We start from the raw sequence: 115,343 nt of genomic DNA on the forward strand, positions 1-115,343 counted from the left end.
ACGGATATGTAGAAGTACTAAAAGATCGGTAATTTAGGGATTCCATGGAATCCCTTTTCGCTTTTATAAAGCAGATGACTACCCTCTCCGACGAAAGCCAGGATGCGCTTGCGGCCGTCGTGCGGCGAATGGACCTGCCCAAAGGCAATCGCCTGCTACGTCCCGGTGCGGTGTGTCATTATCTTTACTTCATCGAAAAAGGACTCACGCGAACGTGGTATCTGAAGGACGGGAAAGACGTCACCGACTGGATCAGCGCCGAGGGTTCTTTCGCCGTCTCGATCATCAGCTTTCTCACCCGTCAACCCGACAGGCGGGGCATCGAATTATTGGAGGACTCTACCTTCCAGGCAATCGCCTATACCGATCTCGAAAATCTTTATCGGCAATACCATGACATCGACCGGCTTGGCCGCCTCCTGCTTAGCCACGGGATCATCCAGCTACAGCAACGATTCGACGATCTCCACTTTGCCACCGCCCAGCAGCGCTATCAGCAATTGATCACTACCAATCCTTCCCTGGTGAACAGGGTTCCCCTCGGGATGATCGCATCCTTCCTCGGCATCACCCAGGAGACGCTTAGCCGTATCAGGGCGCAGCATTCCGGTTTTTGATATATGTCAAAAGAAAGGCCGGCTCCCTGCCGGAGCTTTGTGTCATTAAAATCATCGTTTATGAACACCATGCTCTGGACATCCCAGCTATTGCTGGCAGCTGCTTTTCTTTATTCAGGAATCAATAAGACCCTGCTTTCCGAACAACAATTGATCGCCCGGGGACAGACCGGTGTTGCCGGCTACTCGGCCGGGGCTATCCGGTTCATCGGCGTCAGCGAAATATTGGGCTCCATCGGACTTATTCTACCCTGGTGGACAGGTATAATGCCCTTACTGACACCCGTTGCTGCCGCTTGTTTTGCGGTGATCATGCTAATGGCAGCCCCTATCCATATGCGGCTCAAAGAGAAGAGGAACGTAGCGACCAACCTGGTGCTGCTGGGTCTTTCGCTATTCGTGGCTTTAGAAAGAGGGTTACAGTTATGAATGCCTACACCGGCATCCCCGCATGCTCGGTCATGTATTTGACAAGGCTGTTCTTGATATGGTCGTCCCAGCCCGCCTGGCACTGTCCATAGCATTCTGCTTGCGGTACGAGACCAAGATGCGTCATGTCGATACGGGTCGAATCGCCATCCGCCGAAACCTCCCAGACAACGCTGGTGCCCGTCCACTCGTGTTTGTCCTCGATAAAATCCAGATAACAATCCGTCACATACCATACTACCCTCTTCCCCGGGATAAGTTCGGTGATCTCAAATGTGACATTGGTAGTGCCAAATCGTACGGTAAAGACGTCATGAAGGGCGGTCGAACTGCCTTCGAAGTGCTTTGCCCACCACGCCGGAACATTGGCGATGCTTTCAAAAGCTTCTTCAGCGCTGATGGGTGCAGTGATGCTGCAATGGTAATCCTGCTGTTGCATATTGTTTTGTTTTATTGATGAAAAAATTCAGTGCGTAATGACATTGACAATATCTGCATTCTTGTTCCGCAGATCGAGCCCACCTTCCAGCACGGATTTGAGATTGGTGAGATAGAATATCCACCCTTTCGAATCCCCGACATAATGCTTTCTCATCGTCTCTTCGTCTGTCGGCAGATTGCTTTCGATGAGTTCGACAATGGTCTCATTTTGTTCGGTATAGATCGAGATGGTTACGGGACAACCCTTGGAAAAAGAAAAACTAAAGAGATTCCTGCCGTTTGCTTTCAACACTTTTCCCTTTATCGCCATGGTCTCGGGATGTCTGTAAAAATAACAGGCATATTCATCGCCTCCCTGGGCCAAAGAATCGCCCGACCGTGCGGCGCCGGCCTCATCGGTGAAGGTTACTTTTCCCAGGAACCAGGAATCGAGACCCGAAGCGGATGCCCAGGCCCGGTAAGCATTTTCGACGCTTGTCCGGACGTTGACGCGGAGTTTGAACTGACTGAAATCTGCTGGTGGTAATTGTGCCATTGTCCTTGTTTTTGACAAAGCTAATCCCCGGGGCCGGGAAGGGGTTTATCGGAAATGGATAATTTTCGGCTTATTGTTCGGCCCTTCTGAATTGGGAAGGGGGCTGGCCGAAGCGCCCCTTGAAGAGAATACTGAAAGAAAAGACGCTCTCAAAGCCGATGGTCTGACAAATCTCATTGATAGTCAACTCCGTAGACTCCAACAACTGCTTTGCTTTCTTCAATTTCAGATCGATGAGGTATTGGTGAGGGGTAATGTTATAAACCTGTTTGAACATCCGGAGAAAATGCTGGCTGTTCATCGCAGCTACGACCCCGATGTCTTCCAGGGTGATCGCAGCATTATAATGAGCATCCATCCAATCCCTGGCGGTAGAGATGCGTTTGAATATCTCCAGCCGGGTAGATGCTTTTACGGCCTGGACGTTTTGCGAATGCTTATACGCTTCCTGGTTCTTCCGCAGTAAATTCTCGAACATCTCCCGGATGATCATATCCGCCTGCAAGGAAGCAAAACTGCCGCAACTGTCGCCCAGGACGAGGAGGGAAGCAACAACCTGGTGCAGTTGCTCATCTACGTGAATTCGTTCCAGGTAGGAAAAATCGAAGGGCAGGCTGTCGAAGGGCTTTTCCAGCAAAACCTCACCCCCGTAAATAAGACTGTGCAACACCAGGTCGGGCAGCTTGGAATGGAAGAACAGCAACACGGGAGCCACGCCCTTTTCCGTAGTCCGGATGGCCAGCCTGCTTCCCCGGGAGATAAAGAAGACCTTGCCGGGGTCGACCTGGTTCTTACCGCCGTTGACATAGTAGTTGCAATTCCCTTTTGTCGTAGCCAGCAGCCCGATATTGGCGGGATGTTCCGGGCAATCATAGGAGCGTTGTAATTCCTCGAAGAAAAGGAAATGATCGGAATAATCCGGCGGTATTATCTCATTGTCAACATTAAATGATTTCGGTAGCGGCTGGACGAACATTGGCTGAAATTCCTGAAATTTACCAAAAACCTTGGACTATGATCACATCCTCTACAAAAACCATCGGTATCGTCGGCCATGTCTGGACATTGGAGGCAGGTGAGGCGCTGAAGACCATCGTCATCGAAAATGGTAAGATAAGTCGGATATTGGATGGCAAAAACCCCGTGACGGATATTCCAGGCATCACCCTGATAGAACTCGATGATAACATCACCCTTTTCCCCGGCCTGCTCAATCTCCACACGCACACTACTTACAATATCCTACCCATTTGGGAGAGCAAGACCATCTGGAAAAACCGGTTCCAGTGGCGCAACAACAAAGACTATAAACAGGACATCGGCGGTTTGCTGAATTATATAAAAGACAATTGGACCAATGACGCGGACGCCCATTTCGTCTCTTCGTTCGTGCAATCGGTGCACGCTACGCTGAACAAGCAAACACCCGCCGCATCCGCCGGCCAGGACGCCCTGGTGCAGGCCGCGCTTTCCGCGGTGAATACCGCCCATGCAGTCATTTCCGAGATCCAGGCAGTAGCAGGAGGCACCACCCTTATACAGGAAACCCTGAACCTGGATAATGAAACCCCCGACGACCGGTCGTTTATTATCCGCAACACGGGCGATGACAACGGTTTACAGATACCTGCGACAAAAGACATCTGGTCGGTCATCGACTTTTATGCTCCCAATGTCGTACCCAAGGGCACGCCGGACGAGGACACGAGCACCTGGCAACCCGTCAAACAGCCGCCCTACACCGATTTTGTAAAATCGGTCAATAACAACAATGCCACCTACTATTCCTCGCTTGTACACGTAGGGGAAGGCAAATCGGGTTTTGTAAAAGGCAGCACAAGAGACCCCTATTCAAAAAAGGAGATCGACCTTTTGTTCCAGTCGTTAAAAACCGACATCACAGCCCCCGGCAACCTTTCCAAGGCCAACCTGTCGCTGACCCATGGCTGTGGCATCGATCTTTCGAACGACGCCGTGCTGGATTTCATGCGCACCCATAATATCAGCCTGGTCTGGTCGCCGGTATCCAATCTCCTGCTTTACCAGGATACAATCGATGTGCGAAAGCTGCTGGACAAGCAGATAACCGTTTGCCTGGGTTCCGACTGGAGCCCAAGCGGGAGCAAACATGTCCTGGATGAACTGAAATTCGCTAAATATGTAAACGATCTGTTCAAGCTTGGCATCAGCAACAGCGAGCTTTTTAAGATGGTAACCACCAACCCGGTGAAGACGCTCGGCATTTCCGGCAATGGGGCGATAGGAGTGAATTACAATGCCGACCTGTTTGCCCTTAGAAAGAAGAACAAGACCGACGACGCGCTCGACGCCTTACTGGCAAGCACCGATAGCGATGTCGATTTTGTCATGGTCAACGGCAGGATCGTATTCGGACTTGTGTCCTATTTTAAAGATCAGCTGCAAGTAGATTTCCAGGGCTTTGCCAGTACAGAAGGGAATGATGCGGCCCTGAGAGGGGTGAGTATAAACTCCGGTCTCCAATTTAACCTGGCCGGTTCGTTAACCATAATAGACACGCTGCTACAGCGCTACTGTTCGACCGTGATCAACAAGCCGCATCTGAAGCGGACCCGGTTCCTCGCATCTGACGATACGGTGTATCAGCACAATATTAATGCGTTAAAAGCAACATTGAATAAGCTGTACTCCTGACCAACCGATGGCGCTACCGGCCGCGATCTCAGTTCTCGCAGAGGCCCTTTAGCTTATTCAATCCGTCGCTGAAGGCCCGGTTCATGTTCTTTTCGATGACCCCGAAGAGTTTCAAGATGTTCATGGGATAGGGCGACGAGCTTTCGATGCCCCAGCTGACCCGGGTGGTAGATCTTTCCGGAGAAAGGATCACGTAGGCATCACCCTGTCCCTTAAAGGGACGGATAAAATCTATCCTGGAATCTACCTCGGCATTCGGCAATATCTTGGTGATCGTCTGGCTGCCCGCACCGACGTTCTTTACGGGACTATCCCAGGAAAAGCTGGCGCCCGGGGTACCGTCGGTGCCACTGTACTTTACCGTGAGATTAGGGTCGCGTTCCATCCAGGGATTCCACCGGTTGATGGCCTGGAGGGTACTGACATTATTCCATACTTTTTCCAACGGGGCATTGATGAGAATGGATTTTTCATAATTCCAGCGCCTGCCGACAAAGGCGGCGATAATAAAGAACAGGGCGATGATGCCCAATACAATGTAAAGTGCAATCATAAAACAACCGTTTGTTTTACTAAATATATAAAATTCCCCGGAAACGTCTACGGAATTACTCCTGTGGTCGCTACACCTTTTCCCGGCCGTCCCGAATCGATACTTTTGTAGCGTGACAATCAATTACAAACTGATCATCCAGGTATTGATCTGGAGCATCCTGCTGCTCCTGCCCTACCTCATCTCCAGTCCCGCCAATCAATATAGCATCGGGGTGATACCCGGCCCGCTCTTTACCATCGTGACGGTCGTCCACATGGGTCTGTTCTATACTCATTCGCTTTATCTCTATCCCCGGTTCTTCAACCGGCGGTACTGGTGGCTGTACATTCTTTCCGTACTGGTGCTTCTCTGGCTGTCGCTTTGGCTGAAATTCTCCATCACGGAGACCTGGTTCCCCGCAGTACTAAAACATCATCGTGAGAGCTATGGATTCCTCATCGGCGGGTCGATCGACATTTATTTCATCAGCATTGCCTATAGCCGCATCATGCAACGGATCCAGCTCGAACGGCGGCAAAAAGAATTGCAGGCGGCGCAGCTGGCTACCGAACTGAAATTCATGCGCAGCCAGATCAGTCCCCATTTCCTGTTCAACGTCCTGACCAACCTGGTTTCGCTGGCCAGGAAAAAATCCGAGCAGCTGGAGCCCTCGCTCATTATGCTGTCCGATCTGATGCGGTATATGCTGTACGACACGCAGGGGAAAAAGGTAGAGCTGCGCACCGAGATCGAATACCTCAACAATTATATCGAATTGCAGAAGCTGCGTTTTGGTAATGAAGTGATAGTAGACACCCACATCGAGGCAAACGGTTGGGAGCAACACTATACCATCGAGCCCATGCTGCTGATCCCCTTCGTCGAGAACGCGTTTAAACATGGCGTGAGCTCCCTGTCCCAGCCGCGAATCGTTGTCAGGCTGTCCGTAAAGGATGAATGGATGCACTTCGATGTACGGAATACTTTTGATGAAGGCTTTTCTGCCGGCAAGGAAGAGAATACAGGGCTGGGGCTCAACAATGTCCGTACCCGGCTGAACCTGCTTTATCCCAAGGACCATACCCTCACCGTCCGAAAAGAAGACAACTGGTTCCATATTATTTTAACTTTGAAGCTGATATGATGCGCTGTATGGTCATAGACGACGAACAACTGGTTCGCGAACTCCTGGAAGACAACATCCGGCAGGTGCCCTTTTTGCAATGGGAAAAGAGCTGCCGGAATGCCCTTGAAGCTATGGAAGCCATGCAGACGACCCCGGTCGACCTGCTTTTCCTGGATATCCAGATGCCCAGGGTGAATGGCTTGCAATTCCTGCAGACCCTCACCGACCCTCCGCTGGTAATCCTTGTCACCGCTTATGAACAATATGCGCTGGAAGGGTTCAATCAACGGGTGGTGGATTACCTGCTGAAGCCATTTAGTTTCGAGCGATTCCTGAAGGCCTGCAACCGGGCCGAAGAACTGTTCCGGCTGCGACAGAACGACAGGGCTTCCGTCCCTGTGGAAGATTTCTTTGTCAATGTGGAATATGCGCTGGTGAAGATCGTCCCCGCCGATGTCCTGTATGCTGAAGGGGTGAAGGATTATGTCAAGATCTATCTCACCACTTCCGCCCGGCCGGTGCTGACGCGTATGACCCTTAAGGCGCTGGAAGAGAAGCTGCCGTCGCCGGCCTATGTCCGGACGCACAAATCCTTTCTCGTGTCGGTGAAGAAGATCACTACCGTCAAACGGGATTTTGTCTGCATCGGGGAAAAAGAGATCCCTGTGAGCGTTTCCTACAAAACGAATATTACCCGGCTATTGAAATAAAAGGCGTAAGCAGAGCGGTGATGCGCTTATATAATTCCGCAAACTCGAAGGGCTTCGTCATATAATCATTCATTCCCGACTCAAAACAGCGCAGCTGTTCGCCTACGAGGGCGGTTGCCGTCATGGCGATGATGGGCGTGGATAACAGTAGCTCGTGCCGGATAACGCGGGTGGCCTCATAGCCATCCATGACAGGCATCTGGAGGTCCATAATGATCAGATCGTAGGTTTCCCCCTGCTTTAGAACTGTCAGTGCTTCTTCGCCGTTGCTCACTAATTGTACCTGCCCCCCACCCTTTCTAAGCACATGATCTATGAGTTGCCGGTTCACCTCGTTGTCTTCGGCCACCAGGATCCGCTTACCCACCAGGCAGTGGCTGTAATCGGCCAGGACGGCGGTTCCGGAAGCGCTGTCCATAGTAGCGTTGTTGTACCCGTAGGACAGGCGGAACTGGAAGGTAGTACCTTCCTTCTCCCTGCTTTTTACCTCGATATCCCCGCCCTGCAGCTGCAGCAGCTGCTGACAGATGGCCAGGCCGAGGCCCGTGCCGCCATAGCGCCGGGAGATGTCGAGACCAGCCTGCGAGAAATGCTCGAAGATATGCGGGAGGCTGGCCTCCGGTATGCCGATGCCCGAGTCGGCAATGGTAAACCGCAGGTTCACCTGGTCGGCAGTACGCTTCAGTGCATTCACCTCTACCCGTATCCAGCCCTTTTCGGTAAACTTGAGGGCATTGCCGATGAGATTGACCAGCACCTGGTTGAGGCGATAGGGGTCACCTTTCAAGACCTCGGGAGTGGACGGGTCTATTTCCACCTCCAGCTCGAGGCCTTTCTTGGCGACGCGATGGGCGAACATGGCCTTTACATTATCCAACACATCCTTCAGCCGGAACTCGATCTTTTCGATGGCAAGCTTACCGGCCTTTATCTTGGAGAAGTCGAGAACGTCGTTGACGACCACCAGCAGGTTGTTGACGCTCCGCTTGATGGTCCTGGCAAACTCTTTCTGCTGATCGTTGAGTTGGGTATCCAGCAAAAGATCGGTCATCCCCTGGATACCGTTCATGGGGGTGCGGATCTCATGGCTCATATTGGCGAGAAACATCTCCTGCATGCCTTTTGCATTCAGCGCCTCACGGGTGGCGGCGATCAGCTGTTGCTGATAGTGGACGCGGTCGGTGATGTCCGCGGCGATGCCGCCGATGCCGATGAGCCGGCCGTTAGCATCCAGCAAGGGGAATTTGACGTTGAGCAGGTGGATATTGCCGCCCGGGCCGGGGAAGACCTCTTCCATCTCCAGGGCTTTCCCGGCACGCAACACCTGCTCATCGACGGCTTTGGAGTGCTCCGCTTCCGCCGGCGAAACGATATCGGTAGCTTTCCGGCCAATAATGTTCTTAGTCTCTTTATTCACTACTTCCGCGAACCGGCGGTTTACGATCACATAGCGTCCTTCCAGGTCTTTGATAAATATGACGGAATTGGTGTTCTCCAGAATGGATTCCAGCCATACCTGGTTCTCCTTCAACTTGCGCTCGGCCTGCCGGCGGAGTAGCATATCCTTGTTCAGCCGGATAAGCATAATGTCGATGAAGAGGAAGGCCAGGAGAATACCGCAAATGAACAGGAGGTTACTTTTCCGGGTGGCGCTGTGACTTTCGGCCTGGCGTTGTACAAGCAGGCCCTTTTCCTCATCCATCATGGTGTCGAGCGCGGCAGTGACGCCGGCTACGGAAATGCTGTCGGCGCCCGCATTCAGCCTGTCGAGAGCCGAAGACAGCAGGATGACGCTTTTTTGTTGTACCGCGTTGTCCCCGGTAAGCGTTTTGAGCTGGTCGACATCACTGGTCATCGCATGCCTGTAAGCCGGGCTCAGCGGCGGGCAGGAGAGCGATTCCCAGGTGGTGAGCCGTTGCCTGATGTGGGAAATACGATCGATCACCGAATAGGTATGCCCTACCCAGTCAGCCGTATGATCAATTTTCTTCTTATTGAAATACAGGAGGAATCCGATGAGGCACAAGGAGAAAAGGGAGAAGAAGAGCAGCCAGGCTATTTTGCGAATAAACACTATTCTTCCATTAAAGGCACTTATCATGTATCGGATTCTTGATAATGGTCAAAAGTATAACGTAGAAAAGGACGTACAATTTTCCCTGGAGAAAATTTACGTCCTTTTAGGATAAAAATATAAGTGTATACCCTTACACCCCACTCGCGTCATTAGAAGGAGTAGCGGGCGCCGAACTGCACAGAGTAATAGTTAGCCGTCTTCTGAAGGGTACCGGCATTCTGGTTGACACTATACGTAAAGGAATGGGAAGCCTGATCAAACCCGGTGACATTGTACAGGTTGGTGTTGATGATCTGGGTATATCCACCCCATTTGTAGTTGATCAGATTCAGCACATTGAAAATGTCTGCCCGGAAGGTGAGTTTGTGTGTCCCGCCCAATTTGAGATCATAAGCGGCGCTGAGATTCCACTGTGTACGCCAGGGCATAATGCCGCCGTTGTAGGGCGCAAACTTCCCGAAATTGTCCATCAGGAACTGCCTGAACTGCGGGCTCGTCTTCTGCAGCAGGCTCTTCATCCCGCTGGCGATGCTGGCCGGGGTGGCGGGGTTATTCGGATCATAGATATAGGCCAGGTCGGTGCCGTCATTGGCCTCGCCAATGATGTCCTTGTTGACATAAGCGGAGTACCGGGTATTCTGATAGGCCTGGAAGGAAGAGCTGATGCTAAAGCCATAGAACGACGGGCTCAGGAAAAGGGCCACAATTTTGTTGGGCTGGTCGCCGTCACTGTGCCAGCTCTTACCATAAGAGGAATAATCCCAGTAAGAAGAACCGACGCTGAAGTTGGCGTTGCGGGGGTCGCCACTGTCATAGGGCGGCGTGCCGGTAGCCTTTCCTTTGGCATAGCTGATGGTGAAGGTCCCGTCGCGGCCGATCTGGGCGGCGGCTTCGATCATGGCGCCAAAGTATTGGGACGCCCAGGTGGCATTGCTGAAATAGCGTACCTGGTTGAAGTCGGCAGCGATGCGCGAATTGGCCAGGATGGGCAGGTAGCTGGTTGAAGTGGAGTTGCTGAGCGTGCTGGCCGGAACATAGATGGCTCTGCCTTCATTGGTGACAAATTCCGGGGTCCGCTTCAGGTTAAGATCGTAGAGATAGAAGTTATCCCAGGTGTTGTCGAAGTAGATGTTTGCGCCCATTCGGAACCAGTTGTTGAAGTAATGATAATAGCTTGCGCTGGTCTTGAAGGTGAGCGGGTTTTTCAGGTGTTTGTCGAGGAGGAGAACGGTAGCCGGCTGTTTGGTGGTCAGCGAATTGTAGTACGCTACGCCGGGCACCGCGTTGAAATCCTTTTGATAAAGCGCCCACTGGGCAGGTGGTACGTTCTTGCGGATATCGATCTGGCGGAAGTCAACGCCATTGTCAATATGCGAGAAGGTGATCGGCTGAGTCGTCAGCTCCGAAGCAAAGAGTCCGGCACCGACTTTCACGATATCCCGGCCATCGCCATGAACGTCCCAGATGAGGTTGGCGCGAGGCTGGATGTTCTTTGCATCGAAGGGTACGACATGGGTGTTGACGCCCAGCTCTTCCTGCAGAAGAGGATTGTAGGTGGGGGCGTTGCCGATCACCTGGCCATCCCAGCGGAGACCGACGGTAAGGTTCAGGTTGGGGCGCAGGTTGGTTTCCATCTGAGCGAAAACCCCCAGCTCGATCAGGGGCACGTGTACCATCGGGTTCGTGCCGTTCAGCGGGATCTTACGGTTGAAGCGGTAGGGGTTGTTGTTTTGCAGGTCGGCGATGCTGGCATAATAGAACTGGCCCTGCTGGTCGTGCGAAAGGCGGTCGGTGATATTGTTGATATTGTTGTCGGTGCCAAATACAAAATGGAGGTTACCGGTAGTATACCGCAGGTAGTCGATTATCTGCACAACGTCGGATGCATCCCGCTCGGGCACCCAGTTCTGATCGCCAAATGCAACGGTGATGTTGCCCGTCGTTCCATCGCTAAAGGTAGAGTTGACGTTGACAAACCCTTCCGGCACATGGTTATCCAGGAAGTTGAGGAATTTACGATAGCTGCTGAATTGCAACTTTAGCTCGTTGGTGGTGTGGGGATTGAATTCCGTACGCAGACCCAGCATAAGGGAGTTGTCGATCTCGACACCGGTATACTGGGTGGAGAGAAGACCCGCCGATTTGAGCTTGTTGGGGTCGACGAAGTGCAGGTAATTATACTTCAGGGTCAGCAGGTTCTTCTTGTTGATGTTCCAGTCGAATTTGGCAAAGGCGTTCTGTGTACGCTGCTGGATGCTGATGGTGCCAAAATACTGCCGGGTGGTAGGAAAGCCAAAGGCCGGGCTCTCCAGGGTGTTGACGATGGTTTGCAGGTTGGCCTGTGTGATACCCAGGTTTTTCTCCGCCTGCGCCTGGGTAGCTCCGGCAAAGGTGAAGTCATAGGCGCGGAAAGGGATGGTATTGTTGTATTGGTCGTAAGCGATGAGGAAATGAACCTTATCCTTGATGATGGGACCGCTGAGCAAGCCGCCAAACTGTGCTATCTTATAATTATTGATAAGGTGGTTGCCGTTGATGTCCTTGTTTGCGGCCAGCGAGTTGGCGCCATAATAGCCCCAGGAAGCGCCCGACAGGGTGTTGGTCCCCGACTTGGTGATAGCTTTTACAACACCACCGCTGCCGCGGCCATTGGTGACATCATAAGAATTGGTGGAGACCTCAAACTCCCGGATGGTCTCGGATGATATCGAGAACTGCGCATCGGAGATGCCGCCGAACGTGGCGCGGCGGTTACTCACACCGTCCAGCATATAACCCGTTCCGCCGGCTTTGGCTCCCGCCAGGGAGGCGCCGTTGGCAAGCGGTGACAGGACCATGAGATCGGTGTAGTTGCGGGTGACCAGCGGTATTTTCTGGATGGCCCGGGCGGATACTGCCGTACCCGTTCCCAACCGGTCGACGCTATTGTTAAAGCTGTTGCTGCGGACGGTCACTTCCGAGAGGGTGGTCGCACTTTTGCTGAGCGGGATCTTGTAGAGAACAAGCCGGTCGCCCAGGTTGAGGACGTTATTTTTCAGGACGGTAGTCTGTGCGCCGACGGCGGAGACCTCGATGTCATAGGGTCCTACGGGAAGATCGCGGAGTTCGAAATAACCTTTCTTGTCGGTAATAGTCGTGGTGGTGAAACCGGTGGCCGTATTCCGGACGCTGATAGTGGCGGCTTCGATGACCTTGCCACTTTCTTCATAAACAAGTCCGCTGATGGCGGAGCCGCCGGATTGGGCGAAGAGAGAGCCGGAAAATGTAAGAAACAGACATGCTACTGCCAGAAACCTTTTAACCAGGAGTGTGCTTTTCATTTAGTTCGTTTTTCCGCGGCAAAATTATTTCATCGACAAAAAAGCAACGTCCTCCGGCAGGGAAGTTAACGGTAACGTAAAAAAAAAGTCACACAAAAAAAACAAATCGAGCAGGGGTGCCTATCTGCTAAAACCGATAGCGGATGCCCAGCGTCACCGGCAATGCGAAAAGATGGTACGTCATCGCCGCAGCCTTGTTATCAAAATACCGGCCTTCAAAAGAAAGGCCGAGCCCCCAGCGGCAGTTGAAGAAATAGGCAACGCCCATTTTGAACCCGGCCGTCGGTCCGTTCTTCGTCCCCGGCTTTACCCCGAGGGTAGCTCCGCCCGAGAGGATCTTGTCACCCGAGACAAAAGAATAACCTGCCGAGAGGGCAATGTCAGACTGCCAGCCAATTGGTCCTCCGATGGTCGCCTTGGCAAATACCTCCAGCGGGATGATGGGCTTGCCGGGATATACTGTGTTATAGGTATTGGGCGTGGACCCCGGATAAGGAATATCGTCCTGGTAGGAGAGCGTAAACCAGGACGCCGAGATGCCTGCCTGGAACCAGTGGTTAAAGATATGCGAGACGGTAAGTCTGGCCGTGGGCTGCGCCCCATTCGTCCGACTATGCTTCGCGGTATTGTCAAAGCGGGGGATCGAATTGAAAGAGCCACCGCCATCCAGTGCAATCTCCCATTTCTTATGGCATTCATCTTTGTCGTTGCCGGCCGATCGCAACCATACCGTGTCGGAATAAGTATACGACAGGGTATCAGCCGCACCGGCGCTATCGATGGTGAGGGGTATGCGCAAAGCCAGCACCGTATCCCGGCAAAGCAGCCATTGACGGGTGAAGGGCGCCGTGGTGACCCTTCCTCCCCCGTACCGGGTGTCCTTTATCCGGATAACCGTATCGATGCTGCGTAGCAGGCTGAAGACCGTATCATAGCCTTTTTTCTTTTTTACGGCGACCAGCATGCCCTGGTAGAAACGAATGCCCAGGTGAAGCGGCCGCTCATGCACGATACCTGTACCCGAAGTGTCCGGTCTTGCTTTGATCGTTACCTCCCGGCAACAGCCAATGCTTCCCGAGGCCGCTTCATCGACAAAGAAGGCATTGCCGCAGGTGTGCAAAATATAGAAATAACAACCGCCGGGACCCGTGATCTTCCACGCGGCAATGCCATCCTCCCCTTCTTCGGCAGGGTTTAGGGTTACATAGCTATAATTGCTCTCTTTATTGAAGAAGCCAAGGTTTCCTATCGTTCCGGGGTTGATAAACAAATTCTGGACATTGGCCGCCCGAAGATCTTTATATCCGCCCGCAAAGCCGATGTCCTGCAGGAGCCGGTTGAAAACCGTGAATTCCGTCTTGTATTGTTTACGGCTGTCGGGGTCTTTCACCGCGCGGATGAAGAGCGCACGGGTGACGATGCCTTTTTCAGCTTGCAGAAAAGGAAATTGAGGATGGCTGCCCAACTTTTCCGTAAACAGCCGGGGCCGGGCATGTGTATCGAACTGAAACAGGGGAGAACGTCTTTTGCAAGGACGTTGCGAAAAGAGTGACAGACAGCAGGAGAAGGTGAGGATCACGGATAAGATAAAACGCATTAGTACTCAACTGGTTTAAGGGTAGCGCAGCTGCGTTAACGAAAAAAATGTCCCCTTTCTTATATGCGTCAAAAAATAATATATTTTTTCGCCCGTTAAACTAAGTGTTCTACCGTTCGTCCTAAATAAATCCTTTAACAAAACCGTAAGAACCACTTAAATCCAAAATATGAAAACAAAAAACATCCAACATCTTTTGGTTGCCACTTCCCTTTCCCTGCTGTTGTTTGCCTGTAGCAAGAATAACAGCAATTCTTCCAGCACTCCTTCCAACTCCGATCTCCAAACCCAGTCCACCGACCAGACCGAGATCACTGCCGAAACCGATGCCGCTTTTAATGACGTCAACACGGCAATGACCAGCCAGGCTACCGTCAGTGGCGCCAGCGAAGGTTCTTCATTACGCTATGGAGTAACCGTAGATGGCGGTAACCAGGATACGGTGAAAAGCTACATTTGCGACGCTGTGGTGACGATCGATACGGTAGACAATCCCCGGACTATTACCATTAATTATAATGGCGCCAACTGCTCGCTGACCCGCACCCGTACGGGTAAGGTTGTTATCTCCTTCGCCAAGGGTGTTACCTGGCGTACCCAAGGCGCCGTCGTTACTGTTACCTTCGACAGCCTGAAGATCACCCGGCTCTCCAATGGCAAGACGCTTACGCTCAACGGTACCCATACGTATACCAACGTCACCGGTGGCAGCCTTGCCAGTCTGAGCGCCAGCAACGCCGGCCCCATCATCCATACGGTCACCAGCAACAATATGTCGATCACCTTTGACAATGGCGCTCAGCGCAGCTGGAACATCGCCCGTCAGCGTAGCTTTACCTACAGCAGCGGCCTCGTGATGACGGAGACGGGTATGCAAACCCAAAATGGCGTCTCCGGTATTTCCGAGTGGGGCACCAACCGCTTTGGCAACGCCTTCACCATGCAGATCGTAAACGGCCTTGTCATTTCGCAGAGCTGTTTCTTCCAACTGACGACCGGTCAGGTTGCGCTGACCAATGTGGCCGGTACCACGGATATCACCTTTGGCCTGGACGCTAACGGCAATTCAACGGGCTGTCCTGTCAGTCCCGCCACCTACTATTTCAAACTGGTGTGGACGGGTAACGGCGGAAAGACCTATACGACTATCCAGGCTTATTAACTTTTTCTTACTACATTATAGCAAGCGGCCCGCAAGGGCCGTTTGTCTTTTTGCGTATCTTTATCCTTATGAATCGTCTTGCACTGGTGATCCTCCTTGCGGGTGTGCTGCTCGCCTGTTCGAAAAATCCTACCGTTTCCGGCAACGCCACCGCTTTTAACTCCAATCTGCAGACCCAGGCCAACGACCAGGTGCGTATCTCCACCGAATTAGACGCCGCCTTTAATGATGTGGACAGCGCTATCGGCAAAGCATCGGCTGTCTGTGGCGGTACTATCACCGTCGATTCTGTCGACACTCCCCGGGCCATCACGATCACTTATAGCGGCAACACCTGTAATGCGCTTCGCAACCGTACGGGTACGATCAAGATCGCCAGTACGCCCGGCACCAGCTGGACTACCGCCGGCGACACCGCCACCGTCACATTCACCACAGTAGTGATCACCCGGCTGGCCGACAGCAAGACGCTTACGATCAACGGAGGATTTAAATACATAAATATCAGCGGCGGCAGCCTGGCAGGGTTGAGCACCAGCGGCGCGACACCGGTGGTCCACACCATCTCCGGCGTCAACATCAACATCACCTATGACAATGGGACGGTCACCACCTGGCAATTTGCCCGAAAGCGCACCTATACCTACAACAGCGGCATTGTCATCTCCACCCTTGGCATGGATTCGGTGGGGGGTATGGCAAGTGTCGCCGATTGGGGCGGCAATCGGTTTGGCAATAGCGTGATAGTAGCGCCTACGTCGCCTTTACTCATCAACCAGAGCTGCAACTGGCAAATGACGGGTGGGCAGGAGACCTTGAACAACCCGGTTGGAATCACCGCCCTCACCTTTGGATTGGATACCCTGGGGAAGGCGGCCACAGGCTGCCCCGCCACCGGCAGCCATTATTTCTACAATTTATCCTGGACAGGAACCGGAGAGAATCCATACAGCACCGTCCTCCCCTATTAATGACCCAAGTCGGGTATATTTCTTAAATTGCCGTTATGCAAACCGAGATTACTACCCTGCAGCCGGTGACTTCCGAATGGCTGCAGTCAATCGAAGCCCTCGCCGACGTTCCGGCCGACCAGTTGCAATGGATGATCGACAACAGCCTGCACCGGATACTGGCAGAGGGGGAATATGTCGCACGCCCCGGAGACCCCATTGCCGGATGTCATATCATCATTTCGGGCAGGGTGAAGCTTTATATGCTACAGAAGTCGGAGATAGTGGAAGTGAATATCCTGCAGGCAAAGGATGTCAGCGGCGCCCTGCCGTTTTCCCGGGCCGTCAAAGCGACCCTGTATGCAAAGGCCATCGAAGAGGTGAACATTATGACCCTGCCGATAGATAAATTCCGGCAGATGGTGAGCCTGCATTACGAGCTGACGGGAGCCCTTGTACATGTCATGACCAACAGGGTGCGGAATTTCACCGCCCAGCAGCAGCAGAACGATAAGATGTTGGCCCTTGGAAAGCTCTCAGCCGGGCTGGCGCACGAACTGAACAACCCGGCGGCAGCCATCGTGAGGGGGGCGGAATCGCTGAAGCAACATCTTCAGCTGGAGCCCGAGCTTTTTAAGGATGTCATGAATGTCCAGATGCAGCCGAAAGATGTAGATTTTGTCCAGGCCAAGCTCTTCGAGATACTAGGCCGGGAGGAAAGGCCCAGGCTCACGCTGGTTCAGCGGACGGAGCTCGAGGACGAAATGCGGGACTGCCTGGAAGATATGGGTGTCGAAAGAGCGGAAGAAGTGGCCGAGAATTTTATGGAGTTCGGTTTCACCTGTGAAGATATGGAAGCCTTCCACAGTCATACCCCCGACCAGTACCTCTCGCCGGTGTTGAACTGGATCAATACCAACCTCGTCACCGAGCGGATGGTGCAGGATATCCAGGAAGCAGCCAAGCGCATCTTTAACCTCATCCAGTCCGTAAAGACTTTTACGCATATGGATCAGGGTAAGGGAAAAGAGCTGATCGACATTCATACCGGCATTGACAGCACCCTGGTGATGATGCAATACAAACTCAGAAAAGGGAATATCGAGGTCGTTGAGGAGTTCGATAACCACCTGCCAAAAGTGATGGCGCTGGTGGGAGAATTGAACCAGGTGTGGACCAACCTCATCGACAATGCCGTAGATGCGATGGAAGTCAATGGCCGCGGACGGCTGACGATCAGGACGGAAAAGGATCATTCCTATGCCAAAATATCGATCATCGATGACGGTCCCGGCATCCCCGAAGAGATCAAATCAAGCATCTTCGATCCCTTTTTCACCACAAAGGGCATCGGTAAGGGGACAGGCCTCGGACTTGACGTCGTGAACCGTATCGTGGTAGGTCAGCACCACGGTTCGGTAAAAGTCAACTCTGTACCTGGAAAGACAGAATTTATAGTTTGCCTCCCTATTGGCGGATAATAGTACCTAACTTCGCATTACCAAACAACTATGACACCTCCTATTATTTTCATTATAGACGACGATCCACAAGTGCTACGGGCTATCACCCGCGATATGCGAACGAATTTCCGTGCATCCTATCGTATTATCAGCACGACCTCCGTCGCGGAAGCGATGGAGAGCTTTCTCGACCTCAAGAATAAAGGCGAGAACATTGCCCTGTTTGTCTCCGATCAGCGGATGCCGGAGATGGAAGGCGTGGATTTCCTGCAAAAGGCCCGCGAATTCTTTCCCGATGCCAAACGGGTGCTGCTTACTGCCTATTCCGACACGGATGCGGCGATAAAGGCGATCAACAGTGTACAGCTGGACTACTACCTGATGAAGCCCTGGGATCCACCCGAAGAAAAATTATATCCCGTCATCAGCGAACTGCTGGACGACTGGCAGGCCAGCTACCGGCCCGTATTTAAAGGGATCAAGGTCATCGGTTACCAGTTCTCGCCAAAGTCGCATGAGATAAAAGAATTCCTTTCCGGCAATCTTGTGCCCTATCAATGGCAGGATGTAGAGATAAGCCAGGAAGCGAAAGACCTGGTAAAGCTGAACAATATTCCCTTAAAAGACCTGCCTGCCCTTTTTCTGGACGATGGTAGCTGTCTTTGTTCGCCGGGTATTCCCGAGATCGCGCAAAAGATCGGGCTCAATCCCGGCATCAAGAATATCGTATATGACGTGGTGATCATCGGAGCAGGTCCTGCGGGTCTGGCCGCTTCGGTATATGGCGCCTCAGAGGGATTGAAGACCCTGCTTGTTGAACGCCGTTCGCCCGGTGGACAGGCAGGCACCAGTAGCCGCATCGAGAACTACCTGGGTTTTCCCAACGGGCTCAGCGGTTCGGAGCTGACCCGCCGGGCCATCACCCAGGCGACGCGGCTGGGCGCCGAGGTGCTATTGCCGCACCAGGTGCGTGAGATCTGTCAGAAGGATGGCTATAAGAAAGTAATGCTGGAAAACGGAGATGAGATCAATACCCATTCCATCGTGATCACCACCGGCGTCGACTACCGTAAACTGGAGACTAAAGGGATACCCGATTTCACCGGCGCGGGTGTGTATTATGGTGCGGCGATGACGGAAGCCGCCGCCTTCCGCGACTGCGAGGTCTTTGTGGTAGGGGGAGGCAACTCGGCAGGCCAGGCGGCCATGCACCTTTCCAAGTTCGCCGCCAGCGTCACCATCGTCATCCGCAGGGACGACCTCACCAGTACGATGTCGGCCTACCTCATCGACCAGATCGCAAAACGGGAGAATATCCATATCCTTTCGCGGAGCGAGATCGCGGAGGCTAAAGGCAATGGCCGGCTGGAAGAGTTGAGCATCCTGCAATGCGATACGGGAGAAACAACTACCCATAAGGCAAATGCCCTGTTCATCTTCATCGGCGCCAAGCCATTTACGGATTGGATCGGCCTGGACATCATCAAGGATGAAAAAGGGTTCCTGGAGACGGGAAGGGATCTGAAGACCCATGACCAGTTCAAAAAGATCTGGAAGCAGGACAGGGACCCCTATCTGCTGGAGACCAGTTGTCCCGGGATATTTGCCGCCGGCGATGTCCGGGCAGGGGCTATGAACCGCGTCGCTTCCGCCGTTGGCGAAGGATCGATGTCCATCAGCTTTGTACATAAATATCTTGCAGAAGTTTAAACTATCGACAATGGAATTGGAAAAAGCAGCCTGCTCACACATGCAGGAAATAAAAGAGCTCAAACAGGCCAAAGAAGAAGTCTGTGAAGAGTGTGTCAAGATCCATAGCACATGGGTACACCTGCGCACCTGTCAAACCTGTGGCGCCACGCTCTGCTGTGACCAGTCACGGCACAAACACATGACCAAACACTTTCATCGCACCGGCCACCCGGTTATCATCTCCTCGGAGCCCGGGGAGAAATGGATGTGGTGCTACCCCGACAATTTGTTTGCCGAATATTCCTGAAGAAGCGCTACCTTTGCGCAATTCTTTGGTAATGACCATTCTCATAGAAAAGGCTTCTATTGTCGACCGCAACTCCCCTCACCACGGAACGATAAGGGACATCCTCGTTGAAGATGGCCGGATCACAGCCATCGGAACAGACCTCACTATGCCGGCAGACAAGACTGTCCGGCACCCCGGTCTGCATGTCTCACCGGGCTGGGTGGATGTTTTTTCCCATTTCTGCGACCCCGGCTATGAGTTCAAGGAGACCCTTGAGACGGGTGCCGCGGCTGCGGCAGCGGGTGGGTATACCGATGTCTTTGTCATCCCCAACACAAAGCCAGTGGTCGACTCCAAATCCCAGGTAGAATATATCCGGCGGAAGGCCGCCACCCTGCCGGTGCGCGTCTGGCCCGTGGGCGCCGTCACGCGGGGGCTCGAAGGGAAGGACCTGGCTGAAATGTACGACATGCGGCACAGCGGTGCCGTGGCTTTCAGCGATGGGTTACAACCCGTACAAGCCGCCGGACTGCTGCTCAAAGGACTGCAATATGTAAAGGCCTTTGATGGAGTGATCATCCAGATACCCGACGACCGGACGGTAGGTGCCAACGGACTGATGAACGAAGGCGTCATCTCTACGCGGCTGGGCCTGCCCGGAAAGCCAATGATGGCCGAAGAGCTGATGGTCGCCAGGGATATAAAATTGGCCCGCTATACCGGCAGCCGTCTTCATTTCACCGGGGTTACATCCCCGCGCAGCCTGGAATATATCCGCCGGGCAAAAGAGTCCGGTCTGGCCGTCAGCTGCTCGGTGACCCCCTATCATCTCTATTTCACGGATGCCGATCTTACGGATTACGATACCAACCTGAAAGTTTATCCGCCGCTGCGCGACAGTCCTACCGTCCAGACCCTGCGGCACGCCGTGCTGGAAGGCGTGGTCGATGCCATCGCGTCGCATCACCTTCCGCATGAGTTCGACAGCAAGGTGGTGGAATTCGAATATGCAAAACCGGGGATGAGCAGCCTGGAGACCGCCTATGCTGTATTATGCACGGCCCTTCCCGGACTTTCGGCAGACAGGGCCGTACAGTTGCTGAGTGTTGGTCCCCGGGAATTGTTTGGGCTCGACCAGCCTTCCATCGCGGAAGGAAAGGAGGCGGTGCTCACTTTCTTCGACCCCGCCGGAAAAACCCAGGTATCGTTAAGCGCCTCCAAGTCGAAGAACAATCCCTTTCTTGGCAGGACACTGGAAGGGCAGGTGCTGGGGATATTGAACGGAACGCATTTACACTTAAATCAACCCGAGCAATAAAGATGGCCGCAGCAAAAAAGATCCCGGTAACCCTGCTCTATGGAAGCCTCGCGGCGTTGGGCATGATCGGTGTGACGGTGATTACGTATCTCAACGGAACTCAGGCTTTCATCGGCGGCGCGGCCTATCTCATGTATGTTTTTCCCGTCGTGCTGGCCATCGTTGCGGCGCTGGCCCAAAAGCGGCGAAAGGGCGGGATACTGGGTTTCCGCGACGCGTTGAAGGCTTGTTTTGGGGTGATCGTACTGTCCCTGGCCGTACAAACCGTTTTCACGCTGATCCTGGTGAAGTGGATCGACCCCCGCTTTGGGCGGGCGCTTCCCGACGCTGTGCTGACAAAGATGGAATCCACCTACCGGCGATTTCATGTGCCCGAGGACGAGATCGCCAGTTCGCTTGCCGAGCAAAAAAAGTCGGATCCATTTAGCGTCGGGCCGATGCTGTGGGGTTTGGCACTAAAATATATTATTGGATTTCCCGTCGCGGTGCTGTTCGCAGCCATCATCGGCCAGCGCTTGGTGAACCGCAGCCCAAAAGCATAAAAACCAGGAATGGAATTATCAATCGTCATACCGGTATACAACGAAGATGAGTCCCTACCCGAGCTGTGCAGCTGGATAGAAAAGGTCATGCACGAGAATGACTTCTCCTACGAAGTGATCCTGGTGGATGATGGCAGCACCGACCGCAGCTGGGAAGTGATCACCCACCTTCGCCAGTCCAATCCCAATATCAAGGGCATCAAATTCCAGCGCAACTATGGCAAGTCCGCTGCACTTAATGAGGGGTTTAAGGCCGCACATGGTGACGTAGTGATCACGATGGACGCTGACATGCAGGACAGTCCCGATGAGATTCCCGAGTTGCGCAAGATGATCCTCGAAGACCGCTACGATATGGTCAGCGGCTGGAAAAAAGTACGGCACGACCCCCTCTCCAAGACCCTGCCTTCCAAATTCTTCAACTGGACGACGGCCAGGGTGAGCAAGATCAAGCTGCATGACTTCAACTGCGGGTTAAAAGCCTATCGCAACAAAGTAGTAAAAAGCATCGAGGTCTATGGTGAGATGCACCGCTATATCCCCGTCATCGCCAAATGGTCGGGCTTTAAAAAGATCGGGGAAAAAGTAGTCCAGCACCGGCCAAGGAAGTATGGCTATACGAAATTCGGCGGTCTGGGCCGGGGGCTGAAGGGGCTGCTCGACCTGGCCTCGATCACCTTTGTGGGTAAATATGGTAAGCGGCCGATGCATTTTTTTGGACCTTTTGGCGTCATCTGCGGGCTCATTGGTTTCGGTGAAACAATCTCCCTCGTGATTCAGAAACTTGATAACATGTCAACTTTCACCCTTACCAACAAACCGTCTTTTTATATCGCCCTCACTGCTATGGTGGTAGGGACGCAACTGTTCCTCACCGGGTTTGTCGCCGAACTCATCTCCCGTAACTCCCCGGGACGCAACGCTTATCTTATCGAACAAAAACAAGGGCTCGAATAGTCATGAAAGGCACCGTCGTCATCATGGGTCCCGGTTACCCGTTGCGGGGAGGCCTGGCTACCTTTGACCAGCGGCTCGCCCGCGAATTTATAAAGGAGGGATATGCGTGCCCCATCTATTCGTTCTCGCTGCAATACCCGGGATTTCTCTTTCCCGGAACGACGCAATACAGCACGGATCCGCCACCCGAAGGGCTGACCATTCTTTCCCGTATCAATTCCATCAACCCCTTCAACTGGTGGTCGGTGGGAGAAGAACTACGGCGGTTGCGACCGGATATCATCGTCGTCCGTTACTGGCTCCCCTTAATGGGCCCGGCCCTGGGGACCATCCTGAGGCGGGTGAGAAAAAACCGGCATACCCGCATCATCGCGATCACGGATAATGTCATCCCCCATGAGAAAAGACCGGGCGACAAGCCTTTTACCCGGTATTTCCTGAAAGCTTGCGATGGCTATATCACGATGAGCGAAAAGGTAATGCTCGATCTGCGTACGTTTCAACCGATCAAACCGGCACAACAGGTAGCCCATCCGCTATACGATAATTTTGGCGAACCCATCCTGCAGACCACCGCCCGGCAGCTGCTGCGGGACAAAGGAGTGGCCATCGATGACAAAGACCGGGTGTTGCTCTTCTTTGGGTTTATCCGCAAATACAAGGGATTGGATATCGTGCTGGAAGCCATGGCCGACCCGCGGGTCGCCGACCTGGGCATCAAACTGCTGGTGGCCGGCGAATTCTATGAAGAAGCCGCTCCCTATCACGAACTGATCAACCGATTGGGCATCGGCGACCGGCTGCTGCTGCGCACCGATTTCATCCCCGACAGCGAGGTGCGGGATTATCTCTGTGCTGCGGACGCGGTGATACAGCCCTATCGCAATGCCACGCAAAGTGGCGTCACTCCGTTGGCCTATCATTTTGAGAAACCGATGATCGTGTCCAATGTGGGTGGATTGCCCTCCCTGGTGCCCCATGAGCAGGTTGGGTTGGTGGCTGAACCAGAACCCAGGGCCATGGCCGACGCCATCCTGCGATTCTTTGTATTGGGGGGAAGCTATTTTCTCCCCGCCCTCCGGACGGAGAAGGAAAAGTATTCCTGGAGCCGCCTGGTAGAAACCATTCTTAGCCTTAGCAAATGATCCCTTTCCAACAAATAGATGCATCCTGGACCCTCTTTCTCGACCGTGACGGGGTCATCAACATAGAAAAGGAAAACAGCTATATCTTCCACTATGGAGAATTCGTTTTCTATGAAGGTGTCCCGGAGGCCTTACGACGCTGTGCCGCGGTATTCGGCCACATCGTCATAGTCACCAACCAGCGGGGCGTGGGGAAGGGAATGATGACGGCAGGCGATCTGCAGGATATCCATGAAAAGATGGTTGCGGAGATCGAACTGGCGGGTGGGCGCATCTCCCGCATCTACTATGCGGATTCCCTCGACGACGCCCATCCTTTACGCAAACCCCAGCCCGGCATGGCGCATGCGGCGCAGCGCGATCTCCCCGGCGTCGACTTCGCCCGAAGCATCATGGTAGGAAATAACCTCAGCGACATGGAATTTGGCCGAAATGCCGGGATGTATACCGCTTTTCTGACCACCACCAGCCCCGAACAGCCCCTGCCCCACCCTGCGATCGATATGGCCTTCCCCTCGCTGGCCGATTTTGCAAAACATTTGTAACTTTACACTATCATGCATATCTCCCGCCCATCCATTGTCCTGCTCCTGGCGGTGTCCTGCCTGGTGGGGCTTTCCTTTCCCGCCGAAGCACAGCATTTGTCGCCCGCGGTGCAACAAGATCTCCGGCAGCGGGAGGATTCCCTGAAAGGATATTCCGACAGTATTGTCAATGCAGCGACTCCTGAGGTCCGGTTCAGGTCGGACAGCCAGTTTGTGCGGTCACTGGTGAGGGCGTTGAAACAGCCTTATTCTTTTTATTATCCTTTCGACTCCCTGCAGACGATCTCTCATCTCTATGCTCCCGACAGCACCTTCCGCATCTTTACGTGGCAGTTCAAAAAAGACGAATTTTTGTATCTGCAGGAAGGAGCCATCCAGATGAACCAGCCGGATGGGTCGTTAAAGCTGTTCCCGCTGTTCGACGCATCCATGTTTACGGATAAACCGGATGATTCCGTACGGACAAGAAAGAACTGGATCGGCGCGATCTACTACCGCATCATCGAGAAGACCTGGGAAGGCCGCAACTATTATACGCTATTGGGTTTTGATGACTACAGCGAGACCAGCAACAAGAAATGGATGGAGGTGCTAACCTTCAATCCCGCGGGGGAGCCGCAATTCGGCGGACCCTACTTCTCTTTTGCCGGGGACTCGGTACATAAAAAGATGCAATACCGCTTCAACATCGAATACAAGAAAGAGGCCGCCACCCGGTTCAATTATGATCCCGAAATGGACATGGTCGTCTATGATCATCTTGTTCCGGAAGGAGACCAGCCACAAAAGAAAGATACGTATGTCCCCGACGGTGACTTCGAAGCCTTTCAATGGAAGGATGGCCACTGGTTGCACATAGAGAAAAAATTGTTCACGTTCAAATTAAAGGACGGGGAGGCCCCGACGGAAGGGAAGATACTGGACGACCAGGGTAATATCGATGAAACGAAGCTGCAGGAGTCGTCGGATAAGAATGCAAAGAAGAAAAAGAACGATAAGCCGGCGCCGGCGAAAAAACCCGGTAGCTAGCGGCCGATCGGGCGCCACGAGCCCCGCCGGACTCAATGTCCGAGTAACCGCTTCTTGGCGCGGAGATATTCCTCTTCTGTGAGCGCGCCCTTCATTTTCAATTCAAACAGCTTTTCCAGTTCGGCCGCGACTTGCGGTGCATCCATCTTTTGGGCGCCACCGTTGCGGGCGTCGAGTGCTGCCGCCATCTGCATGGCCTGGCTGCTGTATTGCATATTCTTGTAGTCGGCCTGGGCGGCGGTGATGGTATCTTTCAGGCGTTTGGGATGATTCACGTTGTAGTAGTCCGTTGCACCGGCCTGTGCCGCTGTCTGTATCTCCACATGCCCAAAGTTGAAGAGACGGCCAGCCAGTGTCTGGTCGTAGGAGACGTTGTTGATATGGTCGAGCGGGCTTTCCTTGGCATAATGGCTCAGTAAGCCGGTTTCGTCGATGACGCGGAAATTGGTCACCACCCAGATATTGGCCTTCCAGGTGTAGTAGCGGATGAGCCAGTAGCCGGCGGCGAGTACCGCGGCCAGCCAGCCCCAGACCGAATGTAAATACCAGACAATGAAAACAGCGGCTGCAATTCCCAGCAAGGTGATAAGGACAGGCATCACCAGGGAAGTCCAGCTGCTATAGGTGACGAGCAGTATCTTCTCTCCTTTCTGAAGCGGCGTCCGCATATATGAAAGATTTTTTAATCGTCCAACTTTAACACGGCCAGGAAAGCTTCTTGTGGAACCTCCACATTACCGATCTGCCGCATCCGTTTCTTTCCTTCCTTTTGCTTCTCCAGGAGTTTGCGCTTACGGCTGATGTCCCCGCCATAACACTTTGCCGTCACGTCCTTGCGCAGCGCGCTGATCGTTTCCCGGGCGATGACTTTTGCACCGATAGCGGCCTGGATGGCGATCTGGAATTGTTGCCGGGGCAACAGTTCTTTCAGCTTCTCACAAAGTTTGCGGCCGAAATCATTGGCACGGCTCCGGTGGATAAGGGCGCTGAGGGCATCCACCTTATCACCATTGAGCAGGATATCCATCTTGGCAATGTCGCTGTCCCGCCTGTCGATAGGGTGATAGTCAAAAGAAGCATACCCGCGGGTCTGGCTCTTCAGCTTATCGTAGAAATCGAACACGATCTCGGTCAGGGGCATTTCGAAAACGAGTTCTACCCGGGTAGTGGTCAGGTAGGATTGGTTGATGAGGATACCTCGTTTCCCGAGGCAGAGCGTCATGATATTGCCGATATATTCCGGCTTGGTAATGATCTGCGCCCGGATATAGGGTTCTTCGATGCGGTCGATGCGTGTCGGGTCCGGCATCTCGGCCGGGTTATTGACGATGATCTCTTCGCCTTTGCTGGTATAGGCGACAAAGCTTACGTTTGGCACAGTGGTGATGACGGTCTGGTTGAACTCACGTTCCAGCCTTTCCTGGATAATTTCCATGTGGAGCATACCCAGGAAGCCGCACCGGAAACCAAAGCCGAGGGCCTGGGAAGTTTCCAGCTCATAAGTGAGAGAGGCGTCATTCAGCTGCAGCTTGTCCATGCAATCCCGCAATTCTTCGAAGTCATCCGTATTGACGGGGAAGATGCCCGCGAAGACCATCGGCTTTACTTCTTCAAAACCCTGGACCATTTCCGGATGGGGGTTGCTGGCGAGGGTGATGGTATCCCCCACCTTTACTTCCTTGGCATTTTTAATGCCGGTGATGATATAGCCTACATCGCCGGTCCTTACTTCCGGCTTGGGGTCAAGGGTCAACTTGAGTATCCCCACTTCGTCTGCGCCATAGGATTGACCGGTGGAGACGAATTGTACGATATCCCCCTTCTTGATGCTGCCGTTGAGGATGCGGTAGTAGACGATGATCCCCCGGAAGGAGTTAAAGACGCTGTCGAAGATGAGGGCCTGCAACGGGGCATCCGGGTTACCTTCAGGAGCCGGTATCCTTTCCACGATGGCTTCCAGTATTTCGGGCACCCCGACACCCGTGCGGGCGCTGGCTAGCAGGATATCCTCCGGCTTGCAGCCGATGAGCTCGATTATCTGGTCCTTCACTTCGTCGACCATGGCCCCGTCCATATCAATTTTATTGATAACCGGAATGATCTCCAGGTCGTTGCCGATGGCCAGGTAGAGGTTGGAAATGGTCTGGGCCTGTATCCCCTGGGTGGCGTCCACCAGCAGCAGGGCTCCTTCACAGGCGGCCAGGGCCCGGGAAACTTCATAGCTGAAATCCACATGGCCCGGTGTATCAATGAGATTGAGGACGAATTTCTCGCCTTTATGGGTATGGTTTATCTGGATGGCGTGGCTCTTGATGGTGATCCCTTTCTCACGTTCGAGGTCCATATCATCGAGCACCTGGGCCTGCATATCCCGCTGGGAGATGGTGTTGGTCATCTCCAGCAACCGGTCTGCCAGGGTACTTTTTCCGTGGTCGATATGGGCAATAATGCAAAAATTCCGTATATTTTTCATTCGCTGCAAATCTACACAAATAGGTCCATAAATTAGGGGTATGAACCGTTGGATCATCGGCTTTTTTATCCTGCAGATCGCCATCGATCTGACTCATTCCGTCACTGTTTTTCCCTTTGTTCACTATGGTATGTTCTCGGAATCTTTTGCCCTGCCGGACAGCGTAGAAGTGCTCGAAGTACGGGTCGACGGAAGGCTCCTGCGCCCAACCGACTTCGCCATCTATCGCTGGGATATGGTGCAAATACCGCTGGAAGCCTATGAAAAGCAGCTCGCCACCGGCGATTATGCCTTTGACAAGGAAAAATTGGGGGCGGGAATGCGGAAAACAGGGTTATCTTCGCTTTATAACGAATTGAAACCCAACTTAGACAATACCGGCTCCTTTATCCCATGGTATAAGCGCTATCTCAGCGGCCTGGTGGGTCATCCTATTACAACAGTGCAGGTGAACAAGGCCTGGTATCGATGGACGGCCGGGCGGCTGCGATTGATAAGAATCGAAACCTTCTTCAATGGATAGCCGGCAACGCATGGAGTACAGCCGCGATAAAAAGCTATTGCTGGCAATCTATTTCCTGTTCTATTTTGCAGTCTTCCTGTTTTTCGCCATCGACCACCGGCTGCTGGCGCAAATACAGCCCGTGGTCTTCCACTATAACCGCGATCTCACCGAACTGGTCGTCATCGGCACAGGCCTTCCCCGCTTTATGATCGTCCACCCGCTATGTTTTGCAGCAGCCGATACCCTTGCCTTCCTGTTGCCCGTTGCACTGTTCATTTACGCCATCCGCCGCAGACGCTTCTCGCCATGGCTTGGCGGAGTCTTCACGCTGTTCCTCGCTCTCTACCTGTTGCTGGCCGATCTTTTCTGGCAGGTACATCTCGAGCCTTTTATCCTTTACCTGTTGCTCGCTTTTGCCTTTCTCACCAACCGGGCCGACCGGTTTTATAGCATCCTCGCGGGCTGCCGCTATTACTTTTTGTATCTCTTTGTATCCGCCGCCATCTGGAAGATCGCGCGGGGTGCCGTCTTCAACGGGGAGGAAATGAGCCGTATCCTGCTGGTACACCACAGCGACCTGCTCAGCGGGGATTGTATCGGGTTTTCCTGCCGGGTCTATAGCTGGCTTATCGATCATCCCGGCGTCGCCCAGCTGTTCTACCTGGGTGGCGTAGCGCTGGAAGCCGTATTTTTCATCGGCTTTTTTACCCGGCGCTTCGACCGGCTGTTGCTGGCGCTGGCGGTTGTTTTTGTCGCGGCCGATCTGCTGGTGATGCGCATCCCTTACTGGACGATATTGCTGGGTGGCATCACCCTCTGGATAGACACCCGCCCCCGACAGCCGGTGATGGTTGTCTATGAGACGACACACCACGAGAACCTGCCGGCCCTGCTCGATGGCTGCGACATGCGTTTCCCCCGGGTCGTCGTCTTCCTTCCGGCTATTTCCTATCGCAACATCTCCGGTACGGGCACCCCGGAATCCCGCTGGCCGCGGACGGAGTTTATCCTCCAGGCGGAAGGACAGTCCAACCGGGCCTTTATCCGCCAGATCTTCGGGTATCTGCGGCGTCACCGGTGCAGCCATCTCCACCTGAGCACACTCGATAACAACCTGCTGGTGTTTAGCCTGCGGTTATGGGTCGCGGGAAGCCTCCACGTAAGCCTTACGGTGCATGAGGTGAATGAATATTTTGCTTACGCGTTTGGTTCGTGGCGCGACCGGACGGAGTCGTTCGCCAAAGCCCTTCTCCACCGGCGGATAAGACATTATACCTTTTTCCTGCCGGCGATGGCCGACCGTTTCCGGCAGCGGATGCCCCGCGCCACGGCGGTGTTTATCCCTTCGCGGTTCTATTCTTCAAGGGAGTGGGACCAACAGGAAACCTTTTCCATCGTGATCCCCGGTTCGGTAGACCCCAACCGGCGGGACTTTGGATTCGTTGTTGAATGCTTCCGCTGCTGGCAGCCACCAAGGCCGGTGCGGCTTGTCATCCTTGGGGACAGCAGCACTCCTTACGGCCAGGAGATAACCACAAAGCTGCGACAGCTCGAATCGGACCTGTTCCGCCTGCAATATTATACAGAGTATGTCCCTGAAACAGTGTACGAAGCGGCAATCCGCGATGCCAGCCTGCTCTGGAGTCCGCTGCGCGTACATAAAAAGAGCAGCCGCAATAGCCCCGAGATCTATGGCCAGACTACGGCCAGCGGACTTACGGCCGACCTCCTGCTCAACAATATCCCCGCGCTGGCGCCGGCGGAGTTTATTCTCGACGACCCGTTCCGCACCGCTCTCCTACCCTATGCTTCCGTACAAGAGGCGGTGGTATCCCTGCAGCGGTTGCTGACTGACGACAGCTACTATGCGGGGCTTCGGCAGGAGATCGACCGCGCCTTTTCCTTTTTTACAAAAGAGCATTTCCAACAAGCTTTCGATGCCCTAACGGGGTTCGATGCCTTAACGGGGTTTTACAAGGAAGCTTAGGAAGGGGGTGCAGATGCCATAGAAGCGATAAAGAAGCACCGCAAGCAGTCCATTATAGACGGCGCTGCTGATGAGGATGGCCAGGGCCCCGCCCGTGATGCCTCCCCCCGGAATAAGCAGCCTGCTGGTCACGATGAGCGCGGCCACATAGACCATCAGGCAATAAGCGGAATATTTTTCGCGTCCCTGCATCATCAGGATCGTATTGGCAGGCCCAAACAGGGAAAACAGCAGCTGGGCCAGACTGATATAGACAAGGGCATTGTAGCCGGTGCCAAAATCGTGGCCAAAGAAGCGAAGCAGAAAGGGCCCGGCCAGCATATTCACCAGTAAGAGGGGAATGGAAAGCACCGTCATCAACCGCGTGCTCTCGTTGAACAGACTCCGGGTATATTCCTTTTCTTCGATGGAGTGGCGGGCAAACAGCTGGGGTAGCACTACATGCATAAGAAAGAAGGGCAATATAAGCAGATCGGCAAACCGATAAGCGATGTTAAAGATGCCGATAGCGCTTTCTGCGGCGACGAAGAGGGGCAGCATCAGCATCGTCACCTTTGTGCTCAGCAGGTTTAACAGGCTGATGGAAAAAAACCAGGCCGTTTTCCTGCCGTGGCTTTCCGCAGGCGCCGCTGCCGCCGCGTCAGCATCGAATCGCCGCATAGTACGATAGACGAGCCACAGGATAACAAAGCAACAAAGAGCTGATACCGCAGTAGCGATAAGGACGAGGGTGCGGCTGTCAAATCGGGTCACCGATAGGCGGAATAAGCCTGTGAAGACAATAAGCAGCAGCGGCCGGGCGATCTTTTCCACCAGCTGACTCTGCCGGATATGGTTCAGCGCCTGCAGGATCATCTGGTTGAGGGAAAGAGCGGCGGAGAAATAGACGGCCGCCACGGCGATGAGGAAGAGACTCCGGTGCTCACTCAGCGAGCGCAGCGGCAATAAGCTGATCAGCGCTATGAATCCGCCGCAAACAACCAGGGTCGACAGCAGGATCCACCCGTTGGTCCCCTTTACCAGACGTAACACCCGTGCACCCTGCCCGGCGGCAATATACTTTGGCAATTGGGCCAGCACCAGGTCATCGCGTCCGCCGATCACCAGGATGGCGAGGATGCTCACCCAATTGAAGACATGCACATACAAGCCATAAGATGCCGTGTCGGTCGATCTTACCAGCCACCAGTTGGAAGCAAAGACCAGGACGATGGAGACACCCTGGATAAGAAAAGAATGCATCGTCCCCCGGAGGATACGTCGCCGGTCGGTTGCCGTTACGCCATCATCCAGCAGTCCGGTGAGCAACTTCATTTCAGCGCGCGGATGATGGAAATGAATTCCGTGGCGACGAGGGAGGCGCCGCCAACCAATCCACCGTCAACGTCGGGCGAATGAAAGAGCTCCATTGCATTAGCCGCCTTTACGCTGCCGCCATAAAGAATGGGAATATGATCGGCCGTCGCCTTGTTGTATTTTTTTGCAAAGAGATGACGGATATGGGCATGCATCTCCTGAGCCTGGGCGGCGGTTGCCGTTTTCCCGGTACCGATGGCCCAGATGGGTTCGTAGGCGATGACTATTTTGCGGATATCGGCCTCCGAAAAATGAAAAAGCGATTCCATCAGCTGCGTCTCCACGAATCCTTCCTGCGCGCCGACCTCCCGAATGCTCAGGGACTCACCGCAACAGAAGATGGGGGTGATGCCGTTGTCGAGGCAAAGCTGCACCTTCTGCGCAAGGGATTGGTTGCGTTCGGAGAAATATTCCCTTCTTTCGCTATGACCCAGCACACAATAACCGATGTTGATCGACTTCAGCATCTCCGCCGACACCTCTCCGGTATAGGCTCCCGCCTTCACGTCGGAACAGTTTTGCGCGGAGACATAATAGTTTGTCCTGCCGGACAGCTTCTGCGAAGCCATCATCAGGTAAGGAAAAGGAACGGCGAAAACGGCCGCCTGATGATCGGCAAGGGCGATATTTTCCTTCAGGATGGCATCCAGCAATTGTTCTCCCTGTTGATAGGTAAGGTTCATCTTCCAGTTGGCTGCTGCAATTTGTTGTCTCATTGATGGATGTTTTGTTTGCGAGCCCCCTCCGGGGGCTCCTGGTTTATAAGGACTCAAAAATATGTTTTAATCTCAGGACCTGGCTATCGGTAAAAATTTGATTTTTCATTTTCTTCCAGCTGGCGATGTCGCGGATGGCCTTGTCCCATTCATAGCGCACCGAGCCATTATGTCCCCAGCTGAAGTCAGGAATATATTTTGGCGGTACGCCTGCGCCAAAGATATTACAACAGACACCGGTGAGCGTCCCCGAGTCAAAGGAAGTATTTATCGCGGTCCGTGAGTAGTCTCCCATCAGCAGACCGCATTTTTGTCCTGCGTCGAGGTAGCTGCCCGATGCCGGATGCCAGACCCTGATCGTACCGGCGTTGTTCTTCAGATTGGAAGCGCTGGTGCCGGCGCCGAGGTTACACCATTCGCCGATGACGGCGTCACCCAGGTAGCCATCATGCCCCTTATTGGAATACCCGAAGAATACCGTGTTCTTGATCTCGCCCCCGCCAGTGCTATAGGGGCCCAGGGTAGTGGCGCCATATATCTTCGCTCCCATTTTGACGGTAGCGCCTTCGCACGCGGCAAAGGGCCCGCGGACGAGCGAGCCTTCCATGATCTCGGCCTTCGGACCGATATAGATGGGCCCGGTGGAGGCGTTGAGCACGCAATGTTGCACGTTGGCGCCGGCTTCGATGAAGATCGCTTCCGGGTTGATGGCCCGGACGGATGGTGGAATGGGTTGGGATTCGCGGCCGGTCGTTATCAGTTCAAAGTCTTCGAGCAGCGCTTCGGCGTTGTGTTGAAAGATGTGCCAGGGATAGCGGATGAGCCGTCCGTGGGTGATGATGCGATCGATAGCGGCCTGGTTGAAGGGTCCCTGGCCGGCAGGATGGAAAAGTTCGCGGTTCGCTTCTTCGCGGATGCGGGCCGCAAGCGCGCGGGTAGGCAGAATGTTGGCAGGCAGTGAGGGGGCAGAGGGATTCTTGTTCAGCATAAAGCCATTGAGCCCCAGCAGAAGCATCCACTTTTCCGATAACGTGAGGATGCCCATGCGGATGCCCAGCACCGAACGGGTGGAGGTAAAAGGAAGGAGGTCGTTGGTACAGGAAATGTCCTGTAATGGAAGGACGTACATGGGCCGCAAGGTATAAAAAAAATCCCCTCTTTGCAGAGGGGATGCTGTCATGATCGGCAGACCAATTATTTCTTCTTCTCGTAGCGCTTCTTGAACTTGTCGATCCTACCCGCCGTGTCGACGAGTACGTTCTTACCGGTGAAGAAGGGGTGAGAAGTATTGGAAATTTCCAATTTGATGAGGGGATATTCGTTGCCGTCTTCCCACTTGATGGTTTCTCTTGTCTGGGCAGTGGATTTGCTCAGGAAGGATTCGCCATTGCTCATATCCTTGAAGACGACGGGCCGGTAACTTGCCGGATGGAGACCTTTTTTCATAATTTGTTCTGTTTAAAGGTTGTACGGATTTTGCCGTACAAATTTTTTATTGGGAACGCGAAGGTACATATTATCTGACGGCGGTCCAAATAAATCTAGCTCCGCATATTCACATATTGCAGCGCAATACCCAGGTTGGCTCCGCTGCAGAGTTTGATGACGGCCTGGAGATCGTCTATTTTCTTGGATGTGACCCGGATAAGATCGTCCATCATCTGCGACTGGACCTTTAGCCCGGAATCCTTTATCAGTTTGGTCACTTTCTTGGCGTCTTCCTGTTTGAGGCCGTTGCGCACCGGCACCTCCTGCCGGGTGACCTTCCCGCTCTGATAGGGTTCTTTTGTCATATCGAATGCCAGGGGATCGAGGCCCTGCTTCATGCTCCGGCTGATGAGGACATCCATTATCTGCTTGAGTTTCATCTCACTTTCCGCTTCGAGGTCGATCTTCATATCCTTCTTGTTCAATTCGATGGTGACAGGAGAATCCTTGAAGTCAAACCGGTTGGTGATCTCTTTCTTGGTGACGTTGACCGCGTTGTCCAGTTGTTGCGGGTCAACCTTACTGACGATATCAAAGGATGGCATATGGGTGAGTTGAGCGTCAAAGCTACAACTTATTACAACTAATTACCGTTGCCACCCGATTTCACCCGGTTCTCCTCTTCCCCGGCGCCGTTTTGCCTTCTGCCGCCGGCCATGCCCTTAAAGGGTTTGCCAAAATTCCAGGTAAAGGTGCAGGCTACCTGGCGGCTATCCCGCCGGTTGCTGAAAGTAGCCTCCGTCTGCTGGAAATTGAGGTAACCGTGGGGGTGGTTGGTATAAAAGATATCGCGCACCGCCAGTTTGAGTGAGGCCTTGTCGTGGAGCAGCTTTTTGGAGACGGCCGCGGAAGCCTGTCCCAGGGGGTAGATGACGACCTGCCCTTCCACGCCTTTGGTGCGGTAGAACCCGGAAACCTCGCCGCCCCAGCCGCCCTTAAAGGTAAACTGGTTGTTCATATTGAGCAGCAGCGTGGTCGCCGACACATTGAGGTTCTCACCGTATAACATGCCGCTGAACTTGTTGTAATTGAGGTTGCTGTACAATATCGACGTCCACCATTTGGCGATGGGCAGCTGGGCGCTGATCGCGATGCCGGCATCCTCACGGCTGCCGATGTTACCCCTGCGGACGATGGTAGCCTGACCGGATTGCTCGAAGGTCTCGGTGAAGAAGTTGTTGGTATGGCTGTAGTTCAGCGTCGTGGTCAGCTTGTGCCGCCAGGTATGCGAGAGTTCGACATTGTTAGTATACTGGGGTTGGAGGTAGGGATTACCGGCCTGGTAGGTGTACTGATCGAGGAAGAAAAGGAAGGGGTTGAGATCCTGGTAGGCGGGCCGGTCGATACGCCGTCCATAGTTGACGGTCAGCTGGTTATTGTCATTGATGCTATAGCTGATAAAGGCCGTGGGAAACAGGTTGACATAGCTGCGGGAAAAGGAGGAGTCCCGATTGATCACCGACAGTCCATTCCCCAACTGATGGCCGAAGTAATTGGTGTTTTCCGCCCGGAACCCCAGCTGTATACTCCATTTTTTGATCTCTTTTGTCATATTGATATAGGCGGCATTGATATTCTCATGATAGAGGAAGTGGTTAGTCTTGGTGGTATCCACTTCCGGCACATTGTTCAACAGATTGTAATAATTGGCGGTGTTATCCGTGTTGACATAGCTCAGCTTGATGCCGGATTCCAATTTGTACCCATGGGCCAGGGGCCGGGTATAGTCGGTCTTGAAGGTATAGATATTGATCGTGCTGGGAAGGTGGCCGGTGAGGATAGTCTCGTTCAGCTTGGCCATATCCGAGGCATAGGTGAGGTTATCGAAATACTGGTCACTGAGGGCGCTGTAGCGTACATAGTCAAGGTCGGCGGTCAGCTCCCGGCCGGTGCTATCATAGGTATGACGGAAGTTGAGGTTGACGCTGCCGTTGTTCCAGGTGGTAGTATTGGTGCTTGGCGAGAAGACAACAGAATCAAGGTTATAATGCGGGTCGAGCAACCGGATATTGCTGGTGCTTCGGTTCTGCTCCTGGTTATGAAAGCCGCTCACCACGAATCCAATAGTTGTTTTGGGCGTGAGGTAGTAATCCATCCCCAGTTTCAGGTTCATCTCGGGGTTGATGAAATGCATTTCAGTCTCTTGGGTGAAGATGGAATTGATCGTCTTGGCGGCATCTCCGTCAAGGTATTTCCGGGTTATCGACAGGTGCTGGAATCCTTCCCAGTGGGCATAGCCGGCGTTGAGGAAGAAGTTGGCTTTTCCGTTGCGATAGTTGAGGTTAAGGCTGCCGCTGGGTTTTGGATATACGCCCTGGGTATGGGTGAGGTTGAGGTTACCGTTGAACCCCTTCATTTTGTTCTTTTTGGTTTTGATATTGATGATCCCCGAATTGCCGGCAGCGTCATATTTGGCGGAGGGGTTGGTCATCAGCTCTATCTGGTCGATGGAGGAAGCCGGCAGACTCCGCAGGTAGCTGGCTAATTGGGTAGCCGAGAGATAGGTGGGTTTGCCATCGATCATAATGGTGACCTGCTGTTTTCCTTTCAGGCTGATATTGTCATCCTTATCCAGGGTGACGCCGGGGGATTTCTCCAGAACGTCCATGGCGGTAGACCCGGCGTTGGAGGGGGAAGCGTCCACATTAACGACCATGCGATCGGCTTTCTGCTCAAAAAAGGGCTTTTTACCCACTACTGCAACGGCTACGAGGCTTGTCGCGGGGGCAGCGGGCAGTTCAAGCGGGGGCACGTTGCGCGCAGCCCCGTCTTTTGCAACGGCGAACGGGGCGGAAAACAGCGAACTAAAGCCCACCGACGAAGCCTTGACCAGGTATTTCCCGGCCGGAACTTCTTCAAAGGTGAACCCGCCGGATTTGTCGGTTGCCGTTTCTTTCAGCCGTGACGAATCTTTTGCATTTAATAAGGTAATAGTAGCCGCTTCGATGGGTTGCCCCTTGGTATCCCGGGTCGTACCGGTGATCTTACCGTTGACCTGGGCCATGGCGGGCAACGAGGCCAGAAGAACGAAGGCAGTTAGAAGGGTGAAAGTGTTTCTCATAACTAGTCGCTTTGTATATTTAGTACTGTTTCTTAATTATTACAATACAAAGATTGGTACTTTGCATTGCATAGTATATTGTTTTATGTTGGATGGCCGATTCCAGTGATAATTGGCGGCTGGGACAAAACTACCGTGTCATCAGGGGGGCAGAAATTTAACTTGACGGGGGTACTGTTTCCGGTGACGATTGGACAAGAAGCCTGGCCTTTCTACGCTTTCCTATGACGAAGGATGACGGCAACACGTTACGAAGGTTACCGATGTAATGATGAAAGGAAAGATTCCCGGAAGGCTGGCAACGGGCTCTTATCCGACCCGGACATCGTCAGTGGCCGTTCGTGGCGGCGGCACCCCGCGGCGCTTCCGGTTGAAATAGATGAGCACTCCGGCGATGACCAGACCGGCGGAGATGAGTTCTGCCTGGGTGGGATGAAAGCCAAAGATGGAGTAGGTGGTATTTACCCGGATATGTTCTACCAAAAAACGCTCGATCCCGTTGAGAATGAGATAAATGGCAAAGAGTGTCCCGGGGATGGTAAGCCGTTTGCGCAAGCCCCATAGAACAAAGAAGAGCGCCAGGCAGGAGAGTGTCTCATATAGCGGTGTCGGGAACACGGGAATGGGCAACTGGCTGCAGTATTGGGTGTTGCAATCCAGGATATGAGCGCCTTCGCTGATGACATTATGGGGATAGGAGTAGGCAAAGAACCAGTCGGGGAGGAAGGAAGGCGCCTTTACCGACAGGTGCGGAACCTTGTCCAGGCTGCCGAATTGGGGCAGATAGACCTGGCTGTACTGTTGCAGGGTTTGAGTAAAATCATTCGGACCGGCGAGTGCCACTTTCCCCGTTTTTGTGGTGATATAGGCGCTGTTCAGGATACCCCAGTCGCCGTCCCCCGATACCTGGCAGCCGATGCGGCCGATGGCATAGGCCAGCATCAGACCGGGCGCCGCGGCATCATTCAAATGCCAGAAGCCGATGCCGTGTTTCCGGGCATAGTACCAGATGGCAAGCGCGGCGCAGATTAGCCCGCCATAAAAAGTGAGCCCGCTGAAGGAAAAAAGGGAGCCGATAGGGTCCCGTACAAAGTCATTCCAGGTTTCCAGGCTGTTGAATATCTTGGCGCCCACAAAACCAAAGACAAAGGCATAGATGGTGAGATCCCCTACCCTGTCATGGGGCCAGATACGCACTTTCTTTTCCTGGGGCTGGGGTAATTTCCTTTTATTCTTTTCATACCATTTCAGCCCGGCAAAAAGGAGTCCGCCTATCAACCCGGCGGGGAGATTGCCCTGCATGGACATCAGGTAATCCTGGACATTGGCGGTGAGGGCGCTGTCAGCCGTAAAAAGGCCGACGAGCTTAAATCCCAGCAGAAACCCCAGGATAAAATTAAGCGTCAGTTCGGTGGGGCTGGCGGGCTTCCCTATCAGGATCACCTCTTCCCGGGCATGTAACAACCCTTCCCTCTGCTTACGCTTCAGCTCTTTGGTAAGCGTGATGGCGGCGGCGATAAAAGAGAGGGCGACAAAGAAGCCAAAGGAGTTTACAAAACGAAGAGGAGGCCATGAGATTCCGAAAAGATCCTTAATAGCGAAATAAAGGTTGGGATACATAGTTTTCTTTCGATCGCACAAACCTACGGTTTTGCCGCGGCAATGCAGCTTAAAATTTTGGCGGCGATACGCTCGGGCCCAAATTTACCGCATCGCCGCCAAAACGATCCTTTGTCTGTCCTTCGGACGGGATGCTTCCAGCATCCTTGGTTTTCTTTACTCCGAAAAGCCGGAGGTTGAGGGTCTTATAGGGCTTTTCAGAATTTTTTCCGAAAAAATATTTTCCACAAATACTAAATGTTGTTGATTGCCGTTCCACAATAGTGTTCCACGGGGAACATTTTTCCCGCCAAATTCCCGCCATTCCTGCATTCCATAGCTTATCCACAGATGTGAATTACAATGTAAATAAAAAAACCCCTCCCGGGACGGGAGGGGTTTCATGCTTTAAAAAAACGTAAATCAGCAATACTCGTCAAAGGCCGCGATAAGATTATGTGCGATCAGCTGGGCCGGACGGCCTTCTATCTGATGACGCTCGATCATATGCACCAGTTTACCATCCTTAAATAAGGCGATGGCCGGGGAAGAAGGCGGATAAGGCAGCAAATGCTCGCGGATCGTGTTCACCGCCTCCAGGTCGAACCCGGCAAAGCTGGTAGTGAGAAAATCCGGTTTCTTTGGGCTATTAGCAACGGCCATCAACACCCCGGGCCGGGCAGAACCGGCCGAACAGCCGCAAACAGAGTTTACCATCACCAGGGTGGTCCCGGTCTTCTGTAATTGAGATTCAACTTCGCTCGAGCTGAGCAACTCGTGAAATCCGTTGTCCGTCAGCTCCTCCTTCATGGGTAGTACTATTTCCGCTGGATACATTGTAATATATTGTTTATAATGAATAATTAGAAAACACAAAAGTAGGTAAAAAGTTCAATGCAAAAATGTCATCGAAAACGGAATTGAAATGAAATTCTGTCATTGAAGCAGTGGGTTAGCCGTCAAAAATGCTGCAAAAAATCGATTTTGGCCGGATGGTATATCGTTTGATCCCTTCTCTGCGTCAACTGACATTACAAATCTAAAATAACAGATCGATTATGACACTCGTAAAAGTAAACAACAACGGACACAAAAGCCTTTCGAGCTTTGCAAACATTGTGGATGAGTTCTTCCAGGGTTTTCCTTCCACTCTCGGTCGTGACGAAAGTTTCGGATTCCCTCCAGTGAACATCCACGAAACCACGGAGGCTTACCATCTTGAGCTCAGCGCCCCCGGCCGCAACAAGGAAGACTTCAAATTGTCTGTTGACAATGGTCAACTGACGGTCTCTTTCGAAAAGAAAGAAGAAACCAAGACCGAAGACTACAAGACCATCCGCAAAGAATTTTCCTTCAGAAGCTTCAAACGCAGCTTCAATCTGGACGAACGCGTCGATAGCAACGCCATCCAGGCCAAGTACGAAAATGGCGTGCTAAAACTTTATCTGCCCAAAAAGGAACAGGTAAAAGAATCCACCCGGCAGATCGCTATTCAATAACTATTTAATTATCGAGCCGCTATGCAAGGGCGGATGGCGATAGTGCTTTTTTCATAACAATTGGTTGGTTTTGGTTGAATAACAGCAGCCTGGCCCTTTGGGGCCTGGCTTTTTTTTGCCGGATTTTTAGATTGATTGTGTTAATTTCGAGCTTCAATTAACCCATTTTATCCAAGAAATATGATTAAACCTTCGAGCGTCTTTAGGCTTTGGCTCTTCGTATTGGCTGGAATGTTGTTTTGTATAAGAGGGGTTGCTCAGAATCCGGGGTTCCGTGCCCCGCTGCAATTATCGGATACCTCCAGGCGATTTGATGACTCTACGTTGCGCATCCGTAACATGAACCCCTATTTCAACGTGCACGTCGACTCCACCCTCACCTATCAGTTCGAGATCAACCGCGACCCCGGCAGGTACTACTTCTTTCTGCGGAATGCCCCGGCCGGGTTAAGGCTCAGGGAGAACGGGCTGCTCACCTTCAAGGCGGATAAATCCTACTTTCTTTCGGGCAGGCTCAAGTATGATTATGAATACCATGTCAACATGGGTGTTCAGAACCTCAACGATCCGAAAGACCGGCTGGACACCAATTTCATCATCAGCTTTTTTACCACCGAGATCATTCCTTCCCATGTGAAGCCCACCGTCAGCAACGTGCTATATGTGGATGAAGGCGATACCGTCAATTTTCGCGTCCAATGCGAGACCGGAACCTACCCTATCGAAAGCCTGAATTTTTATTCGAACATTCCGATCAAGACCAACTCCGTCATAAAGAACTGTAATGACGATTTTACCTGGAGTCCGCCTTATGATTTTGTAAAGGATGGCGATTCGGCCAAAACAAGATTGCTCATCCTCTATTTTGTGGGCACCAACAAGGTGTTTATGCGGGACACCGCCACCGTCCGCATCTATGTAAAGGAAGCGCTCAACTATCCCTACATGGTAGAACAGTACAATGTCGCCGTCAAGAACATGCGCACCTATATCCTGCAGTTGAAGTATGCCTTTTACCAATTGGACAAAAAAGTGAAGAAAACCAACCATACCCGCAACGGATTTGACCTGACGACAGCCACCACCGCCCTCGGCGGGACCATCGCCACCAGCAGCCACGACGCGACGACCGGCGCCATCCTGCCCAGTGTAGGCGTCGCGATGGTGCCGGTGAAAGAAAGCGTTGCTCCACCCCAGACGGCAGCGCAAAACCAGGCCAGCCTGGTCCGTTCGTCGATCAAAAGGCTGGACTATACGATCCACGACAATTCGCTGGTAGGAGAAAAGGACCCCGACATCGTCAAAAAGATCGGCAACATTAAAACCGAACTCAAGCAGACCCAGGTGCAATTGATCGATGTTCCGCTGGAAGATACGAGCGGCATGACGGAGGAAGAGTTGAACGCTTATTTCGACAATCCCAAGGTCAACAAGAAATACCGGCTAAAAAGGCACTAACGGGCGCAATTTAGTTACATGTAACCCAGGATCTTGAGCATGCTCTGCGCGGTCTGCTCCTTGGCATAGACCCAGTCGGTCAATTTGCCGTTCTTGTCGTAGCCAACGATGACATGTTTGGGCGAAGGTATCAGGCAGTGTTTGATGCCGCCATAACCACTGATCTGGTCCTGGTAAGCTCCGGTATGAAAGAAGCCCACGTACAGCGGCTCGCCATTGACGATCTTGGGCAGGAATACTTCGTTGATATGTTCCTCGGAATCGTAATAGTCGTGGCTGTCGCAGGTGATGCCCCCAAGGACGACACGCTGGTACTCCCCATCCCATTTATTCACCGGTAGCATGAGGAAGCGCTCGCCGATTCCCCAGGTATCCGGAAGAGTGGTAATAAAAGAAGAATCGATCATGTACCAGATCTCACGGTCGTTCTGCATTTTCTGGCCGATGACACTATAGATATGTGCCATGCTCTCTCCCACCGTATAACTTCCAAATTCAGTAAAGATGTGCGGCATGGGCACATTATTGCGCTTGCAGGCCTTTTTGATATTGCCGACGATCTCATTGATCATAAACTGGTAGTCGTATTCGAAACCCAGCGAATGCTTGATGGGAAAACCGCCGCCGATGTTGATGGAATCCAGCTCGGGACAGATCTTTTTGAGCTGACAATACAGATTGATAACCTTGTTGAGCTCACTCCAGTAGTAGATATCGTCCTTAATACCTTTGTTAAGGAAGATATGCAGCATCTTCAACTGAAACCGGTCTTCATTGCCTTCTATCTTATCGACATAGAATTCCAGCACGTCCCGCGCCCGGAATCCAAGCCGCGAGGTATAGAAGGGGAAGGTAGGTTCTTCTTCCGCAGCCACCCTGATCCCCAGCTTGAAGGGAACCTTGACGCTGCGTTTATACTGCTGCAGCTCGTCCTTGTTATCCAGAATGGGAATAACGTTTTTGAAACCGCTGTTCAGCAGGGAAGCGATGCGGCTGGTATAGGGCTTTTGCTTGAATCCGTTGCAGATGATAAAGATGTCCTTGGTGATCTTCTTGCGCTCGTACAGCTTCTTGATGATCTCGATGTCGTAAGCGTAAGAGGTCTCCAGGTGGATGTCATGCTTCAGCGCTTCCTCGACGATGAAGGAAAAGTGCGAGCTTTTGGTACAATAGCAGTAATGATACTTGCCCTCGTAATGATGGCGCTTGATGGCGCTGGCAAACATTTTCTTTGCCTTATTGATCTGCTGGCCGATCTTGGGCAGGTAGGTCAGCTTCATGGGAGTGCCATACTTGTCGATCAATGCTTTCAGATCAAGGCCGTTAAATTGAAGGTAGTTATCTTTTACTTCGAAACCTTCCTGCGGGAAGTTGAAGGTTTGCGTCACCAGGTCGGTGTAACTATTGTTCATTGACTGATCCAGGTTATTCTATATTAATGGTTATGAATATGCAAATGTGTAGGTTTTTTTTTAAATAACAAAAGGCCGCCCATCCGGGCGGCCTCGTATAATGCGATGCGTTGCTATTACTTAACAGTCGCTACAAGCTTCTTGAAGGTTTCCGGCTCATTCATGGCCAGGTCGGCGAGGATCTTGCGGTCGAGACCGACACCTTTCTGTGCCAATTTGTGGATGAACTGCGAATAGGTGAGGCCTTCAGCACGAACCGCGGCGTTGATACGGGCGATCCACAACGTGCGGTATTCCCTTTTCTTCAATTTACGGCCGACATAGCGGTATTGAAGACCCTTCTCCAATACGTTCTTGGCGACGGTGTATACATTCTTTCTTTTGCCGTAGAACCCTTTCGCTTCTTTCAAAATGCGTTTCCTGCGGGCCCGGGAAGCAACGGCGTTTACTGAACGTGGCATATCTTACTTACTTTAGAGAATTAACAAATAATGATCTTTCAAATCAAATCCGGCGGAGACTATTTCAGTCTCAGCAGCCGCTTTACAAAATCCAAATGGGAACCGGCGACCTCACCTTTCTTGCGGAGGTTACGTTTGCGTTTCTTGGACTTTTTGGTGAGGATGTGACGCTTGAAAGACTTCTGGTGAGTGATCTTGCCCGTGCCGGTAACTTTGAATCGCTTCTTGGCACTGGAGTTGGTCTTAACCTTTGGCATTTTGAATGCTTTTATAGTTCACCCTGATGGCGGCCCCGCACAGGCGGGACACTTATGGAGCCGGTTGGGTAAGGGCGGCAAAGGTATAAAAAAAACCGCATTTCTGCGGCTTTTTTATGATTTTTTCGCTTTTAGGCGGTATTTGCCTTCTTTAAGCGGTTTTTTCCTTCTTTTTCTGGGATTTAGGTGCCCAGATCGCCAACATCCGCTTGCCCTCCATCTTCGGCATGCCTTCCAGCACCCCCGAATCGTTGAGCCGCTCAGCAAACTTAAGAAGCAGGAGCTCGCCCCTCTCCTTGAACTGGATGGCCCGTCCCTTAAACTGGACATAGGCCTTCACCTTGTTGCCTTCCTTCAGAAACTTCTCGGCATGTTTTGCCTTAAAGTCGAAGTCATGGTCATCCGTATTGGGGGTAAACCTGATCTCCTTCACCTCGGAGGTCTTGCTCTTGGCCTTTTGCTCCTTTTCCTTCTTCTTCTTCTCGTATAGGAATTTATTGTAATCAATGATCTTACAAACGGGAGGATCGGCAGTGGGCGATATCTCGACCAGGTCAAGCTGCTGTTCCTGGGCCATCTTAATGGCCTCCTGGATGGAATAAACGCCGACTTCTACATTGTCGCCGACCAGTCGCACCTGTGGCACCCTGATCATATGGTTGGTACGATGTTCTTGTTGTTGTTCTTTTCTGAATCGTGGATTGAAATTCCCGCGTGGGGGTCTCGGTGGAAATGCCATTTACTGTTTTTAAGTTCAACTTCCCTCCCTGCCGGAAGCTGCAAATTTTCTTTTTTTCAAATGGACGCCCTTAGGGATTGGGGGCGCGTTCGATTATCTCTTTTCTTACCTCGGCGATGAACTCCTCTATCCCTTTCACCCCCAGGTCACCTTTTCCCTGGCGGCGCACGGCGACTTTGTTCTCGCTCATCTCCTTTTCTCCGACGACAAGCATATAGGGAACCCGGGCCAATTCGGTATCCCGGATCTTCTTTCCTATCTTCTCGCTCCGGTCGTCGACTTCTACACGAATATCTGCATTTTTCAGCAGAATGGAAAGACTTTGTGCATATTCGAGGGACTTATCGGTGATGGGTAAGACCTTCACCTGCAAGGGCGCGAGCCACACCGGAAATTTTCCTGCATAATGCTCCAAAAGGAAACCAATAAACCGCTCATGCGTCCCCAGGGGCGCCCTGTGGATGATCAGCGGCGACTCGGGATGGTTGTCCCTGTTGGTGAACTGCAGGTTGAACCGCCGGCCCTGGGCAAAGTCTACCTGGTTGGTAGCCAGGGTAAACTCCCGGCCGATGGCACTCCATATCTGCACGTCGATCTTCGGTCCGTAAAACGCCCCCTCGCCGGGTACCTCCACGTAGGGAGTCTTGGTCCGTATCAGCACATCCCGTACCAGATCTTCGGTTTCCTTCCACAATTCCGGCTCGTCGATGAACTTCTGGCCCAGTTTGGCCGGGTCGTGGGTGCTGAACCGCATTACGTACTTGTCGATGCCAAAGATCTTGAAATATTTGAGGTACATTTCGTTAACCCCCCGAAACTCGTCATAGAACTGCTCCCGGGAGCAGTAGATATGGGCATCGTTCATATGCAAACACCGTACCCGCATCAGCCCGAACAATTCCCCGCTCTGCTCATAGCGATAGACGGTTCCATATTCGGCCAGCCGGTAAGGCAGGTCCTTATACGACCGCTGCTCGGCGGCAAAGATCTTGTGGTGATGGGGACAGTTCATCGCCCGGAGGTAATACTTCTCCCCTTCCAGTTCCATCGGCGGATACATGCTGTCCTGGTAATAAGGCAGGTGACCGCTGGTTAAATACAAACTTTCCTTGGCAATGTTCGGCGTGACCACCCTTTTATATCCGGCCCTTCCCTCGGTATCCTTTGCCAGCTTTTCCAATTCCTCGATGATAACCGCGCCATTGGGCATCCAAAGCGGGAGCCCCGGCCCCACCTGTTCATCAAAAGTAAAGATGCCCAGCTCCTTCCCCAGTTTGCGGTGGTCCCTTTTCTTCGCTTCCTCCAGCATCTGGAGGTATTCATCGAGCTCTTTTTGCGATGGGAAAGTAACGCCGTACACCCGGGTCAGCTGCTTGTTCTTCTCATCCCCCTTCCAGTAGGCCCCGGCGATGTTGGTGAGCCGGACCGCCTTGATAAATCCGGTATTCGGGATATGCGGCCCCCGGCAGAGATCGGTGAAATTACCCTGGGTATAAAAGGTGATCTGCCCGTCCTGGAGATTTTCCAGGAGGTCTAATTTATATTCGTCGCCCTTGTCGGTGAAATACCGGATGGCATCCGCCTTGCTGATCTCCTTGCGGCGATAGACTTCATTCTGTTTTGCCAGTTCGGCCATCTTCACCTCCAGCTTGCGAAGATCGTCTTCCGTGATCTGTCGCCCGCCCAGGTCCATATCGTAATAGAACCCGCCGCCATCAACCGGCGGGCCCACCCAGAATTTGACACCCGGGTACAGGGCTTCTACGGCCTCGGCCAGCAGGTGCGCCGAAGAATGCCAGAAAGTGGATTTCCCATCCTCATCCGTCCAGGTCAGCAGCTTCAGAGTTGCATCTGTCGTGAGGGGACGTGTGGCATCCCACACCTGTCCATTTACATTCGCGGCCAATACTTTTTTCGCCAGTCCTTCACTGATGGATTTGGCGACCTCTAATGCTGTGATGCCGTTTTCGTATTCTCTGACGGCACCGTCCGGAAAAGTGATCTTGATCATAAGGGTGCAAATTTAACAAACAAATGGTAACCGCGAACTACTCCTATTTTACAAATGGTAAGGGTTGGAAGGATTTATTTGCATAATTTGCCATTTGGGACAAAACGCCTCGTAGAATATGCGGAGACTCAATCTGTCGATTTCGTTTTTGCTTTTGTTTTTCACTCCCCTCGCACTGCAAGCTCAGAACATCACCGGTATCTGGCAGGGCCATTTCCGGTCGTCCAACGCCTCCCAGCTGCGGTCTTCGATATTTGATGACCGTTATAAATTCGAAGTACAGGTCGCCCAGCACGAAAAAACCTTCGAAGCGGTGACCTATTCCTATCTTTCCTCCTTCTTCTATGGCAAAGCTGCCGCGGCCGGGACGGTCAATGTCCGGACGTCGAAGGTGTTGCTGCAGGAAGGCAAGCTGCTGGAAGTGCGCAATTCCTTTGGCGATGTCTGTATCATGACCTGTTTTCTGCAGTATACCAAGTCGGGGGACGACGAGTTCCTGGAAGGAACCTATGTAAGCATGAATACCCGGGATTCCAGCAACTGTGGCCGCGGCACCGTCTTTCTCCGCAAGGTTCCGATCTCAGATTTTTATACCGAGCCGTTTGTAGCCAAACGGGAAAAGGAGATCGCCAAAGCCGATTCGCTAAAAGAAAGAAGCAAGGTGGCCCTGCACAAACCGCTGACAAAACCCATGGCGAAGCCGGGAGTCACCGCCGCACCGCTGCATAAGCCTGCCGGCACTGCTTCTACCACACCTGCAAAGTCCCTGGCAAAGACGACCCCGCCCGAGACAAAGACACCGGTGAAAAAAACCGAACAGCCCACCCGCACCCCGCCGATCGCAAAGATTGACATTGCAAAAGAAGGGGTGCGCCAGGCCGGCAAGGACAGCAACCTTACGAACATCGGGCGGAAATTCCCGACTATTGCCCCCCGGGTATTGGTCGACCGCCAGAACCAACTGGTCAAAACCATCGTCGTCCATACCAACGAAGTAACCCTCAACATTTATGACGACGGGGTCATCGATGGCGACACCGTCTCCGTCTACCTGGACAACAAGGAGGTGATCAACCATGCGATGCTCACCGACAAGCCCCTCATCGTCACCATCCATCTCGATGAGACCAACGACTACCATGAGGTGGTGATGGTGGCGGAGAACGAGGGGACGATTCCGCCCAACACCTCTCTGATGATCGTAAAAGCCGGAGACAAGGAGTACGAGGTGCGCATTACTTCCACCGAACAAAAGAACGCCGTGGTGAGGTTTCAATATGAAAAATAGCCAGCGTATGACCCGTCTTCTTATCCTATTGTTATCATTACTGTCTCTTTGCTCACAGGCAGAAGACCTCAATGGCATCTGGAAGGGGACGCTGACCCAGGGTCCGGGTGGATGTTATCCAACCTATTTCCTTGAACTGCAGATCAATTTTACGGGCGACCGCATCACGGGAAAGGCCTATGACTACTATGACAAAGCGCATTTTGTAAAGATGAGCTTTACGGGCCGCTACAATGCGCAAACGCACCGGCTGGTGCTGATTGAAGACCGGGTGCTGGAATCGGATATCCCTGGCGACTGCTCGCCCTGTATGAAGACCTATGACCTCGATTATACCCGCAATGGCGCCATCGAAGAATTGACCGGGGACTGGAAAGGCTTCTACTCGGAAAAGCATCTCATCTGTCCCCCGGGGAAGATCAAACTCCAAAAGGCCACCGCATCCGACTTCCCCGTCGACGTCGACCAGAACGACACCCTGGCGGGTTTGCAGGCTACCCTGCACCTCCAGCCGCGCCAGAAAGCGGTGGTGAAAACGGTGACCGTGAGCAGCTCGCAGATCAAGATCGAACTCTATGACGATGCGGTTATCGATCACGATACCGTAACGGTGCTGATCAACGGTAAACTGCTCTTATACCGGCAAATGCTGACGGACAGGCCGCTGACCATAAATTTCAATGCTTTTCCCAATATTCCCTACGAACTGGTGATGTATGCCGACAACCTGGGCGACATTCCGCCCAATACGGCCCTGATGATGGTGACCGCAGGATCACAGAAATTCGAGGTTTTTCTTTCTTCTACAGAGGAAAAAAGCGCCGCCGTCCGGTTTGTCTACCGGCCATGAGCCTATTTTGCGAGGAAGGAATCTACGATATCCCCGCAATGCAGCATCTTTTGTCCGTAGCCAGGATGCTTGTTGCCCAGGTAGGGATTGACGATCTCCCGGGAATTGCTCAGCCAGAACCCTTCGATAGAATCCTTAAAGGCCATTGGACAGCGCAGATGGTAGGTGGTCTCCCCGTCATACCGTACAGCACGGACGAGATTGTATAATTCTTCGGTAAGTATATTGAAAGACTGCCGCCGGCCTTCGATGCCTGCTTCGCCGACGAACCCTTTTGCGTCACCGCTGAGGCTGGCAGCCAGGCTCCGGGCGGTGAGGATGATATTGGTGTCCGCTTTCATTAAATTCACCGGCAGGCTGTCGGCCTTTCCCGCCAGCGCATAGGCGGCCTGGTCGGCCTTCAGGGTATCCCAGTTCACCAGCGCGTCCCTCATGGCAAAATAGTCATTCATCAATATGCCGAAAGCGGCATCGAATGCACCGGAGTTCTTCGAGATCGCCAGGGGCTTATCCGCAGGTTCCGCCGGGCGGGCAGGTTTATCGGACAACAACTTATAGGCAAGAAAACCGGCTATGACGAAAAGGATGACCAGCAGAATGAATTTCTTCATTGATCGGATTTTTACGCAAGGTACGGATTTAACGATTCCAACACCATACGCCGTTTGGGGGAATCCCCGCCGAAGGTTAATTTTGCACCCATGCTAGCAGGACTGCAAAACGTAACTTTTGAATTCGGGGCCCGGGTCATCGTAAAGAACGCCACCTGGCATATCCAACCCAACGAACGCATCGGACTTATCGGCTATAACGGTACAGGGAAATCGACCTTATTAAAACTATTTGCCGGCGACTACCAGCCTTCCGAAGGCACGGTGGAGAAAAGCCGTACCACTACCATCGGCTATCTGCACCAGGACCTGCTGAGCTTCGACACCAACGGCTCCATCGTGGAAGTAGCCATGACTGCCTTCGAACGCGTCCTGCAACTCGAAAAAGAGATCGACGAGCTGGGCAAACAGCTGGAGAAGGACCATGAGAACAATGACCTTCTCATTCAATATACGGATGCCCTGCATGAAATGGATACCCTCGATGGCTATACCATCCACCATCGGACAGAAGAGATCCTCCAGGGACTTGGCTTCGATAACGCCGACCTCGGGCGGCCCTTTCGGGAATTCAGCGGTGGCTGGCGCATGCGCGTCCTGCTGGCCAAGATGATCTTGCAAAAACCCGATCTGCTGCTGCTGGACGAACCGACCAACCACATGGACCTGCCTTCCATCGAATGGCTGGAGAAGTACCTCCAACACTACCAGGGTAGCGTGATCATCGTCAGTCACGATAAATACTTCCTCAACCGGATGGTGACCAAGATCGTCGAGCTGTACCAGAAAGAGCTCCACATCTACAATGGCAACTACAGCTTCTACGAGACGGAAAAAGTACAGCGCGTCGAGCTGCAGCAGCGCGCATATGAGAACCAGCAGGAATATATCCGCCAGCAAGAGCGGTTTATAGAAAGATTCAGAGCAAAAGCGACAAAGGCGGCAGCTGCGCAAAGCGCGATGAAAAGATTGGAAAAGATCGAACGCATCGAAGACGTCGAGATCGAAAGACCGAATATAAAGATTAATTTTCGGGTAGATAAGACCCCTGGCCGTATTCTGGCCACGTTGCGAAATGCCTCCAAGAACTTTGGCAAGATCCGCATCGTGGAGAACGCCTCCGCCGAGATCGACCGCGGTGATAAGATCGCCCTCATCGGCGCCAACGGAAAGGGAAAATCCACTGTTCTGCGGATGATCGCAGGAACCGAGCCATTCGCGGGCGAACGGGTCTGGGGCCATAACGTTGAAGAAAGCTTTTACGCGCAACACCAGCTGGAGGCGCTGGATGTCAACAATACGCTGCTGGAAGAAATGCAACTATGCGGCAGCCAGAAGACCGACCTCGAATTGCGGGTGCTGCTGGGTTGTTTCCTGTTCAGCGGAGACGATGTGGAAAAAAAGATCAAAGTGTTAAGCGGTGGGGAGAAAGCCCGGGTAGCCCTGGCCAAGACCATCGTCAGCAAGGCCAATTTCCTGCTGCTGGACGAACCTACCAACCACCTGGATATGCATTCCTGCGACCTCCTCATCGAGGCGCTGAATAAATACGAAGGCAGCTTCCTGCTGGTGAGCCACGACCGGTATTTTATTTCAAAGACAGCCAATAAGATCTGGGAGATAGAAGACCACCTCATCAGGGAATTCAAAGGAACCTATGAGGAATGGGTGGAATGGAAAGAACGGAATATAGCAGCAAAAGCCGCACAGGCGCAGACGCCGGCGGCCGCCCCTCCGCCTCCCCCCGCAGCCGAACAACCCGTGAAGCCTCCCCCACCCCCTGCCCCTATCAACAAGGAAGCAAAAAAGGAACTTCAAAAACAACAACGGCTCTTCCAGGAGCTGGAGCAGAAGATCGCAACGCTCACCCGGCAAAAAGATCAGCTCGAAGCATCCCTGGCCGACCCTGCTACGTATTCAGATAAAAGCAAATTTGTCGCAGCGGAGACGGATTATAAAAAGACACGCGACGAACTGGAGAAAGCCAATCGCCAGTACGAGCAGGTATTCGAGAAGATCGTGGAGTTGGAAAAGGTCCTTTGAATCATCGTTAATGAGAAAACACCCCCTTTTTATTGTCCTCCTGCTGTTGTTGCCCCTCGGTGGGGCGCTGGCCCAGACTGGTCAGGATAGTCCAAAGGGACCAAGACCAAAAATTGGATTGGTCCTCAGCGGCGGCGGCGCAAAGGGGCTTGCACACATCGGCATCCTCAAGGCCATCGACTCCGCGGGACTGAAGGTCGATTATATCACCGGCACCAGTATGGGCAGCATCATCGGCGCCCTCTATGCCATCGGTTATTCCGCGGATTCCATCGAAAAGATCGCCCGCCGCATCGATTGGGACCTCCTGCTATCCAACCAAGCCTACATGCGAAGCATGATCATGGATGAAAAGGGGGAATATGGCAGATATGACATCGAGCTGCCCTGGGTGAATCACGGGTTCCGCCTCGCCACCGGGGTTATCGAGGGTCAGGAGTTATGGCTGAAGTTCGCTGAGCTATTCCAGCCTGTACGCGATATAAAGGATTTCTCTAAATTTCCTATTCCATTCAAATGCATCGCCACGGATGTCTCATCGGGAGAGGCGGTCGTTCTCGACACCGGCGAGATTGTCTCGGCCATTCGAAGCAGCATGGCCATCCCTTCCGTTTTCACCGCCGTGGGCTATGCCAAACGGAAGCTGGTGGATGGCGGTGTGGTGCGGAATTTCCCGGTGAGAGATGTAAAGGAAATGGGCGCCAATATCATCATCGGAAGTAATGTAGCCGGCCCGCTGCGAAGCCCCGAGGAAGTGACTAACGCCCTCCAGGTATTGTTGCAGGTGGCCTTCTTCCGTGAGGCGGCGGACACCCGGACGCAGATACCGCTCTGTACCATCTATGTGCATCAGCCGCTGGACAAGTTCAGCATGGGCAATTTTGGAGAAGCAGGTGAGATCATCGATTCGGGGGTTGCCATGGGCCAGCTGCTCTATCCCCGGCTGAAAGCGATGGCGGATTCGCTGAATGCCCTCTACGGACAGCAGGAGATCGTCAGGAACCGGCTGTCCGTCGTACACCCGGTGAAGATATCTTCCTACGAGGTGAAAGGGCTAAAGAACACCAGCGAAGGCTTTTTTATTCAGAGCATGGACCTGCACCCCAATCGGTCCTACAGCGCACAGAATCTCACCCGTATGGTGAGACGTGCCTTTGGAACACGCTATTACAACCGCATCACCTATGCCCTTACCCCTCTGTCCGACAGCACCAGCCATATCGCATTCGACGTGGAGGAAAATCCCCTCACCTTTGCAAAGCTCGGGCTCAACTATAACCAGTTTAGCGGCATCAGCGCCATCCTCAACCTCACCACCCGTAATTTCCTCACGCCTACTTCCCGCAGCCTGGCGACGATCAATGTCGGGCAGAATTTCCGATTCCGGGCAGAGCATCTGCAATATTTCAGCCGGCGGGCCAATTTCTCATTCACAATAGGTCCCCAGTGGGATCAGTTTAAGATCACCACCTATAACAATAATTTCAAGGAGGCGGGTCTGTATGACCAAAACTATTTCCGGGGAGATGCCCACTTCGGCTATTCCACCAACCGCGACCTGACCATTGGCCTCGGTACCAGGTGGGAATACATCGACTACGACCCCTCTATCACCTCCAGTCTCGACTTCAAAGGCCATAATAATTTCCTCACCAGCTATTTCTTTATCCGCAGCAATACGCTCGACCGGCCCCTCTACCCGCACCGGGGATTGAAATTCGAAGGCGAGGCCGATCATGTATTCGAGCAGAACCCGAGAGTGCATAATTTTGCTTCCAACATCACCCGCAGCGACACCACCTTTTCCTCGGTACCCTACGAACGCTTTCTTGTCAACTTCGATCAATACCTGCCGCTGGCCAGCCGCTATACCCTTCAAGTACACCTGCAGGGTGGGCTCAATCTCCACTATCACAACAATATCATGAATGAGTTCTCCATCGGGGGATTGACCGACCAGTTTCACAACCAGGTGACTTTCGCCGGACTTCGTGAAGGGACGTTCTATGCGGCCAGCATCGCCGAAGGAATGCTGGCCCTGCGTTATCAGCTGACCAATAACGTGCTGATCACGGGCCGGGCCAATGTGCTGTTCAATAATTTCCTGGATAGGAGCAGCTTCTTTACGACCCCGGATTTCCTCTCGGGCTATGCCCTCACCTTCACCTACAATTTCGCCCTCGGACCGCTCGAACTCAGCACCATGTATTCCGATCAGTCGCGAACGGTCATCGGTTATATCAACATCGGCATCCCCTTCTGAGCTACATCCCTATCTTTTCGTTGACGAGCTGCAGGATCGCTGCTTCGGCCCGGATGGTCTCATCCTGTAGCGCATTGCCCCTGGCCAGGATATCGACCACATAGGCCTTGTCCTCATAGCCCGCGGCATTGATGCGTACATTCATAAAGGCGCCGAGCACCGCCGCGCGGGCGCACACCGCCCCTACCCCGGCATCGGACACGGAATTGGGATTACCGGTCTCGGCCATGGCCCTGATAAGCCCCATGCTTTCCGCCGCGACGGTCATTACCCGGAAGGGAATTTCGATGGCCATCTTTGTTGCCTCCTGGATGGCGCTGTGCCGGGCGGCTTTTTCCGTGGGATTGCCCTTTGGTAATCCGAAGGCGGCCATGATGGCGTTGAAAGCGCGGGTATCGGCGTCTACCAGGCGGATCAGCTCATCCTTATACCCCTGTCCCTTTTGCGCCCAGTCGCTGAATTCCCGCCAGCGGCTATCCCACCCTTTCTTGTGCGAAGAGAGATTGGCTACCATCGTCGCAAGGGACGCACCCAAAGCGCCGACATAGGCGGAGATGGAGCCGCCGCCGGGCGCAGGGCTCTCACTGGCGGTCTCATCGGCAAAATCGCGCAGCGGCATCCGCACCAACTTTTCGTCCGCAGGATTGCGCAACTGGTATTCGATGATCCGCTCTTCGGGGATAAAAGGCCCCAAATCCTCCAATCCCATCGATAGGATCGCTATCCGGATCAGTTCCTTCTCGGAGACGCCAGTGCTGCGCTGTTGCTTTTCCAGGAAATAACGGCCCGCATCCAGCATGGACTGCAGTGGTATCAACCCCACCAGTTCGCTGCCGGTGACGCGTATCCCTCTTTCCGCGGCTTTGCGACAAACCTCATCAAAAGCAATATGGACCGGCGTGACCCGGATATTCGTCAGATTCATGGAGATCTGCGCGATCCCATATTCTTCTATGAACCAGCCGATGGCCTTCACGGATCTTAAGGAACCCGGTACCTGAACCGGCTGTTCACCCTCTTTTATCACCCTGCCGGCCTCCCGGACATCAAAAGCAATGGCATTGGCACGGCGGGGGGAAGTAGTATTGAGATTGACATTATACGCTACGAGGAAGTCGCGGGCGCCGATGACAGTGCCCCCACGCCGGGCGTCGAACCCGGCAGGCCCGAAATCGGGTTTCCACTCCGGCAGGGTGATCTTCTTAAAGAACCCTTCGTATTCGCCGGCACGAATGACGGAGAGATTGCTGCGGCTCTTGTCGGGCTGCGCGGCTTCATAGAGGTAGACCGGGATATGCAGTTCTTCCCCCACTCGTTTGGCCAGTCGTTGGGCCCAAACGGCGGTTTCCTCCATGGTAATACCCGCAATGGGTATCAGCGGGCATACATCGGTAGCACCCATGCGCGGGTGTTCGCCCTTGTGCGAACGCATGTCGATCACCTCTCCGGCGCGTTTTATCGCCAGGAAAGCGGCGTCAATAACGGCCTGCGGGCTGCCGACAAAGGTGACGACCGTGCGGTTGGTGGCTTTTCCCGGGTCTACATTCAGTAGCCGGACACCGGCTACCGATTCGATCTCGTTGGTAATCTGTTTTATTATTTCGGGATTACGGCCTTCGCTGAAATTCGGTACACATTCGATGATGGGCTCCATATGGTAGTCGTCGATTTTGGGCGGCAAATTAGGAAAAACTAGCTTAATGCGCCTCGGCAACCGCCGGGGTCTCCTCTTTCTTTCCGGACCGCCTCCTGGGCCGGATAAAATCCAGCGGATACTTTTTAAAATACCGCCAGAGGATGCCCAGGAATTCGGGATACTCGCGCAACCGGACCCCACGGCTGCGGACGGCAACGATGAAGGCGAGAGAAAAGCTAACCAGGAAGTTGCAGAAGCCGATTCCCAGCACCCCGATGATCACAGTAGCCAGATACCAGGGGTCCAGCTGCTGAAAGCCCAGGCCGTACACCGCCAGCGAGGTATTGCCGGATGAAATGGTGATGTGGCGGATGTCAAAATGGATACCGAAGATCTCGCCAAAGAAACCCGCCATCCCGAGAAAGAACCCAAGGCTGATGTTGCCGGCAAGGGCGCCGGCATGCTTTTCCACGTAGCCGGCAACCCTTTTCAACCGTTTTTCGGGCATGGAGAGCCGGAGAACGGGATGGGTTTGCAGCCGCCGGCTGATATGGCTATAACGAATCTTGTTCTGGACATAGCCCGCGATGATGCCGCTGAGAAAGAGGAACACCCCTGCATTGCAGGCATATAACAGCGAAAAACTCTCCCAGGGATGCTGGTCCTGTAGCATTTTCCGGGCCGCGTCGCCCGACACGAGCTTCTTTCCAAAGATGTTGTCATATCCCCAGGCCACCAGCCAGGCCCCGGGGAAGACGACGATGAGGTTGCCGGCAAAAGAGGCGAACTGGCTGCGGCTTACCTTGGCGACGGTAACGGCTAAATTGTAGAGATTGGGCTGATGCGCATTCTTCCGGGTGTCGAGCGAACTGGCCACCGCACTCGCAGTGAAAGCAGGCTGCTTGGTCGCCAGCGTGGTGCCGGTCTCCTCGATGAGGATAAAGCCCAGGCTATAGTTGATGCTGTAGGCGAAGCCATGCCAGAAAACGGCCATCGGCAGGCGCGTCAGCAGGTTCTTCACCAGCACGGTGAAACAGATCCAGGCGCCGCCTCCCATGGCGCTTCGCAACATGGCCCGGTATTCCGGCCAGGTGGAAGTGATGTATTTGCTTCCTTTCGCCCCCTTGTGTTCGGCTATCTGGTAGGCCAGGTAACCCAGCGACTGGGACGTGAATTCGAGGATGCTATTCTTGCGGTTCTCATAGCGGATGAGCATCCGGAAGAAGTCCACGAATTTACCCGTATCGAAGGTCTTGTCCTCATCCAGCAGATCGACCAGTATCGTCATCCGATCGAGCCGGTTGGCCAGCAGCAGCAGGATATAGGTCTGGTGAAGGCTGGCGCCGTTGACGGAATGGTTATCCCGGATATGATCGATACAGGCATAACACCGGCCGATAACCTGTTTCAGCGCCGACAGGTCTTTAAGGAGATCGTGCTGTTCGACGAAAGGGTTCTCTTCCCGGTAGACTTCGGGAATGTACTGCAGCACGTCCTTCTCCAGGCCCAGCTGCGCCACCTGGAAAGAAAGGGTATTCAGCGAGAGCGACAGCTGCCGGAGGATGCGTCGGTCGTCGATATGCATGAACAGGCCGAGAAGCTCGAAGAAGGCGATCCAGTCCGCCCGGGGGATATCTTCCACCCATAGATAATCACGGCTGCGGAAGAAGACCCGGTTGAGCACGTAGAGGAAATCATTCTCCGGCTGGAGAGGTGGCAGCAGCTTGTGCCGCAGCCGGCCAAACAGCTCCTGCCAGAAACCGCGCGCCAGCGGGATGCCGCTTTCCATGAGGGCCGAGGATAGATCGGTCTGCACCAATTGAGAGAGGATGGCACGACGGAGGTTGTCCAGCATGACGGCATCTTGTTGCAGACTGGCAGTCGCAGCCTCAAGGTTGGCCGCCGCATTGCGGTGGCCTCGATGCGGCCGGATACCGGAAAAGAACGACACCAGGAAGTCCAGGCCTGTCATATGAATTCTCCTTTTATCATCACCTGATCGATGAGGTTAGACCCAAAGGCATAAGGCAGATAGGCCAGCGAAGGCACCGGCCGGGTAATGATCAGGTTGGCAATTTTTCCCGGGGTGATGCTGCCAAGACTGTCACCCAGGGACATGGCATAGGCTCCGTTGAGAGTAGCCGCATTGATCGCTTCTTCGGGCAGCATCCGCATGCCGGTGCAGGCCATCGCCACCACCAGGTTCATGTTGCCGCTTGGCGACGAACCCGGGTTGAAGTCCGATGCCAGCGCAATCGCACAACCGGCATCGATCAGGGCTCTGGCAGGTTGGAAAGGCATGCGTAGAAAGAAGGCAGCGGTAGGTAGCAGCGTGCCGATGGTGGGCGAGGAAGCAAGCGTGGCGATAGCGTCCTCGTCCATAGTCTCGAGGTGATCGACTGACAAGGCGCCCAGCCGCACGCCCGTCTGTACTCCACCCGAAAGGTGCAACTGGTTTGCATGAATTTTCGGCCGCAGCCCGGCACGAAGTCCTGCCCGCACGATCGTTTCGGTCTCGGCAGGGCTAAAAAAACCCTCTTCACAAAACACGTCGATATAATCGGCCAGCCCTTCACCGGCGATGGCGGGCAGCATCTCCCGGATGAGCAGATCGATATAGCCCTGGTGATCGTTTCGATAATCCTCCGGGTAGGCATGCGCCCCCAGAAAGGTCGCCTTTATGGAAAGCGGGGATCGTTGTTTCAGCTTTTTGATGACCCGCAGCATCTTCAGCTCACCTTCTACCGTCAGACCATAACCGCTTTTTATCTCGATGGCCCCGGTGCCCAGCCGGGAAAGGTCTTGCAATCGCTGCCAGGCGCCGGCAAACAGCTCGTCTTCCGATGTTTGGGCAAGCCGGCGCGCGGAATGCAGGATACCCCCTCCTTTGGCGTTGATCTCCGCATAGCTGAGCCCCTTTAGCTTATCGACGAACTCCGACTCCCGGCTACCCGCGAAAACGAGGTGAGTATGGCTGTCGCACCAGGCGGGAAGGACAAAACAACCGGAGGCATCGATGCCGGCCGGGGTACCGGCAAGCAGGGCCAGGTCAGGCGGCAGGGCACGCATGGGGCCGAAGGCGGCAATCCGGTCGTCTTCTATATGGAGCCAGGAATAGTCGATGAAGGGTAGTTGAGCAAGCTCTCCCCCGCGCAGCGGGTGTGTCTCCCCGCGGGCGCCCGCCAATTGCCGGATATTGAATATGAGCTTCGATGCCATGCCCCAAGATACATTTTTCAGGCATCATAAAAAATCCGCCTTGTCCATTTTCCGTCCGATGCGGCAGGCCGCATTGATGAGGCCGACATGACTATAGGTCTGTGGGAAGTTGCCCCATTGCGACCCGTCGGGTGTAGCATCTTCGCTATAGATGCCCAGGTGGTTGCTAAAGGTGAGCAGTTGGTCGAGGTTGCGAATGGCGTCATCAAGCCGGCCCACACAGGCCAGCGCGTCGACATACCAGAAGGCACACACCAGGAAAGTGCTCTCGGGGAAACCGATGTCATCGTAGTGTTTGTAGCGGTAGAAGAGGCCGTTGTCCGTCAGCAGCTCTTTTTCCAGGGCAGCAATATGGTTTTTGGCCTTGTCGCCGTCGTGGTCGAGATAATCCATCGTGATCATTGCCAGCGTACCGGCATCGAGGTTTGCCGAGCCGATGGCCTGCGTATACAACCGGCGGCGGGGATCATAGGCTTTATCCATCAGTTTGTCGGCCGCCTCAGCCAGTCGCAGGGCCTTTCGCATCAGTTCCTGGTCGCTAAAGATGGCGGCGATCTTATGGGCCGCCTTCGCCCCGGCCCACTGGAACAGCAGCGAGTAGGTGTGCACCTGTACTTCGTTGCGGAATTCCCAGAGACCCGAGTCGGGTGTACCCAGGGTACGCTCTATCTGCGCCAGCAGCCACGGAACGATCTTCTTATAGCTGCTCTTTTTCTGGAAGATGATCCGTTTGTCCGTATACAGGGGCAGCAGGCTGACCAGCACTTGTCCGTATACATCATGCTGGGACTGGATGTAGGCCTTGTTCCCTATCCGCACCGGCTTATTGCCCTGGTAGCCGGGGAGATCGAGGCTCACCTCAAAGAGCTTTCTATCGCCCGCAATGGAATACAGCGGCTGCAGGGAGTCGGTAGAATTCACCAGGATGTTGTAGATGTAATCGAAGTATTTTTCCAGCTCTTCAAAGTGCCCGATCTGGTTAAAGGCCCGCAGGGTATAGTGCGCATCGCGAAACCAGCAATAGCGGTAATCCCAGTTGCGGGTGCTGTCATGGAATTCCGGGAGGCTGGTAGAACCCGAAGCGATGATGCCACCGGTGTCTTCGTACTGATGCAGTTTTAGCACGAGAGCCGAACGGATGATCTCGTCCTGGTAGATATCCGGCAGATAACAGCTCTTCACCCAGGTCTGCCAGTCTTCCGTTGTCTTGCGGATAAACCCCTCCGCCGTCTCCTTCAAAGGAGCTTCCAGCGGCTCACCATAGGTGAGAACACAATACCGGTCCTGGTCGAGGATAAAAGACTTTCCTTTCTGGACATAAATAAGCGGGACATCGGTGGTAAGGCGTACTTGTTGTTCCAGGTTAAGAAAACGGATGTGATTGCTGGCGATAACCGACTCGGGAACGATCTTTCCATAATCACCCCTGGGCTGGCAGCAGACGGTGATGGCCGGAGAGCCTTCCAGCCACTCTATCTTCCTCACCAGCATAAGCGGCCGAAACTGCCGTTCGTAGATACGCATCCTGGGCGCACAGTCCTTTACGAGAAAGCGGCCGTCGTTACACGTGAATTCCGTGCAAAGCACATTGGTATTGGTAATGTAATATTGTCGCGAACTATAGCCCTCATGGGTGGGGCGGATGGAAAAATGACCGCCGTTTTCCTCGTCGAGCAGCGAGCCGAAGAGAAAGCTGCTGTCGAATCTCGGAAGGCACATCCATTTGACATCCGCCATGGTGTCGATATAGGCCAGGTAAGAGCAATTACCAATGACCCCCATGTTGTATTTATGAATCGGCATACTTTTTCTCGGGGAGCTGAACCTGCGGCTCACTGGTCAGGGTATTCAATATGGGTAATACCTGCTGCTGCGACAGGATAGTATATTGAGCCGCCGAAGCGCCGTTATTCACCTTTATAGTATAAGCCTCTCCTTCCAGCGCCTTGAACATATCTTCATCTGTGGTATCGTCACCGATGCACAGCACAAAGTCGGGGTCCATCTCCCCCACGATCTTTAAAGCGGTAGCACCTTTGTCGAATCCGGAGATGCGTACCTCCACCACCTTATTGCCGTCTACCACTTGTAAGGTGGTGTTCTGGATGAGTTGGGAAAGGGTGTTGAGCAATTCCCGGCTCCGCGAAAAGCCAAGACCGGTCTGGGTATTCCGGTAGTGCCAGGCAATGGTATTCGTCTTTTCTTCGATGAAGGAACCGGCGCAGCGAAGGACGAAGAGCTGCATGATGCGGCGGATCTCATCCTTCCACAAATCGGATACGGACACCATCTGCTGCCAGGTTTCGCCCCGCATCTTGAAGCTGGCTCCATGCTCGGCCACCAGCGTAATGTTATATTCACCAAGCCAGCGGTCGAGCGATGATACGTCGCGGCCGCTGATGACGACTACATGATTTTTAGCGTCGGAAGACAGCCGGGAAAGTAACTCTTTCACTGCATTGTCAGGGGCTGCTTCCGATGGGATACGGGAGAAGGGGACCAGGGTACCGTCGTAGTCGAGCAGCAGACAGCGGTTATGGCTTCGTTCATAGCGCTTGTGGATGAGGGTGATCACTTTGTCATCCAGCAGCTTTACTTTCTGTTTCTGCTGTTCCTGTTTCACCTGTGCTAATTGATCTATAAAATCGTTCACCCATTTAAAGACATCATACTCCTGGATACGCCGTTGCATCAGGGAAATGCGGTTGCGCTGCTCGTAAAGGGGCATGGCCAGGGCGCGGGTAATGGAAGAAGCCACATCGGAAGTGTCGGTGGGGTTCACGAGGATGGCCTCGCTCAATTCGCTGGCGGCGCCGGCCAGTTCGCTCAGGATCAGGACTCCCTTTCCCAGGCTGCTGGCCACATATTCCTTGGCAACGAGGTTCATCCCATCGCGCAGCGGGGTGATAAGGGCCACATCCGCCGCCTGGTACAGCGCGATCAGCTCTTTAAAGGAAAGATGAGTATACCGGTAGATGACGGGCTGCCAGGCGATGGTGGAGAACCGGCCATTCAACGTACCGATCTTTTCCTCGATCATTCTTTTCCGTTCGTTGTAGGCCGGTATCGTGTCCCGGGACGGTACTATATTGAGGATAAAGACCATTTTCTCCTTCCATTCGGGATAGCGGTCCAGGAAGTACTCGAAGCCGCTGAGCCGGTGCATCAACCCTTTTGTATAATCGAGCCGGTCGACGGAAAAAATGATCTTCTTATCGCCAAAATTAGCTTGGATGTTATTGCGCAGTTCCTCCACCTCGGGGTCTGCAACCGTCTGGTGGAATTTGTTATAGTCGATGCCGATGGGGAAGAGATCGATGCGGACAAGCCGGTCCTGGTATTGCAGGTTGTGAAAATAGCTGTCGACACCCAGGAGCATTTTCACCGAATGAAGGAAATGCTGTACATAATCATAGGTATGAAACCCGATGAGATCGGCGCCCATCACGCCCTGAAGGAGTATTTTTTTCCATTCGGTGGGCAGTAGCCGGAAGATCTCGTAAGACGGGAAGGGAATATGGAGGAAGAAACCGATGGTCGCATCAGGCTTTTTCGCCCGCAGCAGATGCGGCAGGATCATCAGCTGATAGTCATGTATCCACACCTGGTCGTCCGGCTCGAGCAAGGGGATGAGCTTTTCGGCGAACAATTGATTCACCTGTACATAGGCGTCGAAAAACTGGGATTCATAGTTGGCCAGGGAGTTGAAATAATGGAACAGCGGCCACAAAACGGAGTTGGAAAAGCCGTTGTAATAGTTGTCGTACAGTTCTTTATCAACAAAAACAGGGAGGATGCCGAAATCCTGTTCCGCGGCCTTGGCCGCGACCAGCTGGTCCCAGTCTTCCTGGGGAAAATCCGCTACACCCACCCACATTTTCCCCGTTATTTCCGGTCGTTGGGCCGAGGCATTCTCGAAATAGCTTTTTATCGCAGAGACCAATCCGCCGGAGCTTTGTCGAAGATTCACCTTATCCCCCTCTTTATCCAGGGAGAAGGGAAGACGGTTGGATATGATGATTAATCGGCCCATAAGAGGTTCCTTTGTTCGGGAGGTTCATTTTGCCTCTATTCAACAATAGGGCCAAGAATGGGCCAGAAATAAAAGAGCCGCCCGTGCGGGCGGCTCTCTGAACAAATTGTTGCGCGCGTCAATGGGTGCGCAGACCCGGGCGCTGGCTGTTGGAGGTAACCTGGTAGTTTGCCGACAAAGCAGCGATCTCGTGGGGGGTGAGGACACGGTTATACATCCGGATATTGTCTACTGCTCCATCCAGGTTCACCGGGTCGTTGACCCACCAGCCGCCGACAACGACCTGGGATGCGGGACAAAGCAATGCAGCAGTGCCGGTGCCGGTCTTTGAAGAAAGGAGATGACCGTTGATATAGGTCTGTATCGTCCCCCGGTGGTAGATGACGATCAGGTTGTACCAACGATCGAGTTGAGGGGTGAACCCGGTGGAGTCGGCGACATCCGCTGTAGTGTTGACCGCATAGTTGCTACAGCCGAGGGTAACGTCGGAGACCCCATTAAGCAGAATGGAGGGAGCGGACGGTATATTGTTCCCGTACTCGAACGAAGGTCCCAGCGCGGTGTTCCAGTCGATCATGCTCAGGTAATCATGCCGTACGGATTCATCCACCGTCATGAAATCCAGGGAAGTACTAAATGCCGTATCGAATTTGATGGAACCATTGTTCGTAACAAGGAGCACCTGGTTGGTCCCATTGGCGCCAAAAGCATTTTTGGCATACCCATGCTCGTCATACGTCAGACTTGCTCCATTGAGGGGCGTGGTCGGATTGCCATTCCCGCTGGAGTCGGCCATATTTCCCGTGAAAGGCAGATAGAGCAGCAGCCCCTTCTTAAGATTCACGGTAGAGTCCGGCTTCGAAGCATACAACGTGTCGGTCAATGTTGTTGTGTCATTCTTGATGACAGTCACGGTATCATGCACCGGCGGCGTAACGGGGTTTTTGTTACAGGCAATGGAAAAAACCAGTAGGATGAGACCACTGATGATGGTTACGGACAGGATTTTAGTACGTTTCATAAAGGTTATCAGTTAAGTTATTAGTGCCAAACCTAATACAAATCCCCTTAAGATGCAACCCGAAGCAACAACCGTGTCTTCTAAAGGAACAACCGCGTCATCTACTAAGATAAGTGTGTCGATCCGACCGTTTACGCGCGTCAATGCGAGCGCAGACCCGGCCGCAGACTGTTGGAAGTAACCTGGTAACTGCTCGACAACACTGCGATCTCATGCGGAGTGAGGACGCGGTTGTACAGGCGGATGTTATCCAGCTTGCCGTTTAAGCCCTGCGGGCCGCCATCCCACCAGGCGCCGATGATGACCTTTGAAGCCGGGCACAATTCAGCCTGGGTACCGGCCCCCACCTTTGTGGAGATTAATGTCCCGTTGATATAGGTCTGCAACGTACCCTTATGATAAATAACGATACCATTGTACCAGCTGCCCGCAACGGGAATGAAGTTGGTGGAGTCGGTGATGTTGTAGTTGTTGACGGGACCGTAGTTATTGCAGCCAAGGGTGATGTCCCCCGAGCCGCAAGCCAGGTAAGGCAGGGTAGCCAGGGTGTTCCCGAAATTAAAGCTCGGGCCATAACCGGTAGCCGGGTCGACCATGCTGATATAGGTTTCGGGCCGGGAATCATTCACCATAAACCCTAGCGAGATGGCCCAGGCCGTGTCGAATTTTATAGACCCGTTGTTGGTGACATAGATCTTTTGGCTGCCATTGGAGCCGAAAGCGCTGTTGGCATATCCATGGGCGTCATACGTCAACACAGAACCGACGGCAACGGTGGGGTTGTTGTTGCCGCTGGAATCGTTGATATTTCCCGTGAAGGGCAGATAAAGCAACAAGCCCTTGGTCAGGTTGACAGTTGAATCGGGCTTGGTGCCGTAGATAGTATCATTCTTAATGATGGTATCATTCTTGACGACCGTCACCGTGTCGTGAACCGGCGGTGTTTCTCCGGGGTTCTTTGTACAGCCAAAGAAAAAGACCAAGAGGCAGAAGCATAGAGCTGCGGCTGCGGAAAGGATTTTCATACGATTCATGGTAGTTATAAGTTATTAGTTGTCAAATTATGAAAAAACCCCCTGATGGGGGCCCTTTCTTCAGATTAATTAGGAGGTATAATAGCTAATGGAAAAGCATATTACCCACCAAAACTACAAAATGCCTTAATATATAAAACACCGTTTCACCAACGTGTTATTTACAGAATAAGCGTGCATTATGCACCCATAACCGTGTTACCGCCATGGTCATTTCAGCCGTTCGCCCAGGTCCAGGCCATGCCGGCGGGCGGTGTCCCTGGCAACTTCATAGCCTGCGTCAGCGTGCCGGATTACCCCCATGCCGGGGTCGTTGCGCAGTACGCGGCCAAGACGGGCCGCCGCTGCAGGCGTACCATCCGCTACGATGACCATACCGGCGTGAATGCTATATCCCATCCCTACCCCTCCACCATGATGCAGGCTTACCCAGGACGCCCCGCCGGCCGTATTGACCAGTGCATTCAGCAAGGGCCAGTCGGCTACGGCATCGCTGCCGTCCAGCATCGCTTCCGTTTCCCGGTTTGGCGAAGCCACAGAGCCGGTATCCAGGTGGTCCCTGCCAATGACGATGGGCGCTTTTACCGCGCCTGTGCGTACCAGTTCGTTAAACGCAAGCCCGGCTTTTTCCCTTTCCCCCTGGCCAAGCCAGCAGATGCGGGCCGGCAGCCCCTGGAAGGCGATCTTTTCCTTTGCCAGTTTCAGCCACCGTTGCAACGATACATTGTCTGGAAAAAGCCTGGAAACGACCTCGTCAGTCACAGCAATATCGGCCGGGTCGCCGCTGAGCGCCGCCCAGCGGAAGGGGCCCTTTCCTTCGCAGAAAAGCGGCCGGATATACGCCGGTACAAAACCCGGGAAGTCAAAGGCATTGGCCAATCCCTGTTCTTTTGCCCGCGCCCTCAGGTTATTGCCATAGTCGAAAGTGATGGCGCCCCGGGATTGCAGTTCGAGCATGCATTCCACATGACGGCGCATGCTCCTGTAGGCATAATCGATATATTGCTGCGGGTTCTCCCGGCGCAGAACAGTGGCCTGCTCATAGGAAAGCTCATGCGGCCAGTAGCCGATCAGCGGGTCGTGGGCAGAGGTCTGGTCGGTGAGCGTGTCGGGAATGCAGTTGCGCTCCAACAGGCGCTCGAGAAGGTGGACAGCATTACAGTGAACCCCGATAGATAGCGGTTCGCCTCGAGTCCTGGCGGCCAGCGCGAGATCGATGGCCGAATCAATGTCCATCATCTTTCGGTCAAGATATCGCGTCTCCAGCCGCTTGTCGATTCGCCATTCCTCCACTTCCGCAATAAGGGCGACGCCTTCATTCATAGTGATGGCCAGCGGCTGGGCCCCACCCATGCCCCCAAGGCCGGCGGTAACATTGAGCGTCCCCCGCAGCGACCCCTTGAAATGCTTTGCCGCCGCGGCAGCGTAGGTCTCATAAGTTCCCTGTACGATACCCTGGCTTCCGATGTAGATCCACGACCCTGCCGTCATCTGGCCATACATCATCAGGCCCTTCTTCTCTAGCTCGTCGAAATGTTGCCAGTCGGCCCATTTGGGTACCAACTGGGAATTGGACAGCAGTACGCGCGGTGCGTCGGGGTGGGTACGGAGAACGCCCACCGGTTTACCGCTCTGGATCAGCAGCGTCTCGTCCGATTCGAGTCCTTTCAACAGCCGGATGATGTTATCCAGGGCTTCGAAATTGCGGGCCGCCTTCCCGCGGCCGCCATATACAATGAGTTCGTCCGGCCGCTCGGCCACTTCGGGGTCGAGATTGTTCAGCAGCATCCGCAAGGCCGCTTCCTGTATCCAGCCTTTGCAGGTGAGTTGTGTCCCCCTGGGGGTCCTGTATTTCACCGGGTCATAACGTTGATAGGAAACCGTATTCATGGCGGCGTGATTTTTATCAGATCCCAAAATCTTTTTCAAAACCGGCATTCAGCTCGATGCCTAATGCCCGGGAAAACCTGTTGCAGTAGTTGACAAAGGAAAAATCCCGGATGATGCGATGCAGTTGCCGGATATCCTCTGCAAAGATGCGGTCTTCGCTGGCAAATCCGACAAAATTCCGGACAAATTCATGCGCTGCTTCCAGGATGCCGCTGCTTTTCAGCGGGCGGCGGAATTCAATGGCCTGGCAGGCGCTCATCAATTCTATGGCCAGGATGTATTCCAGGTTGTCCAGCACCTGGCTCAATTTCCGCCCGCTGATGCTGCCCATGCTGACATGGTCTTCCTGGCCGAGCGAAGTGGGGATGCTGTCGGCGCTGGCCGGAAAGCAAAGGGTTTTATTCTCCGTGACAAGAGCGGCCGTGGTATACTGGGGGATCATAAAACCGCTGTTCAGGCCAACGTTGCGCATCAGCAGCAGGGGCAGCCCCCATTTACCTTCCAGCAGCAGGTAGCAGCGCCGGTCGGAGATGTTGCCGATCTCCGCCGCAGCCAGACAGGCGTAATCCAGGGGCAGGGCCAGCGGCTGACCATGGAAGTTTCCGCCGCTGATGGTATCGCCCTCTTCGAGGATGATCGGGTTGTCGGTGACGGAATTCAACTCCACTTCCGTCAGTTGCCGCAGGTGTAGCCAGGCATTGCGCGAGGCGCCGTGAACCTGGGGCATACAACGCAGGGAGTAAGGGTCCTGCACCCGGCCGCAATCTACATGGCTTTGCATGATCTCACTGTTGCCAAGCAAAAAGCGAAGGCGTTGGGCGACGAGGCTGTTGCCGGCATAGGGGCGCAGCCGGTGTAATCTTTCGTCAAAAGGCGCCTTTGTACCCGTAAGCGCTTCGAGGCTCATAGCTCCGATGATATCGGCGGCTTCCAGGCAATTATGCAGCCGTTGTACTCCCTTGACGGCGTAGGCGAGGATAAACTGAGTCCCATTGATAAGGGCCAGTCCCTCTTTTGGGCCAAGCTGCACCGGCGCCAGGCCATATTGCTCCAATACCTCGCGGGCTGGACGGCGGACACCCCGGTGAACCACTTCGCCAAGCCCGATCAGCGGGAGGAAAAGGTGCGACAACGGGGCCAGGTCGCCCGAGGCGCCCACCGACCCTTTTTCAGGAACCACGGGAATGACGTCTTCCTCCACATGCCAGAGCAGCCGCTGCAACGTTTCCCATTGTACCCCGGAATACCCTTGGGCCAGGGCATGGATCTTGGTGATCAGCATGATCCGGGCTATTTCGGTGGGGACGGCATCGCCCACTCCCACGCTATGACTTTGCAGGATCTTATGTTGCAGGATGCGGGTGTCTTCTTCGGATATCTTCGTATGCGCGAGTATCCCAAAGCCCGTATTGATACCGTACACCGTCTTCTGCCGGCTAACGATATCGGCCACCTGCGCCTGGCTCGCCCTTATCCTTTTTTCGGCGGCGGGGGAAAAGCTTCCCCGCAGGGAGCCCGATGCCAGCCCGATGACGGTGCCTATTCCCAATACATCGCTGCCATACTGAAAGTTAGTTGTATTCATCAAAAGTTATTCTCCAACAAAAATAATTGGTTTTTACCTACTTGGGCGCCAGGCTATTTTAACAACCGGCGCAGAAATTCTTCCCTGCGGCGGCTGGCGACTTCGATGACACTGCCATCTTCCATCACCACAGAGCCTCCCCTGCCCTTCTGGTATTTTTGGATCCTGGCAAGATTGATGATATGGGAGTTATGGATGCGGCAAAAGATGGCCTCCGGGAGCACATCTTCATAATCCTTTATGGTCCGCGTTGCGACTATAGACTCACCATTGCAGAGGTTGATAGTCGTATAGTTGCCCTTGGCCTCGAAGCGGAGGATATCCTGCACCGGGACAAAGGTCAATCCGGTGATGGTAGGGATGGCCATTTTTTGCTGCGACAGCTGCAGCATGCCCACATTCTCCAGCAATATCTTCATTTGCTGGGCGAGGTCCTGCGACATCGGCTTTTCCTGTACCCTGTCGATGGCATTGCGCAGGTCGTCGATGTCCACCGGCTTGAGCAGATAATCCACGGCGCTATACTTGAAGGCCCTCACCGCGTAGTTGTCAAAGGCCGTCACGAAGATCACCTGGAAATCCAATGGCTGCAACTGGTTAAGCAGATCGAATGCATTCCCCTGGGACATCTCGATATCCAGCAGGACAAGATCGGGTTTACATTCCCTGATAAGCGTCCTGGCGGATTCCACTCCATTTGCGGTGCCTACGATGCTTACCTGCTTGCAATAGGTTTCGAGGAGGCGTTGCAAGACTCTGATACTGTCGATCTCATCATCAATCAAAACTGTTCTGATCATATTAGTCATTTTCTGCGAAAAGGTGAAACAAAGGAAATTCTATGACCACACGGGTACCCGTCGCCTGACCGGCATCATCTTCCAGGTCGACGACCTCGATACGAATCGGATCACTATACTTGGCATTCATCATCCGTACCCGGTCGGCCGTGAGAGACATACCCTTCGACTGGTATTCAATATGCTCCCGGGTCTTAAAGGCGGCCGCCCTTTTGCGGCCGATACCATTATCTTCTACAATAACGAACAGGCAGTTTGCGGAGCTTCGAAATTTGATATGAATGTACCCCCTTCCTTCCAATTTATGACGAAGACCATGGCGCATGCTGTTTTCCACATAGGGTTGGATCAACATCGGCGGAACGACATACGGACCTCTGTTCAGTTCGGGATCTGCTTCAATGTAATAATCCATTTTTTCTTTGAACCGGAGCTTTTCGAGGGAGAGATAGCCCGACAGGTAGTCGATCTCGTCGGCTAAAGGGATGAAATCCTTTATGGAGTTCTGTAAGGTCGACCGGATAAGCCGTGAGAAACCGGCGATATATTTATTGGCAGCAAAAATATCCTGGTCGAAGATGTATTGCTGGATGGAGTTGAGACAATTGAAAATAAAATGCGGGTTCATTTGCGCCTGCAGGGCCATATGCTCCAATTCAGACATCCGCCGGTTGATCTTTTCTGCTTCTTTTTGCCGGTTGCGGATCTGCCGGATAAGCAACGAAACCAAGAGCCAGGTCAGCAGCAGGAATGCCGCCAATACCAGGAGATAGAGCCAAACAGATTGCCACCAGGGTGTCGCTACGGTAAATCGTAACGACAGGACACCGCTTTTCAACCCAAACTTATTGACGGCTTGCAACTGGAGTTCATACTTGCCGGATGGCAGCGTAGGATATTCCAGGAAAGTCTCTTTCGTCTCCCGCCAGGTACTGTCAACACCCAGCATGCGATAGTGATAGGTAATATCTCCCGCCGACCGGTAGGAAATGGCTGCAAATTCCAGCCGGAGAAACTTGTCTTTATAGGGAATGGACAGGGATGCCGTGTCATCTATCTTGTTCCTGTTCTCATTGAATACGGACAAAAGATGTAACCGGCAGTCCTCACTCACATTCGGCTTCGATGCATCGAAAAAGCTGAGCCCGGCAGGCGTCCCCACATATACCATCGAACTGTCCGCGTAGACAACATTGATGATATCCGAAGGCAGCCCGTCCTTTGACGTGTATTGTGTGATGGGATACCCCGGTTTGTCCAGCCGGATAACATTCAGCCCCTTGTCCGTACCCACCCAAAGCCTTTCGCCTTTCAGGAAAAGGTTTCTGCAGATATTGCTCGTAAGCCCCTGTTGCCGGGTGAGGGTTACGATGACACTATCGTTGCGGTAGCCGAGGACCCCGCCACCACCGGAAGCGACCCATATCATGCCGGTGCTTTCACCTGCCATGGCGGTGATGCGCTGGCGGAAAAATGCAGCTTTTCCACCCAGATAGCTTACCGAACGGTCGGGATGCACCCGGTACAACCCGTTGAGCGTCCCGATATAAGCAGTATCGTACCGGGCAAAGACAGCAGTCGTTCTTTCCCGCCAAAGGGTATCGATTATCCTCAAGCTACGTCCGGAAAACACTGCCGCACCCCAGTTGTAGCCGACAAGCAGATCACTGTTGGCTTTCTTACAGACCGACTTGATACCACCCGGCCTATTTGTTATTTCACGAAAGGTCTTCCGCCCCATCCACACGAAACCATAATCCGAACCATATATCAGTTTGTCACCGACGGTGTCGATAAATAATACCCGGTTACTATAGTTCGTGGTAACCGGGTTGTTCGTCAGCCGCAGATCAGGCATATGGAACCCGAATAACAAATTCTGGTTATTCCCAACCCAGATATCGTTGCCGATCCGGACAATGGCATGGATCGAGGAGTATTTACCAGCGCTGGACGGTATGGTGATCGTTCTGATATTGGAGTTCAATCGATAGATGCCCTGTCCCATTGTACAGAACCAAAGATCACCCGATTCATCCCTGAATTCCCTGGAAACCGGTAGTCCCGGCAAATACTGTTTGCTTTCCCCTGAATATAAATTATACTGCAGGGCGCCGGTGGTTTTATTGGTAAATAGCAGGCTATCCTCCAGGATGCAATAGAAAATATGCCTATAGGGCTTACCTTCGAAAGGAAGACGTATCTCCCGGCCATCCGCGAGGGAATGGATGACGAATTCGTCCAACGATCGCCGGGCCACCAGCCAGCTGGGGCTTAAGGCGACGAGGGGCGCTATGGAATCCCGGATTTGTGTCTGAGCGATACGCCGGAAATGGGTCCCTGTCAACTCGTAAGCCGTCCCCTGCACCTGGATATTAAAATTGCCCGCCCTGCTGCGGCTGGCCACAATACAATTCCGGATGGGTCGCCCGTCGACCGAGTCTAATCGCAACGCGTGGCCTTGCGTATCGATGACACAGAGGGAAGTCTGTTGCTGGATCAGGATATCGCCCGCAGCATCTTCCGCAAAATTGTAGGTAACCCCTTCCAGGGTTAATTTCCGCAATACGGAGTCATTATCCTGGTTATGGATCTTACCCTTATAATAATAACAAACAGATTTCCGGAAAGGCGCCATCCATACCCGGCCCTTTGAATCCCCGAACAGCTGAATGATCTCGATGTCCGGAAGACCATCGTCGGTAGTAAAATTCTTGAAATGTGTACCATCGAACCGGCTTACGCCCGTTTCGGTACCTACCCAGATGAACCCGTCCTTATCCTGCGTAATGCAATATACCGTAGAACCTGCCAACCCATCCTGGATATCATAATGGTTGTAACTGTATTCCTGGCCCATAGCCGGCCAGTAACAGAACAAGAGGAAAGCAAGGATCATCCGGCAATTGCGGCTCATCTAATTTTTATTTCTCTGCGGGTTCATAAAATAATGGGAATTCCAGCACCACCTGCGTGCCCGCCGCCTCTCCCCCGGCATCTTTCAGATCGGTGACGGATAGGCGGATATTGTTGTTGTATTTTGTATTCAGCATGCTGATGCGGTCCCCGGTGAGGGACATCCCCTTCGATTGGTATTCGATATGTTGCGGGGTCTTGAAGGTTGCGGCCTTCTGCCGGCCAATACCGTTGTCTTCTACGATCACCACCAACCCGGCGTCCGCCTTCTTGAACCGGAGCCGGATAAGGCCCTGGCCATCCGTCTTATGGCGGAGACCGTGTCGCATACTATTCTCTACAAAGGGTTGTATCAGCATAGGTGGCAGGACATAGTCGTCCTTGTCAATGTCAGGGTCTACTTCTATAAGATAATCCATTTTCTCCTTAAACCGCAACTTTTCCAGTGACAGGTAGGTATTGAGGTAGCTGATCTCATCGGAAAGAAGGATAAAGGAATCGGTTGAATGTTGCAAGGTACTCCGGACAAGCCGGGCAAATCCGGCGATATATTTATTGGCCGCATAAATATCCTGGGAAAAGACATAATGCTGGATAGAGTTGAGACAATTGAAAAGAAAGTGAGGATTCATCTGTGCCTGGAGGGCTACGCGTTCGGCATCCACGATCCTCGCGGTGAGTTGCATTTTTTCGTCCTGCCTGCGCCGGATGGTCCGGATACGCCAGGAAACCAGCAACCAAACCAGCAGGAGGAAGACTGCCAGGCAAAGCAGCCTGAACCATGTCGTCAACCAGAACGGGGTGGCGACGTCAAAGGGCAAGGTCAGCAGCGGGCTGCTGATGCCAAATTTGTTCACAGCCGACAATTGAAACACGTAATTGCCGGATGGCAGCGTGGGATATTCCAGGAAAGTCTCTTTCGTCTCCCGCCAGATGCTGTCAAGACCCAGCATGCGATAGTGATAGGTAATATCTCCTACCGACCGGTAGGAAATGCCTGCAAATTCCAGCCGGAGAAACTTGTCTTTATAGGGAATGGACAAGGATGCCGTGTCATCTATCTTGTTTCTGTTCTCATTCAACACGGACAAAAGACGTAACCGGCAGTCCTCACTCACATTCGGCTTCGACGCATCGAAAAAGCAGAGCCCGGCAGGCGTCCCCACATAAACCATCGAACTGTCCGCGTAGACAACATTGATGATATCCGAAGGCAGCCCGTCCTTTGACGTGTATTGGGTGATGGGATACCCCGGTTTGTCCAGCCGGATAACATTCAGCCCCTTGTCCGTACCCACCCAAAGCCTGTTGCCTCTCAGGAACAGGTTTCTGCAGATATTGCTCGTAAGTCCCTGTTGCCGGGTAAGGGTGACGATGACGCTATCCTTCCTGTAGCCGATGATGCCACCATCATAAGAGGCGATCCATAGCATGCCCGTACTGTCAGCCGCCATGGCAGCAATGCGTTGTTGGAGGAATCGGGTCTTCTCTCCAAGGTATTTAACCGAACAGTCGGGATCTACCCGGTACAACCCGTTGAGCGTCCCGATATAAGCAGTATCGCGCCGGGCAAAGACAGCAGTCGTCCTTTCCCGCCAAAGGGTATCGATCAACCTCAAGCTACGTCCGTCCAACAACGCCGCACCCCAACTGAAGCCGACAAGCAGATCGCCATTGGCTTTCTTACATATCGATTTGAAGCCGCCGCCTATTGCCGCATTGAGATTAGTCGCCTTCCGGCTTATCAGCGACACACCAAAATCCGAACCGATAAGCCACCTCTCGGCGACAGTGTCAATAAAAAGGATACGGTTCTTGAAATTCGGCCGCGGACTACGATCTTCCACCTTAAGATTCCGTACATTGACACTGAGCAGCGAATTATGGTCATCCCCGATCAAAAGATCATCACCAAACAGGCTGATGGCATGAATAGAAGGGTTGTTGGTGCGACCAGTGTGGATGGGTATCATTCGGATATTGGAATTCAACCGGAATATGCCCTGCCCCATCGTAGAGAACCAAAGGTTGCCCGATTCGTCTCTGAATGCCCTGGATACCGGCTGGCCTGGCAGCAATCGTTTGCTCTCGCCGGTGTAGAGATTATATTCCAGGGCGCCGGTAGCTTCATTGGTGAAGAGCAGGCTGTCCCCGACGAGGGAAAAAGCGATGTGCTGAAAGTAGGGACGTGCCCATGTGCGGTTCATCTCCCGGCCATCCCGGAAGGAGTGTATGACACATTCGTACCTCGGTGATATCCATAATACCCAGTCCCTGTTCATGGCGACCATATTTGGAGAGGCATAGTCCTTTTGAATGGCCATCGAGGAAACGGGCCTGAACCTATTCACAGTCAATTCGTAGACCTGTCCCGCCATCTCGATATTGAAATGACCCGACCGGCTGCGGCAGGCGGCTATACAATCCCGGATGGGCCGGCCATTTATGGAATCGTATCGTACCGCACGTCCCTGGTTGTCGATCACATAGAGGGAGGTGCGCTGTTGTATCAGGATATCACCGGCAGCATCCTCGGCGAAATTATCGACGGTTTCCCCCAGATGCAGCTGTCGTAACACCGGATCATTCTTCTGATCGTGGATCATGCCCTTATAATAAAAGCACACCGATTTCCGGAAAGGCGCCATCCAAACCCGGCCCCTCGAATCTCCATACATCTGCAGCACTTCAATATCCGGCAGACCATCTGCGGTAGTGAAATTCCTGAAATGCGTGCCGTCGAAACGGCTGACGCCTGTTTCGGTGCCCAACCAGATAAACCCATCCCTGTCCTGGGTGATACAGTATACAGTAGACCCAGCCAGGCCATCCGGGACATTATAGTGCGTATAAGTGTATTCCTGGCATAAGCCTGAACAGCAGGCCAGGAGCAGCACAATGATCAACGGGCAGGCAATTCGGTTCAGCACAGGTGACAATGGTTATTTCAATAATTTACTCAGGAATTCCTCTCTTCGGCGGCTGGCGACTTCGATAACGCTGTCGTCTTCCATGATAACCACCCCGCCCCTCCCCTTCTGGTAGGCTTTGATCCGGGAAAAATTGATGATATGAGCAGTGTGGATGCGGAAGAAGGTCGCCTCCGGCAGAATATCCTCATAGTCCTTGATCGCCCGTAAAGCCACGATGGATTTGCCGTTGTTGAGATAGACTGTAGTACGTTTTCCGATAGCCTCCAGGCGAATGATATCCTGCAGGGGGACAAAGATCAGACCGCTGACAGTAGTCAGCGCTATTCTTTGCTGGGCTAACTGAAGGTCGCCGAAATTCTCCAGCAGTATCTTCATTTGCTGCGTCAGATCCTTTACCCCCGGCTTCTCCTGGGCCCTGACGATCGCCTTTCGCAGGTCGTCGATATTGACGGGCTTGAGCAGGTAATCGACCGCACTGTATTTAAAGGCCCGGATAGCATAATTATCAAAAGCCGTGACAAAGATGATCTTGAAGTCCACCGGCTGCAACTGATTCAGCAGATCGAAGGCGTTACCCTGTGACATTTCGATGTCCAGCAAGGCGAGATCGGGTTTCGTCTCCCGGATCATCCCGATGGCCTGTTCCACCCCGGTGGCCTTGCCGACAATACTCACCTGCGGACAATATGTCCCCAGCAAGGTCTCTAACGTTCTGATACTATCCACTTCGTCATCTACCAAGACGGTTCGGATCATACTTATCTTTTTTAAGGGTTGTTACAAATAATGGAAATCTCAGCACCACCCGGGTGCCGGCCGGCCGGCCATCCTCGTATGAAAGGTCGACAATCTCGACTCCGATGCCTTCGCCGTAGAGCGTATTCATCAACCCGATGCGCTCTGCCGTCAGCGCCGTACCCCTGGACTGGTATTCGATGTGTTCAACGGTTTTGTAGCCCGCGGCTTTCTCTCTGCCGATGCCGTTGTCCTCTACTACAAAGATGAGGCTGTCCGGTGAAGACCTGATGTGTATCCGGATATGGCCCTTTCCATCCTGCTTATGCCGGAGGCCATGACGCACACTGTTCTCCACATAGGGCTGTACGATCATCGGCGGGATCATCACCATCGCCGTGTCGATACCTTCTTCCGTCTCGATCGAATAATTCATTTTATCCTTGAATCGCAGCTTTTCCAGGGAAAGGTAGGTGGAAAGGTAGTTGATCTCTTCCGCCAGCGGGATAAAGGATTGGCTGGAATGCTGTAAGGTCGCCCGGATCAGCTGGGAAAACCCGGTGATATAGCGATTGGCCGAAAAGATATCCTGATCGAAAATGAATTGCTGGATGGAATTGAGACAATTGAAGATGAAATGGGGGTTCATCTGCGACTGAAGGGCCATATGCTTCATCTCGCTCATTTTGCGAACCAGCAGCTGTTCTTCCAGCTGCCGGGTTCGGAAGCGTTTTATCCGAACGGCCGCCACCACCCAGGTTAGGGCGACAACGCAGACCAGGACGGAAACGATGAACCAGGCCGTCCGCCAGAAAGGGGTCGCCACCACAAAATGCAGGGATAAAGGCCGGCTGTGGACGCCGGACTTGTTGATAGCCGTTATCTGCAGGTCATATTCCCCGGACGGGAGGGTGGGATAATCCAGGAAAGTCTGACGGGTGGTTCTCCAGGCGGTATCCAGTCCGGCCAACCGGTACTCATAGGTAATATTGTCTGCCGACCGGTAGGAAATGCCGGCATATTCGAAATGGATATTGTTTCCCCTGAAGGACAGCTGTAGATGATTCGTATCGCCCATCCTGCCGGCACCGGAAACGGTGATGTCCAGCCACGAGAGCCGGCAGCGGCCTGCATCGTCCGCCTTCGATGAATTGAAGGCGCTTAATCCGGCGGGTGTCCCGACGTATACCATCGGGCTATCCACGCAAACAGTATTGATCACGTTGGATGCCAGGCCATCATAGGCCGTGTATTGGACGATCGGCCTGTCGGAATGAGCGAGATCGATCCGGTTCAACCCTTTATCGGTACCCACCCATAGGTAATCGTTCTGCAGGGTCAGGGTCCGGCATAGATCGCTGGTGAGTCCCTGTTGCTGGCCGATCCTGCGGACGACCCGGCCATCCTTTATCCCGACGATGCCGGCTTCGTCATAAGAGGCGATCCATACGATGCCGGAATTCGATTCGACGATGGCGGCTATCCGCTTCCGCAGGAAGGGGATGTCCTTACCCAAAAATTGGTTCTGGTGATCACCCGTCAGGCGATAGAGACCGTTCAGCGTACCGATATAGGTAGTGTCCTTGTGGTAATAAAGGGTTGTTGTCCGTTCCTTGCAGAGGGTATCCACTATCCGGAAAGACCGGAGATCGATCAGGAAGGCGCCCCGGCTACTGGCCACAAGCAATTGCCGGTCGTTCTTCAGCCAGCCACCCTTTACGTTTACGTCGGATTCCAACTGCGGCCGCGGCCGCCGGGTCCAGGCCTCCAGCGAAAAATCAGAGCCGTAGAGCATCCTTCCATCGCTAAGCGTATCGATATAGAGAATGCGTTTTAATTGCTCCCTGGGTAGGAATCGGACACCCAGATTAGTAAGATCGGGCACGTGGAACCGGAAGATACTGTTGCGGTTGGTCCCCACCAGGAGTTGATCGCCGATCTTTTTGATCGAGAATACCGAACATAAACCGGATTGCGGTTGCCGGAGAATGAATTTACGGAAAGCGTCGGAATTCAGCCGGTAGATGCCCTGGCCGATGGTCGTGAACCAGGTGTTACCGTCGTCGTCACGAAAGACACGCGATATCTCTACTCCCGGCAGGAACCGCCTGGTACGACGCCCGCGCAGATCGTATTCGGTAGTCCCGGTACCTTGATTGATATAGATGAGGGTATCGTCCAGGACGGTATATGACACATGCCAGTCACTCCTGGGGGGATGGGGGACCTGCCAGACCTCTCCGGTGATCAGCGACCGGGCCACCGTCTTCATATAGCGGGTTCTCCATACGACCATATCACCGCTGAGGCAGATGTAGTTCGGTATTATTGAGGCGGAGGCGGTCAAACCGGCCAGGGTCGTGAAGACGCCCTTCCGGTATTCATAGATGGAATCCATTTCCTGTACGAGGAAATTCCCGTCCCGGCTGCAAGTGGCTGCATCGGAGAGAACAAGCGGCCTGTGATGAATGGAATCCACTTCTGTGCAGTGACCGTCGGGGCCCAGCAGGTGAAGGGCCGAACTCTCCTGGATGAGGATATTGCCCGCCGCATCTTCGGCAAAAGATTGAACATTCCCGGTAAAATGAAGATCATGTAAGAAGGGATCGTTATCCTGGTTGTAGATCTTTCCCTTGTAATAATAGCAGACCGATTTGCTGAAGGGCGCCATCCAGACCCGCCCCCGCGTGTCCGTGAACATGATCAGCACTTCGATATCCGGCAATCCGTCCACCGTAGTAAAATTCCGGAAATGCGTACCGTCAAAACGGCTGACGCCGGTTTCGGTGCCTACCCAAATGAATCCATCCTTATCCTGGGTGATACAATAAACAACAGAACCGGCCAGTCCGGCCGAGACATCATAATGCGTATAGCTGTACTCCTGAGAAAAGGAGCAGACAGGCAGCAACAGGGAGAGTAAGCTCGTGAGGAACAAGGCATCCTTCATAAGACCTTATAAAAATAAGGTTTATTTCGGAGGATGACAGGAGTTTTGGACACGACTACCCCTACGTTTTTACAATAGTTTCGACACTGAGTCCATGAATACCTATAAGGTCTCTTACCAAGGCGGGACAGGATTACTCCACAGAAGAAGACGGGTATTTCCACCAGGTAAAAAAATAATTGAACGAGGAACCAGCCGGCCCCAAACTGCTTGCGTATCCGGACGAAGTTGGATAACATAATCTGCAACCCTTTACGGTCGTAGAGGTTGTAATACCCCTTGCCATCGGAACCAAAAGTCTGGTTGGCCGTCTCACCTTGCAGGTGTACCACTTTCAGGTCGCCATAGAGACAAAGGCGGCCGGTCTTTCGTATCCTGGAGCACCATTCGGCCTCTTCCGCATAAAGGAAAAAATCTTCGTCGAGCAGACCCGCCTGATCGATGGTGCTGCGCCTGACCATGAGGAAGGCGCCATTGATCCAATCCACCTCGATGAGGGCGTCGGTATCTGCCACGTGCGGAGCCTCTACCCGGAACCATTCCCCTGCTCGTTTGATCAGCGGTCCCAGGTATGGCAAGGGCAACAGGTAGTTGAGCCCTCCTTTCATGAAATAATTGCCGGATATCTGATGGGTTCCATCGGCGTTCAGCAGCTGAACCCCGGCAGCTGCATAAGGTGATGCCATTAGCCGGCGATAACAGGTTTCGATCACCGTTGCGTCCGGAAGTGTGTCCCCATTCAACAGGAGGATAGCGTCTCCGGTAGCCTGTCGTATCCCTTCATTGTTGGCGCGCGCAAACCCGGAGTTATAGCTCATCCCGATCCAGCTGATCCGGGGGAATGCGGAAGTGATGACTTGCCGGCCGTCGTCGCCAGATGCATTGTCCACCACCAGCACTTCGAATTCCCGCGCTTCGGCGCCCCTGTAGAGATGCTCCAGGCAGTCCAGCACCAGGCGGGTCGACTTGTAATTGACGATGATAATGCTGAGCGACATTACAGGCTTCCGGTTAATCTGTTAGACAAATAACTTCCCAACATCCATGCTTTGGAAAAGACGCCAATGCGCAAAAGCCGGGGAGAGAAGATGCGCTGCCACCGGATCATCCGCCCGATCGCCACCGGCAGTGACTGCTGGCCCGCCGCCTGCTCCAATTCCTTTTCGTCCCTTATCCGCGCATTGCGAAGAAATCTCCACCACTCGTCATAGTCGGCAATCCGCCTGAGGGTTCGGGTACCTCTTTTGTCAAGCCAGTGCAGCTTCTCCGGGATCAGCCTCGCGCGCAGAAAAGGGACATCATGGCTGCTGCTGATGCCTTCCGCGCCAAATTCGGCTATGCAAACAGCCACAAATTTTGTCTTTACCCATTCAGCAGTAAAGCATCGCAGATTGAAATCCCAGTCGGCGTGCAGCCTATACTGCAGGTTAAATTCACCGAGCCGTTGAAAGAGTTCCTTTCTGTAGAATGCAGCCTGGTGCGAGACATTCCTGCTCAGCAATTTTTCCAGCGTGAAAGGGCCGTCATACAGACCTTTATAGCTGGGACTGATGACGTTGCCATACAGCAGATGGCAGTCCCTGTTGGCCGGTTCCTCGAAAAGGGCCGCAACAACGGTATCCTTGTACAGCCAGTCGTCACTGCCGAGAAAATAAAGCCACTCCCCCCTGGCCATCCGGACCCCTTTGTTCATGGCGTCATATACTCCCTTATCCGGTTCGCTGACCCATAAGGTGATCTGGTCTTTGTATTTATCCAGGAGGGCGAGGGTCCCGTCCGTCGATCCACCATCGACAACGATATATTCTATCTCCTTCCAGGTCTGATTTATGACGCTGGCGATCGTCGTCTCCAGGGTAGCGGCCCCATTAAAAACGACGGTGATGATGGAGATCAATGGCCTGCTCATTTACCCGGGATTTTGATCTTTGGAGGAAAGAGCACCTTGCGAAAGTCCAGGAACAGTTCGAACAGGTTGGGATAATTCACCGAGATAAAGTATTTCCGCCGCCATTTCCGCATTGGCGCCAGCCGGAAGAACCGGCGCCTGAATTGTTCAAACTCGGGGCTTTTTACTCCAAGGGTTTGGTGCATCTTCTTTATGGAGATGGCATATACCGTCATATCCCTGCCGATGTAATGGGTGATCGCCTGCCGGATTTCCGGCGTGATACTCCCGGAGGGCATCCGCTCCTCTGTCCAGCGGATAAAACCTTCCGGAGCCTTGTAGATACTCTCATAATTGGCTGACGAATAGCTGTAATTGTCATCGTGGATCGCCCGGTTGCCAAGGGAGGTATTGATATGGACGCAGCCGGCTCTCGATCCGCTCAAAAGAAGATAACTGCAATCGGCCAGATGCGGAGTGCCATAATCCGGAAAGCCGCCAATGGAAAGCGCTATCTCCCGCTTTACGATCGCAACCGACCATAGAAGCCCGCCGGAAAACCGGCCATCGAGGAAAGCCAGGGGAAACTCCCCGGGGCTGAAAGTCTTCACTGCCCCCAATTCCCAGTCGGAAAGACTGGAATTCATTCCGACATGCGCTTTTGCCATCCTCGCCTGCAGGAGGCCACCGAAGAAAGTGTCATGGCCGCCAATGTACATTCCATAGCCCGGATATTGGATGGTAAGATCGTGCAGCACCTGCAGCATCTCCGGATATACAGGATCGTCATCGGTGATCATGACGATGAATTCGCCCCTTGACCTTTCGATGCTCTTGTTGAAGCTGGCTACCATCCCAAGATTTGCTTTGTTGGGGTAATACCGGAAACGCGGATCCTGCAACTCCCCTACCACCGATGCGGCGCTTTCTTCCGGATCGTTGTCGGAGATCACCACCTCGAAGTCGGTGAAGGTCTGCATCCTTATCAACGCCAGGGTTTTGCGGAGAAAGCCGGCGCGCCGATAGGTGCTCATACAGAAACTGACCCATGGTCTGCCATTGTGAAGAGGCGGCATACTATTCTTGTCTGTCATCGGAGTCTTTTCAGGTATCCGTCGGGCGCTACACTTATCAGCAATTTGTTCTGGATGGCGCGATCGATCTCAAAATTCCTGTTCTGCCGGAGAAACTCCTGGGCCGCGCTCCAGGGGTTGTCGCCCTTTTTCCAGGGCCGGCCGGGCAGGTAGCCGTCGGGCATAAATTCCACTATCGTATCAAACACGACAACATAGGACCCCACAGATACCAGCGACGCATAGGCCTCCAGTTCGCGGAGAACATGATCATGGGTGTGATTGGAGTCCAGTACTACGATGATCGTATTGTAGTCTTTTGCAAACGACCTTACTTTTTCGATCGTCTCCGGGGCGATGGAAGAGCCTTGGATCATCTCGATCCTTTTGTACATCGGATGGTTTTCGATCTCCTTCCGGTTATGCTCCCGGATATCGATGTCGATCCCCAAAACCTTCCCTTTGCCAATGAGTTCGAGCAGGGAAGCGTAATAAATAAGCGAGCCGCCGTGGGCGATACCGGTCTCGATGATCAGATCGGGTTTTATCTCCCAGATGATCTCCTGCATAGCGATCATATCCTGCGGATATTGGATAATAGGACGACCCATCCAGGAAAAATTATACGAGTACTGCGCCTTGTTGGATGCCACATTAAAGCCTTCGGCGGCACTCCGGAGCGCTTCGTTGGAGCCATTGTCTGCTACACGCTGCCGGCTTTCCTCGATAAATTGCAAGATCGGATTACTCATGCTGTATGATAGTTTTTAGTTTGGACGCATCGCCCCAAAACCGGAAGGGTTCATAGTCGGGGTAAGCATAATAGCCGAGGTTCAGGTCGATCGATCGCTGGCTTCGCCGCAGGTGGTCTTCCACCAGCTGTCTCACGGTAACCGGTAAGCCGCTGCAACAATTGACGATGCCGCTCACCTTATCCTGACGGGCTATCTTTACGATGTATTCCGCTACCTTCTCCACCGGGAGATAGTCCCTCACCTGCTCGCCCTTGCTCATATTGAATACCTTATCTCCATTGGCCAATGCCTTGTCCAATTGCGAAAATAAGGAATTCGGATTTTGCCCCTTGCCATAAATGTAAAATAATCTCACCCATTTCAGTAGAAAGGAGTGTTCTTTACCCAGGTGCTCCAGGAAATGGCGTAGCTGGTCCTTGGCCTGTGCATAGGGATTACCGGGCTCGGCAGGCAGCTGTTCAGAAAGACATCCTTCCTGCATCCCATATTCCAGGCATGTTCCGGTGACCGTGAGATCGCTCAGGCCATGTCCGACGAGGTTGGCCAGAAAGGCGCGATGCCGCGGCAGGTTCTCTTCCAGGTGGAAAGCCGAACGATAGTTGGGCAGGCCCTCCCAGGCCAGATGGATCATCCGGTGAGGCTTACCCAGCAGTTGAAAGAGATCGGCAGCCGCATCGATCCGGGCGAGATCGAAGGGAATGTATTCTACTTCCCCAAACCAGGGTTGTTCCTGCGCCCGTTCGGGATGAGCGGAAGTAGCGATGACCGAACAGCCATCCTGCAGCAAGCGGCGGATCACATACCCGCCGATGAACCCCGTCGCTCCGGTGACCAGTATTCTTTCCATAATGGGATCAAATGATTTCGAGGCAGGGAATGGGAATGACGAATTTCCCGCCCCAGTCCCTGATGTAAGCCAGTTGTTTGGTGATCTCGTCGCGCAGATTCCAGGGCAGCAGCAGCACGAAATCCGGCCGGTCATCCTTCAGCCGGGCTTCCGCCACCACGGGGATATGACTGGCGGGCAGCCATTTATTTTGTTTGTGCGGATTGCGGTCCACCACATATTCCAGCAGGTCGTTCTTGATGCCGCAGTAGTTGAGCAGGGTATTGCCCTTGGCCGCGGCTCCGTATGCCACCACTCTTTTACCAGCCTTCTTCTGTTCGATGAGAAAGGCGGTTAGCGCCATTTTTACTTCCAGGGCCTTTGCCTGGAAATGGTCATAGTAAGCAAGCGTGGTCATCCCCTTCCCCGCTTCTTTTTCCAGCAACGCTGCGACCCGGGCAGAGATGGTCTTGCTTTTGTCTTCCGCATGACCGGCATAGATGCGGAGGGAGCCGCCGTGCGTAGGCAATTCCTCTACATCGAATAGTTCGAGTCCCTGTGACCGGAAGATCTTTTGGACGGTGTAGAAGGAGAGATAGGAAAAATGTTCATGGTAGATGGTATCGAACTGATTATTGTCCACCAGTTGCATCAGATGGGGGAACTCCATCGTAATGACACCCGTCTCGTTTAGCAGCAATTTCATCCCGGCGACAAAGTCAACGATGTCCGGCACATGAGCGAGCACGTTATTGCCCAGCAGCAGGTCGGCCTTTTTATTCTCCTTTGCCAGCCTGGCGGCCAGGCGAACCCCGAAGAAATCGACTACCGTGTCGATCCCCTTTTCCATGGCAACCTTTGCCGTGTTGGCCGTCGGTTCGATACCCAGCACCGGAACTCTTTTCTCTTTGAAATACTGCAACAAATATCCATCATTGGAAGCCAGCTCGACGACCAGGCTCCGGTCGTTGAGACCAAAACGCTCCGTCATGGTATCGGTATATTTCCGGGAATGTTCCAGCCAACTGGTAGAGAAAGACGAGAAATATACGTATTCGCTGTTGAAGATAGCGTCGGATTTCTTGTATTCGTCGATCTGTACAAGGAAACAGGCAGGGCAGGTGTAGACCTTCAACGGATAGAATACCTCTGGTTCGTTCAGCTGCTCCGGGCTGAGAAAAGAATTGGAAGCAGGCGAGTTCACCAGGTCAATAAATACATCCTTTAGTACTGTCTTACAAAATCTACATTGCATAATCAGATTCCTTTGAAATTATTATCGACGAATGGATGACCGGAGTCCCTTGCAGAGATGCTGCTGACGGACAAAGGCCATTCTATCGCAAAAGCCGGGTCATCGTGGCGAAATCCGCCTTCCGCTTCAGGGGTATAATATTCCGTATGATGATAGAGGAGGGCGCTGTTCTCTTCCAGCGTCTGGAATCCATGGGCAAAGCCTTCCGGGATATACAACATCCGGTTATTGGTTGCAGACAGTTCGACACCAGTCCACTGAAGGAAGGTAGGCGAATCCCGGCGAAGGTCGACGATCACATCGAACACGGCGCCGGCGATACATCTGACCATCTTGATCTCCCGGTAGGGCGGATGTTGAAAATGCATTCCCCTGATCGTCCCTTTGCGATAGGATATCGAATGATTCAATTGTACCCACTCCTTTGTATGACCGATGTGCTGGCCGAACTCGTTCTTGCAGTAAAAACGTGCGAACCAGCCCCGCTCGTCGGTATACGGTTGGAGTTCTATGACAAAGGCCCCGGTGAGCCGTGTGGCGGTGAAGATCATGCGGGGAAATAGGATTTGATTTGTTGGAAAGTGTATTCAGCCTGGCGACCGACAGGTTGCCGGTACCATTCCAATGCCCATTGAATGGCCTGCCGTGCGTCGAGCCGGGGCGTCCAGTACAGCTCTTCCCTTGCCATCGTAATATCGAGTTTGAGCAGCCCCGCCTCATGCGGCGCTTCCGCCGAAGAAATATCCTTCCAGGCCCCCTGCCCCCAGGTGGCGATAGCTGTCTCGACCAGATCTTTTACCGACAGATGGTCCTGCGGCAAAGGGCCGAAATTATAGGCTTTTGCATAACGGCGGGCATCCCGATGCAAGAGGATCGCCAGCCGCAGATATCCGCCGAGGGGCTCCAGGACATGCTGCCAGGGACGAACAGAGACCGGATTACGCACTTCTATCGTCCGGCCGCTTAACAGCGACCGGGCTGTGTCGGGGATGATCCGGTCGCGACTCCAGTCACCGCCGCCGATAACATTCCCTGCACGGGCGCTGGCAAGTCCCCGGGAGGTGGAGGGAGAGAAAAAACAATTCCTGAAAGAGCTGATGACCAGTTCGGCGCAGGCCTTACTCGCACTATAAGGATCGTGTCCCCCCAGCGCATCGCTTTCTTTATACAGGACACCCGTTTCCTTGTTCTCATAGACCTTATCTGTCGTAACAGCTACGACGCTGCAAGGTTTTTCGAGCGCCATCACCGCTTCCAGCACATGGGCGGTGCCGGTAACATTGATATCGAAAGTATCGGCCGGCATTTCATATGACCTGCGCACCAGCGGTTGCGCGGCAAGATGGAAAACATAATCCGGCTGAAAGGCCAGCATCTCCGCCTTCAACCGGTCTTTATCGCGGATATCGGCCAGGCAGGAATCGACACCGGGAAGAGGGCCCAGGATGTCGAAGAGACCGTTCTCATATTCCGGCGCGAGAGCATACCCCTTGATCCCGGCTCCGGCCAGATGAAGAACTGCCATCAGCCAGGCGCCTTTGAAACCCGTGTGCCCGGTTATAAAAACCCGTTTGCCCCGGTAGGCATCGCTCAGCTCGCGAAAGGTCACCAGAGTTTCCATTTCGCCTGATTTTTTTGCCATAATGCCTCCAGCTCCAGTTTGTCCCGCATAGCATCCATGCATTTCCAGAATCCGGTATGTTTATACGCCATTAGCTCCCCGTCGTGAGAGAGCTGTTCCATCGGATCATCTTCCCACATCATCGCGTCCATATCCCCGTCCAGATAACGAAATACTTCCGGGCGGAGCACGAAAAAGCCGCCGTTGATCCACTTTCCGTCGCCCTTTGGTTTTTCCTTGAACGTCCTGACGATGCCATTTTCCCCCAGCTCCATTCCTCCGAACCGGGCTTCAGGCTGGATAGCCGTCACTGTTGCCACCTTTCCATGTGACTGATGAAACCGGAGAAGCTCGGGTATATCGATATTCGATACCCCGTCGCCATAGGTGAGCATAAAATCTTCATCTCCCACATACTGTTTAACCCGCTTGAGTCTTCCAGCCGTCTTGGTCGACAGTCCGGTATCGATAAGCGTCACTTTAAATGGATCGGTATTGGTGTAATGAACGTCTAATTTATTGCTGCCCAGCTCGATAGTAATGTCCGAATTATGCAAAAAATACTGCATAAAGTATTCCTTGATCAAAAAACCCTTATATCCAAGACACACAATGAAATCATTGAACCCATAATGGCTATAGATCTTCATAATATGCCACAGCATCGGCTTTCCTCCTATCTCCACCATGGGTTTCGGCCGGGTATCCGTTTCCTCTGCGATCCGGGTGCCCAGTCCGCCTGCGAAAATGACGACTTTCATACGTGACGATTCAAGATTGGAGACAAATCTAATTGTATTTCTTCAAGGTATTGCAGGAATAGCTGCAACCCCTTGCGTTTGGCGGCATCCAGCCGGTAATCGAGGTGTTTGGTAAAATAATCGTGAAGGGAAAAGTAGGGGTAAGGGTTGGCAGCTACTACCTCATCGAGGTGCAGGACGCCTTGCCGGTTAGCTTCGTCGAATGCCTTTATAAAATCAGCATCGAGCCGTTTGTTGCTGATCCATGCGGCAAAAACAAAGGGCAGACCGGTGAGTGCTTTCCAGGCTTCCGCCAGATCGTAGATGTAGGGCGAACGATGGCGCTGTTCGAGTGCCCGGTCGCCGATGACGACGCCGGCAGTGGCGCCTTTGATATGATCGCGAAAGTCCTTGCCACCATCGACCAGTTCGGGACTGATCTTCCAATATTCCTTCAGCAACACCCGCGCCAGCTGCACCGAAGTACGGCTTTGATAGTCGAGGAGAACACGTTCCACCTTTTCGATGGGCGTTTCACAAAACAGACAAACGGATGCAACATTGCCGTTGCTGCCGATGCACCAGTCTCCATTGATATAATATTCCTGCATCTGGGGGATGATGGCCACCGGTACCAGCCCCATATCTATTTCGTCATTCAGCAGCATGGTCGCAATACGGGAAGGATAGTCGATGATCAATTCTATGTCCTTTGCGACGGATGCCCTTTCGATGCCGTAAAGCAACGGCTTTGTATTCAAATAGCTAACTGCGCCCACTCGTATTTTTCTGTCCAATTCCTTTATATTAATTTTGCCGCGAAGTTACGAATATGGAATTGAATTCGCTCACGGCAATATCCCCTATCGACGGGCGATACCGTCACCAGGTGCAGCACCTGGATGATTATTTTTCGGAATATGCCCTCATCCGGTATCGGGTATTGGTGGAGGTGGAATATTTCCTTTTCCTGGCCAGGAAACGCTTCTTTTCGCTGGATACCGCCAGCAGAAAGCGGCTGCAGGAGGCAGCATCAGCTTTCAGCCTCGAGGATGCCCAATGGATCAAACAAACCGAGAAGACCACCAACCATGATGTGAAAGCGGTGGAATATTTCCTGAAAGCCCGGCTCAAAGACCAAAAGACGGACAATCCGCTGCCGGAAGAATGGATCCATTTCGGTCTGACCTCACAGGACATTAATAATACCGCCATTCCCCTTTTATGGAAACATGCGGTGGAGTTCGAATATCTCCCGGGATTGCTCAATCTCAAGCGGCAACTGGAAGTGCTGGCCAGGGAGTGGAAAGACATCCCCATGCTGGCCCGTACCCATGGCCAACCAGCCAGCCCTACCCGCCTGGGGAAGGAGATCCTTGTCTTTATCGAGCGGCTGGAAGACCAGGTAGAGCTGCTGATCCAGGTTCCCTTTTCGGCCAAGTTCGGTGGTGCGACGGGTAATTTCAATGCGCACTACGTGGCCTTCCCCGATAAGGACTGGGCCAAATTAGGCGATGAGTTCGTGGAAGGAACCCTGGGGCTTCAACGACAGCAGTATACGACACAGATAGAGCACTACGATAATCTGGCGGCGCATTTCGATGCCATCCGGCGCATCAACACCATCCTCATCGACTTTTGCCGCGATATCTGGACCTATGTCTCCATGGATTATTTCAAACAAAAGGTAAAAAAAGGAGAAATAGGGTCTTCCGCCATGCCGCATAAGGTGAACCCCATCGACTTTGAAAATGCAGAAGGAAATCTGGGGGTCGCCAACGCCTTGTTCGAACACTTCGCCGCCAAGCTGCCCGTCAGCCGGCTGCAACGTGACCTTACGGACTCCACCGTGCTGCGCAACATCGGCGTCCCCTTCGCACACACGATCCTCGCCCTGAAATCCATCGAGAAGGGGCTGGACAAGCTGGTGCTGAACAAAGAGCGGATCATCCAGGATCTGGAGAACAACTGGGCCGTCGTAGCCGAAGCCATACAAACCGTCCTGCGCAGGGAGAACTACCCGAAACCCTACGAGGCCCTCAAGGAGCTGACCAGGGGACAGGAAGGCATCACCAAACAATCCATCCATAGCTTTATTGACGGACTGAAGATATCGGCCACCTTAAAAAAGGAATTGAAGAAGATCACCCCCTTCAACTATACAGGCATCACCGTTTAGCGATGCTGCCCTATTTATGGATCTCCGAAGTGAAATGGAATTCGATCTCGGGATTATTGGTCCTTTCCGTATTCAGGAACCATTCGCTTTGAGCGAGATAAACCAGGAAACCATCTTTATCCACCGCGATGTTGGCATTTTTAAACCGGGTGAAGTCATCCAGCTTTTTGGCGTCCTTGCTTGTGATCCAGCAGGCCTTGTAGAAAGGCTGCGCATTGAATTGTACGGAAGCGCCGTATTCGTGCAACAGCCGGTATTGGATCACCTCGAACTGCAATTCGCCGACACAACCGATGATCTTCTTGTTGCCGCCAAACTGGGTGAACAGCTGGGCGACACCCTCGTCGGTGAGCTGTAGCAGCCCTTTCTCCAATTGCTTGGTTTTCATCGGGTCTCTATTCACCACCTCCTTAAAAATTTCCGGTGAGAAGGAGGGAATGCCGGTGAAATAGAAGTCCTCTCCTTCGGTGAGGGTATCCCCGATCTTAAAGTTGCCGGTATCGAACAGCCCCACGACATCTCCGGGGTAGGCTTCTTCGATCACGTCCTTATCCCGCGCAAGAAAGGTATATGGGTTGCTGAACCGGACATCCTTGTCCAGGCGTACATGATGGAAGTATTTGTTTCTTTCAAAGCGACCGCTGCACACCCGCAGGAAAGCGATGCGGTCGCGGTGCTTGGGGTCGAGGTTGGCATGGATCTTAAAGACAAAACCGCTGAATTTGTCCTCATCCGCGGCCAGGTGCCGCTTGGAGGTTTCCCGTCCGCGAGGCACCGGGGCGATACGGATAAAGGTGTCCAGCATCTCCCTCACCCCGAAATTGTTGATGGCGCTGCCAAAGAACACCGGCGCCACCTTACCTTGCAGGTAGTCGGCTACGTTGAGCTGTCCATGAACGCCATCCACCAGCTCCACGTCCTCCCTCAGGACCATGGCGTCCTTCTCCCCCAGCTTTTCATCCAGCAGACTGTTGTCCAGCCGGTCAAACCTGATCAGATCGTCCTCATCTACGGCCTTCGTATTGGCGGTGAAAAGGACCAGGTTCTTATCGTAGAGGTTGTATACACCCTTGAAATCCTTCCCGCTGTTGATAGGCCAGGTCATGGGGTGCAGTTGTATATTCAGCTCTTTTTCAACCTCTTCCAGCAGATCGAAGCGGTTTTTGCCATCCCGGTCCATCTTGTTGATAAAGACGATGACGGGGGTATCCCGCATCCGGCAGACCTCCATCAATCGCCGGGTCTGAGCTTCCACCCCATTGACGCTGTCGATGACGAGAATGACACTGTCTACGGCCGTAAGGGTGCGGTACGTGTCTTCTGCAAAGTCCTTGTGACCGGGAGTATCCAGGAGGTTGATCAGCACCCCCTTGTATTCAAAGCTCATGACGGAAGTAGCAACCGAGATACCCCTCTGGCGCTCTATCTCCATAAAGTCACTGGTCGCGTGTTTCTTGATCTTGTTGCTCTTGACGGCCCCCGCGGTCTGGATGGCGCCGCCGAACAGGAGGAATTTCTCCGTCAGGGTCGTTTTCCCGGCATCGGGGTGGGATATGATGGCAAACGTCTTGCGTTTATTGATCTCGTTGGTATATCGCATAAAGTGCGCAAAGGTACAAAAATTAGCGCGTAGGGGCGCTGCGTAAACCCAACCTTTTCTTCACCGTATTCCATACCGGAATTACGTCGTCCGAGAGGCGAAACAGCAGTATGCTGCCGCCGTACAGCGCACTAAAAACCACCGACCGGAGGACCATCCAGCCAAACCCGCTGTATCCACCAAAAAGCAAACGGCATCCATAGTAAAGGGCTATTCCCAGCAGCAGGGCAATCAGCGTCCGGCGATCGAAAGGGTTCATCTGGTATTTACGGTAGAGAAAGAGACAGCGAATGGTATTATACAATCCGAAGGTGATAAGATCGGCGATGGCGGGTCCGATGATGCCATAGCGTTTGGCCAGGATATAGTTGAGGGGAATGGTCAGGGAAACGAGGATCATTCCCGTCCAGAAATCCAGCCGCCAGTGGATAGAGGTACCGATGATCTGGGTGTTCAGCCCTGTGCCCATGTCGATCACCCGGTTAAGCCCGATGATCAGGAATACGGTTTCGGCCGCCAGGTATTCCGGTTTCAACCCAAAGAACATTATCGCATCCCGGAAATTGATCGCGATGAGGATGAAAATGCCAATAGCAAAGATCAATTGGTTGATGGCGCTGCGGTGATAGATGCGGCTGATTCGTTGGTGATCCCCATCCCGCCAGGCCTGCGACAAGGGGCCGATGGCCGCAGCAGCAACCGCACGCTGGGGAGCCATGACGAGGCTGGCGATAAATTGCCCGATGGTGAATACCGCGACGGCCGACAGTCCACCTGCGACGACGGCGCCTATCACCGGCTGCGCAAAGTACATCGACAGATTGAGAATGATGCCGGCAGACCATGCCAGCAATATCAGGCTCTTCACCTTCGGGAGGAATTTTTTTGTCACCCTGCTGATGCGAAAGACAAAATGCAATTCTTTTTTGCGCAGCAGGAAAACCAGCAGGATGCCGGCGACCCACAGATAATTCAGGGAATAAAGCTTGATAAAGGCATCATGACTGCGGAGGACGCCGAGGAAGAGCAGCACGATCAGCACGGTATTAAGCGCCCGCCACAGCAGTTCGCGCAGAAAATTGGTGAGTATGCTGCGCTTCAACTGCCAGCCAAAGGCTTCCAGCACATACAGCAGGCTCAGTCCAAGGCCAAACGGGAATATCCAGTAGTAGTAGTGCACCAGCAGCGCGGAGTTGTTCCCAAACTTCCGGATCACAAGAGGCTGGAAGACCAACCCGGCAGCTATCACCAGCAGAAAGGCGCCCAGGGTAAGCAACAGGGCGACGCTCATCATGTCGTCGTCCCGGTCTTTCAAATTGGCTTTGTAATAAGGATAAAATTTATTGATAAAGGAAGGCATCCCGAAGGTGGCGATGGGATACATGATATTGCCAATGGCGACGAACATCCCGATGACCAGTCCGTTCTCATCGGGCGGCAGCCATTTTGCGAACAGCAGGTTATTCAAAGCACCCAGGGCAAAACCAATATAGACGACGCCTGATGAAATGATACTCTGCCGGCGGATAGTGCTCATGGGCATGCATTTTAAAATCCTGATCCGGATGGCAGCAGGGAGTTGAGATCCTCTTTGCTCTCATAATGGAAGGGCCGGTTGAAGGTCACCCAGCCTTTTTTCACTTTGACCCTGCCGTCGAGGGCGACGTTTACCTGCCCGCTCTGGAGCAGGGACAGGGCGTTGCTGAAAAGGCTGCGCATATCTATCTGGACGGCCACGGGCACATAGAAGGTATCCTTGCGCGGGATCAACAGCGGGGAGTCGAGGATAGAATGACCGGCATGTTTCCCGTTGATCAATACATCTACTTCGGCCCGTTTCAACTCGAGATTGTATGGATTAGGATTGTAGAGTTTCACCGTCGTGGCGAGGGTCGTCTGGCCACCGGGCGCCCTGGCCACCTGTACATCACGAAATCCGTAATATTCCGGGGCCTCCGGTTGCCGGCATCCTGCCGCCCAAAGGATCATAACGGCTATCCCCGCCAGTTTCAATTTTTCCCTGGTGATGGTGAAGTATTGCATACCTGCAAGATAAGGGGCATTTAGGTAATTCCTGAATATTACCTACCTTTCTGGAAACAAAGCCCGTGTCTACCATCCCCGAACGCATTAAAGAATTTAACAGCACCCGGCTGCCTGCCTACACGGCAATGAAATATCAGTTGATGGCGGAAGACCCTTTCCGGTTCTTCAGGGGAACCTGTCATCTCTTCTACGAAGACCTTTGCCAGGCGCCCGCTTTCCCGGACTCTCCCCTGGCCTGGATATGCGGCGACCTGCACCTGGAGAATTTTGGCACCTACAAAGGGAACAACCGGCTGATCTATTTCGATCTCAATGATTTTGACGAAGCGCTGCTCGCCCCCGCCGCCTGGGAGGTGGTCCGGATGGTCGCGAGCATCTACGTCGGCTGCGAGTCCCTGGGCATAAGTAAAAAAGAAACCGAACAGGCAGCCGGTCTCTTCCTGGGCGTCTATACGAAGCATCTCGGTATAGGCAAGGCCCTCTATGTGGAACCAGAAACGGCCCATGGCATCGTCCGCACCTTTATGGATACGATCTGCGAGCGTAAACAGAAAGAGCTCATCCGGCAGCGCTCCGAAGAAGGAAAGAACGGCAAACTGCGGATCCGCATCGACCGGGTGCGCCTCTTCCCCATCGACAAGACCCTGCGCAAAGAGCTCTCGGTACACGTCAACCAATGGCTGCAAAATTCCACCGTGCTGAAAGACCGTTACACCGTTCTCGATGCCTGTTTTCGGGTTGCCGGCACCGGTAGCCTTGGCTGCCGGCGGTATCTTTTCCTGGTACAAAATACCAATGACCCCAAAAAGCACCTGCTCATCGATATGAAAGAGGCCTTGCCTTCGTCGGTGCAACCCTGGCTCAGCATTCCCCAACCCACGTGGACCTCGGAAGCCGAGCGGGTGGTAGCCATCCAGCACCGGATGCAGAATATCAACCCGGCCCTGCTGAGCACAACGATCTTCCAGGGTTCTCCCTATGTATTGAAAGAGATGCAACCCACCGCGGATAAGATCGATTTCCTCCAGGTGCGCGACCGGTACAAGGACATCGCCTGCGTGGTGGAAGACATGGCCTTCCTCACCGCGAGCGCCCAGCTACGCAGCGCTGGCCGCCAGGGCGCCGCCATCCCCGATCTGCTCATCGAATTCGGCCATAACAGGCACTGGCAGGAGCCGGTGCTGCAGTATGCCCGCACCTATGCCGGCGTGGTAAAAAAGGACTACCAGGACTATTTCACTGCTTACAAAGCTGGTTTCTTCTCCTAAAATTGTACTTGTACTATGGCAGCAACACAGGACATCCTTTTGAAACTGATATTGTCCCTCGTCATCGGTGGCGCGCTCGGTGCGGAAAGGGAATACCGCAGCAAGTCGGCCGGCTTCCGCACCATTACGCTTATCTGTCTGGGGGCTACCATTTTCACCATCTTCTCCCAGATCATCGGGGGCAGCAGCAATCCCGACCGCATCGCCTCCAATATCGTCACCGGTATCGGTTTTGTGGGGGCAGGCGTCATTTTTAAAGGTGACAGCACCAGTAAGGTCAACGGTATTACAACGGCGGCCATGATCTGGGTGACGGCGGCCCTGGGCGTGGCCATCGGTGCAGGCTACCTGTTGATCGCCGGCATTACCACCCTGATGATCCTGGTCGTCCTTTTTGCCTTCAGCCTGGTGGAAGAGCGGATCGACAGCTTCAACCAGCTCCGCAACTACAGAATCGTATGTCCTTTTGAGAATGAGACCCTCCACCGTTATGAAACCCTCTTTAAAAGCCACCACCTCCGGTTCAAACGAACCCGGCAGGGCAAATCGGCTGAAAATCTGCTCACGGGGGAATGGCTGGTACAGGGCTCAGAGAAGAACCATCGCCATGTTATCCACGAACTGATGCGTGACCCTACAGTAAGGGAGCTGGAGTTTTGATGGCGGCGGGGTCCCACCACGACGGTGCCTTGCTTAGAATACCTCCAGGGTCCAGGTCCTTGCGAATGTTTCTCCACCCTCCAGCCGGTTGATCCCTTCTTTTTCCGTCCACTGCTGGTTGCTGTCGACGGAGTCAGCGATGCCGCACCATGGTTCTATACAGACAAAATCCGCATTTGGCGCCGCCCAGATACCAAGAAAGGGAAAGCCGGGAAACTCCATTCGCAATCCCCGTTCGGTGCGCGCAGAACGCAGGGCGATACCGGTAGAGGCCAGATGCTTGAACACCAGGGCGTCTTTGGCGAACAGCTCCTTTTTCAAGGGCAAGGTCAGGCTATCGGCAAGCAGGGGCTGGGACTGCCTTTCGATGAGGCCGTCTTTGGAGATGGGCCAGCGGGGTGCACTCTCCGGCTGATCGAATTGCAGGTAATAGTCGGTATAGGTTGTCCCCGGGGCAAGCGGAACGTTGAAAGCAGGATGGCCGCCGACGGAAAAATACAGCGGTACAGTGGCAGGGTTGCTTACCCGGTAGGTGGTGGTAAAACCGCTGGCAGTGAGCCGGTAGATGATCCGAAGCTCGAAGTCGAAGGGAAAATGCTGTTGGGTAGCCTCGTCGCTTTTCAGGAGGAAAGTGATGGATTCCGGTGCCTGGGTCTCCACTCCGAACTCCTGGTCGCGCGCAAAACCATGGCGGGAAAGCGTATAGGGCTTATCCTGGTAGTAGTAGGTATTGGCCTTCAGGGTGCCTACGATAGGAAACAGCAGGGGGGAATGCTTACCCCAGAAAGCCGGGTCCCCATTCCATAAGTATTCGGTCTGATACCCTTTGTGAAAAATGCTTTGCAGTTCTGCGCCTTTGGGATGTATACTAAGCCTGATCTGTTGGTTTTCGATGAAGAACATAACCGGTGAATTTGCCCAAATTTAGGGCTTTAATGCGTACATTCGGGTCATGTTTCGCAACCTGGAGATCATCTGGACCAGCTTTAAAATGGCGTTACAGGAGTTTCGCAGCAACAAGCTCCGCACCTTCCTTTCCTTGTTAGGGATCACCTTTGGCATCTTCTGTATCATCAGTGTGCTGTCCACCATCAGCAGCATGCAAATACAGGTCAACAAAGACCTGAAGGCGCTTGGCACCAAGACGATCTATATCGACAAATGGCAATATACCCCCGGTCCGGATTATCCCTGGTGGAAATATATCAAGCGGCCAACACCGAAATTCGACGAGTTGCGGCTGCTGAAAATGAAGGTTCCCGATGCCGCCCACATCTCCTTTGAAATGGAGACGCAGGACAGGGTCGACTACGGCGACAACAGCCTCACGGGTGTCAGCTACTATGGCAATACGGAGGATTTCGACAAGATACAGCAGGTGACGGTGGGGACCGGCCGGTATTTCCAGCAGGCTGATTTCGACCATGGGTCGCCGTTCGTCGTACTGGGCTATCGTATTGCCGAACAGCTCTTCAACAAGCCGGAGAAGGCGGTAGGCCAGACGGTGAAACTGAGAGGCGGTAAGAATGCCATCGTCATCGGCGTCATCGAGAAACAGGGTCAAAGTCTCATCGGCGGTTGGGACTATGACAACTGTATCCTGCTGACCTATTCGTTTATGAAACAGATGATCAAGGAAGAGAATGCCAATCCCAAGATACTTGCCCAGGCCGGTAGCAAAATGAGCACGGAGGCACTGCAGGATGAGTTGAAAGGGGCGATGCGGTCGATCCGGCAGCTCAGTCCCACCCAGGACGATAATTTCTCCCTGAATAACATCGATAATCTGGGCAAATTCTTCGACCCCATCTTTAGTGGTATGAACATCGGCGGCTGGGCCATCGCCGTTCTATCGCTCATCGTCGGGATGTTCGGGGTCGCCAATATCATGTTCGTCACCGTACGGGAAAGGACAGGCCAGATCGGGCTAAAAAAAGCCATCGGCGCCAAACAGGGAAGCATCCTCACCGAATTCCTGCTGGAGTCGGCCTTTCTCTGTGTCATCGGCGGGCTCATCGGACTGATAGCCGTGTTTGCCCTGACGCTGATCTTCTCTGCCATCCTCAGCTTCCGGGTCATCATTCCCCTGAATATTATCCTGCTGGCCGTCTCCATTTGCATCTTCACGGGTGTTGCGGCGGGCATCATCCCGGCCTTTGTCGCCGCCCGGATGGACCCGGTGGTAGCGATCAGGAGCAATTGACAGCCCCCACCCTGCGGCCCGGTGCATCCCCTCGCTTTTCCTTAATTTTGCGCCCATGCGAACAACGAGTTCAGGCCCGGTTACCCTTTTAGCCATCGAATCCTCATGTGATGAAACGAGTTGCGCCATCAGCCGCGATGAGGTGATCCTGTCGAATATCATTGCCGGCCAGGCCGTCCACGAACAATACGGCGGTGTTGTGCCCGAGCTGGCCAGCCGGGCGCATATGCAGAACATCGTTCCGGTGGTGGACGCCGCCCTGAAGAAAGCCGGTGTTTCCATCAGCGAACTGACGGCCATCGCGTTTACCCAGTCCCCGGGCCTCATCGGGTCGTTGCTGGTAGGTTCGCAGTTCGCCAAATCGCTGGCCCAGGCACTGGACATCCCGCTTCTCTCCGTGCATCACATGCAGGCACATGTACTGGCAAATCTCATTGTCCCGGCGTCCGCTGCCCGGAGCGCAGCGTCATCGCCCGTTGCCTCCACCTCTACGGCCGCCAGTCCCGGACCCGCCTCGCCCGCCAGCCGGGAAGCCGCCCGGCCATCCTTTCCTTTTCTTTGCCTCACCGTCAGCGGCGGGCATACTCAGATAGTGCTTTGTCATTCCCCGCTGAAAATGGAGGTCATCGGCGAGACACTCGACGACGCCGCCGGCGAAGCCTTTGACAAATCCGCCAAGCTGCTCGGCCTGCCCTACCCCGGCGGCCCCCTCATTGATAAATATGCGCGGGAAGGCGATGCCGGCCGTTTTCCATTCCCCGAGCCACAGATACCAGGCCTCAATTTCAGCTTTAGCGGACTGAAGACGGCCATTCTTTATTTCCTGCAGGAGAACGTAGCAAAAGACGCCGGGTTCGTTGCCGCCAACCTGCCCGATATCTGCGCCTCGATACAGGGGCGCATCATCTCCATCCTCCTCAACAAATACCGGAAGGCGGCGCGGGAAACGGGCGTCACCGATCTTTGCATCGCCGGTGGGGTATCGGCCAACAGTGGATTGCGCAAAGCATTCGGGGAGATGGGTCGGAACAACGGCTGGAACACCTTTATCCCACCTTTTGAATACTGTACCGATAATGCCGCCATGATCGCGATCACGGGCTATTACAAATACCTGGCGGGTGAATTCGCCCCTTTGTCGGTGAGCGCCAGTGCCCGCGCCGAATGGTGAGTTTTCCATAATTTCGCGAAGCATGCCCAACCCTTATTTTCAGTTCAAGCAGTTCATGATCCGCCAGGATCAGTGCGCCATGAAAGTGTGCACGGATGCCTGCATCCTGGGCGCCTGGTTTGCCAACAAGGCACCGGCCTGGTCACAGGTGTTGGACATCGGCAGCGGCACCGGGCTATTGATGCTGATGCTGGCGCAGAAGCACAAGGGAGAGATCAGGGGCATCGAGCTCGACCTCGATGCTTACCGGCAACTGAAGGATAATATCGGGCAAAGTCCCTGGAAGCAAATGCTAAAGGTCTTCCCGGGAGATGTTCGCTCTTTTACTTTTCCCGGCAAATTCGACTTCATTATCACCAACCCGCCTTTTTATGAGGACGACCTGCCCGCTGCCAGCGACGCCGTCAACCTGGCACGTCACAGCAAGGAGCTAACCCTTGCCGAACTGCTCACCGTCATCCACGCCAATCTGTCCCCCGAAGGCGCTTTCGGTATCCTCCTACCCTATCACCGGGCGGCCTGGTTTGAAGAGACAGCCGCTTCGGCCTATGGCTTTTGTCTGAAGGAAAAACTCCTGGTGCGCCAGACACCCCGTCATGATTTTTTCAGGAGCATCCTCTATTTCTCCCGCCGCCGCGAAGGCTTTGTCCCGACGACCGAGCTGACGATACAGAACAGCGAAGGAGTGTATACGGAGGACTTTGCCGAGCTGATGCGCGATTATTACTTGTATTTGTAAGCGCGGGCCCGCCAGCCTCTCCCCTCGGTGGCCCCTCCACGCTGTTAACGCACACCGGCGTATTCCGACAGGTAGCGGTAGTGCTCCATCAGTTGGCCGCCCCTCACCATCGTCGCGCGATCGATGATCTTCGAGCCTCCATTTATCAGCGGTTCCAATACGTATTTGATCAGCTGTTGGCCAAAATACCGGGAGGCATCTCTTGGCAATTCGTTAGGCAGGTTGCCAACGGCCATGACGTCGACCGAGCCGGGCAGGTAAGGCGCCGTGCGTTGCCGCGTCTGCCGGTCTACTCCATAAATGGGGGCTTCCATGGAAGCCTCGCCAAGGTTGCAGGGTATCGACCCTTCCTTGTCATCGGTGATGTCGGCGATGGTCTTTATCCTGAAGTCGGGATGCACCATATCCTCCCACTCGAACAGCCGGGGCATATTTTTGTCCCAATAGATGCCGTTCATCAGGATATCGGCTGTCCGGGTAAAAGGCAGGAAGGTGCAGCGATAGTCCTGGGGATGAGCATGAAAGTGTTCGCGATGATAGGTCTTTGTCTGGACATGTTCGTAGAGCCCGCCGCCTTTCAGCTGGGTAAACACCGGATAGGAGAAGCTGCGTTCGAGAAACTCATCGGGCTCCACCTCTACTATTTCCAGGAGGTTCATCACTTCCAGCACGCCATGCGCCACGCGGCCGGAGCCGGTGACGGCTACTTTTATCTCCGGCAGCCGGAGACCGAAATAGGTGTGGATGAGTTCGCGGAAACTCTGCTGCTGGTGTACCCGGCCAAGATTATACTCACCGGTGCGCTGCCCATAGGCCATGATCCCGTTGTGCGCTCCCACGACACCGGCAAAGAAACCAAAACCCAGGATACGCTGCCCATCGTCGTGCTCCAGGCATTCATAGTCGATGAGGGTGATCTTCTTTTCCAGGATGGCGCGAAACATCTGCCGGTTGTCAGGTTGTTGTTTCTTGGTGTGGGAGAAAAAGAGATAGGTCTTGCCGGGAAGCAGGGTTTTTGCAGGCACTTCCTTGATGCCGAGGAGGATGTCGCAACCGGTCATATCCTCCCGTACTTCAACCCCCGCGGCGAGATACTCTTTATCGGAATAGCAGCGCTCGGGCGAAGCCTGTGCTATCACCCTTACTTCGGTCGAAGTTTTATGGATCCATTTGCAATGAGCGGGCGTCAAAGCCACTCTGTTGTCTGCAGGAATTTTGCCTTCGCGTAACAAGCCTATCGTTATCATCCTTAGCCGTTTTTCCGCCGGTTTCTCGTCCGGGCGATTGCTAAAGATAGAATTTTTCACTCCTTTTTGGACAGGAGGGGCTAAATACGTAATATTGCGTCCCGCTTTTCCCAACGATCCCATGCCCAGATGGCGGAACTGGTAGACGCGTCAGACTCAAAATCTGGTATTGGCAACAATGTGCAGGTTCGATTCCTGTTCTGGGCACAAGGCCTTCTTCGCGATCGCGGAGGAGGCTTTTTTCTTACTACCGGTAGGAAGAAGGAAGATAAGCATCCCTATTCCATTCTGAGGCTCTTCGTCGGATTGGCAGTAGCTGCTTTGATCGCCTGGAAACTGATCGCACCCATACTGAGGATCATCAGGATACACCCCGCTGCCAGGAAGGTCCACCAACCTATTTCGATCCTGTAGGCGAATTGCTGCAGCCAGGTGTGCATTATCCACCATGTTACAGGCACGCCTGTCAGGGTCGCCAATATTATTAGCTTCACGAAATCTTTCGAAAGCTGATACATAATGTTTTTTACGGATGCTCCGAGGACTTTGCGGATACCGATCTCTTTGGTGCGCTGCTGTATATTGTAGGCAGCAAGTCCGAGAATACCCAGGCAGGCAATGACCATCGCAATGCCGGCAAAGACGCCGAAGACAGCTCCAAAATGTCGATCTGCCGCGTACTGCTTGTCAAAAAATTCATCAAGGAAATAATAGTCGAAAGCATCGTTGGGGAAATAGGTCTTCCATTTTTCCCTGATAGCGGCAATCGTCGCCGGAATATTCCGCGAGGAGATCTTGATAGAATAAAAATTCCGGGCACTACGGCGCAGAATGATCCACTGCGGATAAACAATTTTATGAAAGGACTCCGTATGATAGTCCTGAACGACACCAATTATTGTTTTGGGAACACCGACCCCCATTTTCATGTTAATGGCTTGTTCCGGTGTACTGAATCCAAGCATCCGGGCCGCGGTCTCATTGATGATGACCGAAGGACCTTCGGAGACGCCGGCAGAGGAATCCGTCGGAGAGAAATTCCTGCCTGCGACCAGCTTCATGCCATAGGCAGGAATAAACTCTTCGTCGACGCCCAGGAAGCGAAAGACAAGAGGATTGGAGTAGCCTGGATCCGAACGCGCGATGCGGTTAGTCCAGGTATTTTCTTTGCCCATCGTGCTCGTGGAAGCCGTTAGACTCATGACCCCAGGCAACTGTAAGACTGAATGTTTGAAAGGCTGAAAGATTCCCTGGTAGGCAGTATCTTTTATGGAACTCGCTCCGTTCACTACCAGCATCTGACTAATGTCCACTCCCAGCGGCTGCGAACGCATAAAATTTATTTGACAATAAACGATCATCATCCCTGCCACCAGCACAATGGAAGTCAGGCATTGAAATATGATGAGCCCTTTCCGCAGGATCAACCCTTTGGTACTGCTTTTGAAAGAGCCTTTCAATATGGAAGCCGCCTTAAATCCTGATAGAATAAAGGCCGGATAAGTCCCCGACAACAGCGTCCCGACGATAAAAATAAAAGCGGCCATCGTCCAATAGGTAGGAGGCAAATAAAAACCACCCGGCAGTTCTTCGCTGATCAACACCTTGAACCAGGGCGTGACCAAACCTGCGATCATCAAGGCTATGAAGAAGGAAGCGAGGTTGATCAAAATGCCCTCGACCAGAAACTGGCGGACCAGTGATAAGCGGGTGGCGCCTATCACCTTCCTGACGCCGACCTCCCGGGCGCGCTCCAGCGAACGAGCCGTGGCAAGATTAATATAGTTCACCCAGGCGATGCACAGAATGAATAATGCCACCAGGAATAAGAAGGTCACTGTTTGTTGATTCCCATTCACCTCGGCTTCTTCCCCATAATCAGAATGAAGATGTATATCCGTCAACGGCATTATATAAACCTCGTTGCGGATGCCGCCCGCCCTTTTGAACTCAACGTTATTCACGTACCGGTCGCAAAAACCCGGAAATTTAGCTTCAAGCTTTTTAATGTCCGTTCCGGGCCGCAGCAGCAAATAGGTATAGAAAACGTCCCATCCCCAACTCGTTTCCTCCGGCCTGCTCTGGTCGCCCCACAGGCGGAAGTAGCTGCCGACAGTCGCATAAGACAGGAGATAGTCGACTACCAGGTGAGAATGAGCCAACGGATGGAACACCCCCGAAACTTCGAATAATTTGGTAAAGTAGGGAGCGCGGTAGACAAGTTTTTTCCCCAAAGGGTCGACATTGCCAAAGTATTTCCTGGCCAGTTCTTCGGAGAGCATGATCTTATCCAGTCCGCTCAACGCCGTCCGGGAATCCCCCTTGATCACCTGAACGTCGAACATAGGGAGAAATGACGGGTCGGCATAGTAGCCTTTCTCCTCGCGGAACTTTAGATCCCGTTCATCGTTGGAGAGTAACAGGTCGGCTTTGGACAGGCGGCAGTAATCTTCTATCTCCGGAAATTGCTGCTTCATTAAAGGGCCGAATGGGGGATATGAAGTAGCGGATTGATAGATCAGGTTTCCATGTTGATAAGTATCCAGCCTTAATCGAGCGATCCGGTCGGCCTTAGGAAAAGCATCATAGCCCTTCTCAAAAGCTACATATTGAAAGAGGAGTAGGCAACAGGCTAACCCCGTTGTAAGACCGGCTATATTGAGGACGGAGTAATCTTTCCGCCTTAAAAGACTGCGGATGGCAATCTTAAAATAATTATAGAACATCTTACAATGACCTCCCCGTAAGGATGGGAATCAAAGCGGGTGCCATTCAATTTTTGATTTGATAACCAGTCGTTTATTAATCCCAACGCTTTTATTCTGTTCGATTTCGATACAGCAAACTGTCTGTTTACGCTTATCGTCATCCAGCTACAGGGGTGGTGAATCAACTTTCGACGGTGATATCTTCCAATTCGCCTTCTTCATCCACAACTACCACTACAATATAGTTTGTTGTTCCTCCCGGCTTCGCGAAGTGTCATTTGTTCTTTTTGGACCGTTTTTCCCTGAAAACTGCGAGTCAATCAATTTCCAATCCAAAGCTTACGATACTCTTCTTTCCATGAGTTTTTCCAACGTCTGTGGCTCCATAAGTATAATTCAGGAAACTTGCGAATGATCTCCTCCAGCGCGGCGACATATTTTCGTGTGAGTTCGCCTTCTTTTGAAGAGCCGGGATTATTGTCCAACAATATTCCTTTTATTTCATAGTAGCCCCTGCGGACCTTAATGACAGGCAAGAATACAACGGGTATATTGCCCATGCGCGCGCCCTTCTCGGGTCCTTGCAAAAAGGAGGTTGGTACGCCCATAAAGTTGAGCCAATAACTTTTTTCGGGGGACGGCGGGTTCTGATCCGCTACCAAGGCTAGAAGATACCTACTATGGCGGTAGTGCATCATTGACCGCCGCATATCGTTATTGGGTAACAAAATGCAGCCAAAACGCTGGCGTATGTATAGGAACAACCGGTCCAATATTTTACTGGTGATGGGTGAATAGGCTACAAGGGTCTTAAAAGGAACTCCGGTAGGAACGCCGGCATTACACCATTCCCAGTTAAATAGGTGCCCCATGAGCATGTGACAGCTACGATCCTGTTTATGGATATCTTCAAACGCTGTTAAATCTCTGGAAATGCGTTTCAGAATAGCCTTTTCTGAAATGCTTATCATTTTTATCACCTCAATCCAGTTGTCAGCAAAATTGTGATAAAACTTCTTGGCAATAGCTTTCCTGTCAGCGGCCGTCTTTTCAGGAAATGCCAGGGCGAGGTTGCTGAAAACTACTTCTTTCCTATAGCCGATCACATAGTAAATAACAATATAGACAAAGTCAGACACTATATATAAAACCCTTAAGGGAAACAAGCTGACAATGTATAATAAAGCAAAACAAATATAATACACAGGATAATAGCAGTTTAGTTTGATCAAAACTGAACTTTCGGTTAGAGCAACAATTGATGGATCGTGCTTGTTGTGATCAATAAAAATATTTCCCTTCCAATTTATGTAGCCGTTTTGTAAGCTCCCCTTGTTTTGCGACCACTGCGGATTAGAATTTTAAGGGCATTATTCGTTATCGAGGATTTGCTGTAATTTTTCGTTTGTGTAGCCAAGCTCTTCCCAGATACTATCAGCCTTATCTCTGGCCTTATCAAGCAAAAATTTGGCCATCACTTTCTTCAATTCAAGCAGATCTTTTTCAGCAATTTGTACCGAAAAAAGTTTCAGTAATTCAGCCTGGATATTGCTTAAAGGCGGACGTACCGAAGGATGAATCATAACTAACCTATTTTACTTAAAATACTTTGATTCTTCTTTGGATTCGGTAGGCCTTCGCTTGCGAGGATTAGTATAACGGCTCCTGATAGGTATTGAAGACACGGAGAATGTTAACGGCATGTGTATCCTCATCGATAGTGAACATAATCAGGTAAGGAAACCGTTTCATCGGTTTACATCGCACATCTCTGTACCTCACGGCCGATGCGGTTGGCAGCTCGGCTATGCGACCAAAATACTCCGCCACTAAGTCGGCAAAACGATAGCCCAAATCTGTCGCGATAGCATTGTAATGTTCAACACCGTCCGCAATATCTTCTGCGGCCGTAGGGGTGATAAAAATGGTATATGGCATCAGGGCTTTTTGAAACGGGATTTTACATCATCCCACTTTTGCAAATAAGCCGGATTGGCTGCAATAGCGGCCAGTTCCTTGTCCAGCGCCTCTTTTTGGCGGGACGTAAGCTCAATAACTTCCTCTTCCTCTACTGCCTCGACCGCCTGAACTTTAATGAGGTCTTCGATCAGCGCAGCAGCGTATTCTTTCTTAATGCGGATATGCAAGGTAGTATCAGCCATTAACTATGTTTTGCTGAGCGAGGAACTGGTCTGCCGCGCCCAAGATTCAAAGCTAAATTACTAAAAATAATGGTAGAAGGAAAAAGAAATCCCCCAGGTCATATACCCCAGTAATTTCAATAAGCTGTAAATTTTGCCGCGACCAATACTGTGCCACTTACTCGCTACGCAGGGCGGTCACCGGGTTCTTCATGGCCGATCTCACCGATTGGAAACCGACCGTTATCGCCGTAATAGCCAGCGCAAGGACAGCCGCCGCAACAAATACCAGCGGGCTGATGGTGATCCGGTAATAATACCCCGCCAGCCATTGATGCAGGAAATAATACGCCACGGGCGCCGCTATTGCACAGCTGATACCCACCAGCAGGATAAAATCACCCGACAACAGCAACAGCACCTCGCTCACCGACGCCCCCAGCACCTTGCGGATGCCGATCTCCCGGGTACGCTGCTCGGCCGTATAGGCCGCCAGTCCGAAAAGCCCCAGACAGGAGATAAAGATCGCCAATGCGGCAAAGATCCCCGCCAGCCGCCCGACCAGCATCTCGGTGGCGAATTTCGACGCATAGTTTTCGTCGACGAAAGAATAGACAAAGGGAGAACCCGGGTCAAATTTCTCACTAACGGTCTTCAGCTTCGCCAATGCCATGGACGTGGATACCGTTGGCGTCAACCGCATCGTGTACTGCCAGGACCAGCTGGGCTGGAATAGGAACATGGAAGGTTCCGCCGCAGCAAAGGGATTCTGCGTCAGTGCGTCCTTGACCACGCCAACTATCCGCAGCCGGTGAGCGACGCCGTGGAACGAGCAGTTCAGGTATTGGCTCAGCGGCTGTTTCAACCGCATGCGCCGTACTGCCGTCTCGTTGATGATAGCGCTGCCCGAATCCGCGCCTTCATTGCCCTTAAAATTATCTCCCATAGTAAAGCCGATTCCCAGCGTCCGGAAATAGTCAGAATCGCCAACGGCATTCACCGTAAGTGACAGAGGTTCGTTCGGCAGCCGCCCCGGCCAGTTGTCGATCGTCAACTGTCCATTCGGGTCCGTCTGCAGGTACGCGGAGCGCGTCAGGTTGCTGACTACCCCTGACTCCATCACAGCCTGCTTGAAAGCCGCAAACGCGTCCGAATGAGCCCGCGATACGATCAGCCGGTTAGGGTCATACCCTTTCGGCCGGTTCTTGGCATATTGTATCTGCTGGTAGACGATGATGGTACTGATGATCAGGGCGATGCTGCATGTGAATTGCAACACCACCAATGCCTTCCTCGGCAGGGATGCCGCCTTCCCGATGCGCATCACCCCTTTCAGAACCTTTACAGGCTGGAAGGAGGAAAGATAGAAGGCCGGCCGGCTCCCCGCGACCAGCCCCGTCGCCAACACCAGCGACAGCAGGATCAGCCAGAAATATCCGCTTCCATACGGCACCCGAATAGCGTCCCCGGTGAGCGCATCGAACTCGGGGAGCACCGCCTGCACCAGGGCAATCGAAAGCAGAAAAGCCAGCACCGTCATCAGCAGCGACTCCACCAGGAACTGCAGGATCAGCTGCCCGCGCAGCGACCCCATCACTTTTCTTACCCCTACCTCCCTGGCCCGCCGCTCACTTCGCGCCGTCGACAGGTTCATGAAATTGATACACGCGATCAGCAACACCAGTATTCCTACGATGCTGAACATCCGTACATAGTCGATCAGCCCGCTTTGCGGCTGGCCGTCCTTGAAGCCCGTATACAGATGCCAGTCCTTCAGCGGAAAGAGCATGGCCTCGCGGTGGAAAGTCGTATAAGACTGCGGCGCATATTGCCTTACCAGCTGCCTGGCCTTGGCTTTCGCCCTCACCGCATCGGCCCCCGGCCGCAACGAGACATACAGCTGGAAGTAAGCGTCATTCCAATTGGTTGTCGCCGCCTTTATCCCGGGGTCCTGGGCAAAATCGCTGAAGGGCAGCAGGACGTCGAAATGAAAGCTGCTGTTTCGCGGCATGTCCCGCACTACGGCCGTCACCTTGAGTGGGGCGCTCCCGAAACGGACTGTCTTGTTCAGCGCATCCTCCTTCCCAAACAGGCTCCTGGCCATTGATTCGGTGATCACGACAGAAGGGCCTGGACCTTTCAGCGCTGTCGCAGGGTCACCTCCTGCCAGCGGAAGCGGGAATACCTGCAGGAATTCCTCCCCGGCGTAGAGTACATCACCATAGATGTGCTTGTCTTTCACGACCATCACATGCTGCCCGATATCGAAAGCCGGCGCCACGTGCGCAACCTCCGGGATATCCCTCTTCAGCGCGTCGCCAAGCGGCAGACAGACCTCGGCCTGGTTCCGGATAACCCCATTATCACTGTAGTTGAATCGCACCTGGTAGGACTGCTCATAGCCGGGTACAAAGCGGTCATAGGAAAGCTGGTAATATACCCAAAGCCCGATGAGTAACGCAACGGCCATTCCCGTCGCCAGCCCCAGTAAATTTAACAAGCTGTAAAGTCTGCCGCGGACAATATTGCGCCACGCGGTCTTGAGGTAGGTACTAAGCATACCAACAGGCCACTAAAAAAATGCCGGTTCTTAAAATCGTTAAAAATCAACCGATTGCGGTGGCATTCCAACCCCTCCATGTCCGCTATCGATACACCGGTTGTCCGCGGGCGAGAGCGCGCGATTTCACCAAATCGATCCCATCAACGCATTTTGATCATGTAAGGGCAATTTTTCGCAAAAAAACTGTGACATTTTCCATTCTCTTGCGAATTATGTATGGCAATGACAGATAAAATTCTTTTTACTGAACTTATAAAGGAAAATAAGGGAATTATTTTCAAGGTCTGCAATTCCTATTGCTCCAGTAAGGAGGATCGTGACGATCTGGCACAGGAGATCATTTATAACCTATGGAAATCCTTCGCCGCGTATAAGGCTAATTTCAAATTCTCTACATGGATGTATCGGATCGCCTTAAACGTCGCCATATCTTTTTACCGAAAGGAAAAGAACAAGCCTCATAGGACTATCTATTCTGAGAATCTACTCATATTCGAGGAGGATAGTACGCCAAACACAGAAGAGGAAAAGAATTTGCGCCTGCTGTTACAATTCATTGGACAACTAAAAGAAATTGACAAATCTATCATGCTTCTTTATCTGGGCGACAAAAGCTACAGGGATATCGCCGAGATCACGGGCATTACAGAGTCGAATGTTGCAACTAAGATCAGCCGTATCAAGGAGAAACTAAAAACAAATTTTTTAACCAATCAAAACAATTTTTATGGAACTAAATGAAATCAAGTCCTTGTGGGAAGTTTATGACAAGAAGTTGGAGGCGTCACTGAAATTAAATCAGCGTTTTATTGATTTGATCGTGGCCGAGAAGGTAAGATCAAGCCTTGCACCGCTATTTTGGCGGCGAATTGCCGAAGGAATCGTCCAACTGGCGTGTATGGCTTTTCTGGTCGTGTTTTTATGCAGAAACTTTTCCGAACCCGCTTATAGTGTCTCCGCCTTGTCGCTGATTGCATTCTATATGGTCGCTTTTATTAACAGCATAAGGCAACTCGTTATTATCAAACGCATGGACTATAGCAACGATATTGTAACCATACAAAGCGGTCTTGCAATGTTGCAGGCCCATAACCTGGATTACGCCCGAATGGTCGTTTTGTTTATCCCGGCATGTCTGGCCTTTCCAACCGTGGTTTTAAAGGCGATAAAAGATCTTCATATCGATTCTTTTGCAAACAAAGATATGATAACATTAACCGGAGGGCACTGGTGGACAGCGCAAGTAGCTGCAACACTTTCTTTAATTCCGCTGGGGCTATGGTGCTACAACCAATTATCCTATAAAAATTTACATAAAAAATGGGTGAGGAACTTTATTCAAAGATCCTCGGGTAAACGGGTAAGGAAAGCGGCTGAATTTATGAAGGAATTACATTCGTTGAAATTTGAGGCAATTTAAAGTTTATCCCTAATCAACGTATTTATAAAGTATTCATTTGTTTATTACGACTGATCGCAGCTTATACCTGAATCTTCACTCATTAAATATACTCTAATTCTACATGCCAGGAAGCCTGCCTTCCCGGGGCATGTTTATGCAGAATGCAGTAAGGCTGCTGCGCTTAAATTCACTAATTTCGGCGAAGCACTTATTGTATATAGTTAGTATTATTATCTAAACCAATACATATGAAAATTTCTTTACTTCGCGCAAGATATAGTGTAGCCATTATATCTTTCATTTTACTCTCTTCACTCAGTGCTTACAGTAACACTACTTCCGGTGACGCTGAATCCGGGTCCTGTCCAACTGTAACGGCCAGCAATACCGGGCCGTTGACCTGTAACATCACCACTGTCACACTGAACGCGTCGCCGGCCTCTGCAGGTGTCACCTACGTCTGGACAGGGACAGGGAATGTTGCCAATTTTAGCGCCACCGGCGCTTCGACAACCGTGACGCGCCCTGGTACGTATATCCTTACAGCGACCGACCCTACTACAGGATGTACTACAACTACTCTTACCACTGTGGTACAGACACTCACGGTGCCGACCGGAGTTACAGCCTCGCATGTAGGTGAAATCACCTGTTCTGGCAACACCGTCTTTTTGAACGGATCTTCTACCACTAATTTAGGAGTCACCTTTGCCTGGACAGGGCCGAACGGGTTCACGGCTACGGGTACATCAGCTACGGTCTACTATGCTGCTCCCGGTATATATACCGTCACGGCCACCTATACCCCAACCGGTTGTACTGCGAGCGCAAACACTACCGTGTCGCGGATCCTTACCGCACCAGGTGACGTTACGGCCACGACTTCGGGTTCGTTGACCTGTAATAACGCCAGCGTGACGCTCACAGGCTCCTCCAATAATTCGGGCGCTACTTACACCTGGGCGGGACCGGGCGGTTTCACCGCTTCTGGTTCATCCGTGACGGCTACGACAGCTGGAACGTATACGCTGACGGCGGCTAATTCCAGTTCTTCTTTTGGATGTACTGCTGCGGCTACTGTCACAGTGGTGCAGAGTACTACTGCCCCGGCAAACCTCGCGATATCCAGCAGCCCTGGCACCTTGCTGCTGACCTGTACCGACAGCAGCATTGCCTTCACTGCCAACTGTTCCGTAGCAGGAGCCAATTACGGCTGGGCGGGTCCCAATGGGTTCACGGCTACAGGTGCCAATACGTCCGTGTTGGCGCCGGGTACCTATACAGTAACGGCAACGGACCCAACCAATGGCTGCTCCTCTACCGCTGCGGCCATCGTAACGCAGGATACGGTGCATCCGGCGGCAATAACGACGAGCAGCGTCCCCGCCAATGCGGTACTGACCTGCAGCAATCCCAATGTCGTCCTCACCGGAAACTCTAACACATCGGGCGTCACCTATGCCTGGGCAGGGCCCAATAGTTTCGCTTCCACCGGGCAATCGGCTACAGTAACTGCGCCGGGAAGCTATGTCCTGACGGTTACCAAAACCAGCAACGGCTGTTCTTCTGTCATGGCTGCGAGTGCGGTGACGCAGAACATCGACCTCCCCATCGGGGTGACGGCGAATGTCTCGAATACGCTGTCGTGTTTCACGCCAAGCGTGACGATAACGGGTAATTCGTCCACCACGGGCGCCACGTATGCGTGGACGGGTCCGGGCAACTTCACCTCATCCGCCAGGTCGGCAACGGCAACGGTGGGCGGAGTGTTCAACCTCACCGTAACGAACCCTGCCAACGGTTGTACGGCAAGCAAGTCGCTCACGGTGGTGGCGGATACAGTTACGCCGAAAGGTGTAACGGCTACCAATTCGAATGAACTCACCTGTACGGTTACTACGGTAACGCTGACGGGCGCTTCGACGACGCCGAATGTAACCTACAGCTGGTCGGGCCCCAACGGGTTCTTCGATCCCGAACAGGTGTCTAACATGGCTACCGATTCCGGCACATACGTGCTGACGGTGAGCAGCTCGATCAACGGGTGTATCACCACAGCCACGACCACTGTAGCTGCAGATTTCACCGGCTGCTCCAGCGTGGCGCGGGTGTTGTCAACAGGAAGAGCAGCTGCCAATTTTGCGAAAAGTGGGCAGGATCCCGTTGCAGTGACACCGTTTACCTACAAAATATATCCCAACCCCGTGAGCACGGTGGCGTATATCGAGTTCAAGTCGCCTACGACGTCGCAGGTGAGTGCAGAGATCTTCAATTCACTGGGTGTGCGGGAACAGGTGTTGTTCCAGAATAGTGTGGAGGCGAACCAGTCCTACAAATTGACGATGGGTACCGGCGGACTTGCGGCGGGTATGCATTATTGTATCATCAGAGCAGATGGGAAAGTGTATACGAGTAAGATGCTGTTGATGCCTGGACACTAAGTGTAGTTTGACCAATAAGATTAGGCCGCCCCTGACGGGGCGGCCTATAACATTGAAATCCAATTAGATACAATTCCTGTTCCGGGCACAAGTCATCTCCGGAGGCCCGGAATAGATATAATTCCCATCCGCCAAATAAAGTGTACATTTGCAGCGTTATTTGAGTCTGCATCGGTATATATTAATTATCCAGTCATTTTTCTTCTGCTAGTTAGTCTCTGCTTCTTGCCTTCTCATTACATTTTATTTCTTTAATTATTGTGTTATGAACATCTATGTTGCCAATTTGAGCTTCGAACTGCGGGACGAAGATCTTAAAGAACTCTTCGTTTCTTTTGGAGAAGTCAGCTCTGCGAGAATTATTGTGGATAAGATGACGGATAGATCGCGTGGTTTTGGATTTGTGGAGATGACCGATGATGCAGCCGGCAGAAAGGCCATTGCAGAGCTGAATGGCGCTACGGTAGAAGGCCGGCCTCTAAAGGTCAACGAAGCCAACCCTAAGCCGGAAGGGAAGTTTAACAACCCCAGTGAAAGGAATTACAATAATTCCCAAAGTTACAATCAGACTATTTATTAATCTCTCCCGCATACAGAAAAACTTTCATTATGACCATTGAGCAGATAGAGCGCTTCATTGACAACGAGCAGGATTGCTTCTCCAAGGTCTTTCTCAAGGCGAGAACAGTAGAAGGTATATTTATCAAAGCTCCCGACTTTTTCGAATTGAAGAAAAAAAATTTCTGGCGTATCGTATCCGTAAACAGAATACAAGAATACCAGAATTCGAAGGATATAAACCTATCCCGCATCTTCAATGGCCAGGAATTCACTAAGCTCTCCTCAAAAGGTTAGATCCGAGGAATTGTCAATTCAATACGCATGAATATCAAGATCTCCAATATAAGCTTGAATACAACCGACTCGGAATTAAGAAAATTGTTCATTCAGTATGGCAATGTCGATTATGCAATAGTACATAGAAATTCATTGAATGGCCGATCCTTAAAGAGTGGAGAGGTTTGCATGCCCGTATCGACGGAGGCCAGGCAGGCTATAGTTTCCCTTGATAAAACGACCTTTGACGGAAAGATCATTTCTGTAAGCGAGCTGCCTTCGGTACTATACTGAGCCGATCAAAGGGGTGTCGCATGCAACATCAGTGATAGCCGTAGCATACTGCGTTGATGTTCATTCCGGCGCCTACCGAGGCAAAAAGTACCAGGTCGCCTTTTTTTAATTCGAATCCCGGCAATAATGATTTCCTCACAAGGTCGAATAATGTTGGGATAGTGGCGACCGAACTGTTGCCTAACCACTGAATGCACATAGGCATGATGGTTGCAGGCGGTTCGTCAATGCCGTATAAGCCGTAAAAGCTTTTTACTATCGCTTCATCCATTTTTTCGTTGGCCTGGTGAATAAATATGGCCTTCAGGTGTTCGATAGGATGACCGGCCTTATCCAGACAGTCTTTCATTGCCACGGGCACGTGCCGTAGTGCATATTCGTATACTTTACGGCCTTTCATTTTCAAATATTGCGTATGAGTGGCTTTTTTGGCACCCAGGGAATTTCCCATATAGATATAATCCGTTTCCTCTCCGCAGTCCGAACGAACACTCGCAGACAAAAGACCTGTCGTTTGATCGTTCACCTCTTCATAACTGAGCACGATAGCCCCGGCCCCATCTGAAAAGATCATGCTGTCGCGATCGTGCGGATCGAGGACGCGGGACAGGGTCTCGGCGCCGATGATCAATGCTGTTTTCGCCATTCCTGCCTTGAAAAAAGCGTCGGCATGTATCATTCCCTGGAGCCAGCCAGGACAGCCAAATACCAGGTCGTAAGGCACACATGAAGGATTGGATATCCCCAGTTGCCTTTTTACCCTCGATGCCAGCGATGGAACCAGATCAGGGGATGACACACCCTTTTTCATGTCGCCAAAGTTGTGGGCTACGATAACCTGGTCCAGTGACTCCTTGTCGATGCCACTGTCGGAAATGGCCTTTGCGGCTGCTTTTGCGGCTAAATGGGAAGCTGAAAGTTCTTCCGGGGCGTAGCGCCGCTCGAGGATACCGGTGATCTTAGCGAATTTTTTTATGATCCTGGCCGGTGTGTTCTCTTCCGGGGCGCTGTTTTGCGAATGAAACTCGTGCGATAGAAAATCGCTGTTGCATATGATATTTTCAGGGATACACGCGCCGGAGCCAATGATTATTGAACGATGCATATTTATAAACGTTAATAGAATAGAGCGGTATGTGATTTGCTTTATCTATCTTTAACTATAATATTTTACATGATTAACAAAGTTACGGGCATCGAGCTATTGAAAAGCAACTTCGAACAAGTCGAAGAAAAGTTTATCGATTTTTTCAAAAAAGGGCCGGCACGCTGGCCATCTGAGCAACACGATTACCTTAGAAATCATTACCAAAGCCTTGCACAGTTTCTACCGGAATCAATTTCCTGGGACCACCTTAAAGTGAACGGCCTGCCGGATGATGTCCTCCGGGAAACGCATGCCGCTTTCGATGCATTCAAACGGAACGAAGAGTACAAACCAATTTAGTAACAACCGAAATTCAAAAAGCCCCCGGAACTTCGTTTCAGAGGCTTTAATGCTGCGGTCCTTGCCGGTTTATTGGGGGCTACCAACGGTTGCCCCTATCGCGCTGGAACGAGCCGCTGTCCGATTTCGGCTTGGCTTTGGAGACGGATATCGTTCTTCCGTCTGCCTGAGTTCCATCGAGTTCCCTCATTGCTTTTTCGGCTGCCTCATCGGCCATTTCCACGAATGCAAATCCTCGCGACCTTCCTGTCTCTCTATCGGTAATCACTTTTACAGAAGTCACTTCACCATATTTGCTGAACATAGACTTTAATTCTCCGTCTGTCACTCCGAAACCCAAATTTGATACATACATATTCATAAAAACAAATTTAACAGATTAAAACAAGTCTTCCATTGGGAAGACAGCGATATCAGCATCAGAAAGCCTGTCCCGGCCTTTTGGCAATGTCCACGGCCTGCAAGCCTGACGGTCCCATTTCAAGCCGGTAATTCACCACGTCACCTTCCCTGACGGGATAAGTCGTCCGCCGGCTATGGAATGGGATCGTTGTAACGTCGCTTTGAAGAATACGCCCCATACCGCTGAACTTTTCAAAATACTCGATCTTTCCTACTTTCAGCGGATCTTCAGCCTGATTCCTTTCCCGCGCGTCGCTATGCGTATCTTCTGATTTGAATTTTGCCATATTTTTCTTGTTTAAACAAGCCGTGTATGCTGATACATCCAACGATCCGGGCGATCTGAGGAAAGCAAAAAGTAATAACGACTAAAGTGCGGAGCAGGATAATTGCCGTTACTGGATGCGAGGCTCAAAATAGCAGAGCGAAGATAGACCTTTATTTCCGTAATAGCTGATAATTCTGTAAAACAGCTATTTTACCGCGGGCAGTCAAATATTAGGTAAATACCTTTTTTTTGGTTAACTTACCTAAATCCTTTCACATGGCTTCCTTATAAGTTTCTAAACTCCCTTGCAATGCAAATACGTATTGGCAATTTGAACGTGATGACTACGCAGAAGCAGCTTGCCGAGCTTTTCTTTCCTTTTGGAAAAGTGACCTCGTCAAAGATAGAAAGTTCCGATCCGAAGGGACGTTCAAGAAGGATAGGGTTTATAGAAATGAATAATTTATGTGGAAAAGAGGCTATCCGAAAGTTGCACCTGCTGCTCTTCATGAATTCCTACATCGAGGTAGACGAAGTGTTCAGCTAAACATCTTACACCGCCCCTGCATTCCTCACGCGGAATTCCCGCCAGTTCCAGTACCCCAGGAATCGCACGATCGTATTCAGGGTATTGGTACGGGGCAGACTTTCATACCGCACCTTTCCCCAAATTCGCTTCAGGGTGACATGGCTCAGCGCGATTCCTGTCTTATCGAAGATCATCTCGCTTAGCTCCAGAAAATCCTGGTTGCTCCAAAGATCGCTGTCGCCCCACCCTGTCTTTTCCTCGTACAGCCGCTTAACCTGCTGAATCAACCCTTGGTCCATAGCTCAATTTTTTAACAACATCTTCCTCACAAAATCCTTCTCCGCCTGAAAAGAAGTAAGTGATAGTGCCTTATTCAAATAAAAATCACTCTTGTCACATTCCCCTTCCAACAAATACAATTTTCCCAACGTAGCATGCAATAAATAATACTGTTCAAGAAAAGTCTTACGCAAGTCCTCCAGCACGTCAAAGGCAGAAAGCTTTTGGCCATCATAGTAAAGTGCAATGGCATAGTTGAGCGAGATAAAGGGATTGGGGTTGCCGTGCAATAACTTCGTGTATAACTGAGTGATGGTCGCCCAATCGGTATCCGCAAAACTTTTTGCATGGCTATGGAGGTAGGCAATCGCCGCTTCGTAATGGTAGGAAGAAATTTCCCCCGGGATTTGCGATTGGTTGAAATAATAATGGCCAAGGGCGATCAAGTCGCTGTCCCACAATGCCCTATCCTGCTCCTCGAGATCCAGTAGTTCTCCCGACACAGTAAGTCGCGCACCCAGTCTCGCTGCATTGAACAAAAGCAAAGAATATAATGCAGCCGTTTCCGCATTGCAAATGTGATTGTCCAGTAAAGATTTTGTCATGATCAGGCTTTCTTCGCACAGGTCCTCCCGGATGATCTCCTTTCCGCTTCCTGCCCGGTAACCTTCATTGAATATCAAATAAATGATCTTATGTACAATAGGCAATCTTGTTTTCAATTGCTGGGGCGTAGGTTCTTTCAGAAATATGTTTTCCATCCTGATGAGGCTTTTCGCC

General features: G+C 52.7%; 103 protein-coding genes and 1 tRNA gene (2 of these 104 only partly in view). 40 read left to right on the forward strand and 64 right to left on the reverse strand.

What is annotated here, in order from left to right; all coding sequences use genetic code 11:
* The 3 genes in view from ppsA to IEY39_RS03095 are tightly spaced (at most 60 nt apart) and all read left to right on the forward strand, a layout consistent with a single transcriptional unit that may run on beyond the window.
* Positions 1–32, forward strand: the end of a protein-coding gene (gene ppsA, locus IEY39_RS03085; RefSeq protein ID WP_188928418.1) for a phosphoenolpyruvate synthase. The gene continues 2,560 nt to the left of window position 1, outside the view; the window shows 32 of its 2,592 coding nt (coding positions 2,561–2,592); the start codon falls outside the window, past its left edge; its stop codon occupies positions 30–32.
* A 12-nt stretch (positions 33–44) separates the two neighbouring features.
* Entirely contained in the window at positions 45–617 is a 573-nt protein-coding gene (locus tag IEY39_RS03090; protein WP_188928420.1) for a Crp/Fnr family transcriptional regulator, read from the forward strand.
* A gap of 60 nt (positions 618–677) precedes the next feature.
* Positions 678–1,046 carry a DoxX family protein gene (locus tag IEY39_RS03095; RefSeq protein ID WP_188928422.1) on the forward strand — a complete coding sequence of 123 codons (369 nt, stop codon included), beginning with the start codon at positions 678–680 and terminating at the stop codon, positions 1,044–1,046.
* 4 nt (positions 1,047–1,050) lie between these two features.
* Here IEY39_RS03095 and IEY39_RS03100 read toward each other — a convergent pair whose 3' ends face one another.
* The 3 genes from IEY39_RS03100 to IEY39_RS03110 all read right to left on the reverse strand — a co-directional run bounded on the left by IEY39_RS03100 (position 1,051) and on the right by IEY39_RS03110 (position 2,998).
* Positions 1,051–1,485 carry an SRPBCC family protein gene (locus tag IEY39_RS03100; protein ID WP_188928424.1) on the reverse strand — a complete coding sequence of 145 codons (435 nt, stop codon included), beginning with the start codon at positions 1,483–1,485 and terminating at the stop codon, positions 1,051–1,053.
* A gap of 27 nt (positions 1,486–1,512) precedes the next feature.
* The gene (locus IEY39_RS03105) at positions 1,513–2,022 is read right to left on the reverse strand and encodes an SRPBCC family protein (RefSeq protein WP_188928426.1); all 510 of its coding nucleotides are present in this window, start codon (positions 2,020–2,022) and stop codon (positions 1,513–1,515) included.
* A gap of 70 nt (positions 2,023–2,092) precedes the next feature.
* Entirely contained in the window at positions 2,093–2,998 is a 906-nt protein-coding gene (locus IEY39_RS03110) for an AraC family transcriptional regulator (protein ID WP_188928428.1), read from the reverse strand.
* 38 nt (positions 2,999–3,036) lie between these two features.
* Here IEY39_RS03110 and IEY39_RS03115 point away from each other — a divergent pair, with 38 nt between their 5' ends.
* Positions 3,037–4,695: an amidohydrolase family protein gene (locus IEY39_RS03115; RefSeq protein ID WP_188928433.1), complete on the forward strand. Its 1,659-nt coding sequence runs from the start codon at positions 3,037–3,039 to the stop codon at positions 4,693–4,695.
* Between the two features lie 28 nt (positions 4,696–4,723).
* Here IEY39_RS03115 and IEY39_RS03120 read toward each other — a convergent pair whose 3' ends face one another.
* Complete coding sequence (locus IEY39_RS03120; RefSeq protein ID WP_188928435.1) at positions 4,724–5,248, reverse strand: SRPBCC family protein; 525 nt, start codon at positions 5,246–5,248, stop codon at positions 4,724–4,726.
* Between the two features lie 112 nt (positions 5,249–5,360).
* On the opposite strand from IEY39_RS03120, the gene IEY39_RS03125 reads away from it, so the two are divergent.
* Positions 5,361–6,374 carry a sensor histidine kinase gene (locus IEY39_RS03125; protein WP_188928437.1) on the forward strand — a complete coding sequence of 338 codons (1,014 nt, stop codon included), beginning with the start codon at positions 5,361–5,363 and terminating at the stop codon, positions 6,372–6,374.
* Positions 6,371–7,066: a LytR/AlgR family response regulator transcription factor gene (locus IEY39_RS03130; protein WP_188928439.1), complete on the forward strand. Its 696-nt coding sequence runs from the start codon at positions 6,371–6,373 to the stop codon at positions 7,064–7,066. Before IEY39_RS03125 ends, IEY39_RS03130 begins: the two co-directional genes overlap by 4 nt.
* Here IEY39_RS03130 and IEY39_RS03135 read toward each other — a convergent pair.
* From IEY39_RS03135 to IEY39_RS03145, 3 genes are all read right to left on the reverse strand, one after another.
* On the reverse strand, positions 7,047–9,167 hold the full coding sequence (locus tag IEY39_RS03135; RefSeq protein ID WP_188928441.1) for an ATP-binding protein: 2,121 nt from the start codon (positions 9,165–9,167) through the stop codon (positions 7,047–7,049). The two genes, IEY39_RS03130 and IEY39_RS03135, sit on opposite strands and share 20 nt — an antisense overlap.
* A 125-nt stretch (positions 9,168–9,292) precedes the next feature.
* Positions 9,293–12,463 carry a TonB-dependent receptor gene (locus tag IEY39_RS03140; RefSeq protein ID WP_188928443.1) on the reverse strand — a complete coding sequence of 1,057 codons (3,171 nt, stop codon included), beginning with the start codon at positions 12,461–12,463 and terminating at the stop codon, positions 9,293–9,295.
* A gap of 127 nt (positions 12,464–12,590) precedes the next feature.
* Entirely contained in the window at positions 12,591–14,060 is a 1,470-nt protein-coding gene (locus IEY39_RS03145) for a hypothetical protein (protein WP_188928445.1), read from the reverse strand.
* Between the two features lie 169 nt (positions 14,061–14,229).
* Between IEY39_RS03145 and IEY39_RS03150 the strand changes: the two genes are divergently transcribed.
* From IEY39_RS03150 to IEY39_RS03200, 11 genes are all read left to right on the forward strand, one after another.
* Complete coding sequence (locus tag IEY39_RS03150; RefSeq protein ID WP_188928447.1) at positions 14,230–15,222, forward strand: hypothetical protein; 993 nt, start codon at positions 14,230–14,232, stop codon at positions 15,220–15,222.
* A 68-nt stretch (positions 15,223–15,290) separates the two neighbouring features.
* Entirely contained in the window at positions 15,291–16,193 is a 903-nt protein-coding gene (locus IEY39_RS03155; RefSeq protein ID WP_188928449.1) for a hypothetical protein, read from the forward strand.
* A gap of 35 nt (positions 16,194–16,228) precedes the next feature.
* On the forward strand, positions 16,229–17,653 hold the full coding sequence (locus IEY39_RS03160; RefSeq protein ID WP_229688747.1) for an ATP-binding protein: 1,425 nt from the start codon (positions 16,229–16,231) through the stop codon (positions 17,651–17,653).
* Positions 17,654–17,683: 30 nt separating this feature from the next.
* Entirely contained in the window at positions 17,684–19,345 is a 1,662-nt protein-coding gene (locus tag IEY39_RS03165; protein ID WP_188928451.1) for an FAD-dependent oxidoreductase, read from the forward strand.
* Positions 19,346–19,355: 10 nt separating this feature from the next.
* Entirely contained in the window at positions 19,356–19,634 is a 279-nt protein-coding gene (locus IEY39_RS03170) for a UBP-type zinc finger domain-containing protein (protein WP_188928453.1), read from the forward strand.
* Positions 19,635–19,665: 31 nt separating this feature from the next.
* The gene (locus tag IEY39_RS03175) at positions 19,666–20,934 is read left to right on the forward strand and encodes a dihydroorotase (protein ID WP_188928454.1); all 1,269 of its coding nucleotides are present in this window, start codon (positions 19,666–19,668) and stop codon (positions 20,932–20,934) included.
* A gap of 2 nt (positions 20,935–20,936) precedes the next feature.
* A complete protein-coding gene (locus IEY39_RS03180) occupies positions 20,937–21,476 on the forward strand; it encodes a DUF4199 family protein (RefSeq protein WP_188928455.1) in 540 nt (179 codons plus the stop codon).
* Positions 21,477–21,485: 9 nt separating this feature from the next.
* A complete protein-coding gene (locus IEY39_RS03185; protein ID WP_188928456.1) occupies positions 21,486–22,433 on the forward strand; it encodes a glycosyltransferase family 2 protein in 948 nt (315 codons plus the stop codon).
* A 2-nt stretch (positions 22,434–22,435) separates the two neighbouring features.
* Positions 22,436–23,578 carry a glycosyltransferase gene (locus IEY39_RS03190; protein ID WP_188928457.1) on the forward strand — a complete coding sequence of 381 codons (1,143 nt, stop codon included), beginning with the start codon at positions 22,436–22,438 and terminating at the stop codon, positions 23,576–23,578.
* Positions 23,575–24,123 carry a D-glycero-alpha-D-manno-heptose-1,7-bisphosphate 7-phosphatase gene (locus IEY39_RS03195; protein ID WP_188928458.1) on the forward strand — a complete coding sequence of 183 codons (549 nt, stop codon included), beginning with the start codon at positions 23,575–23,577 and terminating at the stop codon, positions 24,121–24,123. The genes IEY39_RS03190 and IEY39_RS03195 overlap by 4 nt, the downstream gene beginning before the upstream one ends.
* A 12-nt stretch (positions 24,124–24,135) precedes the next feature.
* Positions 24,136–25,152: a hypothetical protein gene (locus IEY39_RS03200; protein ID WP_188928460.1), complete on the forward strand. Its 1,017-nt coding sequence runs from the start codon at positions 24,136–24,138 to the stop codon at positions 25,150–25,152.
* 32 nt (positions 25,153–25,184) lie between these two features.
* Here the strand turns inward: IEY39_RS03200 and IEY39_RS03205 are convergent, their stop codons facing one another.
* Positions 25,185–25,820 (reverse strand): PH domain-containing protein, encoded by a 636-nt coding sequence (locus IEY39_RS03205; RefSeq protein ID WP_188928463.1) that lies wholly within the window; start codon positions 25,818–25,820, stop codon positions 25,185–25,187.
* Positions 25,821–25,834: 14 nt separating this feature from the next.
* Positions 25,835–27,625, reverse strand: coding sequence for a translation elongation factor 4 (gene lepA, locus IEY39_RS03210; protein WP_188928464.1), 1,791 nt, complete (start codon positions 27,623–27,625; stop codon positions 25,835–25,837).
* A gap of 40 nt (positions 27,626–27,665) precedes the next feature.
* Here lepA and IEY39_RS03215 point away from each other — a divergent pair, with 40 nt between their 5' ends.
* Both IEY39_RS03215 and IEY39_RS03220 read left to right on the forward strand, forming a co-directional pair.
* Positions 27,666–28,148 carry a hypothetical protein gene (locus tag IEY39_RS03215; RefSeq protein WP_188928465.1) on the forward strand — a complete coding sequence of 161 codons (483 nt, stop codon included), beginning with the start codon at positions 27,666–27,668 and terminating at the stop codon, positions 28,146–28,148.
* Positions 28,141–30,117 carry a hypothetical protein gene (locus IEY39_RS03220; protein ID WP_188928467.1) on the forward strand — a complete coding sequence of 659 codons (1,977 nt, stop codon included), beginning with the start codon at positions 28,141–28,143 and terminating at the stop codon, positions 30,115–30,117. Before IEY39_RS03215 ends, IEY39_RS03220 begins: the two co-directional genes overlap by 8 nt.
* Here IEY39_RS03220 and IEY39_RS03225 read toward each other — a convergent pair.
* The 9 genes from IEY39_RS03225 to IEY39_RS03265 all read right to left on the reverse strand — a co-directional run bounded on the left by IEY39_RS03225 (position 30,091) and on the right by IEY39_RS03265 (position 39,174).
* Complete coding sequence (locus tag IEY39_RS03225) at positions 30,091–31,431, reverse strand: MATE family efflux transporter (RefSeq protein ID WP_188928469.1); 1,341 nt, start codon at positions 31,429–31,431, stop codon at positions 30,091–30,093. The two genes, IEY39_RS03220 and IEY39_RS03225, sit on opposite strands and share 27 nt — an antisense overlap.
* Positions 31,428–32,189 carry a triose-phosphate isomerase gene (gene tpiA / locus IEY39_RS03230; protein WP_188928471.1) on the reverse strand — a complete coding sequence of 254 codons (762 nt, stop codon included), beginning with the start codon at positions 32,187–32,189 and terminating at the stop codon, positions 31,428–31,430. The genes IEY39_RS03225 and tpiA overlap by 4 nt, the downstream gene beginning before the upstream one ends.
* A 43-nt stretch (positions 32,190–32,232) precedes the next feature.
* Positions 32,233–33,369: a putative sugar nucleotidyl transferase gene (locus tag IEY39_RS03235; RefSeq protein WP_229688748.1), complete on the reverse strand. Its 1,137-nt coding sequence runs from the start codon at positions 33,367–33,369 to the stop codon at positions 32,233–32,235.
* A 14-nt stretch (positions 33,370–33,383) separates the two neighbouring features.
* Positions 33,384–33,635 carry a type B 50S ribosomal protein L31 gene (locus IEY39_RS03240; protein WP_188928474.1) on the reverse strand — a complete coding sequence of 84 codons (252 nt, stop codon included), beginning with the start codon at positions 33,633–33,635 and terminating at the stop codon, positions 33,384–33,386.
* A gap of 95 nt (positions 33,636–33,730) precedes the next feature.
* A complete protein-coding gene (locus IEY39_RS03245) occupies positions 33,731–34,222 on the reverse strand; it encodes a YajQ family cyclic di-GMP-binding protein (protein ID WP_188928476.1) in 492 nt (163 codons plus the stop codon).
* A 38-nt stretch (positions 34,223–34,260) separates the two neighbouring features.
* Positions 34,261–36,738 carry a TonB-dependent receptor gene (locus IEY39_RS03250; protein WP_188928478.1) on the reverse strand — a complete coding sequence of 826 codons (2,478 nt, stop codon included), beginning with the start codon at positions 36,736–36,738 and terminating at the stop codon, positions 34,261–34,263.
* 309 nt (positions 36,739–37,047) lie between these two features.
* Positions 37,048–38,358, reverse strand: coding sequence for a prolipoprotein diacylglyceryl transferase (locus tag IEY39_RS03255; RefSeq protein WP_188928480.1), 1,311 nt, complete (start codon positions 38,356–38,358; stop codon positions 37,048–37,050).
* A gap of 49 nt (positions 38,359–38,407) precedes the next feature.
* The gene (locus tag IEY39_RS03260; protein WP_188928482.1) at positions 38,408–38,686 is read right to left on the reverse strand and encodes a hypothetical protein; all 279 of its coding nucleotides are present in this window, start codon (positions 38,684–38,686) and stop codon (positions 38,408–38,410) included.
* Between the two features lie 74 nt (positions 38,687–38,760).
* Positions 38,761–39,174 carry a BrxA/BrxB family bacilliredoxin gene (locus tag IEY39_RS03265; protein WP_188928484.1) on the reverse strand — a complete coding sequence of 138 codons (414 nt, stop codon included), beginning with the start codon at positions 39,172–39,174 and terminating at the stop codon, positions 38,761–38,763.
* 221 nt (positions 39,175–39,395) lie between these two features.
* On the opposite strand from IEY39_RS03265, the gene IEY39_RS03270 reads away from it, so the two are divergent.
* Together IEY39_RS03270 and IEY39_RS03275 are read left to right on the forward strand one after the other, a co-directional pair.
* Entirely contained in the window at positions 39,396–39,836 is a 441-nt protein-coding gene (locus IEY39_RS03270) for an Hsp20/alpha crystallin family protein (protein WP_188928486.1), read from the forward strand.
* 180 nt (positions 39,837–40,016) lie between these two features.
* Positions 40,017–41,294 (forward strand): hypothetical protein, encoded by a 1,278-nt coding sequence (locus tag IEY39_RS03275; RefSeq protein WP_188928488.1) that lies wholly within the window; start codon positions 40,017–40,019, stop codon positions 41,292–41,294.
* A gap of 14 nt (positions 41,295–41,308) precedes the next feature.
* Here IEY39_RS03275 and IEY39_RS03280 read toward each other — a convergent pair whose 3' ends face one another.
* The 5 genes from IEY39_RS03280 to thrS all read right to left on the reverse strand — a co-directional run bounded on the left by IEY39_RS03280 (position 41,309) and on the right by thrS (position 46,174).
* The gene (locus IEY39_RS03280; protein WP_188928490.1) at positions 41,309–42,706 is read right to left on the reverse strand and encodes a type III PLP-dependent enzyme domain-containing protein; all 1,398 of its coding nucleotides are present in this window, start codon (positions 42,704–42,706) and stop codon (positions 41,309–41,311) included.
* 116 nt (positions 42,707–42,822) lie between these two features.
* Positions 42,823–43,167: a 50S ribosomal protein L20 gene (gene rplT / locus IEY39_RS03285; protein WP_188928492.1), complete on the reverse strand. Its 345-nt coding sequence runs from the start codon at positions 43,165–43,167 to the stop codon at positions 42,823–42,825.
* Positions 43,168–43,226: 59 nt separating this feature from the next.
* Positions 43,227–43,424, reverse strand: coding sequence for a 50S ribosomal protein L35 (rpmI, locus tag IEY39_RS03290; protein WP_188928494.1), 198 nt, complete (start codon positions 43,422–43,424; stop codon positions 43,227–43,229).
* A gap of 151 nt (positions 43,425–43,575) precedes the next feature.
* A complete protein-coding gene (gene infC / locus IEY39_RS03295; protein WP_188928496.1) occupies positions 43,576–44,163 on the reverse strand; it encodes a translation initiation factor IF-3 in 588 nt (195 codons plus the stop codon).
* 70 nt (positions 44,164–44,233) lie between these two features.
* The gene (gene thrS, locus IEY39_RS03300) at positions 44,234–46,174 is read right to left on the reverse strand and encodes a threonine--tRNA ligase (RefSeq protein WP_188928498.1); all 1,941 of its coding nucleotides are present in this window, start codon (positions 46,172–46,174) and stop codon (positions 44,234–44,236) included.
* A gap of 118 nt (positions 46,175–46,292) precedes the next feature.
* On the opposite strand from thrS, the gene IEY39_RS03305 reads away from it, so the two are divergent.
* Both IEY39_RS03305 and IEY39_RS03310 read left to right on the forward strand, forming a co-directional pair.
* Positions 46,293–47,462 (forward strand): hypothetical protein, encoded by a 1,170-nt coding sequence (locus IEY39_RS03305; protein WP_188928500.1) that lies wholly within the window; start codon positions 46,293–46,295, stop codon positions 47,460–47,462.
* A gap of 7 nt (positions 47,463–47,469) precedes the next feature.
* Complete coding sequence (locus tag IEY39_RS03310; protein WP_188928502.1) at positions 47,470–48,312, forward strand: hypothetical protein; 843 nt, start codon at positions 47,470–47,472, stop codon at positions 48,310–48,312.
* Between the two features lie 2 nt (positions 48,313–48,314).
* On the opposite strand, the gene IEY39_RS03315 is transcribed toward IEY39_RS03310, so the two are convergent.
* Entirely contained in the window at positions 48,315–48,923 is a 609-nt protein-coding gene (locus IEY39_RS03315; protein ID WP_188928503.1) for a DUF3347 domain-containing protein, read from the reverse strand.
* 90 nt (positions 48,924–49,013) lie between these two features.
* On the opposite strand from IEY39_RS03315, the gene abc-f reads away from it, so the two are divergent.
* Together abc-f and IEY39_RS03325 are read left to right on the forward strand one after the other, a co-directional pair.
* Entirely contained in the window at positions 49,014–50,966 is a 1,953-nt protein-coding gene (gene abc-f / locus IEY39_RS03320; protein WP_188928505.1) for a ribosomal protection-like ABC-F family protein, read from the forward strand.
* A gap of 10 nt (positions 50,967–50,976) precedes the next feature.
* Positions 50,977–53,229: a patatin-like phospholipase family protein gene (locus IEY39_RS03325; RefSeq protein WP_188928507.1), complete on the forward strand. Its 2,253-nt coding sequence runs from the start codon at positions 50,977–50,979 to the stop codon at positions 53,227–53,229.
* Position 53,230: 1 nt separating this feature from the next.
* Here IEY39_RS03325 and ftcD read toward each other — a convergent pair whose 3' ends face one another.
* The 24 genes from ftcD to IEY39_RS03445 all read right to left on the reverse strand — a co-directional run bounded on the left by ftcD (position 53,231) and on the right by IEY39_RS03445 (position 86,936).
* On the reverse strand, positions 53,231–54,883 hold the full coding sequence (ftcD, locus tag IEY39_RS03330) for a glutamate formimidoyltransferase (protein WP_188928509.1): 1,653 nt from the start codon (positions 54,881–54,883) through the stop codon (positions 53,231–53,233).
* 43 nt (positions 54,884–54,926) lie between these two features.
* Complete coding sequence (locus tag IEY39_RS03335; protein WP_188928511.1) at positions 54,927–56,837, reverse strand: site-specific recombinase; 1,911 nt, start codon at positions 56,835–56,837, stop codon at positions 54,927–54,929.
* The gene (hutI, locus tag IEY39_RS03340) at positions 56,834–58,084 is read right to left on the reverse strand and encodes an imidazolonepropionase (protein ID WP_188928513.1); all 1,251 of its coding nucleotides are present in this window, start codon (positions 58,082–58,084) and stop codon (positions 56,834–56,836) included. The genes IEY39_RS03335 and hutI overlap by 4 nt, the downstream gene beginning before the upstream one ends.
* A 24-nt stretch (positions 58,085–58,108) precedes the next feature.
* On the reverse strand, positions 58,109–59,887 hold the full coding sequence (locus IEY39_RS03345; RefSeq protein ID WP_188928515.1) for a glycoside hydrolase family 15 protein: 1,779 nt from the start codon (positions 59,885–59,887) through the stop codon (positions 58,109–58,111).
* Positions 59,874–62,117, reverse strand: coding sequence for a bifunctional alpha,alpha-trehalose-phosphate synthase (UDP-forming)/trehalose-phosphatase (locus IEY39_RS03350; protein ID WP_188928517.1), 2,244 nt, complete (start codon positions 62,115–62,117; stop codon positions 59,874–59,876). Before IEY39_RS03350 ends, IEY39_RS03345 begins: the two co-directional genes overlap by 14 nt.
* A 118-nt stretch (positions 62,118–62,235) precedes the next feature.
* Positions 62,236–63,138 (reverse strand): LamG-like jellyroll fold domain-containing protein, encoded by a 903-nt coding sequence (locus IEY39_RS03355; RefSeq protein ID WP_188928519.1) that lies wholly within the window; start codon positions 63,136–63,138, stop codon positions 62,236–62,238.
* Positions 63,139–63,278: 140 nt separating this feature from the next.
* A complete protein-coding gene (locus IEY39_RS03360; protein ID WP_188928521.1) occupies positions 63,279–64,172 on the reverse strand; it encodes a LamG-like jellyroll fold domain-containing protein in 894 nt (297 codons plus the stop codon).
* Between the two features lie 210 nt (positions 64,173–64,382).
* The gene (gene hutU / locus IEY39_RS03365; protein WP_188928523.1) at positions 64,383–66,062 is read right to left on the reverse strand and encodes a urocanate hydratase; all 1,680 of its coding nucleotides are present in this window, start codon (positions 66,060–66,062) and stop codon (positions 64,383–64,385) included.
* 16 nt (positions 66,063–66,078) lie between these two features.
* Positions 66,079–67,647, reverse strand: coding sequence for a histidine ammonia-lyase (hutH, locus tag IEY39_RS03370; RefSeq protein WP_188928525.1), 1,569 nt, complete (start codon positions 67,645–67,647; stop codon positions 66,079–66,081).
* A 53-nt stretch (positions 67,648–67,700) separates the two neighbouring features.
* Positions 67,701–68,447, reverse strand: coding sequence for a LytR/AlgR family response regulator transcription factor (locus tag IEY39_RS03375; protein WP_188928527.1), 747 nt, complete (start codon positions 68,445–68,447; stop codon positions 67,701–67,703).
* 1 nt (position 68,448) lies between these two features.
* Positions 68,449–71,364 (reverse strand): sensor histidine kinase, encoded by a 2,916-nt coding sequence (locus IEY39_RS03380; RefSeq protein ID WP_188928529.1) that lies wholly within the window; start codon positions 71,362–71,364, stop codon positions 68,449–68,451.
* 7 nt (positions 71,365–71,371) lie between these two features.
* On the reverse strand, positions 71,372–74,293 hold the full coding sequence (locus tag IEY39_RS03385; protein WP_188928531.1) for a sensor histidine kinase: 2,922 nt from the start codon (positions 74,291–74,293) through the stop codon (positions 71,372–71,374).
* 12 nt (positions 74,294–74,305) lie between these two features.
* Positions 74,306–75,052 carry a LytR/AlgR family response regulator transcription factor gene (locus IEY39_RS03390; protein ID WP_188928533.1) on the reverse strand — a complete coding sequence of 249 codons (747 nt, stop codon included), beginning with the start codon at positions 75,050–75,052 and terminating at the stop codon, positions 74,306–74,308.
* Positions 75,027–77,981 (reverse strand): sensor histidine kinase, encoded by a 2,955-nt coding sequence (locus tag IEY39_RS03395; RefSeq protein ID WP_188928535.1) that lies wholly within the window; start codon positions 77,979–77,981, stop codon positions 75,027–75,029. Before IEY39_RS03395 ends, IEY39_RS03390 begins: the two co-directional genes overlap by 26 nt.
* On the reverse strand, positions 77,978–78,979 hold the full coding sequence (locus IEY39_RS03400; protein ID WP_188928537.1) for a glycosyltransferase family 2 protein: 1,002 nt from the start codon (positions 78,977–78,979) through the stop codon (positions 77,978–77,980). Before IEY39_RS03400 ends, IEY39_RS03395 begins: the two co-directional genes overlap by 4 nt.
* Complete coding sequence (locus IEY39_RS03405) at positions 78,979–79,890, reverse strand: glycosyltransferase family 2 protein (protein ID WP_188928539.1); 912 nt, start codon at positions 79,888–79,890, stop codon at positions 78,979–78,981. The genes IEY39_RS03400 and IEY39_RS03405 overlap by 1 nt, the downstream gene beginning before the upstream one ends.
* Positions 79,887–80,963 (reverse strand): glycosyltransferase family 2 protein, encoded by a 1,077-nt coding sequence (locus tag IEY39_RS03410; protein WP_188928541.1) that lies wholly within the window; start codon positions 80,961–80,963, stop codon positions 79,887–79,889. Before IEY39_RS03410 ends, IEY39_RS03405 begins: the two co-directional genes overlap by 4 nt.
* On the reverse strand, positions 80,960–81,694 hold the full coding sequence (locus tag IEY39_RS03415) for a cephalosporin hydroxylase family protein (RefSeq protein WP_188928543.1): 735 nt from the start codon (positions 81,692–81,694) through the stop codon (positions 80,960–80,962). Before IEY39_RS03415 ends, IEY39_RS03410 begins: the two co-directional genes overlap by 4 nt.
* Positions 81,687–82,544 (reverse strand): NAD-dependent epimerase/dehydratase family protein, encoded by an 858-nt coding sequence (locus tag IEY39_RS03420; protein WP_188928545.1) that lies wholly within the window; start codon positions 82,542–82,544, stop codon positions 81,687–81,689. The genes IEY39_RS03415 and IEY39_RS03420 overlap by 8 nt, the downstream gene beginning before the upstream one ends.
* A 7-nt stretch (positions 82,545–82,551) precedes the next feature.
* Positions 82,552–83,778 carry a class I SAM-dependent methyltransferase gene (locus tag IEY39_RS03425; RefSeq protein WP_188928547.1) on the reverse strand — a complete coding sequence of 409 codons (1,227 nt, stop codon included), beginning with the start codon at positions 83,776–83,778 and terminating at the stop codon, positions 82,552–82,554.
* A gap of 2 nt (positions 83,779–83,780) precedes the next feature.
* Positions 83,781–84,329, reverse strand: coding sequence for a dTDP-4-dehydrorhamnose 3,5-epimerase (rfbC, locus tag IEY39_RS03430; protein ID WP_188928549.1), 549 nt, complete (start codon positions 84,327–84,329; stop codon positions 83,781–83,783).
* On the reverse strand, positions 84,326–85,399 hold the full coding sequence (gene rfbG / locus IEY39_RS03435; protein WP_188928551.1) for a CDP-glucose 4,6-dehydratase: 1,074 nt from the start codon (positions 85,397–85,399) through the stop codon (positions 84,326–84,328). Before rfbG ends, rfbC begins: the two co-directional genes overlap by 4 nt.
* Positions 85,384–86,160 carry a glucose-1-phosphate cytidylyltransferase gene (rfbF, locus tag IEY39_RS03440; protein ID WP_188928553.1) on the reverse strand — a complete coding sequence of 259 codons (777 nt, stop codon included), beginning with the start codon at positions 86,158–86,160 and terminating at the stop codon, positions 85,384–85,386. The genes rfbG and rfbF overlap by 16 nt, the downstream gene beginning before the upstream one ends.
* On the reverse strand, positions 86,157–86,936 hold the full coding sequence (locus IEY39_RS03445; RefSeq protein ID WP_188928555.1) for a menaquinone biosynthetic enzyme MqnA/MqnD family protein: 780 nt from the start codon (positions 86,934–86,936) through the stop codon (positions 86,157–86,159). The genes rfbF and IEY39_RS03445 overlap by 4 nt, the downstream gene beginning before the upstream one ends.
* A 35-nt stretch (positions 86,937–86,971) precedes the next feature.
* Between IEY39_RS03445 and purB the strand changes: the two genes are divergently transcribed.
* Positions 86,972–88,318 (forward strand): adenylosuccinate lyase, encoded by a 1,347-nt coding sequence (gene purB, locus IEY39_RS03450; protein ID WP_188928557.1) that lies wholly within the window; start codon positions 86,972–86,974, stop codon positions 88,316–88,318.
* 10 nt (positions 88,319–88,328) lie between these two features.
* Here purB and IEY39_RS03455 read toward each other — a convergent pair whose 3' ends face one another.
* Genes IEY39_RS03455 through IEY39_RS03465 form a run of 3 tightly spaced genes read right to left on the reverse strand, consistent with a single transcriptional unit; the run spans position 88,329 to position 91,961 of the window.
* Positions 88,329–89,918 carry a peptide chain release factor 3 gene (locus tag IEY39_RS03455; protein WP_188928559.1) on the reverse strand — a complete coding sequence of 530 codons (1,590 nt, stop codon included), beginning with the start codon at positions 89,916–89,918 and terminating at the stop codon, positions 88,329–88,331.
* A gap of 22 nt (positions 89,919–89,940) precedes the next feature.
* Positions 89,941–91,455 (reverse strand): lipopolysaccharide biosynthesis protein, encoded by a 1,515-nt coding sequence (locus IEY39_RS03460; RefSeq protein WP_188928561.1) that lies wholly within the window; start codon positions 91,453–91,455, stop codon positions 89,941–89,943.
* Between the two features lie 11 nt (positions 91,456–91,466).
* Entirely contained in the window at positions 91,467–91,961 is a 495-nt protein-coding gene (locus IEY39_RS03465) for an LEA/WHy family protein (RefSeq protein WP_188928563.1), read from the reverse strand.
* A gap of 65 nt (positions 91,962–92,026) precedes the next feature.
* Between IEY39_RS03465 and IEY39_RS03470 the strand changes: the two genes are divergently transcribed.
* Together IEY39_RS03470 and IEY39_RS03475 are read left to right on the forward strand one after the other, a co-directional pair.
* Positions 92,027–93,232: a DUF2252 domain-containing protein gene (locus tag IEY39_RS03470; RefSeq protein WP_188928565.1), complete on the forward strand. Its 1,206-nt coding sequence runs from the start codon at positions 92,027–92,029 to the stop codon at positions 93,230–93,232.
* Positions 93,233–93,247: 15 nt separating this feature from the next.
* Entirely contained in the window at positions 93,248–93,892 is a 645-nt protein-coding gene (locus tag IEY39_RS03475; protein WP_229688749.1) for an MgtC/SapB family protein, read from the forward strand.
* 33 nt (positions 93,893–93,925) lie between these two features.
* Here IEY39_RS03475 and IEY39_RS03480 read toward each other — a convergent pair whose 3' ends face one another.
* The gene (locus tag IEY39_RS03480) at positions 93,926–94,795 is read right to left on the reverse strand and encodes an aldose 1-epimerase family protein (RefSeq protein WP_188928567.1); all 870 of its coding nucleotides are present in this window, start codon (positions 94,793–94,795) and stop codon (positions 93,926–93,928) included.
* Between the two features lie 49 nt (positions 94,796–94,844).
* On the opposite strand from IEY39_RS03480, the gene IEY39_RS03485 reads away from it, so the two are divergent.
* From IEY39_RS03485 to IEY39_RS03495, 3 genes are read left to right on the forward strand one after another with little or no spacing between them, the layout of a single operon-like run.
* The gene (locus IEY39_RS03485) at positions 94,845–96,095 is read left to right on the forward strand and encodes an ABC transporter permease (protein WP_188928569.1); all 1,251 of its coding nucleotides are present in this window, start codon (positions 94,845–94,847) and stop codon (positions 96,093–96,095) included.
* A 55-nt stretch (positions 96,096–96,150) separates the two neighbouring features.
* Positions 96,151–97,266: a tRNA (adenosine(37)-N6)-threonylcarbamoyltransferase complex transferase subunit TsaD gene (locus IEY39_RS03490; protein ID WP_188928571.1), complete on the forward strand. Its 1,116-nt coding sequence runs from the start codon at positions 96,151–96,153 to the stop codon at positions 97,264–97,266.
* Positions 97,267–97,288: 22 nt separating this feature from the next.
* The gene (locus tag IEY39_RS03495) at positions 97,289–98,005 is read left to right on the forward strand and encodes a tRNA1(Val) (adenine(37)-N6)-methyltransferase (protein ID WP_188928573.1); all 717 of its coding nucleotides are present in this window, start codon (positions 97,289–97,291) and stop codon (positions 98,003–98,005) included.
* A 44-nt stretch (positions 98,006–98,049) separates the two neighbouring features.
* Here IEY39_RS03495 and IEY39_RS03500 read toward each other — a convergent pair whose 3' ends face one another.
* Entirely contained in the window at positions 98,050–99,252 is a 1,203-nt protein-coding gene (locus IEY39_RS03500; RefSeq protein WP_188928575.1) for an NAD(P)-dependent oxidoreductase, read from the reverse strand.
* Positions 99,253–99,375: 123 nt separating this feature from the next.
* Here IEY39_RS03500 and IEY39_RS03505 point away from each other — a divergent pair.
* A tRNA-Leu gene (locus IEY39_RS03505) sits at positions 99,376–99,459 on the forward strand.
* Between the two features lie 71 nt (positions 99,460–99,530).
* Here IEY39_RS03505 and IEY39_RS03510 read toward each other — a convergent pair.
* The 6 genes from IEY39_RS03510 to IEY39_RS03535 form a co-directional block, all read right to left on the reverse strand.
* Positions 99,531–101,978 (reverse strand): ABC transporter permease, encoded by a 2,448-nt coding sequence (locus tag IEY39_RS03510; RefSeq protein ID WP_188928577.1) that lies wholly within the window; start codon positions 101,976–101,978, stop codon positions 99,531–99,533.
* Positions 101,979–102,280: 302 nt separating this feature from the next.
* Positions 102,281–103,192 carry a lysophospholipid acyltransferase family protein gene (locus IEY39_RS03515; RefSeq protein WP_229688750.1) on the reverse strand — a complete coding sequence of 304 codons (912 nt, stop codon included), beginning with the start codon at positions 103,190–103,192 and terminating at the stop codon, positions 102,281–102,283.
* A gap of 138 nt (positions 103,193–103,330) precedes the next feature.
* Positions 103,331–103,543 carry a DUF8507 family protein gene (locus IEY39_RS03520; protein ID WP_188928579.1) on the reverse strand — a complete coding sequence of 71 codons (213 nt, stop codon included), beginning with the start codon at positions 103,541–103,543 and terminating at the stop codon, positions 103,331–103,333.
* Positions 103,544–103,610: 67 nt separating this feature from the next.
* A complete protein-coding gene (locus tag IEY39_RS03525) occupies positions 103,611–103,898 on the reverse strand; it encodes a type II toxin-antitoxin system RelE/ParE family toxin (protein ID WP_188928581.1) in 288 nt (95 codons plus the stop codon).
* Positions 103,898–104,122: a hypothetical protein gene (locus tag IEY39_RS03530; protein ID WP_188928582.1), complete on the reverse strand. Its 225-nt coding sequence runs from the start codon at positions 104,120–104,122 to the stop codon at positions 103,898–103,900. Before IEY39_RS03530 ends, IEY39_RS03525 begins: the two co-directional genes overlap by 1 nt.
* 157 nt (positions 104,123–104,279) lie before the next feature.
* The gene (locus tag IEY39_RS03535; RefSeq protein WP_229688751.1) at positions 104,280–106,601 is read right to left on the reverse strand and encodes an ABC transporter permease; all 2,322 of its coding nucleotides are present in this window, start codon (positions 106,599–106,601) and stop codon (positions 104,280–104,282) included.
* A gap of 279 nt (positions 106,602–106,880) precedes the next feature.
* On the opposite strand from IEY39_RS03535, the gene IEY39_RS03540 reads away from it, so the two are divergent.
* From IEY39_RS03540 to IEY39_RS03565, 6 genes are all read left to right on the forward strand, one after another.
* Positions 106,881–107,405 (forward strand): RNA polymerase sigma factor, encoded by a 525-nt coding sequence (locus tag IEY39_RS03540; protein WP_188928586.1) that lies wholly within the window; start codon positions 106,881–106,883, stop codon positions 107,403–107,405.
* A complete protein-coding gene (locus IEY39_RS03545) occupies positions 107,392–108,084 on the forward strand; it encodes a hypothetical protein (protein WP_188928588.1) in 693 nt (230 codons plus the stop codon). Before IEY39_RS03540 ends, IEY39_RS03545 begins: the two co-directional genes overlap by 14 nt.
* Before the next feature lie 230 nt (positions 108,085–108,314).
* Positions 108,315–110,507, forward strand: a complete 2,193-nt coding sequence (locus tag IEY39_RS03550) for a T9SS type A sorting domain-containing protein (RefSeq protein WP_188928590.1) — start codon at positions 108,315–108,317, stop codon at positions 110,505–110,507.
* Between the two features lie 265 nt (positions 110,508–110,772).
* Entirely contained in the window at positions 110,773–111,087 is a 315-nt protein-coding gene (gene rbp, locus IEY39_RS03555; RefSeq protein WP_188928592.1) for an RNA-binding regulator, read from the forward strand.
* Between the two features lie 29 nt (positions 111,088–111,116).
* Positions 111,117–111,362, forward strand: coding sequence for a short-chain dehydrogenase (locus IEY39_RS03560; RefSeq protein WP_188928594.1), 246 nt, complete (start codon positions 111,117–111,119; stop codon positions 111,360–111,362).
* Between the two features lie 27 nt (positions 111,363–111,389).
* On the forward strand, positions 111,390–111,638 hold the full coding sequence (locus IEY39_RS03565; RefSeq protein ID WP_188928596.1) for an RNA recognition motif domain-containing protein: 249 nt from the start codon (positions 111,390–111,392) through the stop codon (positions 111,636–111,638).
* A gap of 28 nt (positions 111,639–111,666) precedes the next feature.
* Here IEY39_RS03565 and IEY39_RS03570 read toward each other — a convergent pair whose 3' ends face one another.
* Complete coding sequence (locus IEY39_RS03570; protein ID WP_188928598.1) at positions 111,667–112,743, reverse strand: 3-oxoacyl-ACP synthase III family protein; 1,077 nt, start codon at positions 112,741–112,743, stop codon at positions 111,667–111,669.
* 69 nt (positions 112,744–112,812) lie between these two features.
* Between IEY39_RS03570 and IEY39_RS03575 the strand changes: the two genes are divergently transcribed.
* Complete coding sequence (locus IEY39_RS03575; protein ID WP_188928599.1) at positions 112,813–113,085, forward strand: hypothetical protein; 273 nt, start codon at positions 112,813–112,815, stop codon at positions 113,083–113,085.
* Between the two features lie 79 nt (positions 113,086–113,164).
* On the opposite strand, the gene rbp (IEY39_RS03580) is transcribed toward IEY39_RS03575, so the two are convergent.
* Positions 113,165–113,446 carry an RNA-binding regulator gene (gene rbp / locus IEY39_RS03580; RefSeq protein ID WP_188928601.1) on the reverse strand — a complete coding sequence of 94 codons (282 nt, stop codon included), beginning with the start codon at positions 113,444–113,446 and terminating at the stop codon, positions 113,165–113,167.
* A 58-nt stretch (positions 113,447–113,504) separates the two neighbouring features.
* On the reverse strand, positions 113,505–113,774 hold the full coding sequence (locus IEY39_RS03585; protein ID WP_188928603.1) for a hypothetical protein: 270 nt from the start codon (positions 113,772–113,774) through the stop codon (positions 113,505–113,507).
* Between the two features lie 291 nt (positions 113,775–114,065).
* On the opposite strand from IEY39_RS03585, the gene IEY39_RS03590 reads away from it, so the two are divergent.
* A complete protein-coding gene (locus IEY39_RS03590; RefSeq protein ID WP_188928605.1) occupies positions 114,066–114,302 on the forward strand; it encodes an RNA recognition motif domain-containing protein in 237 nt (78 codons plus the stop codon).
* Positions 114,303–114,307: 5 nt separating this feature from the next.
* On the opposite strand, the gene IEY39_RS03595 is transcribed toward IEY39_RS03590, so the two are convergent.
* Positions 114,308–114,583 carry a hypothetical protein gene (locus IEY39_RS03595; protein ID WP_188928607.1) on the reverse strand — a complete coding sequence of 92 codons (276 nt, stop codon included), beginning with the start codon at positions 114,581–114,583 and terminating at the stop codon, positions 114,308–114,310.
* Between the two features lie 3 nt (positions 114,584–114,586).
* On the reverse strand, positions 114,587–115,343 hold the 3' portion of the coding sequence (locus IEY39_RS03600; RefSeq protein WP_308423203.1) for an RNA polymerase sigma factor. The gene runs 467 nt beyond the window's last position; only the last 757 of its 1,224 coding nucleotides appear in the window; its start codon lies off the right edge, out of view — the gene reads right to left on this strand; it ends in the stop codon at positions 114,587–114,589.

It is taken from the genome of Puia dinghuensis (genome assembly GCF_014642875.1).
Lineage (GTDB): Bacteria > Bacteroidota > Bacteroidia > Chitinophagales > Chitinophagaceae > Puia > Puia dinghuensis.

What these genes read in the sequence shown, in the direction of transcription:
- IEY39_RS03375 (WP_188928527.1), bottom strand. Translation starts at nt 68,447, where the DNA reads ATGATCAGAACAGTTTTGATTGATGATGAGATCGACAGTATCAGAGTC.
- IEY39_RS03500 (WP_188928575.1), bottom strand. Translation starts at nt 99,252, where the DNA reads ATGATAACGATAGGCTTGTTACGCGAAGGCAAAATTCCTGCAGACAAC.
- IEY39_RS03410 (WP_188928541.1), bottom strand. Translation starts at nt 80,963, where the DNA reads ATGACAGACAAGAATAGTATGCCGCCTCTTCACAATGGCAGACCATGG.
- ftcD (WP_188928509.1), bottom strand. Translation starts at nt 54,883, where the DNA reads ATGGAGCCCATCATCGAATGTGTACCGAATTTCAGCGAAGGCCGTAAT.
- rfbC (WP_188928549.1), bottom strand. Translation starts at nt 84,329, where the DNA reads ATGATCTTCACCGCCACACGGCTCACCGGGGCCTTTGTCATAGAACTC.
- IEY39_RS03270 (WP_188928486.1), top strand. Translation starts at nt 39,396, where the DNA reads ATGACACTCGTAAAAGTAAACAACAACGGACACAAAAGCCTTTCGAGC.
- IEY39_RS03415 (WP_188928543.1), bottom strand. Translation starts at nt 81,694, where the DNA reads ATGAGTAATCCGATCTTGCAATTTATCGAGGAAAGCCGGCAGCGTGTA.
- rpmI (WP_188928494.1), bottom strand. Translation starts at nt 43,424, where the DNA reads ATGCCAAAGGTTAAGACCAACTCCAGTGCCAAGAAGCGATTCAAAGTT.
- hutI (WP_188928513.1), bottom strand. Translation starts at nt 58,084, where the DNA reads ATGGCATCGAAGCTCATATTCAATATCCGGCAATTGGCGGGCGCCCGC.
- IEY39_RS03225 (WP_188928469.1), bottom strand. Translation starts at nt 31,431, where the DNA reads ATGAAGTTGCTCACCGGACTGCTGGATGATGGCGTAACGGCAACCGAC.
- IEY39_RS03425 (WP_188928547.1), bottom strand. Translation starts at nt 83,778, where the DNA reads ATGCAATGTAGATTTTGTAAGACAGTACTAAAGGATGTATTTATTGAC.
- abc-f (WP_188928505.1), top strand. Translation starts at nt 49,014, where the DNA reads ATGCTAGCAGGACTGCAAAACGTAACTTTTGAATTCGGGGCCCGGGTC.
- IEY39_RS03550 (WP_188928590.1), top strand. Translation starts at nt 108,315, where the DNA reads ATGAAAATTTCTTTACTTCGCGCAAGATATAGTGTAGCCATTATATCT.
- IEY39_RS03150 (WP_188928447.1), top strand. Translation starts at nt 14,230, where the DNA reads ATGAAAACAAAAAACATCCAACATCTTTTGGTTGCCACTTCCCTTTCC.
- rbp (WP_188928592.1), top strand. Translation starts at nt 110,773, where the DNA reads ATGAACATCTATGTTGCCAATTTGAGCTTCGAACTGCGGGACGAAGAT.
- IEY39_RS03335 (WP_188928511.1), bottom strand. Translation starts at nt 56,837, where the DNA reads ATGACAGGCCTGGACTTCCTGGTGTCGTTCTTTTCCGGTATCCGGCCG.
- IEY39_RS03595 (WP_188928607.1), bottom strand. Translation starts at nt 114,583, where the DNA reads ATGGACCAAGGGTTGATTCAGCAGGTTAAGCGGCTGTACGAGGAAAAG.
- IEY39_RS03095 (WP_188928422.1), top strand. Translation starts at nt 678, where the DNA reads ATGAACACCATGCTCTGGACATCCCAGCTATTGCTGGCAGCTGCTTTT.
- IEY39_RS03460 (WP_188928561.1), bottom strand. Translation starts at nt 91,455, where the DNA reads ATGAGCACTATCCGCCGGCAGAGTATCATTTCATCAGGCGTCGTCTAT.
- IEY39_RS03170 (WP_188928453.1), top strand. Translation starts at nt 19,356, where the DNA reads ATGGAATTGGAAAAAGCAGCCTGCTCACACATGCAGGAAATAAAAGAG.
- IEY39_RS03405 (WP_188928539.1), bottom strand. Translation starts at nt 79,890, where the DNA reads ATGAGCAGGCCATTGATCTCCATCATCACCGTCGTTTTTAATGGGGCC.
- IEY39_RS03590 (WP_188928605.1), top strand. Translation starts at nt 114,066, where the DNA reads ATGCAAATACGTATTGGCAATTTGAACGTGATGACTACGCAGAAGCAG.
- IEY39_RS03175 (WP_188928454.1), top strand. Translation starts at nt 19,666, where the DNA reads ATGACCATTCTCATAGAAAAGGCTTCTATTGTCGACCGCAACTCCCCT.
- IEY39_RS03490 (WP_188928571.1), top strand. Translation starts at nt 96,151, where the DNA reads ATGCGAACAACGAGTTCAGGCCCGGTTACCCTTTTAGCCATCGAATCC.
- IEY39_RS03345 (WP_188928515.1), bottom strand. Translation starts at nt 59,887, where the DNA reads ATGCCGATTCATAAATACAACATGGGGGTCATTGGTAATTGCTCTTAC.
- IEY39_RS03245 (WP_188928476.1), bottom strand. Translation starts at nt 34,222, where the DNA reads ATGCCATCCTTTGATATCGTCAGTAAGGTTGACCCGCAACAACTGGAC.
- IEY39_RS03575 (WP_188928599.1), top strand. Translation starts at nt 112,813, where the DNA reads ATGATTAACAAAGTTACGGGCATCGAGCTATTGAAAAGCAACTTCGAA.
- IEY39_RS03305 (WP_188928500.1), top strand. Translation starts at nt 46,293, where the DNA reads ATGCGGAGACTCAATCTGTCGATTTCGTTTTTGCTTTTGTTTTTCACT.
- IEY39_RS03205 (WP_188928463.1), bottom strand. Translation starts at nt 25,820, where the DNA reads ATGCGGACGCCGCTTCAGAAAGGAGAGAAGATACTGCTCGTCACCTAT.
- IEY39_RS03250 (WP_188928478.1), bottom strand. Translation starts at nt 36,738, where the DNA reads ATGAGAAACACTTTCACCCTTCTAACTGCCTTCGTTCTTCTGGCCTCG.
- IEY39_RS03185 (WP_188928456.1), top strand. Translation starts at nt 21,486, where the DNA reads ATGGAATTATCAATCGTCATACCGGTATACAACGAAGATGAGTCCCTA.
- IEY39_RS03165 (WP_188928451.1), top strand. Translation starts at nt 17,684, where the DNA reads ATGACACCTCCTATTATTTTCATTATAGACGACGATCCACAAGTGCTA.
- IEY39_RS03485 (WP_188928569.1), top strand. Translation starts at nt 94,845, where the DNA reads ATGTTTCGCAACCTGGAGATCATCTGGACCAGCTTTAAAATGGCGTTA.
- IEY39_RS03195 (WP_188928458.1), top strand. Translation starts at nt 23,575, where the DNA reads ATGATCCCTTTCCAACAAATAGATGCATCCTGGACCCTCTTTCTCGAC.
- IEY39_RS03155 (WP_188928449.1), top strand. Translation starts at nt 15,291, where the DNA reads ATGAATCGTCTTGCACTGGTGATCCTCCTTGCGGGTGTGCTGCTCGCC.
- hutU (WP_188928523.1), bottom strand. Translation starts at nt 66,062, where the DNA reads ATGAATACGGTTTCCTATCAACGTTATGACCCGGTGAAATACAGGACC.
- IEY39_RS03475 (WP_229688749.1), top strand. Translation starts at nt 93,248, where the DNA reads ATGGCAGCAACACAGGACATCCTTTTGAAACTGATATTGTCCCTCGTC.
- rbp (WP_188928601.1), bottom strand. Translation starts at nt 113,446, where the DNA reads ATGAATATGTATGTATCAAATTTGGGTTTCGGAGTGACAGACGGAGAA.
- IEY39_RS03315 (WP_188928503.1), bottom strand. Translation starts at nt 48,923, where the DNA reads ATGAAGAAATTCATTCTGCTGGTCATCCTTTTCGTCATAGCCGGTTTT.
- IEY39_RS03280 (WP_188928490.1), bottom strand. Translation starts at nt 42,706, where the DNA reads ATGAACAATAGTTACACCGACCTGGTGACGCAAACCTTCAACTTCCCG.
- IEY39_RS03585 (WP_188928603.1), bottom strand. Translation starts at nt 113,774, where the DNA reads ATGGCAAAATTCAAATCAGAAGATACGCATAGCGACGCGCGGGAAAGG.
- rfbG (WP_188928551.1), bottom strand. Translation starts at nt 85,399, where the DNA reads ATGGAAACTCTGGTGACCTTTCGCGAGCTGAGCGATGCCTACCGGGGC.
- IEY39_RS03310 (WP_188928502.1), top strand. Translation starts at nt 47,470, where the DNA reads ATGACCCGTCTTCTTATCCTATTGTTATCATTACTGTCTCTTTGCTCA.
- IEY39_RS03420 (WP_188928545.1), bottom strand. Translation starts at nt 82,544, where the DNA reads ATGGAAAGAATACTGGTCACCGGAGCGACGGGGTTCATCGGCGGGTAT.
- IEY39_RS03100 (WP_188928424.1), bottom strand. Translation starts at nt 1,485, where the DNA reads ATGCAACAGCAGGATTACCATTGCAGCATCACTGCACCCATCAGCGCT.
- IEY39_RS03190 (WP_188928457.1), top strand. Translation starts at nt 22,436, where the DNA reads ATGAAAGGCACCGTCGTCATCATGGGTCCCGGTTACCCGTTGCGGGGA.
- IEY39_RS03240 (WP_188928474.1), bottom strand. Translation starts at nt 33,635, where the DNA reads ATGAAAAAAGGTCTCCATCCGGCAAGTTACCGGCCCGTCGTCTTCAAG.
- IEY39_RS03355 (WP_188928519.1), bottom strand. Translation starts at nt 63,138, where the DNA reads ATGAAACGTACTAAAATCCTGTCCGTAACCATCATCAGTGGTCTCATC.
- IEY39_RS03220 (WP_188928467.1), top strand. Translation starts at nt 28,141, where the DNA reads ATGGATAGCCGGCAACGCATGGAGTACAGCCGCGATAAAAAGCTATTG.
- IEY39_RS03510 (WP_188928577.1), bottom strand. Translation starts at nt 101,978, where the DNA reads ATGTTCTATAATTATTTTAAGATTGCCATCCGCAGTCTTTTAAGGCGG.
- IEY39_RS03525 (WP_188928581.1), bottom strand. Translation starts at nt 103,898, where the DNA reads ATGCCATATACCATTTTTATCACCCCTACGGCCGCAGAAGATATTGCG.
- hutH (WP_188928525.1), bottom strand. Translation starts at nt 67,647, where the DNA reads ATGAATACAACTAACTTTCAGTATGGCAGCGATGTATTGGGAATAGGC.
- IEY39_RS03325 (WP_188928507.1), top strand. Translation starts at nt 50,977, where the DNA reads ATGAGAAAACACCCCCTTTTTATTGTCCTCCTGCTGTTGTTGCCCCTC.
- lepA (WP_188928464.1), bottom strand. Translation starts at nt 27,625, where the DNA reads ATGAAAAATATACGGAATTTTTGCATTATTGCCCATATCGACCACGGA.
- IEY39_RS03520 (WP_188928579.1), bottom strand. Translation starts at nt 103,543, where the DNA reads ATGATTCATCCTTCGGTACGTCCGCCTTTAAGCAATATCCAGGCTGAA.
- IEY39_RS03135 (WP_188928441.1), bottom strand. Translation starts at nt 9,167, where the DNA reads ATGATAAGTGCCTTTAATGGAAGAATAGTGTTTATTCGCAAAATAGCC.
- IEY39_RS03255 (WP_188928480.1), bottom strand. Translation starts at nt 38,358, where the DNA reads ATGTATCCCAACCTTTATTTCGCTATTAAGGATCTTTTCGGAATCTCA.
- IEY39_RS03360 (WP_188928521.1), bottom strand. Translation starts at nt 64,172, where the DNA reads ATGAATCGTATGAAAATCCTTTCCGCAGCCGCAGCTCTATGCTTCTGC.
- IEY39_RS03115 (WP_188928433.1), top strand. Translation starts at nt 3,037, where the DNA reads ATGATCACATCCTCTACAAAAACCATCGGTATCGTCGGCCATGTCTGG.
- infC (WP_188928496.1), bottom strand. Translation starts at nt 44,163, where the DNA reads ATGGCATTTCCACCGAGACCCCCACGCGGGAATTTCAATCCACGATTC.
- IEY39_RS03235 (WP_229688748.1), bottom strand. Translation starts at nt 33,369, where the DNA reads ATGACAGCATCCCCTCTGCAAAGAGGGGATTTTTTTTATACCTTGCGG.
- IEY39_RS03455 (WP_188928559.1), bottom strand. Translation starts at nt 89,918, where the DNA reads ATGCGATATACCAACGAGATCAATAAACGCAAGACGTTTGCCATCATA.
- purB (WP_188928557.1), top strand. Translation starts at nt 86,972, where the DNA reads ATGGAATTGAATTCGCTCACGGCAATATCCCCTATCGACGGGCGATAC.
- IEY39_RS03540 (WP_188928586.1), top strand. Translation starts at nt 106,881, where the DNA reads ATGGCAATGACAGATAAAATTCTTTTTACTGAACTTATAAAGGAAAAT.
- IEY39_RS03495 (WP_188928573.1), top strand. Translation starts at nt 97,289, where the DNA reads ATGCCCAACCCTTATTTTCAGTTCAAGCAGTTCATGATCCGCCAGGAT.
- IEY39_RS03390 (WP_188928533.1), bottom strand. Translation starts at nt 75,052, where the DNA reads ATGATCCGAACCGTCTTGGTAGATGACGAAGTGGATAGTATCAGAACG.
- IEY39_RS03160 (WP_229688747.1), top strand. Translation starts at nt 16,229, where the DNA reads ATGCAAACCGAGATTACTACCCTGCAGCCGGTGACTTCCGAATGGCTG.
- IEY39_RS03380 (WP_188928529.1), bottom strand. Translation starts at nt 71,364, where the DNA reads ATGAGCCGCAATTGCCGGATGATCCTTGCTTTCCTCTTGTTCTGTTAC.
- IEY39_RS03570 (WP_188928598.1), bottom strand. Translation starts at nt 112,743, where the DNA reads ATGCATCGTTCAATAATCATTGGCTCCGGCGCGTGTATCCCTGAAAAT.
- IEY39_RS03265 (WP_188928484.1), bottom strand. Translation starts at nt 39,174, where the DNA reads ATGTATCCAGCGGAAATAGTACTACCCATGAAGGAGGAGCTGACGGAC.
- thrS (WP_188928498.1), bottom strand. Translation starts at nt 46,174, where the DNA reads ATGATCAAGATCACTTTTCCGGACGGTGCCGTCAGAGAATACGAAAAC.
- IEY39_RS03350 (WP_188928517.1), bottom strand. Translation starts at nt 62,117, where the DNA reads ATGGGCCGATTAATCATCATATCCAACCGTCTTCCCTTCTCCCTGGAT.
- IEY39_RS03395 (WP_188928535.1), bottom strand. Translation starts at nt 77,981, where the DNA reads ATGAAGGATGCCTTGTTCCTCACGAGCTTACTCTCCCTGTTGCTGCCT.
- IEY39_RS03400 (WP_188928537.1), bottom strand. Translation starts at nt 78,979, where the DNA reads ATGTCGCTCAGCATTATCATCGTCAATTACAAGTCGACCCGCCTGGTG.
- IEY39_RS03465 (WP_188928563.1), bottom strand. Translation starts at nt 91,961, where the DNA reads ATGCAATACTTCACCATCACCAGGGAAAAATTGAAACTGGCGGGGATA.
- IEY39_RS03480 (WP_188928567.1), bottom strand. Translation starts at nt 94,795, where the DNA reads ATGTTCTTCATCGAAAACCAACAGATCAGGCTTAGTATACATCCCAAA.
- IEY39_RS03200 (WP_188928460.1), top strand. Translation starts at nt 24,136, where the DNA reads ATGCATATCTCCCGCCCATCCATTGTCCTGCTCCTGGCGGTGTCCTGC.
- IEY39_RS03545 (WP_188928588.1), top strand. Translation starts at nt 107,392, where the DNA reads ATGGAACTAAATGAAATCAAGTCCTTGTGGGAAGTTTATGACAAGAAG.
- IEY39_RS03180 (WP_188928455.1), top strand. Translation starts at nt 20,937, where the DNA reads ATGGCCGCAGCAAAAAAGATCCCGGTAACCCTGCTCTATGGAAGCCTC.
- IEY39_RS03120 (WP_188928435.1), bottom strand. Translation starts at nt 5,248, where the DNA reads ATGATTGCACTTTACATTGTATTGGGCATCATCGCCCTGTTCTTTATT.
- IEY39_RS03110 (WP_188928428.1), bottom strand. Translation starts at nt 2,998, where the DNA reads ATGTTCGTCCAGCCGCTACCGAAATCATTTAATGTTGACAATGAGATA.
- rplT (WP_188928492.1), bottom strand. Translation starts at nt 43,167, where the DNA reads ATGCCACGTTCAGTAAACGCCGTTGCTTCCCGGGCCCGCAGGAAACGC.
- IEY39_RS03215 (WP_188928465.1), top strand. Translation starts at nt 27,666, where the DNA reads ATGAACCGTTGGATCATCGGCTTTTTTATCCTGCAGATCGCCATCGAT.
- IEY39_RS03140 (WP_188928443.1), bottom strand. Translation starts at nt 12,463, where the DNA reads ATGAAAAGCACACTCCTGGTTAAAAGGTTTCTGGCAGTAGCATGTCTG.
- IEY39_RS03530 (WP_188928582.1), bottom strand. Translation starts at nt 104,122, where the DNA reads ATGGCTGATACTACCTTGCATATCCGCATTAAGAAAGAATACGCTGCT.
- IEY39_RS03275 (WP_188928488.1), top strand. Translation starts at nt 40,017, where the DNA reads ATGATTAAACCTTCGAGCGTCTTTAGGCTTTGGCTCTTCGTATTGGCT.
- tpiA (WP_188928471.1), bottom strand. Translation starts at nt 32,189, where the DNA reads ATGAGACAACAAATTGCAGCAGCCAACTGGAAGATGAACCTTACCTAT.
- IEY39_RS03105 (WP_188928426.1), bottom strand. Translation starts at nt 2,022, where the DNA reads ATGGCACAATTACCACCAGCAGATTTCAGTCAGTTCAAACTCCGCGTC.
- IEY39_RS03145 (WP_188928445.1), bottom strand. Translation starts at nt 14,060, where the DNA reads ATGCGTTTTATCTTATCCGTGATCCTCACCTTCTCCTGCTGTCTGTCA.
- IEY39_RS03565 (WP_188928596.1), top strand. Translation starts at nt 111,390, where the DNA reads ATGAATATCAAGATCTCCAATATAAGCTTGAATACAACCGACTCGGAA.
- IEY39_RS03090 (WP_188928420.1), top strand. Translation starts at nt 45, where the DNA reads ATGGAATCCCTTTTCGCTTTTATAAAGCAGATGACTACCCTCTCCGAC.
- rfbF (WP_188928553.1), bottom strand. Translation starts at nt 86,160, where the DNA reads ATGAAAGTCGTCATTTTCGCAGGCGGACTGGGCACCCGGATCGCAGAG.
- IEY39_RS03560 (WP_188928594.1), top strand. Translation starts at nt 111,117, where the DNA reads ATGACCATTGAGCAGATAGAGCGCTTCATTGACAACGAGCAGGATTGC.
- IEY39_RS03130 (WP_188928439.1), top strand. Translation starts at nt 6,371, where the DNA reads ATGATGCGCTGTATGGTCATAGACGACGAACAACTGGTTCGCGAACTC.